At 66.7% G+C, this 82,996-nt stretch carries 101 protein-coding genes, 1 tRNA gene and 1 pseudogene; 34 read left to right on the top strand and 69 right to left on the bottom strand.

Features of this window, described 5'->3' with window-relative positions:
- Window positions 1-514, top strand: a 514-nt coding sequence (locus tag ACU5AP_RS11585; protein ID WP_446681264.1) for a nitroreductase family protein, incomplete at its 5' end; no start/stop codon positions are given.
- 133 nt (window positions 515-647) lie between these two features.
- Here ACU5AP_RS11585 and ACU5AP_RS11580 read toward each other — a convergent pair.
- Window positions 648-1,520, bottom strand: a complete 873-nt coding sequence (locus ACU5AP_RS11580) for a DUF817 domain-containing protein (protein ID WP_446681263.1) — start codon at window positions 1,518-1,520, stop codon at window positions 648-650.
- Between the two features lie 164 nt (window positions 1,521-1,684).
- On the opposite strand from ACU5AP_RS11580, the gene ACU5AP_RS11575 reads away from it, so the two are divergent.
- Complete coding sequence (locus ACU5AP_RS11575) at window positions 1,685-2,845, top strand: hypothetical protein (RefSeq protein ID WP_312991602.1); 1,161 nt, start codon at window positions 1,685-1,687, stop codon at window positions 2,843-2,845.
- A gap of 2 nt (window positions 2,846-2,847) precedes the next feature.
- On the opposite strand, the gene queF is transcribed toward ACU5AP_RS11575, so the two are convergent.
- Window positions 2,848-3,309 (bottom strand): preQ(1) synthase, encoded by a 462-nt coding sequence (gene queF / locus ACU5AP_RS11570; protein WP_024353990.1) that lies wholly within the window; start codon window positions 3,307-3,309, stop codon window positions 2,848-2,850.
- Window positions 3,310-3,573: 264 nt separating this feature from the next.
- Between queF and ACU5AP_RS11565 the strand changes: the two genes are divergently transcribed.
- The 5 genes from ACU5AP_RS11565 to ACU5AP_RS11545 all read left to right on the top strand — a co-directional run bounded on the left by ACU5AP_RS11565 (window position 3,574) and on the right by ACU5AP_RS11545 (window position 6,514).
- Window positions 3,574-4,101: a ClbS/DfsB family four-helix bundle protein gene (locus tag ACU5AP_RS11565; RefSeq protein WP_138141593.1), complete on the top strand. Its 528-nt coding sequence runs from the start codon at window positions 3,574-3,576 to the stop codon at window positions 4,099-4,101.
- A gap of 86 nt (window positions 4,102-4,187) precedes the next feature.
- Window positions 4,188-5,114 (top strand): NAD(P)H-dependent flavin oxidoreductase, encoded by a 927-nt coding sequence (locus ACU5AP_RS11560; protein WP_446681262.1) that lies wholly within the window; start codon window positions 4,188-4,190, stop codon window positions 5,112-5,114.
- Window positions 5,115-5,149: 35 nt separating this feature from the next.
- On the top strand, window positions 5,150-5,860 hold the full coding sequence (locus ACU5AP_RS11555) for a TorF family putative porin (protein WP_128719817.1): 711 nt from the start codon (window positions 5,150-5,152) through the stop codon (window positions 5,858-5,860).
- 65 nt (window positions 5,861-5,925) lie between these two features.
- Entirely contained in the window at window positions 5,926-6,132 is a 207-nt protein-coding gene (locus ACU5AP_RS11550; protein WP_003164458.1) for a hypothetical protein, read from the top strand.
- A gap of 169 nt (window positions 6,133-6,301) precedes the next feature.
- Window positions 6,302-6,514, top strand: a complete 213-nt coding sequence (locus ACU5AP_RS11545) for a cold-shock protein (protein WP_003164457.1) — start codon at window positions 6,302-6,304, stop codon at window positions 6,512-6,514.
- Between the two features lie 98 nt (window positions 6,515-6,612).
- Here the strand turns inward: ACU5AP_RS11545 and ACU5AP_RS11540 are convergent, their stop codons facing one another.
- The 3 genes from ACU5AP_RS11540 to ACU5AP_RS11530 are packed head-to-tail and all read right to left on the bottom strand — an operon-like array spanning window position 6,613 to window position 10,478.
- Window positions 6,613-7,851: a mechanosensitive ion channel family protein gene (locus ACU5AP_RS11540; protein ID WP_446681261.1), complete on the bottom strand. Its 1,239-nt coding sequence runs from the start codon at window positions 7,849-7,851 to the stop codon at window positions 6,613-6,615.
- A 55-nt stretch (window positions 7,852-7,906) separates the two neighbouring features.
- Window positions 7,907-9,070 carry a cystathionine gamma-synthase gene (locus ACU5AP_RS11535; protein WP_003164455.1) on the bottom strand — a complete coding sequence of 388 codons (1,164 nt, stop codon included), beginning with the start codon at window positions 9,068-9,070 and terminating at the stop codon, window positions 7,907-7,909.
- Window positions 9,071-9,074: 4 nt separating this feature from the next.
- Entirely contained in the window at window positions 9,075-10,478 is a 1,404-nt protein-coding gene (locus ACU5AP_RS11530; RefSeq protein WP_128719815.1) for a pyridoxal-phosphate dependent enzyme, read from the bottom strand.
- A gap of 112 nt (window positions 10,479-10,590) precedes the next feature.
- Here ACU5AP_RS11530 and rnr point away from each other — a divergent pair, with 112 nt between their 5' ends.
- Window positions 10,591-12,906 carry a ribonuclease R gene (gene rnr, locus ACU5AP_RS11525; protein ID WP_112999321.1) on the top strand — a complete coding sequence of 772 codons (2,316 nt, stop codon included), beginning with the start codon at window positions 10,591-10,593 and terminating at the stop codon, window positions 12,904-12,906.
- The gene (locus tag ACU5AP_RS11520; RefSeq protein ID WP_128719814.1) at window positions 12,903-13,610 is read left to right on the top strand and encodes an NUDIX hydrolase; all 708 of its coding nucleotides are present in this window, start codon (window positions 12,903-12,905) and stop codon (window positions 13,608-13,610) included. The genes rnr and ACU5AP_RS11520 overlap by 4 nt, the downstream gene beginning before the upstream one ends.
- A 17-nt stretch (window positions 13,611-13,627) precedes the next feature.
- Here the strand turns inward: ACU5AP_RS11520 and ACU5AP_RS11515 are convergent, their stop codons facing one another.
- Complete coding sequence (locus ACU5AP_RS11515) at window positions 13,628-14,242, bottom strand: hypothetical protein (RefSeq protein ID WP_088411432.1); 615 nt, start codon at window positions 14,240-14,242, stop codon at window positions 13,628-13,630.
- Window positions 14,243-14,368: 126 nt separating this feature from the next.
- On the opposite strand from ACU5AP_RS11515, the gene rpmG reads away from it, so the two are divergent.
- On the top strand, window positions 14,369-14,536 hold the full coding sequence (gene rpmG, locus ACU5AP_RS11510) for a 50S ribosomal protein L33 (RefSeq protein ID WP_003164451.1): 168 nt from the start codon (window positions 14,369-14,371) through the stop codon (window positions 14,534-14,536).
- A 92-nt stretch (window positions 14,537-14,628) separates the two neighbouring features.
- On the opposite strand, the gene ACU5AP_RS11505 is transcribed toward rpmG, so the two are convergent.
- Window positions 14,629-15,990 carry a PleD family two-component system response regulator gene (locus ACU5AP_RS11505; protein ID WP_446681260.1) on the bottom strand — a complete coding sequence of 454 codons (1,362 nt, stop codon included), beginning with the start codon at window positions 15,988-15,990 and terminating at the stop codon, window positions 14,629-14,631.
- Entirely contained in the window at window positions 15,987-16,364 is a 378-nt protein-coding gene (locus ACU5AP_RS11500; RefSeq protein WP_003164449.1) for a response regulator, read from the bottom strand. The genes ACU5AP_RS11505 and ACU5AP_RS11500 overlap by 4 nt, the downstream gene beginning before the upstream one ends.
- 124 nt (window positions 16,365-16,488) lie before the next feature.
- Between ACU5AP_RS11500 and ACU5AP_RS11495 the strand changes: the two genes are divergently transcribed.
- The 4 genes from ACU5AP_RS11495 to ACU5AP_RS11480 all read left to right on the top strand — a co-directional run bounded on the left by ACU5AP_RS11495 (window position 16,489) and on the right by ACU5AP_RS11480 (window position 19,824).
- Window positions 16,489-17,763 (top strand): DNA polymerase IV, encoded by a 1,275-nt coding sequence (locus ACU5AP_RS11495; protein WP_128719813.1) that lies wholly within the window; start codon window positions 16,489-16,491, stop codon window positions 17,761-17,763.
- A gap of 54 nt (window positions 17,764-17,817) precedes the next feature.
- Window positions 17,818-18,276: a RidA family protein gene (locus tag ACU5AP_RS11490; RefSeq protein WP_003164447.1), complete on the top strand. Its 459-nt coding sequence runs from the start codon at window positions 17,818-17,820 to the stop codon at window positions 18,274-18,276.
- Complete coding sequence (locus ACU5AP_RS11485) at window positions 18,273-19,418, top strand: GNAT family N-acetyltransferase (protein ID WP_128719812.1); 1,146 nt, start codon at window positions 18,273-18,275, stop codon at window positions 19,416-19,418. Before ACU5AP_RS11490 ends, ACU5AP_RS11485 begins: the two co-directional genes overlap by 4 nt.
- A gap of 100 nt (window positions 19,419-19,518) precedes the next feature.
- Complete coding sequence (locus tag ACU5AP_RS11480; RefSeq protein ID WP_040346555.1) at window positions 19,519-19,824, top strand: CsbD family protein; 306 nt, start codon at window positions 19,519-19,521, stop codon at window positions 19,822-19,824.
- Between the two features lie 155 nt (window positions 19,825-19,979).
- Here the strand turns inward: ACU5AP_RS11480 and clpA are convergent, their stop codons facing one another.
- Window positions 19,980-22,283, bottom strand: a complete 2,304-nt coding sequence (gene clpA, locus ACU5AP_RS11475; RefSeq protein WP_046653715.1) for an ATP-dependent Clp protease ATP-binding subunit ClpA — start codon at window positions 22,281-22,283, stop codon at window positions 19,980-19,982.
- A 12-nt stretch (window positions 22,284-22,295) separates the two neighbouring features.
- The gene (gene clpS / locus ACU5AP_RS11470) at window positions 22,296-22,625 is read right to left on the bottom strand and encodes an ATP-dependent Clp protease adapter ClpS (RefSeq protein WP_003164443.1); all 330 of its coding nucleotides are present in this window, start codon (window positions 22,623-22,625) and stop codon (window positions 22,296-22,298) included.
- A gap of 140 nt (window positions 22,626-22,765) precedes the next feature.
- On the opposite strand from clpS, the gene ACU5AP_RS11465 reads away from it, so the two are divergent.
- Complete coding sequence (locus tag ACU5AP_RS11465; protein ID WP_128719811.1) at window positions 22,766-23,305, top strand: nuclear transport factor 2 family protein; 540 nt, start codon at window positions 22,766-22,768, stop codon at window positions 23,303-23,305.
- A 56-nt stretch (window positions 23,306-23,361) separates the two neighbouring features.
- On the opposite strand, the gene ACU5AP_RS11460 is transcribed toward ACU5AP_RS11465, so the two are convergent.
- On the bottom strand, window positions 23,362-23,832 hold the full coding sequence (locus tag ACU5AP_RS11460; protein ID WP_128719810.1) for a phasin family protein: 471 nt from the start codon (window positions 23,830-23,832) through the stop codon (window positions 23,362-23,364).
- Between the two features lie 268 nt (window positions 23,833-24,100).
- Between ACU5AP_RS11460 and ACU5AP_RS11455 the strand changes: the two genes are divergently transcribed.
- Window positions 24,101-25,504, top strand: coding sequence for a D-alanyl-D-alanine carboxypeptidase (locus ACU5AP_RS11455; RefSeq protein ID WP_446681259.1), 1,404 nt, complete (start codon window positions 24,101-24,103; stop codon window positions 25,502-25,504).
- A gap of 1 nt (window position 25,505) precedes the next feature.
- On the opposite strand, the gene ACU5AP_RS11450 is transcribed toward ACU5AP_RS11455, so the two are convergent.
- Entirely contained in the window at window positions 25,506-26,078 is a 573-nt protein-coding gene (locus ACU5AP_RS11450; RefSeq protein ID WP_128719809.1) for a DUF2239 family protein, read from the bottom strand.
- Between the two features lie 73 nt (window positions 26,079-26,151).
- The gene (locus tag ACU5AP_RS11445; protein WP_128719808.1) at window positions 26,152-26,508 is read right to left on the bottom strand and encodes a phage holin family protein; all 357 of its coding nucleotides are present in this window, start codon (window positions 26,506-26,508) and stop codon (window positions 26,152-26,154) included.
- Between the two features lie 113 nt (window positions 26,509-26,621).
- Between ACU5AP_RS11445 and ACU5AP_RS11440 the strand changes: the two genes are divergently transcribed.
- A complete protein-coding gene (locus tag ACU5AP_RS11440; RefSeq protein WP_128719807.1) occupies window positions 26,622-27,059 on the top strand; it encodes an HIT family protein in 438 nt (145 codons plus the stop codon).
- Window positions 27,060-27,063: 4 nt separating this feature from the next.
- On the opposite strand, the gene ACU5AP_RS11435 is transcribed toward ACU5AP_RS11440, so the two are convergent.
- Window positions 27,064-27,414, bottom strand: a complete 351-nt coding sequence (locus tag ACU5AP_RS11435) for a DMT family protein (protein WP_112999331.1) — start codon at window positions 27,412-27,414, stop codon at window positions 27,064-27,066.
- Between the two features lie 51 nt (window positions 27,415-27,465).
- On the opposite strand from ACU5AP_RS11435, the gene ACU5AP_RS11430 reads away from it, so the two are divergent.
- The 5 genes from ACU5AP_RS11430 (at window position 27,466) to ACU5AP_RS11410 (ending at window position 29,996) form a co-directional block, all read left to right on the top strand.
- Window positions 27,466-27,541: transfer RNA gene (locus ACU5AP_RS11430), tRNA-Thr, on the top strand.
- A gap of 165 nt (window positions 27,542-27,706) precedes the next feature.
- Window positions 27,707-28,024: a hypothetical protein gene (locus ACU5AP_RS11425; RefSeq protein ID WP_046653723.1), complete on the top strand. Its 318-nt coding sequence runs from the start codon at window positions 27,707-27,709 to the stop codon at window positions 28,022-28,024.
- Window positions 28,025-28,239: 215 nt separating this feature from the next.
- Window positions 28,240-28,644 (top strand): GNAT family N-acetyltransferase, encoded by a 405-nt coding sequence (locus ACU5AP_RS11420; protein WP_223850791.1) that lies wholly within the window; start codon window positions 28,240-28,242, stop codon window positions 28,642-28,644.
- Window positions 28,645-28,751: 107 nt separating this feature from the next.
- The gene (locus tag ACU5AP_RS11415) at window positions 28,752-29,378 is read left to right on the top strand and encodes a TetR family transcriptional regulator (protein ID WP_003164430.1); all 627 of its coding nucleotides are present in this window, start codon (window positions 28,752-28,754) and stop codon (window positions 29,376-29,378) included.
- A 78-nt stretch (window positions 29,379-29,456) separates the two neighbouring features.
- Window positions 29,457-29,996 carry a c-type cytochrome gene (locus tag ACU5AP_RS11410; protein WP_164918011.1) on the top strand — a complete coding sequence of 180 codons (540 nt, stop codon included), beginning with the start codon at window positions 29,457-29,459 and terminating at the stop codon, window positions 29,994-29,996.
- 162 nt (window positions 29,997-30,158) lie between these two features.
- Here ACU5AP_RS11410 and ACU5AP_RS11405 read toward each other — a convergent pair whose 3' ends face one another.
- From ACU5AP_RS11405 to ACU5AP_RS11390, 4 genes are read right to left on the bottom strand one after another with little or no spacing between them, the layout of a single operon-like run.
- A complete protein-coding gene (locus tag ACU5AP_RS11405; RefSeq protein WP_003164428.1) occupies window positions 30,159-33,395 on the bottom strand; it encodes an efflux RND transporter permease subunit in 3,237 nt (1,078 codons plus the stop codon).
- Complete coding sequence (locus ACU5AP_RS11400) at window positions 33,395-34,543, bottom strand: efflux RND transporter periplasmic adaptor subunit (protein ID WP_003164427.1); 1,149 nt, start codon at window positions 34,541-34,543, stop codon at window positions 33,395-33,397. Before ACU5AP_RS11400 ends, ACU5AP_RS11405 begins: the two co-directional genes overlap by 1 nt.
- Before the next feature lie 34 nt (window positions 34,544-34,577).
- A complete protein-coding gene (locus ACU5AP_RS11395; RefSeq protein WP_446681258.1) occupies window positions 34,578-35,258 on the bottom strand; it encodes a hypothetical protein in 681 nt (226 codons plus the stop codon).
- A gap of 50 nt (window positions 35,259-35,308) precedes the next feature.
- Window positions 35,309-36,070 carry a class II aldolase/adducin family protein gene (locus ACU5AP_RS11390; protein ID WP_446681257.1) on the bottom strand — a complete coding sequence of 254 codons (762 nt, stop codon included), beginning with the start codon at window positions 36,068-36,070 and terminating at the stop codon, window positions 35,309-35,311.
- Between the two features lie 170 nt (window positions 36,071-36,240).
- On the opposite strand from ACU5AP_RS11390, the gene ACU5AP_RS11385 reads away from it, so the two are divergent.
- The 3 genes from ACU5AP_RS11385 to ACU5AP_RS11375 are packed head-to-tail and all read left to right on the top strand — an operon-like array spanning window position 36,241 to window position 38,709.
- Entirely contained in the window at window positions 36,241-37,347 is a 1,107-nt protein-coding gene (locus tag ACU5AP_RS11385) for a DUF2336 domain-containing protein (protein WP_446681256.1), read from the top strand.
- A 31-nt stretch (window positions 37,348-37,378) separates the two neighbouring features.
- Complete coding sequence (locus ACU5AP_RS11380) at window positions 37,379-38,158, top strand: NAD kinase (protein WP_446681255.1); 780 nt, start codon at window positions 37,379-37,381, stop codon at window positions 38,156-38,158.
- A 53-nt stretch (window positions 38,159-38,211) separates the two neighbouring features.
- Entirely contained in the window at window positions 38,212-38,709 is a 498-nt protein-coding gene (locus ACU5AP_RS11375) for a hypothetical protein (protein WP_003164422.1), read from the top strand.
- A gap of 25 nt (window positions 38,710-38,734) precedes the next feature.
- Here the strand turns inward: ACU5AP_RS11375 and ACU5AP_RS11370 are convergent, their stop codons facing one another.
- Window positions 38,735-39,877 (bottom strand): DUF2336 domain-containing protein, encoded by a 1,143-nt coding sequence (locus tag ACU5AP_RS11370; protein WP_046653727.1) that lies wholly within the window; start codon window positions 39,875-39,877, stop codon window positions 38,735-38,737.
- A gap of 89 nt (window positions 39,878-39,966) precedes the next feature.
- Window positions 39,967-40,773: a transglycosylase SLT domain-containing protein gene (locus tag ACU5AP_RS11365; RefSeq protein ID WP_128115389.1), complete on the bottom strand. Its 807-nt coding sequence runs from the start codon at window positions 40,771-40,773 to the stop codon at window positions 39,967-39,969.
- A 149-nt stretch (window positions 40,774-40,922) separates the two neighbouring features.
- Between ACU5AP_RS11365 and ACU5AP_RS11360 the strand changes: the two genes are divergently transcribed.
- The gene (locus ACU5AP_RS11360; protein ID WP_446681254.1) at window positions 40,923-41,654 is read left to right on the top strand and encodes a TonB family protein; all 732 of its coding nucleotides are present in this window, start codon (window positions 40,923-40,925) and stop codon (window positions 41,652-41,654) included.
- Here the strand turns inward: ACU5AP_RS11360 and ACU5AP_RS11355 are convergent.
- Both ACU5AP_RS11355 and ACU5AP_RS11350 read right to left on the bottom strand, forming a co-directional pair.
- On the bottom strand, window positions 41,651-42,673 hold the full coding sequence (locus ACU5AP_RS11355; protein ID WP_446681253.1) for an NAD(P)/FAD-dependent oxidoreductase: 1,023 nt from the start codon (window positions 42,671-42,673) through the stop codon (window positions 41,651-41,653). The genes ACU5AP_RS11360 and ACU5AP_RS11355 overlap by 4 nt on opposite strands.
- Before the next feature lie 52 nt (window positions 42,674-42,725).
- Window positions 42,726-44,570, bottom strand: coding sequence for a phosphoenolpyruvate carboxykinase (GTP) (locus ACU5AP_RS11350; protein ID WP_446681252.1), 1,845 nt, complete (start codon window positions 44,568-44,570; stop codon window positions 42,726-42,728).
- A 210-nt stretch (window positions 44,571-44,780) separates the two neighbouring features.
- On the opposite strand from ACU5AP_RS11350, the gene ACU5AP_RS11345 reads away from it, so the two are divergent.
- Window positions 44,781-45,416: a DUF938 domain-containing protein gene (locus tag ACU5AP_RS11345; protein WP_446681251.1), complete on the top strand. Its 636-nt coding sequence runs from the start codon at window positions 44,781-44,783 to the stop codon at window positions 45,414-45,416.
- Here ACU5AP_RS11345 and ACU5AP_RS11340 read toward each other — a convergent pair.
- Window positions 45,413-45,904, bottom strand: a complete 492-nt coding sequence (locus tag ACU5AP_RS11340; RefSeq protein WP_223850787.1) for a hypothetical protein — start codon at window positions 45,902-45,904, stop codon at window positions 45,413-45,415. The genes ACU5AP_RS11345 and ACU5AP_RS11340 overlap by 4 nt on opposite strands.
- Before the next feature lie 309 nt (window positions 45,905-46,213).
- Between ACU5AP_RS11340 and ACU5AP_RS11335 the strand changes: the two genes are divergently transcribed.
- Window positions 46,214-46,972: a pseudouridine synthase gene (locus tag ACU5AP_RS11335; RefSeq protein WP_112999338.1), complete on the top strand. Its 759-nt coding sequence runs from the start codon at window positions 46,214-46,216 to the stop codon at window positions 46,970-46,972.
- 6 nt (window positions 46,973-46,978) lie between these two features.
- Here the strand turns inward: ACU5AP_RS11335 and ACU5AP_RS11330 are convergent, their stop codons facing one another.
- The 5 genes from ACU5AP_RS11330 to crcB are packed head-to-tail and all read right to left on the bottom strand — an operon-like array spanning window position 46,979 to window position 51,330.
- Window positions 46,979-47,740 (bottom strand): ATP12 family chaperone protein, encoded by a 762-nt coding sequence (locus tag ACU5AP_RS11330; protein WP_128719802.1) that lies wholly within the window; start codon window positions 47,738-47,740, stop codon window positions 46,979-46,981.
- A gap of 9 nt (window positions 47,741-47,749) precedes the next feature.
- Window positions 47,750-48,436, bottom strand: coding sequence for an HAD-IA family hydrolase (locus ACU5AP_RS11325; RefSeq protein WP_128719801.1), 687 nt, complete (start codon window positions 48,434-48,436; stop codon window positions 47,750-47,752).
- Between the two features lies 1 nt (window position 48,437).
- Window positions 48,438-49,943 (bottom strand): putative 2OG-Fe(II) oxygenase, encoded by a 1,506-nt coding sequence (locus ACU5AP_RS11320; RefSeq protein ID WP_128719800.1) that lies wholly within the window; start codon window positions 49,941-49,943, stop codon window positions 48,438-48,440.
- Window positions 49,940-50,935 (bottom strand): RluA family pseudouridine synthase, encoded by a 996-nt coding sequence (locus ACU5AP_RS11315; protein WP_003164408.1) that lies wholly within the window; start codon window positions 50,933-50,935, stop codon window positions 49,940-49,942. Before ACU5AP_RS11315 ends, ACU5AP_RS11320 begins: the two co-directional genes overlap by 4 nt.
- Window positions 50,932-51,330 (bottom strand): fluoride efflux transporter CrcB, encoded by a 399-nt coding sequence (gene crcB / locus ACU5AP_RS11310; RefSeq protein ID WP_003164407.1) that lies wholly within the window; start codon window positions 51,328-51,330, stop codon window positions 50,932-50,934. The genes ACU5AP_RS11315 and crcB overlap by 4 nt, the downstream gene beginning before the upstream one ends.
- On the opposite strand from crcB, the pseudogene ACU5AP_RS11305 reads away from it, so the two are divergent.
- Window positions 51,329-51,810, top strand: a pseudogene (locus tag ACU5AP_RS11305) (DUF2214 family protein). The gene crcB and the pseudogene ACU5AP_RS11305 overlap by 2 nt on opposite strands.
- 3 nt (window positions 51,811-51,813) lie before the next feature.
- On the opposite strand, the gene ACU5AP_RS11300 reads toward ACU5AP_RS11305, so the two are convergent.
- From ACU5AP_RS11300 to ACU5AP_RS11280, 5 genes are all read right to left on the bottom strand, one after another.
- The gene (locus tag ACU5AP_RS11300; protein ID WP_128719799.1) at window positions 51,814-52,308 is read right to left on the bottom strand and encodes a CC0125/CC1285 family lipoprotein; all 495 of its coding nucleotides are present in this window, start codon (window positions 52,306-52,308) and stop codon (window positions 51,814-51,816) included.
- 78 nt (window positions 52,309-52,386) lie between these two features.
- Window positions 52,387-53,112 carry an RluA family pseudouridine synthase gene (locus ACU5AP_RS11295; protein WP_003164404.1) on the bottom strand — a complete coding sequence of 242 codons (726 nt, stop codon included), beginning with the start codon at window positions 53,110-53,112 and terminating at the stop codon, window positions 52,387-52,389.
- Window positions 53,113-53,167: 55 nt separating this feature from the next.
- The gene (locus ACU5AP_RS11290) at window positions 53,168-53,611 is read right to left on the bottom strand and encodes a hypothetical protein (protein WP_128719798.1); all 444 of its coding nucleotides are present in this window, start codon (window positions 53,609-53,611) and stop codon (window positions 53,168-53,170) included.
- A 76-nt stretch (window positions 53,612-53,687) separates the two neighbouring features.
- Window positions 53,688-54,128, bottom strand: a complete 441-nt coding sequence (locus ACU5AP_RS11285; protein ID WP_128719797.1) for a hypothetical protein — start codon at window positions 54,126-54,128, stop codon at window positions 53,688-53,690.
- A gap of 201 nt (window positions 54,129-54,329) precedes the next feature.
- Window positions 54,330-55,634 carry a replication-associated recombination protein A gene (locus ACU5AP_RS11280; protein WP_128719796.1) on the bottom strand — a complete coding sequence of 435 codons (1,305 nt, stop codon included), beginning with the start codon at window positions 55,632-55,634 and terminating at the stop codon, window positions 54,330-54,332.
- 69 nt (window positions 55,635-55,703) lie between these two features.
- Here ACU5AP_RS11280 and ACU5AP_RS11275 point away from each other — a divergent pair, with 69 nt between their 5' ends.
- Window positions 55,704-56,123 carry a VOC family protein gene (locus tag ACU5AP_RS11275; RefSeq protein WP_003164400.1) on the top strand — a complete coding sequence of 140 codons (420 nt, stop codon included), beginning with the start codon at window positions 55,704-55,706 and terminating at the stop codon, window positions 56,121-56,123.
- A gap of 27 nt (window positions 56,124-56,150) precedes the next feature.
- Here the strand turns inward: ACU5AP_RS11275 and ACU5AP_RS11270 are convergent, their stop codons facing one another.
- The 3 genes from ACU5AP_RS11270 to ACU5AP_RS11260 form a co-directional block, all read right to left on the bottom strand.
- Window positions 56,151-57,539: a Do family serine endopeptidase gene (locus tag ACU5AP_RS11270; protein ID WP_088411405.1), complete on the bottom strand. Its 1,389-nt coding sequence runs from the start codon at window positions 57,537-57,539 to the stop codon at window positions 56,151-56,153.
- Between the two features lie 95 nt (window positions 57,540-57,634).
- Window positions 57,635-58,939 (bottom strand): TCR/Tet family MFS transporter, encoded by a 1,305-nt coding sequence (locus ACU5AP_RS11265; RefSeq protein ID WP_446681249.1) that lies wholly within the window; start codon window positions 58,937-58,939, stop codon window positions 57,635-57,637.
- A gap of 115 nt (window positions 58,940-59,054) precedes the next feature.
- Complete coding sequence (locus ACU5AP_RS11260) at window positions 59,055-60,290, bottom strand: alkaline phosphatase family protein (RefSeq protein ID WP_128719794.1); 1,236 nt, start codon at window positions 60,288-60,290, stop codon at window positions 59,055-59,057.
- Between the two features lie 103 nt (window positions 60,291-60,393).
- Between ACU5AP_RS11260 and ACU5AP_RS11255 the strand changes: the two genes are divergently transcribed.
- On the top strand, window positions 60,394-61,293 hold the full coding sequence (locus ACU5AP_RS11255; protein WP_112999519.1) for an ABC transporter ATP-binding protein: 900 nt from the start codon (window positions 60,394-60,396) through the stop codon (window positions 61,291-61,293).
- Entirely contained in the window at window positions 61,290-62,153 is an 864-nt protein-coding gene (locus ACU5AP_RS11250; RefSeq protein WP_128719793.1) for a hypothetical protein, read from the top strand. The genes ACU5AP_RS11255 and ACU5AP_RS11250 overlap by 4 nt, the downstream gene beginning before the upstream one ends.
- A gap of 7 nt (window positions 62,154-62,160) precedes the next feature.
- Here ACU5AP_RS11250 and ACU5AP_RS11245 read toward each other — a convergent pair whose 3' ends face one another.
- The 29 genes from ACU5AP_RS11245 to rpsJ all read right to left on the bottom strand — a co-directional run bounded on the left by ACU5AP_RS11245 (window position 62,161) and on the right by rpsJ (window position 77,798).
- A complete protein-coding gene (locus tag ACU5AP_RS11245) occupies window positions 62,161-62,634 on the bottom strand; it encodes a GNAT family N-acetyltransferase (protein WP_128719792.1) in 474 nt (157 codons plus the stop codon).
- A 98-nt stretch (window positions 62,635-62,732) separates the two neighbouring features.
- Window positions 62,733-63,152 (bottom strand): 50S ribosomal protein L17, encoded by a 420-nt coding sequence (gene rplQ / locus ACU5AP_RS11240; RefSeq protein WP_003164392.1) that lies wholly within the window; start codon window positions 63,150-63,152, stop codon window positions 62,733-62,735.
- A gap of 114 nt (window positions 63,153-63,266) precedes the next feature.
- On the bottom strand, window positions 63,267-64,286 hold the full coding sequence (locus tag ACU5AP_RS11235) for a DNA-directed RNA polymerase subunit alpha (RefSeq protein ID WP_003164391.1): 1,020 nt from the start codon (window positions 64,284-64,286) through the stop codon (window positions 63,267-63,269).
- A gap of 88 nt (window positions 64,287-64,374) precedes the next feature.
- The gene (gene rpsK, locus ACU5AP_RS11230; protein WP_003164390.1) at window positions 64,375-64,764 is read right to left on the bottom strand and encodes a 30S ribosomal protein S11; all 390 of its coding nucleotides are present in this window, start codon (window positions 64,762-64,764) and stop codon (window positions 64,375-64,377) included.
- Between the two features lie 16 nt (window positions 64,765-64,780).
- Window positions 64,781-65,149: a 30S ribosomal protein S13 gene (rpsM, locus tag ACU5AP_RS11225; RefSeq protein ID WP_003164389.1), complete on the bottom strand. Its 369-nt coding sequence runs from the start codon at window positions 65,147-65,149 to the stop codon at window positions 64,781-64,783.
- A gap of 141 nt (window positions 65,150-65,290) precedes the next feature.
- On the bottom strand, window positions 65,291-65,980 hold the full coding sequence (locus ACU5AP_RS11220) for an energy transducer TonB (RefSeq protein ID WP_128719791.1): 690 nt from the start codon (window positions 65,978-65,980) through the stop codon (window positions 65,291-65,293).
- Window positions 65,981-66,064: 84 nt separating this feature from the next.
- The gene (locus ACU5AP_RS11215; protein ID WP_003164388.1) at window positions 66,065-66,628 is read right to left on the bottom strand and encodes an adenylate kinase; all 564 of its coding nucleotides are present in this window, start codon (window positions 66,626-66,628) and stop codon (window positions 66,065-66,067) included.
- A gap of 26 nt (window positions 66,629-66,654) precedes the next feature.
- The gene (gene secY, locus ACU5AP_RS11210) at window positions 66,655-68,031 is read right to left on the bottom strand and encodes a preprotein translocase subunit SecY (protein WP_003164387.1); all 1,377 of its coding nucleotides are present in this window, start codon (window positions 68,029-68,031) and stop codon (window positions 66,655-66,657) included.
- Between the two features lie 148 nt (window positions 68,032-68,179).
- A complete protein-coding gene (rplO, locus tag ACU5AP_RS11205; RefSeq protein WP_076224065.1) occupies window positions 68,180-68,773 on the bottom strand; it encodes a 50S ribosomal protein L15 in 594 nt (197 codons plus the stop codon).
- A gap of 163 nt (window positions 68,774-68,936) precedes the next feature.
- Entirely contained in the window at window positions 68,937-69,131 is a 195-nt protein-coding gene (gene rpmD, locus ACU5AP_RS11200; protein WP_003164384.1) for a 50S ribosomal protein L30, read from the bottom strand.
- A 3-nt stretch (window positions 69,132-69,134) separates the two neighbouring features.
- A complete protein-coding gene (rpsE, locus tag ACU5AP_RS11195) occupies window positions 69,135-69,734 on the bottom strand; it encodes a 30S ribosomal protein S5 (RefSeq protein WP_003164383.1) in 600 nt (199 codons plus the stop codon).
- 13 nt (window positions 69,735-69,747) lie between these two features.
- Entirely contained in the window at window positions 69,748-70,104 is a 357-nt protein-coding gene (rplR, locus tag ACU5AP_RS11190; protein ID WP_003164382.1) for a 50S ribosomal protein L18, read from the bottom strand.
- Between the two features lie 3 nt (window positions 70,105-70,107).
- A complete protein-coding gene (gene rplF, locus ACU5AP_RS11185; RefSeq protein ID WP_040345018.1) occupies window positions 70,108-70,641 on the bottom strand; it encodes a 50S ribosomal protein L6 in 534 nt (177 codons plus the stop codon).
- 1 nt (window position 70,642) lies between these two features.
- Entirely contained in the window at window positions 70,643-71,041 is a 399-nt protein-coding gene (gene rpsH / locus ACU5AP_RS11180; protein ID WP_003170021.1) for a 30S ribosomal protein S8, read from the bottom strand.
- Window positions 71,042-71,056: 15 nt separating this feature from the next.
- Window positions 71,057-71,362: a 30S ribosomal protein S14 gene (gene rpsN / locus ACU5AP_RS11175; RefSeq protein ID WP_003164381.1), complete on the bottom strand. Its 306-nt coding sequence runs from the start codon at window positions 71,360-71,362 to the stop codon at window positions 71,057-71,059.
- Between the two features lie 19 nt (window positions 71,363-71,381).
- Window positions 71,382-71,939: a 50S ribosomal protein L5 gene (gene rplE, locus ACU5AP_RS11170; RefSeq protein ID WP_112999349.1), complete on the bottom strand. Its 558-nt coding sequence runs from the start codon at window positions 71,937-71,939 to the stop codon at window positions 71,382-71,384.
- Window positions 71,939-72,247 (bottom strand): 50S ribosomal protein L24, encoded by a 309-nt coding sequence (gene rplX / locus ACU5AP_RS11165; RefSeq protein WP_003164379.1) that lies wholly within the window; start codon window positions 72,245-72,247, stop codon window positions 71,939-71,941. The genes rplE and rplX overlap by 1 nt, the downstream gene beginning before the upstream one ends.
- A gap of 2 nt (window positions 72,248-72,249) precedes the next feature.
- Window positions 72,250-72,618, bottom strand: a complete 369-nt coding sequence (gene rplN, locus ACU5AP_RS11160) for a 50S ribosomal protein L14 (RefSeq protein WP_003164378.1) — start codon at window positions 72,616-72,618, stop codon at window positions 72,250-72,252.
- Between the two features lie 18 nt (window positions 72,619-72,636).
- Window positions 72,637-72,879: a 30S ribosomal protein S17 gene (rpsQ, locus tag ACU5AP_RS11155; RefSeq protein WP_003164377.1), complete on the bottom strand. Its 243-nt coding sequence runs from the start codon at window positions 72,877-72,879 to the stop codon at window positions 72,637-72,639.
- A 10-nt stretch (window positions 72,880-72,889) separates the two neighbouring features.
- A complete protein-coding gene (rpmC, locus tag ACU5AP_RS11150) occupies window positions 72,890-73,087 on the bottom strand; it encodes a 50S ribosomal protein L29 (RefSeq protein WP_003164376.1) in 198 nt (65 codons plus the stop codon).
- Window positions 73,087-73,524 carry a 50S ribosomal protein L16 gene (rplP, locus tag ACU5AP_RS11145; RefSeq protein WP_003164375.1) on the bottom strand — a complete coding sequence of 146 codons (438 nt, stop codon included), beginning with the start codon at window positions 73,522-73,524 and terminating at the stop codon, window positions 73,087-73,089. The genes rpmC and rplP overlap by 1 nt, the downstream gene beginning before the upstream one ends.
- A gap of 6 nt (window positions 73,525-73,530) precedes the next feature.
- Entirely contained in the window at window positions 73,531-74,277 is a 747-nt protein-coding gene (gene rpsC / locus ACU5AP_RS11140) for a 30S ribosomal protein S3 (protein WP_003164374.1), read from the bottom strand.
- On the bottom strand, window positions 74,277-74,657 hold the full coding sequence (gene rplV / locus ACU5AP_RS11135) for a 50S ribosomal protein L22 (RefSeq protein ID WP_003164373.1): 381 nt from the start codon (window positions 74,655-74,657) through the stop codon (window positions 74,277-74,279). Before rplV ends, rpsC begins: the two co-directional genes overlap by 1 nt.
- Window positions 74,658-74,660: 3 nt before the next feature.
- Entirely contained in the window at window positions 74,661-74,939 is a 279-nt protein-coding gene (gene rpsS / locus ACU5AP_RS11130) for a 30S ribosomal protein S19 (protein WP_003164372.1), read from the bottom strand.
- A 2-nt stretch (window positions 74,940-74,941) separates the two neighbouring features.
- Window positions 74,942-75,778: a 50S ribosomal protein L2 gene (rplB, locus tag ACU5AP_RS11125; protein WP_003164371.1), complete on the bottom strand. Its 837-nt coding sequence runs from the start codon at window positions 75,776-75,778 to the stop codon at window positions 74,942-74,944.
- A gap of 4 nt (window positions 75,779-75,782) precedes the next feature.
- On the bottom strand, window positions 75,783-76,088 hold the full coding sequence (locus tag ACU5AP_RS11120; protein WP_003164370.1) for a 50S ribosomal protein L23: 306 nt from the start codon (window positions 76,086-76,088) through the stop codon (window positions 75,783-75,785).
- Entirely contained in the window at window positions 76,088-76,726 is a 639-nt protein-coding gene (rplD, locus tag ACU5AP_RS11115; protein ID WP_003164369.1) for a 50S ribosomal protein L4, read from the bottom strand. The genes ACU5AP_RS11120 and rplD overlap by 1 nt, the downstream gene beginning before the upstream one ends.
- Complete coding sequence (gene rplC, locus ACU5AP_RS11110; RefSeq protein WP_003164368.1) at window positions 76,726-77,469, bottom strand: 50S ribosomal protein L3; 744 nt, start codon at window positions 77,467-77,469, stop codon at window positions 76,726-76,728. The genes rplD and rplC overlap by 1 nt, the downstream gene beginning before the upstream one ends.
- A gap of 23 nt (window positions 77,470-77,492) precedes the next feature.
- The gene (gene rpsJ / locus ACU5AP_RS11105) at window positions 77,493-77,798 is read right to left on the bottom strand and encodes a 30S ribosomal protein S10 (RefSeq protein WP_003164367.1); all 306 of its coding nucleotides are present in this window, start codon (window positions 77,796-77,798) and stop codon (window positions 77,493-77,495) included.
- Window positions 77,799-78,381: 583 nt separating this feature from the next.
- On the opposite strand from rpsJ, the gene ACU5AP_RS11100 reads away from it, so the two are divergent.
- The gene (locus tag ACU5AP_RS11100; protein ID WP_003164365.1) at window positions 78,382-79,140 is read left to right on the top strand and encodes an outer membrane protein; all 759 of its coding nucleotides are present in this window, start codon (window positions 78,382-78,384) and stop codon (window positions 79,138-79,140) included.
- A 155-nt stretch (window positions 79,141-79,295) separates the two neighbouring features.
- On the opposite strand, the gene ACU5AP_RS11095 is transcribed toward ACU5AP_RS11100, so the two are convergent.
- The 3 genes from ACU5AP_RS11095 to ACU5AP_RS11085 all read right to left on the bottom strand — a co-directional run bounded on the left by ACU5AP_RS11095 (window position 79,296) and on the right by ACU5AP_RS11085 (window position 82,394).
- Window positions 79,296-80,192 (bottom strand): GIN domain-containing protein, encoded by an 897-nt coding sequence (locus ACU5AP_RS11095; RefSeq protein ID WP_003164364.1) that lies wholly within the window; start codon window positions 80,190-80,192, stop codon window positions 79,296-79,298.
- A 101-nt stretch (window positions 80,193-80,293) separates the two neighbouring features.
- A complete protein-coding gene (locus tag ACU5AP_RS11090; protein WP_446681248.1) occupies window positions 80,294-81,223 on the bottom strand; it encodes a transcriptional regulator in 930 nt (309 codons plus the stop codon).
- A 13-nt stretch (window positions 81,224-81,236) separates the two neighbouring features.
- Complete coding sequence (locus tag ACU5AP_RS11085; protein WP_112999352.1) at window positions 81,237-82,394, bottom strand: GNAT family N-acetyltransferase; 1,158 nt, start codon at window positions 82,392-82,394, stop codon at window positions 81,237-81,239.
- A 149-nt stretch (window positions 82,395-82,543) separates the two neighbouring features.
- On the opposite strand from ACU5AP_RS11085, the gene ACU5AP_RS11080 reads away from it, so the two are divergent.
- On the top strand, window positions 82,544-82,708 hold the full coding sequence (locus ACU5AP_RS11080; protein WP_003164362.1) for a hypothetical protein: 165 nt from the start codon (window positions 82,544-82,546) through the stop codon (window positions 82,706-82,708).
- Window positions 82,709-82,860: 152 nt separating this feature from the next.
- On the opposite strand, the gene ACU5AP_RS11075 is transcribed toward ACU5AP_RS11080, so the two are convergent.
- A partial coding sequence (locus tag ACU5AP_RS11075; RefSeq protein ID WP_446680977.1) for an EF-Tu C-terminal domain-related protein occupies window positions 82,861-82,996 on the bottom strand: 136 nt, incomplete at its 5' end.

The raw sequence follows: 82,996 nt of genomic DNA, 5'->3' as shown, positions 1-82,996 counted from the left end.
GGCCCAGTCGTTGGCCCTGCCCGGCCCCTCGGACGCCGAGATCGAGCAGATGCTGCTGCTGGGCGCCCGCACGCCGGACCACGGCAAGCTGTTTCCCTGGCGCTTCGTCATTCTGGGTCCGCGCAGTCGCGCCGAACTGTCCGAGGCCCTCGCCGCCCTGGGCGAAACCCAGAACCGCACCGGCAAGGAGATCGCCGCCCTGGCCAAGCTGGCCAACCCGCCGCTGACCGTCATGGTCGTCTCGACCCCGATCCAGGGCCACAAGGTGCCGGTCTGGGAGCAACAGCTGTCCGCCGGCGCCGTCTGCATGAACCTGGAGCACGCGGCTAACGCCCTGGGCTATTCGGCCAGCTGGATCACCGACTGGTATTCCTACGACCCCGCCGCCGTCGCCCTGTTCGGCGTCGAGGACGGCGAGAGCATCGCCGGCTTCATCCACGTCGGCTCCCTGTCCGAGCCCCCGCTGGAACGCCCTCGCCCCAATCTGGAGCACAAGGTGACGGCGCGCCCGTAACGCTCCCTTCTCCCCTTGTGGGAGAAGGTGGCAGCCGAAGGCTGACGGATGAGGGGTTTTGCAACGACGGAGAGACCCCTCATCCGACCTCGCTGCGCTCGGCCACCTTCTCCCGCAAGGGGAGAAGGGCGCCCTACCGCCCCTCCTCCTCCGGCCGGTGCACGATCGACACCAGCACCACCGAGATGATCATCAGCAGGAACCACGCCCCCAGCTTGTTCAGGCTGACCATCTCCCATCCGCCCTCCTGCCCCGGATAGACCCAGGCCCGCGCGAACGTCCCCAGGTTCTCCGCAAACCAGATGAACAGCGCCACCAGCCCATAGCCCAGCAGCAGCGGCATCGACCGCCGCGTCCGGTCGGCGGTGAAGTAGAACCACCCCCGCATGAACAGCAGCCCCGTCGCCGCGAACAGCGCCAGCCGCACGTCCGGCAGCCAGTGATGGGCGAAGAAGTTGACGTAGATCGCCGCCGCCAGCACCCACGTCGTCCACAGCGGCGGATAGTTCCGCACCCGGATATGGAAGATGCGCTGCACCCGCGCGATGTAGCTGCCCACCGCCGCATACATGAAGCCCGAGAACAGCGGCACGGCGCCGATCCTCAGCACCGACTCTTCCGGATAGATCCACGACCCGTGATAGGTCTTGAACAGTTCCATGACCGTCCCGGCGACATGGAACAGAAAGATGACCCGCGCCTCCTCCCAGCTCTCCAGCCGAAAGGCCAGCATCAGCGCCTGTATCCCCAGCGCCCCCAGCACCAGAAAGTCATAGCGCGCCAGCGGCGCCCCACCTTCAGGCCACAAGACGGGCCAGAACAGAAACGTCCCCAGGATCAGCGCCAGCATCGCCCCGCCGAACAGACACGCCCACCCCTGCTTCAGCCCGAACCACAGGAACTCATAGGCGTAACGGCGAAGGCGCGAGCGGTCGGCCCACGCCTCCGCGCGGGTCATCAGGCGGCGACCCCAGACTTCGAGCGGGAGGCGAGAGGATGGGGTCATGAAAGAAGATTAGCCGGATTCTGAACTATTCGAGCTACCTGCGTCCTTTGGATGACCGCACGTAATGGAGAAGTATTCTTCGCCCAAGCGTTGCCGCGCACCACATGCCCGCCTACATTGGAATAACGGCAATCGAGGAACGCCCAAGGAGGCACAGAAGATCAATGGCGCGCACCCCCAAGGCAAAGACCCCGGCGGAAGTTGAGCCAACCTCGAAGGCCGAGACAGCACTCAGAAAAAAGCGATCTCAGCGGTCCTTTCCGGCTTCAACGTTTGAAGAGCCCTTAGAATTTGCGAGAGCGATATTCCGTATCGGGAGCGGGCAGCCCGTGAAGCGGCTCACTCTTTTCGATCAACTCGGGAAATCGCCGGAAAGTGGCGGGTCTCGCCAACTGATTGTGAACGCCGGGAAGTACGGCCTCACGCGCGGAGGCGTTCAAGCCGACAACATCGAATTGACGCCCGAAGGGCAGAAGGCCGTCGATGAACAAGTGACGAGGCGTGAGCAGGCCCGCGTATGGACAGAACTGGCAATCTCGAGGATTGAGCCATTCCAGAAACTATACGATAAATTTGTAGGCAATAAGCTTCCCGCTCATGCGGTGCTGATCGACGCCGCGAAAGATGCCGGGATCGAGCCTGAACATGCTGCCGAAGCCGTCGATACATTCGTCGTCAACCTACGCTTTGCCGGACTTCTTAAAACCCTGTCCGGCGCAGAGCGTATCATTTCTTTGGATATGCTTCTGAGCGAGTTGCCAGCGGCATCATCACCAAGCTCATCATCAAGTCCGTCAGTACCGTCTGGCAGCATAATTACATCTGAGCATGCACAGTTCGAAAGCACCTGCTTCTACATTGCGCCGATCGGTGACGAGGGTTCCGAACCACGTAAGCATTCGGATCTCTTCCTCGGGTCCATTGTAGAACCCGCCCTAGAGACATTTGGTCTTCAAGTGATCCGGGCCGATTCTATCGACAAGCCAGGCATCATCACCCGACAAATCATTGACTACATAATGAGATCTCGATTGGTAATCGCAGACCTATCGTTTCACAATCCAAATGTATTCTACGAACTAGCTCTAAGACACGCAATCAAACTACCCATCGTTCAACTTATTCGCTCAACTGACAAACTACCATTTGACGTAAATCAAATGCGGACTATATCCATCGATACGACCGATATCTACTCTTTGGTTCCCCGCATCGACTCCTATCGTGCCGAAGTAGCGAACCAAGTCCGGCGCGCACTTGAAGCCGACTACGTGGTGGACACCCCCATCTCCACCTATTTCCCGAACCTGACGGTGACCCTCTAGCCTCACCCCCGCCCGCGATACCCCGCCACGCCCTGATCCGGCAGCCACACGCCCTCCAGCGGCGCGCCCGTCTGCCAGAAGACGTCGATAGGGATGCCGCCGCGCGGATACCAATAGCCGCCGATGCGCAGCCATTTCGGTTGCAGCAGTTCGGCCAGGCGCTTGCCGATGGCGACGGTGCAGTCCTCGTGGAAGGCGCCGTGGTTGCGGAAGCTGGTCAGGTACAGCTTCAGGCTCTTGCTCTCGACCAGCCAGTCGCCGGGCACATAGTCGATGACGATGTGGGCGAAGTCGGGCTGGCCCGTCACCGGGCACAGGCTGGTGAACTCCGGCGCGGTGAAGCGCGCCACATAGAGGGTGTCGGCGTGCGGATTGGGCACGCGCTCCAGCACCGCCTCTTCCGGGTTGGTCGGGGCGGCGGTCTGGACGCCGAGTTGGCTGAGGCTGTCGGTATAGTGCGTCATGCCCGCCATTTAGGCGTTCGGCCCGCCAAAGAAAACGCCGCCCCCGCCGCAATCGGCCATCCCCCTGTCGCCGCTGTGCTAGACTGCCCTGCGGCCGAGGGGAGAGCGGCCGTCCGACGCTGGGGGATTTCAGACGATTCAGACGAATTGGACTCTGTTTTTTCTCGAGACCGACGCGCCGTCGCGGACCTCGATTGCTGAAGATCAATGCGCGCGTCGCCGGATCGGTCGATCGCTCGACGTCAAGCGGAAAGGATCGGGATCATGGCCGTCCCACAGAGCAAGACCGAGTTGTTGAGCGCGATCGAGGTCAGCTTCGACAAGCTGATGACTGACCTTCGTGCGGTTCCGCTCGACCTGGCGGACGACTGCGGCCTGGACGGTCACGCCGCCGGAACGCGCATGAGCATCGCCAACCTCGTCTCCTATCTGATCGGATGGAACGAGCTGGTTCTCAAATGGCTGGACCGCGACAAGGCCGGTCTGCCCGTCGACTTCCCGGAAACCGGGTTCAAGTGGAGCGAACTGGGTCGCCTCGCCCAGAAATTCTATCGCGACTATGAGGCCCTGCCCTATCCGGCCCTCCTCCAGCGGCTGGAGGCCGCCAAGAGCCGCATCGTATCAGAGATCGAAAGCCGTTCGGACGACACCTTGTACGGGCGCTGCTGGGTCGACGGGAAATGGACCATGGGGCGGATGATCCAGTTCAACACGTCCTCTCCCTACGCTAATGCGCGCGCCCGGCTCAGAAAGCGGCTCAGGGCGATACAGGCCTCGGCGGCCTGCGCCTGACGGGGGGAGCCGAACCGCATTGCCTTCCCCGACGACACCCGGTTAGCGTGGCCTAAAACAACCTATCCCTTCAGGAGAGACGACCCGTGGCCATTCCCGCTTCCCTGCAGTCCGGCCTGAAGCTGCCGGTGATCGCCTCGCCCATGTTCCTGGTGTCCGGGCCGGATCTGGTGGTCGAGGCCTGCAATGCGGGCGTGATCGGCACCTTCCCCTCGCTGAACCAGCGCACGACCGAGGGCTATCGGGAGTGGCTGCACGAGATCAAGTCGCGGCTGAAGCCCGGCGCCGCCCCCTTCGGCGTCAACCACATCATCCACCCGACCAACTCGCGCCTGATGGCCGACATGATGGTCTCGGTCGAGGAGAAGGTGCCGCTGGTCATCACCTCGCTGGGCGCCGTGCGCGACGTGGTGGATGCGGTGCACGGCTATGGCGGCGTGGTCTTCCACGACATCGCCAATGTGCGTCATGCGCGCAAGGCGGCCGAGGCGGGCGTCGATGGGCTGATCCTGGTCGCCAACGGCGCGGGCGGGCACGCGGGCGTGGTGAACCCCTTCGCCCTGATCAACGAAGTGCGCGGCTTCTTTGACGGGACCATCATCCTGGCAGGCTGCATCTCGACCGGCCAGGACGTGGCGGCGGCGCTGATGATGGGCGCGGACTTCGCCTATATGGGCACCCGCTTCATCGCCACGACCGAGAGCGCGGCCCAGCCCCACTACAAGGAGCTGATCGTCCAGTCGGGCTCGGCCGACATCACCTATACGCCCGCCGTGTCGGGCATTCCGGCCAACTTCCTGACCCCCTCCCTGGTCGAGAACAAGATCGACCCCAAATCCCTGCCCGAGCACAAGCTGGACATGGGCGAGGAGGCCAAGGCCTGGAAGACCATCTGGTCGGCGGGCCAGGGGTCAGGCGCCGTCCACGACGTGCCGACAACGGCTCAGCTTGTCGCTCGGCTAACGGACGAGTTTTCGCAAGCCTGTGATAAATTCGACAAGAAGCGCCTCTAGGAAGCGGCCTCGACACTCCCCTATCGAGGCCGACCATGCGCATCCTGACGACCGCCCTGAAGACGACCGTCCTGGCGACCGCCCCGCTCCTGATCCTGGCCTCGACGGCCCAAGCACAGGCGCAGGACATGCCCGGCCGCTGGAGCTTCAGCGCCGGCGCCGCCAGCGACAACCGCTCCAAGGACGCCTCCAAGTCGGACGGCGATCCCTTCGTCTGGGGCGCAGCGGAATGGGAAAGCGACAGCGGCCTCTTCTACGTCAGCCCCGCCGCCGAAACGATCAAGAGCGGCGGCTCTGAGCTGGAGGTCGAACTGGCCGGCGGCGTGCGTCCCCAATGGGCCGGCTTCGACTTCGACCTGAACGTCGCGCACAAGTGGCGGCTGGACGCCAACCCCGGCTATGACGCCAACGCCTGGGAGTTCACCGCCGACATGAAGCGGTCGATCGGCCCGGCCAGCGCGCGCCTGCGGCTGCAGCACTCGCCCGACGGCGCCGGTTCGGTGAAAGCCTGGACCTGGGTCGCGGTGCGCGGCGGCTGGGACTTCACCGACAAGCTGAACGTCTCGGCCGAGATCGGCCGCCGCGAGCAGGACAACAGCGTCGACTACACCGGCTACAACATCGGCGCATCCTACGCCCTGACCCGCAATCTGGAGGCCGATCTGCGCTGGCACGGCACCAACGCCAAGGTTCCTGGCGAGCAGTACGCCGACGCCCTGGTCGCCGGGATCAGCGTTTCCTTCTGATCCGGGCGCGGCGCGTTTCGGGCGCCCGGTTTCACCTTTGGCCCGAAAGGGCCTAGGCTACGGTCATGACTTTTCGACCGACGACCTTGGAACGTGCGTATCAACTGGCCGAAAGCGGCGGCTGCCGGACGGTAGGCGACGTCAAGCAAGCCCTGAAGATGGAGGGCTATGAGCGGATTCAGGATGCGCTCTACGGCTCGACCATCACCTCGGCCCTGCGCAAGCTGTGTCAGGAGAACTGGGTTTCGCCGCCGGAAACGGCCGAGCCCTGACGCCCCGGCTCTTGCATTAGGACACCGGAGCGTCCACCTTAGAGGGGTCGATCTCTCTGCGTCACGCTCTGCCTTCTGCCCCGCGCACCGAGGTCTAAGCCGATCCATACAGACCCGACAGGTCTTCAGGGACGTTCTCTGAGGCCAACTTCTAGCGGAGGTCCTGAAAATGGCTACCGGCACTGTTAAATGGTTCAACTCCACCAAGGGCTACGGCTTCATCCAGCCGGACGACGGCGGCAAGGACGTCTTCGTCCACATCTCGGCTGTTGAACAAGCCGGCCTGCGCGGCCTGGACGAAAACCAAAAGGTTTCCTACGAAATCGAGCGCGACCGTCGCTCGGGCAAGGAATCGGCTGGTCAACTGAAGACCGAAGGCTGATCCGGCTCCATCGCCGGCTACGTCAGCAATGACGGGCCGACGATGACAGGATTTAAAGCGCGCAGGGGTCGCCCTCTGCGCGCTTTTCTTTTTGCGCCCTAGGCCGCCAGCGAGGGCCGCCGCAGCTGGACGAAGTCCGCCCCGCTGGGCGACTGGAACAGGCGCAGGTCAAACTCAGGCAGGATCGCCAGCAGGTGATCGAAGATGTCCGCCTGGATCGCCTCATACTCGGCCCAGGCCACGGTGGCGGTGAAGGCGTAGATCTCCAGCGGCAGCCCTGTCTCCGTCGGCTGCATCTGGCGCACCAGCAGCGTCATGTCCTGACGGATGCGCGGATGGTTTTCCAGATAGTTCTGAACATAGGCGCGGAAGGCGCCGATGTTGGTCGAGCGCCGCATATTGACCGGGTCGCGCCCGGCCTCGACCAGCTTGGCGTTCCAGTCGGCCATCTCGGCGCTCTTGTCGGCCAGGTAGTCGTCGATCAGCAGAAAGCGCCGCATCCTTTCACGCTCGGCGTCGGTCAGGAAGCGCGCGCTGGTCTGGTCGATCAGCAGGGACCGCTTGATGCGGCGCCCGCCGCTGTCCTGCATCCCGCGCCAGTTGCGGTAGGATTCGCTGATCAGGCGCCAGGTTGGGATGGTGGTGATAGTCTTGTCCCAGTTCTGGACCTTCACCGTGTGCAGGGCGATGTCGATGACGTCGCCGTCGGCGTTGACCTGGGGCATCTCGATCCAGTCGCCCACGCGCAGCATGTCGTTGGAGTTCAGCTGAACCGACGCCACCAGCGACAGGATGGTGTCCTTGAACACCAGCATCAGCACCGCCGCCAGCGCACCCAGGCCTGACAGCAACAGCAAGGGCGATCGGTCGATCAGGGCCGCGATCACCAGAATGGTGGCGATGGCGTAGATGACGATCTTCAGAACCTGCAGATAGCCCTTGATGCTGCGGCGATGCGCGCGCGGCGAGCGGGCGTAGAGGGCGTTAGCCATGTCCAGACCCGCGCCGATGCCGATGGCCACGGCCACGATCATGAAGGCCCCGGCCACGTTCTGGACCAGGGTGACGAAGCCGGGCGCCAGATGCGGCACGCCGCCTATGCCCTGATGGATGATGACGGCCGGAACGACGCGGGTGAAGCTGCGCACCACAGGGCGCAGCAGCACGTCGAGATCATGCACCGCCCGCCCGACGATCCGCAGGATCAGTCGGGTCAGGATGCGGCGGACCACAAAGTCCGCCATAAAGGCGACTAGGACGAGAAGACAGAGCCCGATCAGCATCTCCGCTGTCGGGAACTCCGCCAGGCGATCACGCATGGCGATGAAATCAAACATGGGCCCAGCCTAGGCAGGGCTGCCGGGGATTTGAACCCCGGCGCCTCAATCAGCCTCAGCCGATAGCCTGATCCAGGTCGGCGATCAGGTCGTCGATGTCCTCGACCCCGACCGACAGGCGGATCAGGTTGTCGGTGACGCCCCCCGCCTCACGCACCTCTTTGGGCACGGATGCGTGGGTCATGATGGCCGGGTGGTTCACCAGGCTCTCCACGCCGCCCAGCGACTCGGCCAAGGTGAAGACCTGCACCCGCTCCAGCACACGCTTGGTGCGCTCCAGATCGCCGTCGATCAGCACCGTGACCATACCGCCGAAGCGACCGTTCATCTGGCGCGCGGCCAGCTCGTGCTGCGGGTGGCTGACCAGACCCGGATAGATGACCTTGGCGACCCCTGCCCGGTCTTCCAGCCAACGGGCCACCGCCAGGGCGTTCTCATTGTGCGCCTTCATGCGCAGACCCAGGGTCTTCAGACCCCGGTTGGCCAGGAAGGCGTCGAACGGCCCCATGACGCCGCCGATCGAGTTCTGCAGGAACTTCAGCTGGGCCGCCATCTCGGCGTCCTTGGCGACCAGAACCCCGCCGACGATGTCGGAGTGGCCGTTCAGGTACTTGGTCGCCGAGTGCATGACCACGTCGGCGCCCAGGGCCAGCGGCTGCTGGCTCCACGGCGTGGCGAAGGTGTTGTCGACCACCAGGATCAGCTTGTGCGCCTTGGCGATCTTCGACAGGGCCTCGATGTCGGCCAGCTTCATCAGCGGATTGGTCGGGGTCTCGACCCACAGCATCCGCGTCTTGTCGGTGATCGCCGCCTCGACCGCCGCCAGGTCGGTCAGGTCGATGTAGCTGAAGTCCAGCCCCATCGAGCGACGGCGCACCCGCTCGAACAGCCGCCACGAACCGCCATACAGGTCGTCGCCGGTGATGATGTGCGACCCGGCGTCCAGCAGTTCCAGCGCCGTCGAAGTCGCCGCCATGCCCGAGCCGAAGCCGAAGGCCTGAACCCCGCCCTCCAGATCGGCGATGCAGGCCTCGAAGGCCTCGCGCGTCGGGTTCTTGCCGCGGGCGTATTCATAGCCCTTGTTCACGCCGGGGCTTTCCTGGGCGTAGGTCGAGGTGGCGTAGATCGGCGTCATCACCGCGCCCGTCGTCGGGTCCGGCTGCTGGCCCGCATGGATGGCGCGGGTCGAAAAGCCCTGGCGGTTCTTCAGTTCAGACATGGGCTTACCGGTTCAGGCTGAGGTGGTTGATCAGGTCGGTGCGGGTGATCAGGCCGACGAAGGCCTCGCCGTCCAGCACGATGGCGACGCGGTCGCGATCGAAGACCGGGATCAGGGCGTCCAGCGACTCCGTCACCTGAAGCGTGTCCAGATCGCGCGTCATGGCCGAGGCGACCGGCTTGGCGAAGCGCTCCTTCCGCGTGATCTCGTCGGTGTTCATGATGTGGACGATGTCGCTCTCGTCCAGAATGCCGACCAGGCGGCCGTCCCGGATGACCGGCAGTTGCGACAGGCCGTCGCCGCGCATCCGCTTGAACGCGGTGTCCAGGGTATCCTCCGGCCCGATCACCACCACGTCGCCGGCGGCGTATTTGCGGTTGATCAGGTCCGACAGGTCGCCGTGCAGTTCGCGCTCGGCCAGGCCCTGATCGGCCAGCCAGGCGTCGTTGTAGACCTTGGACAGGTATTTGGCGCCGGTGTCGCAGACGAAGGTCACGACCCGCTTCGGCTCCGTCTGCTCGCGGCACCAGCGCAGGGCCGTGGCGATCAGGGTGCCCGACGACGACCCCGCCAGAATGCCTTCCTTCAGCAGCAGTTCGCGCACCGTGGCGATCGCCTCGGCGTCAGGGATGGAATAGGCGACGTCGATCAGCTCGGGATCGGTCGTCTCGGGCATGAAGTTCTGGCCGATGCCCTCGACGGTATAGCTGCCGTCCGGCCCGGCCACGCCCTCGTTGATCAGGCCCGCCAGCGCCGAGCCGACCGGGTCGGCCAGGATGATCTGGGCCTTGGAGCCTTGCGATTTGAAATAGCGGGCGTTGCCGGTGATCGTCCCGCCCGAGCCGATCCCGGCGACGAAGGCGTCGATGTCGCCGTCCATCTGTTCGAAGATTTCCGGGCCGGTCGTCTTGAAGTGGGCCTCGGAGTTGGCGTCGTTGGCGAACTGGTTGACGAAATAGCCGCCCGGAATCTGCTGGGCCAGACGCTCGGCCATGTCGGTGTAGTATTCCGGGTGGCCGTGCGGCACGTCCGAGCGGGTCAGGCGCACATCGGCGCCCATGGCGCGCAGGTGCTGAATCTTCTCCTTCGACATCTTGTCGGGAATGACCAGCAGGACGTTGTAGCCCTTCTGCTTGCCGACCAGGGTCAGGGCCAGGCCGGTGTTGCCCGCCGTGGCCTCGACGATGGTGCCGCCCGGCTTCAGCCAGCCCTGCTTTTCCGCCGCCTCGATCATCGACAGGGCGATGCGGTCCTTGATGGAGCCGCCGGGGTTCTGGCTCTCCAGCTTCAGGAACAGACGGCAGGGGCCGGTGTCGATCCGCGTCACCTCGACCATCGGCGTCTTGCCGATCAGGTCCAGCAGGGTCTTGGCCGGACGGCTGAGAACAGGGGTGTCGGTCATCGACATGAAGGCAGGCTCCGTTGCACGGGTTTCAGGGGGAAGCTGGGCGTCGCGACCCTCGCGGTCAACTCATGCAAGTTTTCACCCTTTCGCCGCGAAGCGCGTTAGAAAGGGCGCAATGGTCAAGACACCGAAACGCCCCGTCGCGGGCCTGCCCGACAAAGAATCCCTCGTCGCCTTCCTGCGCGAGGCCGGAGAAGCCGAAAAGGCCGACATCGCGCGCGCCTTCGGCCTGAAGGGCGCCGAGCGCCGCGCCCTGCGCGACATGCTGAAGGAGCTTGAGGCCGAGGGCCGCCTGGGCAAGCGCGGCCGCAAGGGCTTTTCCGAAGCCGGCGCCCTGCCCCCCGTCGGGGTGGTCGATGTCGTGGATCGCGACGCCGACGGCGAACTATACGTCGAACTGGTCAAGAGCAGCGAGGACGCGCCGCGCGCCGTCCTGATGCCCGACCGCGAGGGTCGCGGCCCGGCGCCCGGCATGGGCGACCGCCTGCTGGTCAAGTTCAGCCGGGGCGTCGAAGGCTGGGAGGCGCGCCTGGTCAAGCGGCTGGACGCCGGAACCAACCGCGTGTTGGGCGTCATCCGCAAGGGCGGGCGCGAGACGCGGGTCGAGCCGGTCGACAAGCGCTCCAAGGACGTGCTGCTGGTGCCCGCCGCCCAGGCGACGGACCTGCGCGACGGCGACTTGGTGCTGGCCGCCGTCGAGAAGGGCGAGCATCGCTACGGTCCCAAGCGCGGCAAGATTATCGAGAACATCGGGCGCGAGGACGACCCGCGCGCCGCTTCCATCATCGCCATCCACGCCCACGGGGTGCCGACCGGCTTCTCCGAGGCCGTCGAGCGCGAGGCCGAGGATCAGGCCGTCCCGACGCTGAAGGGGCGCGAAGACCTGCGCCACGTCCCCTTCATCACCATCGACCCCGCCGACGCGCGGGATCATGACGACGCCGTCTACGCCGAGCGCGACGAAGACCCCAAGAACAACGGCGGCTGGATCGTCTGGGTCGCCATCGCCGACGTCGCCGCCTATGTGCGCCCCAATACGGCGCTGGACCGCGAGGCGCGGGCCAAGGGCAACTCGACCTACTTCCCCGACCGGGTCGAGCCGATGCTGCCGGAAGTGCTGTCCAACGGCCTGTGCAGCCTGAAGCAGGGCGAGAACCGCGCCTGCATGGCCGTGCGCATGGTCTTCGACAAGGACGGCCGCAAGACCGGGCACAAGTTCACGCGCGGGCTGATGCGCAGCCACGCCAAGCTGTCCTACGAGCAGGCGCAATCGGCCATCGACGGCCTGCTGGATGACGTCACCGGACCGATCATGGAGGCGATCCTCTATCCGCTGTGGAACGCCTATCGCACGATGCTGAAGGGCCGCGAACGCCGCAGCCCCCTGGCCATCGAAAGCCCTGAGCGCCGCATCATCATGTCGCCCGACGGCGGCATCGCCGGCATCGAGCCGCGCAAGTCGCTGGAGGCCCACCGCCTGATCGAAGAGATGATGATCCAGGCCAACGTCTGCGCCGCCGAGACGCTGGAGAAGACGCACACGCCGCTGATCTATCGCGTCCACGACACGCCCAGTCAGGAGAAGATCTTCAACCTGGCCGACTTCCTGCACACCATCGGCAAGCCGTGGAACAAGGGCGAGGCGCCGAACACCAAACGCTTCAACAAGCTGCTGGAGGAGACCCGCGACACCTCGCACGCCGAGGTCGTCAACGAAGTCGTCCTGCGCACCCAGATGCAGGCCATCTACAGCCCCGAGAACGTCGGCCACTTCGGTCTGCATCTGGACCGCTACGCCCACTTCACTTCGCCCATCCGGCGCTATTCCGACCTGATCGTCCATCGCGGACTGATCCGGGGGTTGAAGCTGGGATCGGACGGCCTGACCGACCGCGAGATCGCCGAACTGGGCGGCATCGCCGAACACGTCACCGAGACCGAGCGCCGCTCCATGGCGGCCGAGCGCGACGCCATGGACCGCTACATCGCCGCCTTCCTGGAGGAGCACGTCGGCGCGACCTTCAGCGGCCGCATCACCGGCGTCACCCGCTTCGGCCTGTTCATCCGGCTCGACGAGACGGGCGCCGACGGACTGGTCCCGGTCTCGACGCTGGGCGACGAGTATTTCACCCACGACGACCGCGCCCACGCCTTGGTCGGCGAACGCTCCGGCAAGCGCTTCCCGCTGGGCCGCCGCGTCGAGGTGCGGCTGATGGAGGCCACGCCCGTCACCGGCGGTCTGGTGCTGGAAATGCTGTCCGAGCCGGATCCGCGCGATCCCAACGCCCCGGCCCCGCGCTACGGCATGCGCGGACGCGGGGGAGACGGCCCGCCCAAGCGCGGCAAAGGCCGCCCCGGCGGTCCCAAGCCCCGCAACGGCGCCAAGCCCTCCGGCGGCCTGAAAGGCGTCCGAAAGGGCAAGCGGCGGTGAAGCCCCTCCCCTTCGACGCAGCCCAAGATCTGGCCGACGCGCCCCGTGTCGGCGGCGCTCAACGCCCCAAGGACGCGGCGACCCTGATCCTGACCCGCGACGCCAGGCGTCCTGAGGTGCTGATGGGCCGCCGGGCGCCGGGCCACGTCTTCATGGCGTCGAAGTGGGTGTTTCCGGGCGGACGCATCGAACGGGCGGACTTCAACGCCGCCGACGACGGGGCCCTGTCGCATGACGCCGCGCGACGATTGCAGGCGGAGATGCCCGCCCGCCGCGCCCGCGCCCTGGCCCTGGCCGCCGTGCGCGAGACCTTTGAGGAAACCGGGCTGATCCTGGGCCGCGCCGCGCCGGCCGCCTCGGTCGCCGGACCGTGGCGGGACTATCGTCAGGCGGGCGCCCTGCCGGACCTGTCGGTCCTGTCCTATGTGGCGCGCGCCATCACGCCGCCGGGCCGCACCCGACGTTTCGACGCCCGCTTCTTCATGGCCCCGGTCGAGGCCCTGCGCGATCCCGATCGGATCGAAGGCTCAGGCGAACTGGACGAGATCGCCTGGATTCCGCTGGACGAAGCGCGAAACCTAGACCTGCCCGCCATCACCCGCTTCGTGCTGGGCGAGGTCGCCGAGCGGCTGGAGACGCCGCAGCGCCCCCTGCCCTTCGTGCACATGGTGCGCGGCCGCCACGTCATCGACCATCAGGACTGACGCAGCGGCCTCGCGTCTTATTCGGCGACCGGCTTGGTCAAGTCGAAATCAACCTGGAAATGGCGGTTCGGCCGGCGCAGTTCATAGGTAAACGTCTTGCCGGGATGGACCTCCATCGCCCAGACGTTGGTCGTCGAGACCGAGGCGTCCTGAGCGTTGAACAGATCGATGGATTCCTGATCCACCGGGAATTCCTGACGCTCGGCCGTGCCTTCGTTCTTCGTATCGCCGCCGTACCAGTGCAGCGGATCCGTCTTGCCGTCCGGCTGGCGGTGATCGTGCTTCAGCCGCAGGCCCGATTCGGTGCGGGTCACGACCCAGGTGCGCGAGCGGTCTTCGCCGACCCAGAAGGGAATGCGAATCTCATCCTTCGAGCAGTCGCGCACATGCATCAGCAGACGCTTGCCGACGAAATCCGAGTCGGCGGCTTCGGTCGTGACGACCTTGCCCTCGAAGCGCTGGCCGCAAAGGGCGGTCAGATTGGCGAAGAAGGCGTCCTGCGCCGTGGCCGAGGCCGCATCGGGCTTTGCGGCGGGCGTCGCCGGTTCGGACGAGCAGGCGGACAGCGTCAATCCGGCCGCAATGACGGCGACGGACAGGGCGTGGGCGGGCTTGAAGTAGGGCGTTTTCATGTCGAAACACTAACGCTTCTGCGGCGCCGCTCAACGCGACATCGAAACCGTTGACTTTGAGCCCGTCCTGAGTATGTTCCGCGCCTCTTATTTCAAGCGGCTTTCGCCGTCGCAGAGGTAATTCCGATGGCCAAACCGGCTTCCATCAAGATCCGCCTGAACTCCACCGCTGACACCGGCTTCTTCTACGTCACCAAGAAGAACGCCCGTACGATGACCGAGAAAATGGTCGTCAAGAAGTACGACCCGGTCGTCCGCAAGCACGTCGAGTTCAAGGAAGGCAAGATCAAGTAAGGGCTTAGCCCTCCGCTTGAATCTGCAAGAATCGAAACGCCCGGTCGCAGGACCGGGCGTTTTTCGTTGTCCGTCATGCGACCACAGGCGCGTCAGGCGGCGCGGGCCACCACCCGATTACGGCCGGCCTTCTTGGCCTCATAGACGCCTTCGTCGGCGCGCTTCAGCAGGGAGGCCGGCGTGTCGTCCGCCCCCATGGTCGCCGCCACGCCGACCGAGACGGTGATGCTCAACGGCTCGCCGCCCAGGATGCGGAAGGCCGAAGCGCCGACGTCCCGACGAATCCGCTCGGCGATACGATGGGCGTCCTCCAGCGTCGTGCCGGGCATGACCACCACGAACTCTTCGCCGCCGAATCGGCACGGCAGGTCCACGGCCCGCACATTGGTCGCCAGCCGCACCGAGAACTCGCGCAGCACCTCATCGCCCGCGTCGTGGCCCAGGCTGTCGTTGACCGCCTTGAAGTGGTCGATGTCCAGCACCAGCACCGCCACCGGGTCGCCGCCGCGATTGGCGCGCGCCACCAGGGCGTCCAACTGGCCGTTCATGTAGCGCCGGTTGTGCAGGCCGGTCAGGGGGTCTGTGACCGCCATCTCCAGATTGTGGTCCAGCTTCTCGCGCAGGAAGTCGCCGTAACGCTTGCGGCGCACCTGTGTCCGCACCCGCGCCGCCAGTTCCTCGGGATCAATGGGACGGATCAGCAGGTCGTGCGCGCCCAGCTCCAGCGCCTTGAGCAGGCGCGGCCGATCCTGGGTGTCCACCACGGCCAGGATAGGCAGACGCCGCGTCGGCTCCTTGGAGCGAAGCTGGGCGATCAGCCGCAGGCCGTCGAACCGTTCGGACGTGATGTTGACGATCACCAGATCGACCGGACCGCGCGCCGTCTCCAGCCCTGCCTCAGCCGAGGGCTCGATCAGGGGGCGGTGTTCTCGCGACAGCTCCTGCGCCATCACCTGGGCCTGAAGCGTGTTGTCGTCGACGATCAGCACGCGCCCGCCAGACCCCTTGAGACGCGCCACGCCGCCGGTGTCGACGCCGACCCGGCGCCCGCTTTCCTCGCGCTCGCGCAGCTCGTCCATGACCATCTTCAGCCGGGTCAGGCTGCGGACCCGCGCCATCAGGATCACATCGTCCAGCGGCTTGGACAGGAAGTCGTCGGCCCCGGCCTCTAGGCCTTTGATCCGATCATGCCGTCCGTCCAGCGCCGTCACCAGCACCACCGGGATATGGCGCGTGTCCGCCGCCGCCTTGATCCGGCGACAGGTCTCGAAGCCGTCCATGCCCGGCATCATCACGTCCAGCAGGATCAGGTCCGGCTGCTCGGCGTCGGCCAGGGCGATGGCGGTCGCGCCGTCATGGCAGGTGAGCACGTCGTAGTATTCGAGGGTCAGCTTGGCTTCGAGCAGCCGGACGTTCGCCTCGACGTCGTCGACCACCAGGATTCGCGCACTCATGCCGCCCCCTGACCCAGGTGCCTGCGCACCGTCTCCAGGAAGGAAATGACCGAGATCGGCTTGGAGATGTAGGCTTCACAGCCCCCCTGGCGAATCCGTTCTTCATCACCCTTCATGGCGAAGGCTGTAACGGCGATGACGGGGATATGGTTCAGCTCTTCGTCGTCCTTGAGCCATTTGGTGACTTCAAGGCCTGAGATTTCCGGCAACTGGATATCCATCAGGATCAGATCGGGGCGGTGCTCGCGCGCAATCGCCAGCGCCTGCAGCCCTTCGCGGGTCTGCAGCACTTCATACCCCTGAGAATCGAGCAGATCATGAAAAAGCTTCATGTTCAGCTCATTATCCTCGACGATGAGGACTTTCTTGGACATCCGCCACCCGGCTGTTGCGCCTCTTGTTCATCCGCTTTTGCGGTGGGCTGTTGCGCCTTCTTGGATGCACTGTGACCGCAGCAGTCTTAAGTTGACGTGAAGCCGAGACAAACGGAGTTCTTGCTTGGCCATCACGGCCCTCTGTCGCGACTGCCTGTCGACCGGCGACCGCAAGGTCGCGCGGTGTCCGTCGTGCGCCTCGCGCCGGGTCATCGCCCATGACGAGCTGAGCGATCTGCACATCGCCCACCTGGACTGCGACGCCTTCTACGCCTCGGTCGAGAAACGCGATCGGCCGGAATTGCGCGACAGGCCGGTCATCGTCGGCGGCGGCAAGCGCGGGGTGGTCTCCACCGCCTGCTATGTGGCGCGGCTGTATGGCGTCGGCTCCGCCATGCCGATGTTCAAGGCGCTGAAGGCCTGCCCCGACGCCGTGGTGATCAAGCCGGACTTCCGCAAATATGTGGCCGAGAGCGAGCGCATCTTCGGCGCCGTCCACCGCCTGACGCCGCTGGTTCAGACCCTGTCGCTGGACGAGGCGTGGATCGACCTGAAGGGCACGGAGCGGCTGAACGGAGGCCCGCCCGCCTTCCAGTTGGCGCGTCTGCAGAAATGGATCGAGGACGAGACGGGCCTCAGCGTCTCCATCGGCCTGGCGCCCAATCGCTTCCTGGCCAAGATCGCGTCGGAGCTGGACAAGCCGCGCGGCTTCTCCGTCATCGGCGCGGCCGAGGCGCAAGGACTGCTCGCGCCGCGCCCCGTGACCACCCTGCCCGGCGTAGGGCCGGTGTTCGGGCGCACCCTGCGCTCGGACGGTTTCGCAACGATCGGCGATCTGGCCGCCGCCGAGGTCAAGGATCTGGTCCGGCGCTATGGCGAGACGGGCCTGCGCCTGCACGACCTCAGCCACGCGCGCGACAGCCGCCCGGTGAACCCGGATCACGACCGTCGCGGCATGAGCGCCGAGACTACCTTCAACGACGACCTGACCACAGCCGAGGCGCTGGAGGCCGAACTGTGGCCCCTGTGCGAGAAGCTGGCCTCCAAGGCCCGCCGCGACGGCGTGGCTAGCCGGGTCGTGGTGCTGAAGCTGCGCAAGACGGACTTCAAGATCGTCACCCGCCGCATCACCCTGGCCGAGCCGGTGCAGACGGCGCGCGCCCTGTTCGCCGCCGGGCGCGACCTGCTGAAACCGGAACTGGGCGTGCCCTATCGGCTGATCGGCATCGGCATGGCCGACATCGCCGACGCTCAGGACGCGCCCGCCGGCCTGTTCGCCACGGCCGAGACCCGCGCCCTGAAGACCGAGACCGCCATCGACGCCCTGCGCGACAAGTTCGGAGCCGCCGCCGTAGTGGCCGGACGCGCGTTGAAGCGACCAAATGAACGCCCCGGATGACGCGGCCGCCGCGCCGCGCTAAACCCCCTCCACACTTTCATACGGAGTCGCCCCATGAGCATTCACGCCCGCATCGCTGAACTCGGCATCACCCTGCCCGAGCCCGCCAAGCCGGTGGCCAGCTATGTCTCCTACGTCCGCTCGGGCGAGCAGATCTTCATCTCGGGCCAGCTGTCGAACGACGCCAACGGCGGCATCAAGGGCACCGTCGGCGTGGACGTGACCCCGGAGCAGGCCGCCGAGGCCGCCCGCCTGTGCGGCATCAACCTGCTGGCCCAGATCAACGCCGCCGTCGACGGCGACCTGGATCGCGTGGTCCGCATCGTCAAGCTGGGCGGCTTCGTCCAGGCCGGGCCGGACTTCGAAGCCATCCCCGGCGTCATCAACGGCTGCTCGGACCTGATGGTCCAGGTTTTCGGCGACGCGGGCAAGCACTCGCGCTCGGCCGTCGGCGTCTACAAGCTGCCGCTCGGCTTCGCCGTCGAAGTGGACGCCGTCATCGAGGTGAAGTGAACTTCACCCTTCAGGTAAACGACCGGATCGCCGCCATAGGCCGGGACGCATGGGACGCCTGTGCGGCCCCCAGCGGCGATCCTTTCGTCTCCTACGACTTCCTCGACGCCTGCGAGGCGTCCGGCAGCGCCGTCCCGTCCGAGGGCTGGGCGGCGCGCCATCTGTCCCTGCATGATGAAGACGGCGCCGTTATCGGCGTCATGCCCCTTTATCTGAAGGGCCACAGTCAGGGCGAATACGTCTTCGACCACAGCTGGGCCGACGCTTATCAGCGCGCCGGCGGGCGTTACTACCCCAAGCTTCTGGGCGCCGTGCCCTTCACCCCCGCGAGCGGCCCGCGCTTCCTGAACGCGCCGGGAACCGACGCCGCCGCGGTGCGCGAGGCCCTGCTGCAAGGCGCGCTGACGCTGACCCAGCGACTGGGCGTCTCGTCCCTGCACGTCAACTTCCCGCTTGAGGCCGAATGGCGCGCCATGACCGAGGCGGGCCTGCTGCCGCGCCGGGACATCCAGTTCATCTGGCGCAACGACGGCTATCGGAGCTTCGACGACTTCCTGGCCGCCCTGTCGTCCAACCGGCGCAAGACCATCCGGCGCGAGCGGCGCGAGGCGCCGGCCGGTCTCGACATCCGCATCCTGACCGGGGCCGAGATCACCCAGGCGCACTGGGACGCCTTCTTCGCCTTCTACATGGACACCGGCGACCGCAAATGGGGCCGGCCCTATCTGACGCGCGACTTCTTCGCCCGCGTCGGAGCAGGCATGGCCGACCGCATCGCCCTGGTCATGGCGTTCGAGGGCGAGACGCCGGTGGCCGGAGCGCTCAACTTCATCGGCCGCGATGCGCTTTACGGCCGCCAGTGGGGGACGCTGGTCGACCGGCCCTTCCTGCATTTCGAGCTGTGCTATTATCAGGCCATCGACTTCGCCATCGCGCGCGGCCTGTCGCGAGTCGAGGCGGGCGCGCAAGGGGATCACAAGATCGCGCGCGGCTACCTGCCCTCCCCCGTCTATTCGGCCCATTTCATCGCCGATCCCGCTCTGCGCGATCCGGTCGCCCGCTATCTGGAGCAGGAACGCCTGGCGGTGGAGGCGGAGATGCGCGCCATGGCGGCGGAGCTGTCGCCCTACCGTCAGGGCTGACCCCTGACATTTCGTCGCGAGCGGCAGAACATCAGGAACCGTCGCCGTCCAGATGCGCTTTTTCCCGGAGTCTCCTCCTCACTCGCATCAGGAATTGATCATGACTGACCAACGCATCGAAGGCGCCGTGACCGAAGCGGGCGGCAAGCTGCAGAACGGCCTCGGCCGCCTGACCGGCGACAGCAAGCTTCAGGTCGAAGGCAAGCTGAACGAATTCAAGGGCAAGGCGCAGAACGCCTATGGCCGCGTCATCGACGGCCTGGACGGCATGGTGGACAAGGCCCCCGCCGACCTGCGCGATCCCGCCCGCAAGGGTCTGGATTTCGCCCGCCGCAAGCCCTTGCTGACTACCGGCATCATCGCCGGCGCGGCGGTGCTGCTCGGCGCCTTGGGCCGCAAACGCTGATCAAGGCCTTCTCCCCTTGTGGGAGAAGGTGGCTCGCGAAGCGAGACGGATAAGGGGTTGCGGGACGACAAATCCCGCAACCCCTTTTTCACGTCGCAAGACCCCTCATCCGGCCCTGACGGGCCACCTTCTCCCACAAGGGGAGAAGGATAAGATCAGGCCGTCTCTTCTTCCTCTTCCTTCACCGCCGCGCCCTTGGTCGGGGTGATGTCGAAGGCGATCTTGCCGTCCTTCAACTCGACCTTGACGTGGCCGCCGCGGGTCAGGCGGCCGAACAGGATGTCGTCGGCCAGCGGCTTCTTGATATGCTCCTGGATGACGCGGGCCAGGGGCCGTGCGCCATACAGTTCGTCGAAGCCGTTCTTGGCCAGCCAGTCGGTCGCCTCGTCGGTCAGCTCGATGGTGATGTTACGGTCCGCCAGCTGGGCTTCCAGCTGCAGCACGAACTTGGTCACGACCGAACGGATCGTCTCGGCGCCCAGCGGCTTGAAGGCCACGATGGCGTCCAGACGGTTGCGGAACTCCGGCGCGAACAGGCGCTGGATGGCCTTGTCGTCCTCGCCCTCGACCTTGCCCCGGCCGAAGCCGATGGAGGCGCGGGCGTTGTCGGCGGCCCCGGCGTTGGTGGTCATGATCAGGATGACGTTCCTGAAATCGACCTTCTTGCCCACGGCGTCGGTCAGCGTCCCGTTGTCCATCACCTGCAGCAGGATGTTGTAGACGTCGGGGTGGGCCTTCTCGATCTCGTCCAGCAGGACCACCGAGTGCGGGTGCTGATCGACCGCGTCGGTCAGCAGGCCGCCCTGGTCATGGCCGACATAGCCCGGAGGCGCGCCGATCAGGCGGCTGACCGTATGGCGCTCCATGTATTCGGACATGTCGAAGCGCTGCATCTCGATGCCCAGGGTCGAGGCGAGTTGCTTGGCCACCTCCGTCTTGCCGACGCCGGTGGGTCCGCTGAACAGGAAGGCGCCGATCGGCTTGTTCGGGTCGCGCAGACCCGCCCGCGCCAACTTCATCGCCGCCGAGACCTGGTCGATGGCCTGTTCCTGACCGAAGACGACGCGCTTCAAATCGGTCTCCAGCTCGCGCAAGGATTCCGTGTCCGACTTCGACACCGACTTGGGCGGGATGCGGGCCATCTTGGCGATGACGGCCTCGACCTCCTTCTGGCCGATGACCTTCTTGCGCTTGGATTCAGGCAAAAGCATCTGCGACGCCCCCGCCTCGTCGATCACGTCGATCGCCTTGTCCGGCAACTTGCGGTCGGTGATGTAGCGCGCCGACAGATCGACCGCCGTGCGGATGGCCGAGTCCGTGTAGCGCAGCTTGTGGTGCGTCTCATAGGTCGTCTTCAGACCCTTGAGGATCTTGACCGTATCCTCGATCGTCGGCTCGTTGACGTCGATCTTCTGGAAGCGACGCACCAGGGCGCGATCCTTCTCGAAGTGCTGGCGATACTCCTTGTAGGTGGTCGAGCCCATGCAGCGCAGGCTGCCGGACGCCAGCGCCGGCTTCAGCAGGTTGGAGGCGTCCATCGCACCGCCGCTGGTCGCGCCCGCGCCGATCACGGTGTGGATCTCGTCGATGAAGAGGACCGCGTTCTCGTGGCTCTCCAACTCCTTGACGACCTGCTTCAGCCGCTCCTCGAAGTCGCCGCGATAGCGGGTTCCCGCCAGCAGCGAACCCATATCGAGGCTGTAGATCGTCGCGTCCTTCAGGACTTCCGGCACCTCGCCGTTGACGATCTTGCGGGCCAGACCTTCGGCGATGGCGGTCTTGCCGACGCCGGGATCGCCGACCAGCAGGGGGTTGTTCTTGGTGCGGCGGCACAGGATCTGGATCGAGCGCTCCACCTCGGCCTGACGCCCGATCAGGGGGTCGATCTTGCCGTTGCGGGCCTTCTCGTTCAGGTCGATGCAATAGGCTTCCAGCGCCTCGCCGCCCTGTTTGACGACCGAGCCGTCCTCGGCCTCTTCGGGGCTGGCGCCGCGCACCGAGCGGGCTTCGGCCGCCCCGGCCTTCTTGGCGATGCCGTGGGCGATGAAGTTGACCGCGTCGTAGCGCGTCATGTCCTGCTCCTGCAGGAAATAGGCGGCGTGGCTTTCGCGCTCGGAGAAGATGGCGACCAGGACGTTGGCGCCGGTCACTTCCTCGCGGCCGGACGACTGGACATGGATGACCGCGCGCTGGATCACGCGCTGGAAACCGGCCGTCGGCTTGGCGTCGTCGCCATCGGCCGTGGCCAGGGCGGCTAGATCGGTGTCGACATAGGAGCCGAGCGCCGCCTTCAGCGCGCCCAGATCGACGTTGCAGGCCGTCATAACGGCCGAGGCGTCCGGATCGTCGATCAGGGCCAGCAGCAGGTGTTCGAGCGTGGCGTATTCATGCCGACGCTCGTTGGCGTAGTGGACCGCGCGGTGCAGGGTCTCTTCGAGAGGACGGGAAAACGAAGGCATGGCAGGTTCCTCTCAGTCCTTTTCCATCGTGCATTGCAGGGGGTGCTGGTGGCGTCGCGCCGTCTCGACCACCTGGGCGACCTTGGTTTCGGCCACTTCGTAGGTAAAGACGCCGCAGACCCCGACGCCATGCTGGTGCACGTGCAGCATGATGCGGGTCGCGTCCTCGCGGCTCTTCTGGAAGAACCGCTCCAGCACGTAAATGACGAACTCCATGGGGGTGTAGTCGTCATTCAGGATCAGCACCCGATAGAGCGAGGGCCGCTGAAGTTTCGGCTTTGTCTCGGTGACGACGGCGGCGCCTGCGCCTCCGCCCTGTTCACCTGGCCGTCTGTTAGGCATTCGTGGTCCGTAATCGGGGAGTGTCAAAAGATCAGATAGGGAATGATGGCCTGATTTGTAGATGCGTCCAGTCACAGCCTGCGTGACCCCGGTCGCCTGACCAAAGATTCACGGGACATCTCGGCTCAGGAACCGCACCAATGCGCTTCCGTTCCCTGCCCCGGACCGCCGCCATGCCCCTGACCGCCGGACTGTTCGTCGCCCTGACGCTGGGCCAGACGCCCGCCGCCCCTACCGATGACGCCGCCCTCGCCCCCATCATCGCTGAACAGGACGCGGCCCTGTTTTCGGTCATGTTCGACCGATGCGATCCCGAGGCCCTGGCCGATCTGGTGACAGACGACCTGGAATTCTATCACGATCGGGGCGGACTGACGGCGACGCGGGCGCGCTTCATCGACGACTATCGCCAGGGCTGCGCGGCGCGGACCGCCCCTGACGCCTGGCGCTCACGGCGCGAACTCGTGCCCGGCACGATGCGAGTCTACGCCATCCCCGGCGTCGGCGCCGTCCAAGAAGGCAGCCACCTGTTCTACGAACGGCAGGGCGACGGGCCGGAAACCCTGGTCGGACGCGCCCGCTTCTCCGTCCTGTGGCGGTTGGAGCCGGACGGGCGCTGGCGGCTGGCCCGCGCCTTCAGCATCGACCACGCGCCCATGAGCGCCGAAGCGAAGCCATGAAAAAGGCCCCGGCGTCTCCGCCGGGGCCTCGTTCGCATTAAGCGTGCAGTCGCGCCTTAGCGGGCGGCCTGGAACTGCTCGACAGCGGCCGAAACGCGCTCGTTGATCGGCTTGAAGCTGTCCTTGACCGAGGCGGTCATGGTCTCGGTCGCCTTGCCGAACTCGGCCAGATAGGCCTCGGCGGCCGACTTGGCCCAGTTGGTCTGCAGTTCGAACAGTTCCTGCACCGAGCGGGCCTGCGAGAAGGACTGGGCGGCGGCGACGCCGTCTTCCCAGGACTTCTTGCTGTAGGCCACGGCCTGTTGCGACAGGGCCTCGGCGCCCTTCTGGGCGGCGGCGGCGGATTCAACCACGGCTTCCAGGTTCTTCTTGCCGTGGGCGTTCAGCTCGCTCAGCGAGGCGACGGACTTGTCGACGCCTTCACGGAACGCCTTGGCGCCGGCGGCCTGGATGGATCCAGCCTGGGCCTTGGCCTTGGCGGCGGTTTGTTCGACGGTCTTCTTCACGGTCTCAGCGGCGTCAGCCATGGGGAGTCTCCTGAAGCAAAAGGGTTCTGGCGACAGGCGGGCCCATCGCGACAACGGCGATATGGTGCACCTGCGAAGAAACTTCAAGTGAAATTTGTGCGACGCACAATATGATCGCTGATAACCTGCCCTCTGGATGCGGAGAGCGATCACAAGTCTGTTGACGCGCCGTTAACCCTCTCGAAACCGGGGAAGCGGATGTTAGCCTTTGTAACGTGCGTGATCGCAGCCGTCTTCGCGCCACAGTGACGAGGCTAGTAGCTTGCCCATGAACGCCCTATTCCGCCGACGTTTCCTGGCCGCCCTGGTCCTGGGGGGCATCGTCCTGACGCCGACGATCGGCGTCGCGCCGCCGGAAGCCCAGTCGTCCGATAGTCGGTATGCGGCCATCGTGGTCGACGCCGCCTCGGGTGAAGTCCTGTTCTCGCGTTTCGCCGACGCGCGACGCTATCCGGCCTCCATCACCAAGGTCATGACCCTGTACCTGGCGTTCGAGGCGCTGGAGTCGGGCAAGGTCAATCTGAACGACAACCTGACCGTTTCGCCGCGCGCGGCGTCGCAGCCGCCGTCCAAGCTGGGCCTGGCCGCCGGTCAGACGATCAGCCTGGATGACGCCATGCGCGCCACGGCCGTCCGCAGCGCCAACGACATGGCCGTGGTCATCGCCGAGCATATCGGCGGCTCGGAAGGCCGTTTCACCCAGATGATGACGGAAAAGGCGCGCGAGCTGGGCATGGAGCAGACCCGCTTCACCACCGCCAACGGCCTGCCCGACACGCGCCAGGCGACCACGGCCCGCGACCTGTCGATTCTCAGCCGCGCGGTCATGCGCGACTATCCGCAATACTACCGCTACCTCGGCCTGCATGACTGGTTCTACAAAGGCCGGGACTACCGCAACACCAACGGCCTGCTGGCCACCGGGCGCGGCTATGACGGCATCAAGACCGGCTTCACCAACGCCTCGGGCTACAACCTCGCGGCGTCGTCGGTGCGCGACGGCAAGCGGATCATCACCATCGTCATGGGCGGCCGCTCGACCAAGAGCCGCAACGACCACGTCGCCGAACTGATGGACACCGGCTTCGAGGTTCAGCGTCGCCGCGGCCAGGGCGAGCGCATCCAACTGGCCCAGGCCTTCTTCGAACAGCGCGGCTTTGGGATCAGCGCCGATCCCTCGCCGCCCATCGCCTACGCCTCCCTGTCGGATGAGGACGGCGAAGGCGTCGGCTCCTCGACCGAGGTGGCCTATGTCGCCGGTCCGCCGCCGCGCAACCTGCCGACGGAGGTGACGCCGCCGCCGTCGGCGCGTCGCGCCGAGAACCGCCCGCCCGAAAGCCTGACCGCCGCGCTGAACGGCGGTTCGGCCGCCGCGCCGGCGGCGCCGGCCCGCGCGACCCGCAACACCTCTGCGCGCGCCGCCGCCCCGGCTCCGGCCGGCCGCTGGGCCGTCCAGGTCGGCGCCTTTCGCGAGGAAGCCGTCGCCCGCGACTGGCTGAACGACGTCAGCCGCCGCTTCCGCACCCAATTCTCGAGCGCCCAGCGCGACGTGCAGACGGCGAACGGCTGGTATCGGTCGCGCTTCACCGGCATGACCCAGCAGTCGGCCGAGGCGGCGTGCGAGGCCCTGTCCGAGCGTCGCGTCACCTGCATGGTGATCCGCCCCAGCTGATTCAGCGTCCCTGGCCGTTACGCCATCCAGGCTCGGCCAGGCGACGGGCGTAATCACGCACGTCCGCCGGCCAGGCCTCGGTTCGGGCGTCGAACGCCGTCCAGTCGCCCGCGAATAGCATCCGCATGGCCTCTTCATAGTCCGGCAGATCGCCCGCCACGGCGGTCATGAAGCGATAGGCCGCCTCACGGCTGCGACGCATCCGATCCGGCGCCTCCGCCTCGCGAAGGGCGGTTTCGACCAGTTTGCGCAAGGCGACCGACGCCCCGCCCGGCTGGGACGCCAGCCAGTCCCAATGGCGGGGCAGCAAGGTGACTTCGCGCGCGGTCACGCCCAGCTTCGGCCGCCCCGGCCCGCGCTTCTCAGGTTCAGGCTGCGACGGCTCGGGCGGCAGTCGCGCCAGCACCGCCGCAAGATCGCCGCGCAAATCCAGGTCCACCGGCTGCGCATCCTCATCCCGAAAGACCAGAACCGCCCGTCCGGAGTCGTGCGCGGCCTTCGCCGCACCCGCGACCTGAGCCAACGGCCCGGTCGCGATCATCGTATGGCCGTCGAAGGCCGTGCACAGAGTCATAATCCGTCCTCGCTTTGTTGAGGACGGAATTACCCGGATGATATTATCGCGTCAATATTGCCCGGGTAATTTATTATCTCCGCTCGTCCACGCCCCCGAACAGGGCGCCGGCGATCCAGCTGACCACGCCGGTGACGATGGCCGCGCCGATCCCGGCCCACAGGCCATCGACGACGAAGCCGCCCAGGAACATGGCCGTCAGCCCGATCATGGCGGCGTTCACCACCAGCAGAAACAGGCCGAAGGTGACGATGGTCAAAGGCAGCGTCAGGATCACCATCAGCGGCCGCACGAAGGCGTTGACCACGCCCAGGATGACCGCCGCCGCGATCAGCGAGCCGGTCGAGGTGAACCCCACCCCTGGAACCAGCTTGGCCGAGGCCCACAGACCGATCGCCGTGACCACGGCCTGAACGATGAAACCCAGCATGACGCCTCCAACTGAAGAACCTTGACCATATAAGCGCATATCGCGGCGTTCCGCTCCGTGCGCCGCACGAGATCGCCTGCTAGGTTGAGCGCCCTACCCCGAAGGAGACCCCCATGAGCCTTCACGGCGCCTACGACCCGGACAACATCTTCGCCAAGATCCTGCGCGGCGACATGCCCAGCGTGAAGGTGTGGGAGGACGACGACGTCCTGGCCTTCATGGACGTGTTTCCCCAGTCCGAGGGGCACGTCCTGGTCGTGTCCAAGACGTCGACCGCCCGCAACATCCTGGAGATCGAGCCCGAGACCCTGGCCAAGCTGACCTCCGCCGTCCAGCGCACGGCCCGCGCGGTCGAAAAGGCGCTGAAGCCCGAAGGCCTCAGCCTGATGCAGTTCAACGGCGACGCGGGCGGCCAGACGGTCTTCCACCTGCATTTCCACATCGTGCCGCGCTGGACCGATCGCCCGATGAAGGGCCATGGCCACGCCCCCATGGCCGACGCCGAACAGCTGAAAGCCCTGGCCCAGAAGATCGCGGCCGCCCTGGACTGACCGCCTACAGCGGTCCCTTGAAGATGAAGAAGGCGCCGCCGGCGATCAGGGCGAAGCCGATCAGATGGTTCACCGTCAGCTTCTCCCCCAGATACATCACCGAGAAGATCGCGAAGACCAGCAGGGTGATCACCTCCTGCATGGTCTTCAACTCGGCCGCCGAATAGACCTGATGGCCGATGCGATTGGCGGGCACGGCCAGCCAGTATTCGAAGAAGGCGATCCCCCAGCTGATCAGGACCACGATCCACAGCGGCTTGGTTCCGAATTTCAGGTGGCCGTACCAGGCGAAGGTCATGAAGACGTTGGACAGCGCCAGCATGACGATGGGCGCGAGATAGGGCAGCGAGGGCATTCGATCAGTGTGCTTGCGTCAAAGAGATTCCGCCAGCATAAGGCGGGCCACGCCGGTTTAGCTCAGCTGGTAGAGCAGCGGTTTTGTAAACCGAAGGTCGCGGGTTCGATTCCTGCAACCGGCACCACCCTCTCCCGATCAGACCGGGAATGGTCAGGCCCGCACGTCGCGAGATGCGACGCCGTATCCATATCGACGGATCGCGATTCCTCACGCTACCATCCGCCGACGACGCTCGACGCCCAGGGCCTTCGCTCGCCCGCCCGTTGTTTGGCCGCCCTAAAGGATGAAAATGCGAAAATTCACCCTGCTGCTCGCTCTGCTCGTGATGGTTCCGACGGCTGTCGAGGCCCAAGCACGGCGACAAAGGGTTCCGGACCCCGATCCCCAGCACCGCGCTACGGATTGGGTTCCGCTTTCTCAATCAATGACCGAATTGCTGAATACAGGCTGGAAGATCATCTCGCATACCAACTATCGGACCGAGATGTACAACCCCAATACAGAATCGTTCTCTTTCATTCTCACGAACGGCGACCGATACGTCCTCTGTATGATCGACGACCCGGTCATGAACAACTCCACCTCTAAATGCCGCGCTCTGAACTAGCAGAACGCTGATTTCAAACCGGCAGAACGGCGAACAGCCCGTCACGGCGTCCGCGAGACGAGGGCCCTCGCCTCCTCTCCCGCGCCTCAGGCGTTCGGCGTCCATACGTCGCAGGGCGAAGCATGGAGAGGCTTTGCAATATGCCGTCCATGTCTCCTGAAAATGAAATCTCTTTCCGCCGCATCACCTCTGAAAATGTCAGCGAAGTCTGCGAGTTGAGCGAAACTCTGTCGCCGGCGCAACGCGCTGTCGTCGCCGATAACGGCGTGTCCATCGCCGAGGGCTTCTGTTCCGAAGCGACATGGCTTCGGGCGATCTACCTGGACGAAACCCTCGTCGGCTTGGTCATGGTCAACGACGGCGACGAGTGGGACGACGGCATCGACTGCGACGGCCCCTATCTGTGGCGCCTGATGATCGCAGGTCCGCACCAGGGCGCGGGCGTCGGCCGCCGGGTCGTCGAGATGGTGAAGCAGCGCCTGCGTCGTCGCGGCTACGCCACGCTTTTCACCAGCTACGGCCTGGGCGAAGGCAGCCCCGAGGGCTTCTATCGCCGCCTGGGTTTCGTGCCCACGGGCGGATACTTCGGCGACGAGGTCGAGGTCTGCGCCACCCTGTAGGCCGCGCTCCTGCTTGGGTCGCGCTTGTCGCAGAGGGCGGAAGCCGCTAGGCCTTCGCCTTCTCCCCTTTTCGGCCCGTTTCCATCGCAACTTCGGCCGCCTCCCACATGTCCGAGACGACCAACAAGCTGGGTCACAGGATCCGCACACGGGGCGCCCGCACCCGGCGCGCTCTGCTGGACGCTCTGCGCAGACTGCTGAACAGCAAGCATCTGGGCGAAATCCGTCCCGCCGACGTGGCGGCGGCGGCCGGGGTGTCGGCGCCGACCTTCTACACCTACTTCGCTTCGGTCGAGGAAGGCCTGCTGCTGCTGTGCGAAGAAGCAGGCGAGGACTTCCAGCGGCTGGCTGCGCACATCCACGCCGACTGGTCCGGCGAGCGCGCCTTCGAGGCCGCCCGCGCCTATGTGCTGGAGGTTCTGGGCCTGTGGAGCGACCACGGGCCGGTGCTGCGGGTCGAGCACATGCTGGCCGACATGGGCGAGCCCGCCTTCGCCGAGAGCCGCATCCGCCGCCTGCGTCGCCTGCACCTGGCGCTGGAGCGCCGCATCGCCCAGGCCCACGCCAGCGGCCTGCATCCCGAGGGGCTCAATCCCCGCCTGACCTCCTATGAGACGGCGAACCTGGTGGAATCCGTTGCGGCGGGCTTCGAACTGATGCGCCGCGCCGATACGCCGGAAGCCATCATCGACACCACCGCCCACATCGTGGTGAAGCTGACCACCGGGCGCTGACGCCCTCGCTTGGACAAGCTGTCCATTGCGACGGCGCCCTCATGGGCTAAAGCATGACCCTCGGCCAAGGAGTGCGTCATGTTCCGTCTTTCGTCCTTCCCCACGATTCGCCGCGCGTCCGGCCCGGCCGTCGTGCTGGCCGCCGCGCTAGCAGTCTCTCTGGGCCTCACGGCCTGCGGCCAAGGCGCCGAAGGTTCGGGAACGGGCGCGGCCGAAGCCCCCAAGCCCCCCGCGCTGACCGAGGCCGAGAAAGCCGCCCTGCTGGCCTCCCTGCCCGCCCCTTATGACCAGGCGGATCTGGAGAACGGCCGCCGCGCCTTCGCCCGCTGCCGTTCGTGCCACACCATCACGCCGGGCGGGCCGAACATGACGGGTCCCAACCTCTATGGCGTGTTCGGCAGCGAGGCGGGCGCGCGGGACAAGTACAGCTATTCCCACGCCCTGCGGACAGCGGACTTCACCTGGGACGCCGAGACCCTGGACCATTGGCTGCAGAACCCACGCACCTTCCTGCCCGGCAACAAGATGAGCTTCGCCGGCCTGCCCGACGCCACGGACCGTCGCGACGTGATCGCCTTCCTGAAGGTCGAGACGGGGTTCAAGCCGACCGGCGAGTGAGCAACGCCTAGCCTTCTCCCCTTGCGGGAGAAGGTGGCCGAGCGGAGCGAGGTCGGATGAGGGGTTGCGGGACGTCTGACGCGCGTCCCTTCATCTGAGGTCGCAAAACCCCTCATCCGTCTGCCTTCGGCAGCCACCTTCTCCCACAAGGGGAGAAGGAAACTACTCCGCCGGGCTCATGTCCGGTTCGAGGCCGTCGCGCTTCTCCTGCGCTTCCCATTCCTCGATCTTGCGGGCGGTGTATTCCGGCGACTTGGTGAAGCGCGCCAACACGCCGTAGATCACCGGCACCACGAACAGGGTCAGCACCGTCGCGAACATGGCGCCGGTGAAGATCACCACGCCGATGGTCTGACGGCTGCCCGCCCCTGCCCCTTGCCACAGCACCAGCGGCAGGGCGCCGAAGGCGGTGGCGATCGAGGTCATGATGATCGGACGCAGGCGCAGCGACGAGGACTCGATGATCGCCTCGCGGATGCTCCGCCCCTGATCGCGCAGCTGGTTAGCGAACTCGACGATCAGGATGCCGTTCTTGGCGGCCACGCCGATCAGGATGATCAGGCCGATCTGGCTGTAGATGTTCAGGCTGGAGCCCGCCATCAACAGACCGAACAGCCCGCCCGCCGCCGCCAGGGGCACAGTCAGCATGATGACCGCCGGGGTGATCCAGCTCTCGAACTGAGCCGCCAGCACCAGGAAGACCAGCAGCAGGGCCAGGGCGAAGGCCCAGCCGACGGCGCTGCCCGCCTCCTGCTGGTCGCGGGCGGCGCCGCCCCAGCGGATATTGGTCACGCCCTGCGGCTGCTTGGCGACCTCGGCGTTCAGGAACTGCACCGCGTCATCAATGGTCATGCCGGGATTAAGGTCGGCCGCCAGGGTGATCGCCCGCTGGCGATCCAAACGACGACGGTCCGGCGTATCGCCCGAAGTCTTGGTCGAGACCACGGCGGACAACGGCACCAGTTGGGCCGTGCCGGTCGAGACATAGAGCGACTCCAGGTCCGTCACTTCGCGGCGATTGTCGCGCTCGGTCTGCAGGATGACGTCGTATTCCTGACCGCCCTTGATGTAGGTCGTGGCGCGACGCGAACCGAACATGGTTTCCAGCGTGCGGCCGATCTGTTGCGAGGAGACGCCCAGGGCGGCCGCCTTCTGCGGATCGACATCGACCAGCAGACGCGGCGCGTTCGGCTCATAGTTCAGGCGCGGCCGCGAGAAGCCGGGGTTCTCCTGCGCCGCCGCCAGGATGGGCTGCAGCCAGTTGTAGATAGCGGCGTATTCCGAACCCGTGACGACCATCTCGACCGAGTTGGAGTTGCCGCCGCCGCGCTGGAAGGCGCCGGGCGTCGAGGCGTTGACCTGGGCGCCGGTCTGGTTGCGCAGCTTGCCGTTCAGCTCCTGGGCGATCTGGTCGGCCGAGCGGTCGCGCTCGGACCAGTCGGACAAGTTCAGGATGGCGCTGCCCGAGCTGAAGCCGGAACCGCCGAAACCAGGCGAGGACACCAGGAAGTTGGCCGCCTCGCCGTTCTCACGATACTCGGCCAGGATCGGCTCCAACCCCAGCATGATCTCGCGCGTGTAGTCGAAGCCCGTGCCCTCAGGCCCGGCGATGCGAAGCGTCACGCGCCCGCGGTCCTCGTTCGGCACAAGCTCGTTCGGCAGGTGCAGGAAGATGCCTGTAGCCCCCGCCGCGACCAGCACGATGACGGCCGCCACCCCGCCGACAGCGATGCGTCGCCCCAGCAGGGCGTCAAGCGAAGCCGCATAGGATCGCTTCAGGGCGTCCATGCCCGCATCCACGCGCCGCGCCACCCAGCCGCCGGTGTGCGCCGGCTTCAGGATCTTGGACGCCAGCATGGGCGACAGGCTGAGCGCCAGGAAGGCCGAGAAGGCCACGGCCGCTGCAATGGCCGCCGCCAGTTCCACGAACAGGCGCCCGACGTAGCCCGGCAAGAACAGCAGCGGCGCGAACACGGACAGCAGCACGATCGTCGTCGCCACGACGGCGAAGAAGACCTGACGCGCGCCGCGCTCGGCGGCCACCAACGGCGGCTCGCCGTGATCCAGACGGCGCTGGATGTTCTCGACCACGACGATGGCGTCATCGACGACCAGGCCGATGGCCAGCACCAGGGCCAGCAGGGTCAGAAGGTTCAGCGAGAACCCCAGCGGCGCCAGGACGATGAAGGTGGCCAGAAGGCAGATAGGCGCCACCACCGACGGGATGATCGCCGCCCGCAGGCTGCCCAGGAAAATGAAGTTGACCAGGGCCACCAGGGCCATGGAGATGCCGATGGTGATCCACACCTCGTCGATGGCGTGCGAGGTGAAGACCGAGTTGTCGGAGCCGACCTCCAGCGTCGTGCCGGGCGGCAGGCTGTGGGCGACCTCCTCCATCAGCTTGCGCGCGCCTTCGGAGATCTGCAGATCGTTCGACTGGGCCTGACGGGTGACGGCCAGGCCGATCTGATCGACGCCGTTGCCGCGGAACAGGCGACGCGCCTCGGCGGGCGCCTCCTCGATCCGGGCGATGTCGCCCAGACGGGTGACGTAGGCGGCGTTGCCGATCAGGGCGCCGGTGACGCCGTTGGTCATGGCCGCCGAGGCCGCGCCCAGGGTGCCCGACGCCTGTGCGCCCGTGGCGGTCGAGGCCGAGCCGCGCGTGCCGATGGGCAGTTGGGCGAAATCGGCCGGGTCGGCGTAGTTGCGCGCCACGCGGACGGTATAGTCCTTCTGCGCCGACTCCAGCGCGCCTGCGGGCAGTTCGACGTTCTGGCTGTTCAGCGCATTCTCGACATCGGTGACGGTCAGCCCCCGCGCCGCCATGGCCCCGGCGTCCAGCCAGATGCGCATGGCGTAGCGCTGCTCGCCGAAGATGTTGACCTGAGCCACGCCCGGCACGGTGGCGAAGCGGTCCACCAGATAGCGGCGGGCGTAGTCGGTCAGCTCCATTCGGTCCATCGTCGTGGAGCGCAGGAACATGATCATGATCGGCTGGCTGTCGGAATCGGCCTTGGCCACTTCCGGCGGGTCGGCCTGATCCGGCAAGCGGCCCAGCACGCGCGAGATGCGATCGCGCACGTCATTGGCCGCGTCATCGATGTTGCGGTCCAGCGAGAACTCGATGTTCACGTTGGAGCGGCCGTCGCGGCTGGTCGAGTTGATGCGCTCGACGCCCTGGATGCCGGCGATCTGCTGCTCGATCGGCTCGGTGATCCGGCTCTCGATCACCTCGGCCGAGGCGCCGGCGTAGTTGGTGCTGACCGACACGACCGGCGGGTCCACGTCCGGCAGTTCGCGCACGGGCAGGAAGAAGAAGGCCGCGGCGCCGATGACGCACAGGACGATGGCCGCCACCGCCGCAAAGACGGGGCGCCGGACCGAAACATCGGACAGCATCATGGGCGGGCCGCCTGCGACGCGCGTGCGCCGCCCTTGGCTGGAGCGCCGCGCTGCTGACCTTCGGCGCCTTCGACGGTGACGGGGGCGCCCGGTTGGATGCGGTTCAAGCCGGACGCGACGATGCGGTCGTTGTTGCCCAGACCCGAGACGATCTCGACAAAGCCGCTCTCGACGGCGCCGGTCTGGACCTCCACGCGCTGGGCGGTCGTGCCCGTTTCGCCGCGCGCGATGCGATAAACGAAGGCGCCCTGGCCCTCATACTGAACAGCCGCCTCAGGCACGGCCAGGCTCTGGCGGCGCCCCTGGTGGACGGCGACGCGCATCATCATGCCCGGGCGGATGCGGTTTCCGGGGTTGGGGAATTCGGCGCGGGCGATGACGGCGCGGGTTTGTTCATTGACCCGCGTATCCAGCAAGGCGATGCGGCCGTTGAACTCTTCGCCGGGGAAGGCGTCCGTGGTCGCCGTGATCGGCGCGCCCACGGGCAGGACGCCCAGATAGCGTTCCGGCATGGGGAAGTCGACGCGGACCCCGCTGGTGTCGTCCAGGGTGGTGATGACCGCGCCCGGCGAGATCAGGGTGCCCGGCGTGACTGACGTCAGGCCCAGCACGCCGGCGAAGGGCGCGCGCAGGATACGGTCTCCGCGACGCGCTTCCGACGCCGCCATGGCCGCCTGGGCCGTCTTCAGCGCCGTCTCGGCCGTCTCGGCCATGACGCGCGGCGCCACGCCGCGCTCAGCCAGGATGCGATAGCGGTCATATTCGCGCTGAGCGTTCTCCAGCTGGGCGCGCGCGCGGATCAGATCGGCGTCTTCCTCACGCGCTTGCAACTCAACCAGAGGCGCCCCCGCGGCCACGGCCTGACCGTCGGTGAACATGACCTTGGTCACCAGTTCGGTCGTATTCGAGGTGATGTTGACCGAGCGGCGGCTGCGGGCCACGCCCAGCACGCGGATCTGGTCAGCGAATTCGCGACGCCCCGCCACGACCTCGGCGACGATCTGGCCGCGTCCGGCGCCCGGTCCTCCCGGACCGCGCTGCTGGCCTGCGTCGCCGCCCCCGGCCGCTATCTTGATGATCGCCGCCACGACCATCAGCCCCAATACGCAGGCTGCGCCGATAATGAAAAAATGGCGTTTGAACACGCGACGCAGTCTCCCCGACAACAAGCGCCCCCGCTTAACGGGTCACCGCCGTTACGCAAATAACGTATCTGTAACGTGGCGAACCTCGGATTCCGTCGCGGAAATCGGGACTAAAATCGACGCCAGATTCCGATGATAGGCCCTCTGCCCGCAGGAATTTCACGACCCGAAACGGCCTGTCGCCAGCCAGCCTGCAGCCGCCAGTCTCCGAACCGACGCACCACCGAGGCCTCCAGCGACAGCGCCAGCGCCGCGCCGCTTGGAGATCAATAAACCCGCGATCAAAGGATCGCCCCGCCAGAAGCCGCACCTCGACGTCGCTGTCTCCCGCGCCCGGCGGAGCGTAGCCGGCGTTGCGTCCCGCCCCGCCCTCGGCGTAGCCGACATAGAGGGCCGCGACGTTGCGATCGTCGCGATAGGCCTGCCAGCGCACGCCCATCTCGATCGGCCCCAGCCCCTGATAGTCGAGGAACTCGTCGCGCCCGTCCTGCCATTCGCCCTTGGCTTGAAGAGTGAAGCGTTCGCTCAAGCCATATTCGACGAACACGCTGGCCGCGATGTCGCGCCGCCCGCCCGGCAAGTCGGCCCGCCCGCCGTCGGAGGTGAAATAATCCTCGGCGCGGATATTCTCGTATTTGACGATGATCTCGCCCTGCCCCTTCGGCAGATTCCAGGCGCCGGCGTGGGCCGCCTCAGCGCCGGACAGCGCAACCAATCCGACCCAAAGGCCGACGCCTCCCCTCTCTCGCACGGCCCCACCCCTTGCTAGATGTCGTAACCGGGCGATTTTCGCTGCAGCTGGCGCAGGGCGCCGGGCCAGGCCAGGGAGGAGATGAAGCCGATTCCTCGGCCCTGCTCCTTGGTTTCGGCCTGGGCGGCGTCAGGCGCGATCAGAACGTTGTCGCGTCCCGCCGACAGAGCCGCGACCTGCTGGGCGCAGGCGCGTTCCAGGAAGAATATCCCAACCCAGGCCTCCGCCGCCGTGTTCCCGACCGCCAGGGTGCCGTGATTGCGCAGCAGCATCAGCGGCTTGTCGCCCAGGTCCGCCACCAGCCGCTCGCGCTCGTCGTGGTTCAGGGCCAGGCCTTCATAGCCGTGATAGGCGAGCTGATGCTGCAGCAGGCAGGCGTTCTGGCTGATCGGCAGCAGGCCGTCCTTCTGCGCCGCGACGCCCACGCCGTTCACCGTATGCAGGTGGATGACGAAATGCGCCTCTTCGCGCGCCGCATGGACCGCCGAATGGATGGTGAAGCCCGCCGGGTTGATGAAGCTGGTCGTGTCCTGAACGACATTGCCGTCCAGATCGACCTTCACCAGGGAAGAGGCTGTAATTTCATCGAAATACCAGCCGTATGGATTGATGAGGAAGTGATGCTCCGGTCCCGGCACGCGGGCCGAGATATGGGTGAAGATCATGTCGTCCCACCCGTTCAGCGCCACCAGGCGGTACAGCGCGGCCAGTTCGACCCGCACCTTCCACTCCGCCTCGGAAACCTGGGATTTGAGCGACCGCGCCGCGTCCGTCATTGGCCTTCCCCTTATCAGCGTTCAGATGAGCCTCTCTCCGCTCCGGCCCGGCGTCAAGTCGCCGACCGCCGCCGAAGAACCGAAACGGAAGACTTCATTAACCCTGTTTTCATCGACACGAGCGAACACTGTCCGCCGGCGGCGCGGCCGCATCGTCAGGGGGATGTTTCGTGGACTCAATCGAGGCGTTCGCGCCCTCCCCGCGTAGCGAGCCCCTGCCGCTGGCCAGCCTTCACCAACTGATCGATTTGGCCGCCGGACGTCCGCCGGAAGAACAACAGCGCCTGTTGCTGGGCGTGGCGGACCTCTACTGCTCGGTCGGCGGCCAGGCTGGCGCGCCGCCTGCCCTGACCGAGGTCTTCGTCGCCATGGTCCGCGCCGCCGAGCAAGATATCCGCCGCGCCCTGGCCGAACGTCTGGCGGACGCCGCCTGGGCGCCGGCGGACCTGGTGCGCCTGCTGGCCGCCGACGCCATAGAGATCGCCCGCCCGGTGATCGCCGCCAGCCCGCTGCTGCTCGACGCCGACCTGCTGACCCTGCTGGAGGAAGCCTCGCTGGACCATCAGGTCCAGGTGGCGCTGCGCCCCGATCTCGGCCCCCTGCCCGCCCGCGCCATCCTCGACCGCGGCGAGCCGGCCGTCCTGACCGCCCTGGCCGTCAACCGGACGGCGCGGCTGGAAGCCGCCGACATGGCTCGATTGGTGGAGCAGGCGCGGTCCATCGCCGCCCTGCGCGCGCCGCTGACGCGACATCCCCGGTTGAACGAGGATCTGGCCCTGCGTCTCTATCAGTGGGTCGGCGAGGCCCTGAAGCAGGCCATCTCCCAGCGCTTCAGCCTGGACGCCGCCACGCTGGCGACGGCGGTCGCCGCAGCGGCCCAGCAAGCGGCCGAGACCACGCCCGATCACGCCGCCGCCCAGTTGGCCGCCAAGCTGCATGCGGCGGGACAACTGCGCCCCGCCACCCTGATGCGGACGCTGCGGGAAGAGAAACTCGACCTCTTCGTCCACGCCCTGACCATGCTGAGCGGTCTGGAGACCGAGGCTCTACGGCGCGCCCTGCGCGGCGACACCGCCCGACCGCTGTATCTGGCCTGCACCGCTGCGGGGCTGGATCGCGCCGCCTTCCCCGCCCTGCTGCGCGAGGTTCGTCGGTTGAACCACGGCCTGCCGCATGATCCTGACGGCGAGGCCTGGCGCCCGGCGCAGCGGTCGACCACACAGGCGGCCTATGAATTTCGTCTGCTGATGGCGCCTGAAGGCGGGTCGACCGTTTGACAGCGCGCCTCCGCTCCGCTTGCGTAGCGCCGTGACTCAGTCGTTCCACCCCACCGCCATCACCTTCGTCGCCAGCGACCGGCCCGAGGCCGAAGCCGCCCGCCAGCGGTTGAGCGAACGCTATGGCTCGGTTCCCGCCGCCGAGGCCGAAGTCATCGTCGCCCTGGGCGGCGACGGCTTCATGCTGGAGACCCTGCACAACAATCTGCAGCTGCGCACGCCCGTCTATGGGATGAACCGCGGCTCCGTCGGCTTCCTGATGAACGACTATGAGGAAGACGACCTGCTGGATCGGCTGGCCCAGGCCGACCGCACCGTCCTTCATCCCCTGCAGATGGACGCCTGGGTCGAAAGCGGCCAGGTCCACATCGGCCTGGCCATCAATGAAGTCTCCCTGCTGCGCCAGACGCGACAGAGCGCCAAGCTGCGCATCAGCATCAACGACAAGGTGCGGCTGGAGGAACTGACCTGCGACGGCTGCCTTGTCGCGACCCCGGCCGGATCAACCGCCTATAATCTGTCGGCGCATGGGCCGATCATTCCCCTGGACGCGCCCAGCCTGGCGCTGACGCCGATCAGCGCCTTCCGCCCCCGGCGCTGGCGCGGCGCCCTGCTGTCGCACACGGCGCGGGTGCGCTTCGACGTACTAGAGCCGGACAAGCGGCCAGTCAGCGCCACCGCCGACAATTTCGAGGTGCGCCGCGTCTCGCGCGTCGAGGTGCGGGAACGGCGCGACATCACCCTGACCATGCTGTTCGATTCAGGCCGCTCATATGAAGAGCGCGTCATGGCCGAACAATTCGCCGCCTGAACTGTAAAATAGTCGAGGCGCCGTCACCGGATTTTAAGCCTCTGCGCGACAAAATGGCCGCTGTTGTTGAGGAGCCGCCCGTGACCAACCAAGTCATCCGCCCGCCCAATCCCCTGCGCGCCAAGGTCGGCGGCGGCTTCGGCGGCATTGACGCCAACGCCATCGCCAGGGCCGAGGAGGCGCTGAAGGCCATGTCGGCGCAGTTCGGCCAGTGGTTGAACGACGAGGTGGTCAGGCTGGACAAGGCTCAGTCCGACATCCGCAGCCAGGGCTACACGCCCGAAACGGCTGAGGCCCTCTATTTCCGCGCCCACGACCTCAAGGGGCTGGGGACCACATACGAATACCCGCTGGTCACGCGCATCGCCGCCTCGCTCTGCCGGATGCTGGACGACGCCGACAAGCGGATGCAGGCCCCCCTGGCCGTGGTCGACGCCCACATCGACGCCATCAAGGCCGTGGTCCGCGACAAGATCCAGACCGACGACCATCCCGTCGGACGCGATCTGGTTGAAACCCTGGAAGCCCGTGCGGCGGAGCACCTGGGCTAAAGCCGACTGATGGATCAGGCGCGGCTCAGGCCGCGCTGACGGCGCCGCGCCAGCCGTCGTCAGCCGGGCGGTCCAGCCGCTCCAGCAGATAGGCCAAATCCTCACGCGCGGCGTCGGGACGCTGACTCAGGAACCGCTCCAGCATCCGTTGACGGAAGACGGCGCTGCCGGTGTCCCCGCCTTCGGCCTGGAGCGCCCGCCAGGTGTCGACCCCGGCGCGGAAGGCCTGGAACAGACGTGGCGGCATGCCCGCACGGTCGTAGATGGCCTTGAGTCCCAGAGGCCCGGCGTCATGCACCATCAGCCAGGCGCGATGATGCGGCGTACCCGCCAACTCGGCCAGGGCGTGCTCGAACAGGCCGATCTGCCCCCGCGCCAAGGACCGCAGCAACAGAGACGGCGTCAGCACCCGGCGGCTGTTCAGCCCGGCCACAAAGGTCGGCAGGTCATCCGTCACGCGGGCCTGGTCCACCAGGTCGATCGTGGCTCGCTCCCGCGCGAAGTCGGCGAACTGGATAGCGGTCTCAGGCGTCAGAGCGTGGCGGGTGATCAGGTGTTCGCGCACAGCCTCGCTGGCCAGAACCACCAGCCGCTCGGTCACGGACAGCGGCAGAACCTGACGATAGGCCAGGGCCGAAATCACCTCCGGCGCATCGCTGAATCGATCCAGGGCGACGCCCAGCGCAGCCTCGGACAGATCGGCATTGTCGTTTGCGGCCAGGGCGGCCACCGCCTCCTGCTTGCCTTCGGCGACCAGAACCGACGCCACATCGCGCGGCACGCGCGGGCGGGACGCCACCGCCACCTGGCGCAGCGCCGTCCCGGCGCGCACGATCTCGATCAGGTCGTCGTCAGTGAAGGCCGGGCAGCTGTTGATGATAGGCAGGGCCACGCTGTCCACGTCGCCGGCCAGCCTGCGCGCCGCCTCGCGCGGCATGATGTCCGAAGCCTTCAGCGTCACCGCCACGGCCCGTCGCACCAGTTCCGCCGCATCGGCCGCCAGCACGCTCAGAATCTTTTGCGCCGCCTCGCGCTCCACGTCATCCAGCGCCATGCGGTCGATGCTGCGGCACAATTTATGAGCGGCGGCCGCGCGCTCGTCCTCCAGATCAGACTTGATCAGGCGCCGTATGTCGCTTTCCGTCAGTCTGGCGCGGTAGGCGGTCATGGCTCGAAGGCTCAGGGTTGGCGAGGAATCAATCGTCACCCCTAGCGTTACATAGTTAACACCCTCTTAGGAATAAGGCGGAAGCGTGGTCACGCCACCTTATCCGGCGGCGGAGCGAATGCGCCCCCGAATCCGCCGCCTGATCCCTGTCCGTCCTGGCCCAGCAACAGCGCCAGAAGGCTCTGATCCTGCTTCAATCGGTCCATGCGCGCGGCCAGCATTCGGTCCTTTTCGCTCAGCTCCGGCGCCGCCTTGGCCGCCCCGCCGCTGCCGACGCCGACCGCCGGGAAGGCCTCGCCCGCCGTGCGCTGCAGATTGGCGTGCACCTCGGCCGCCGTCGCCGCTCGGCCGTTACGATAGAAGATCGAACGGTTGGCCGAAGCCGCTTCGGGGAACAGGGCCACCGCGCTGCTCTGCGGCCGCGACTGCACCGCCTCCAGCAGCTTGGCCGCGCCCGCCGGACCCAGGAAGTGCGCGGCGTACAGGTCGCCCGCCCCCGGCTCGCGCCCCGTGCGGCCGCGCAGATAGGCCGCGTTGGAGGCCGTCAGCTCTCCCGCCATGGTCGAGGCGGCCTGAGGATCGAAGCGCAGGTCCAACACGACGTTGCGAGCCGAGCCGCGCACCTGCCAGCGCCCGTCGCCGCCCTGATAGATCAGGTCGGCGTACTGGCCGTAGCCGTGCTTGGCGCCGTGCCGCTTCACCGTGCCCAGCCAGGTCTGCTCGATGAACTGGAACAGGCCCGAGGCCGAGGACGTGGGCGCCCGCGCATTGGGGTTCATCGCGCTTTCGCGACGCGCGGTCTTCATCAGGAAATCGAAGTCCACGCCGGTCGAGGTCGAGGCGCGCCGGATCGCCGCCTCCACGCCGCCGGATGATGGAATCGCTTTCACGGTCATGTGTGAACGGTCGCTAACCTCGGTAAACGAAAGCTTAACGCAACACCCCTGCCGTTAACAATTCCAAGCGCCACAATAAGGCCGCAAGCGAAGCGCGAACTCTGTTCCGTGAGTGCTGGGGAGGGCCTGCGACAGGAGGCGCGTAAGTCATGATGATGCGTATCGCCGGGGGCCACGGCGTGGTCAGCCCCCTCGACTTCCAGCAACGCAAGAAGCCCCTGCCCCGATGGGTGTGGGCGATGATCACCGCCTCGGCTCTGGTGCATGTCGGCGCCGGCGTCTGGCTGTATCAGCAACGCTTCGAACTGGCCGACGCCCCCGCGTCCTTGGAAGACCTGCCCACGACGATCGTGGAGCTGACGCCCAGGGTCAAACCGCCCGAGCCGAAGACGGCCTCGCCCGCGCCGACACCGCCGATCCACCGACCGACGCAGATCATGCCCAGCGACGTCGCCCCGCTGGAGGTTCCGGTCGCCCCCGTCGTCAGCCATGACGCCGGGCCGGTCATCAACCTGACGGAACCTGCGACCGAGCCCGCGACCGGAACGACGGTCACGCCCGAACCGCCGAAACCCGTTCCCGTCATCACCCAGCCCGACTGGGTGCGGAAGCCGACGGCGGATCAGCTGATGCGGGCCTATCCGTCCGCTGCCGAGGCGCGCGGGATCGGCGGGGTGGCCGAACTGTCCTGTCTGGTGCGGGTGGACGGCAGCCTGACCGGCTGTTCGGTCACCTCGGAAACACCGGGCAATCAGGGCTTCGGCCGGGCGGCGGTGAGCCTGAGCCGCTACTTCCGCCTCAGCCCGCGCACGGTGGACGGACAGGCCGTCGACGGCGCGCGCGTCACCATGGCGATCCGCTTCGATCTGCCCAAGGACTAAAGGAACCGCGAGGGATGGAGGGTCACCTCGGCGACGGGCCGGCCCTCTGTCGCATCAGCAACGACGGCGCCGATCAGCGGCCCCAGCAGCCAGCCGTTGCGACGCGGCCCCAGCGCGACATACAGGCCTGAGGCGACCTGCCCGGCCATCGGCAGGCCGTCCGGCGTCGTGCCGCGCACCCCCGCACGCCAGTCGATGGTCAAGGGACGCGGCGCCTGGCCCAGCACCTTCCATGCGGCGGCCAGCATGGCGTCGCAACGCATGGCGTCGGGCGTCACCGAGCGCTCGCCCGGCTCCATCGTCGCCCCGATCACGCTGCCCTCGCCCATCGGCGCGACATAGGCGCCCGGCCCGCGCACGACATGGTCGACCAACCTCTCCTTCACCAGACCGATCTGGCCGCGAATGGGGGTGATGCGGGCGACCGCCGTGCGCGCTTCGGGCGGCAAGCCCTCCAGCGACGGGTCGGCGCCCGTGGCCAGGATCAGATGCTCCGCGCGCACGGCGCCCGTCGTCGTCTCGACCCGCCAGCCGAGCGCGTCCGGAGCCATGCGCAGCGCCCGCGCCTTGATCACCGTCAGTCCCTGCGCCAGCGCCTTCAGCGCCTGAGGCGGATCGACCTTCGCATCCTCATGAGTCGTCAGGCGCGCCGAGTCGGTGTCATACTGATGCTGAAAGCCCAACGCCTTCATCCGCGCCGCCAGTTCGGCGACGTCGCCGCCGCGCCATCCCGCCAGATCGCCATACAGCCGCACGCCCGTCGCCTCTGCGAAGGCGGGCCACAGGTCGCGCGCCCTGCGCAGCACTTGCGCCGCCTCGGGCGACAGATCGTCTATGGCGCATTCCATGGCCGGCGCGATCATGCCTGCCGCTACCGCCGAAGCGTTGACGCCGCCGGGGTCTACCACCGCTACGCGACGTCCGCGTCGTCTCAGCTCCGCCGCCGCGCACAGGCCCAGCGCGCCCGCGCCGATGACCACGACGTCGAAGGAAGGTTCGGGAGAATTAAAAAGGGGCACGGGATGTCCTTCGACCTCCCGCGCCCCGATTTCAACCGTTGAGGACGGTCTTTTATTCAGCCGCCAGCTTGGCCGCGCGCGCCTCTTCCAGACGCTTGGTCAGGGCGGCGTGCTGGCCCCACAGGGCCTTGGGCAGGCGATCGCCGAATTTCTCGTAGAAGGCGGGGATCAGGGCGGCTTCCTCGGTCCAGACGTCGGCGTCGACGTCCAGCAGGATCTGCAAGTCGGCGTCGGTCAGCGTCAGACCCGACAGGTCCAGCGCGGCCTTGGACGGCACGCGGCCGACCGGAGTGTCCACGGCTTCGGCCTGGCCTTCCAGACGCTCGACGATCCACTTCAGCACGCGGGCGTTGTCGCCGAAGCCCGGCCAGACGAACTGGCCGTCCTCGTTCTTGCGGAACCAGTTGACGAAGAACAGGCGCGGCAGCTTCGACGCATCGGCCTTTTCGCCCATCTTCAGCCAGTGGCCGAAGTAGTCGCCCATGTTGTAGCCGCAGAACGGCAGCATGGCGAAGGGGTCGCGGCGCAGCTCGCCGACCTTGTTCTCGGCGGCGGCGGTGCCTTCGGAGGCCACGGTCGAGCCCATGAAGACGCCGTGCTCCCAGTCATAGGCTTCCGTCACCAGCGGCACGGCCGAGGCGCGGCGGCCGCCGAACAGGATGGCGTCGATCGGCACGCCGGCCGGGTCTTCCCACTCAGGCGCGATCGACGGGCACTGACCGGCCCAGACGGCGAAGCGCGAGTTCGGGTGGGCCGCAGGCTCGCCCGATGCCGGATCGTGCGGCTGGCCCTTCCAGTTGGTCAGGCCTTCCGGCGCGTCCTTCGACAGGCCTTCCCACCAGACGTCGCCGTCAGCGGTCAGGGCCACGTTGGTGAAGATGGTGTCGCGCGTCAGGGTCTCGAGCGCGTTCTTGTTGGTGTTGCGGCTGGTGCCGGGCGCCACGCCGAAGAAGCCAGCTTCCGGGTTCACGGCGTACAGACGGCCGTCGTCGCCGAAGCGCATCCAGGCGATGTCGTCGCCGACCGTCTCGGCCTTCCAGCCGTCCAACGCCGGTTGCAGCATGGCCAGGTTGGTCTTGCCGCAGGCCGACGGGAAGGCGGCGGCCACATATTTGGAAACGCCTTCGGGGCTGGTCAGCTTGAGGATCAGCATGTGCTCGGCCAGCCACCCCTCGTCGCGGGCCATGATCGAGGCGATGCGCAGGGCGTAGCACTTCTTGCCCAGCAGGGCGTTGCCGCCGTAGCCCGAGCCGTAGGACCAGATTTCCCGCGTCTCGGGGAAGTGGACGATCCACTTGTCGTCGTTGCAGGGCCAGGCCACATCGGCCTGACCTTCGGCCAGCGGCGCGCCCAGGGTGTGAACGGCGGGGACGAAGACGCCGTCGGCGCCCAGCATGTCCAGCGCGCCCCTGCCCATGCGGGTCATGACGCCCATCGACACGGCGACATAGCCGCTGTCGGTGATCTCAACGCCCAGGGCGGAGATCTTGGAGCCCAGCGGGCCCATGCAGAACGGAACGACGTACATCGTCCGGCCCTTCATGCAGCCGTCGAACAGGCCGTCCAGACGGGCGCGCATTTCAACCGGGTCGGACCAGTTGTTGGTCGGACCGGCGTCGGCCTCGTCTTCCGAGCAGATGAAGGTGCGGCTCTCGACGCGGGCCACGTCCTTGGGGTCCGAGGCGGCGTAGTAGCAGCCGGGGCGCTTGGCTTGATCCAGCTCCTTCAGCGTGCCCTTACCGATCAGATCGGCGACGATGGCGGACTTCTCGGCGGCCGTGCCGTCGCACCAGTGAACACGGTCAGGCTTGGTCAGGGCGGCGATCTGCTCCACCCAGGCGACGAGGCCCTTGTGTTCAGTCGGCGCCGGATGGAGTCCGGGAATCGATTGCGTCACGTCTTGCTCTCCTGAAGCTGCGCGCAGCGATCTGTCGTCGCCGTCACGCAATAAGCTGATCACGCTGTGTAACGGGGGCCAATGAACCCCGAGGGACGTTAGGTCAACCGCTGCACGTTTCATTCCCCCGTTATCCGGCTCGCTCCATCCACACGCATATTTAAATCGTCAGAGCGCGTCTCAAGGGCTATCTCCTTCGGCGTGAAGACGATGGATTCTGTAAAGTCGACGCCGGACGCCTTATCGAGCGCCCTGATCTCGCCTGCGGCTGAACGCAACAGCGCGGCCATACTGAAGGTGCTGCGCGCCCATCTGCCCGTTCAGGGCCGGGTGCTGGAGATCGCCGCCGGATCGGGCCAGCACGCCGCCCGCTTCGCAACCGCCCTGCCCGGCCTGGACTGGACGCCCAGCGATCCCAGCGCGGAGGCTCGGGCCAGCATTGAGGCGTGGCGGATGAAGGCGGGCGCGGCGAACCTGCGGCCCGCCCAGGCGGTCGACATGCTGGATGACGCCAGCTGGCCGTCGGAGCCGCTGGACGCCATCATCTGTATCAACATGATCCACATCAGCCCGTGGTCGGCGGCCCAGGGCCTGATGCGGCTGGCGGAACGGTCTCTGATCCGCCCCGGCGGTCTGCTGTACCTCTACGGCCCCTATCGCGAGGCCGAGGTTCCGCTGGCCCCGTCCAACGCCGCCTTCGACGACAGCCTGAAGGCGCGCGATCCCGCATGGGGCCTGCGCGACCGGGGCGAGGTCGAAACGCTCGCCCGGTCGCATGGCCTGGCCCTGACGCTGCGACGGGCCATGCCCGCCAACAATCTGAGCCTGATCTTCCGCCGAGTTTAGATGGCGGCGACCACAGCTGTCAGTTCGGCGCGGTCGTTCAGCAAGGCCACCTTGCCGTCGCGGAAGGCCGCGCCCGGCGCATCGGCCGCTTCGCCAAAGCTTTCAGCCGCCACAGCCACGCCGTCAGCGAAGGCCAGAACCGGCAGGCCCTGCGCCTTGGCCAGGTTCACCAGCGCCTTGACCTGAACCAGACCGGCTTCATCCGCCATGCCGCCCGGAACCACCACGCCCTGAACACGGCCGCCGCTGATGTCGTCGGCCGTCGCCGTAGCCAGAACGGTCAGCCCGCCCGAAACCAGACTGCCCTCGCCGGTCGAGATCGGGGCCAGCGACACGCCCTCAAAGCGCAGGGCGGTCTCCATGTCGCCCAGTTCGCCGAAATCCATGCCTTTGCGCATGATCAGGCCGAAGCGCAGGCGGGCGGGCGCGGGGCGATTGCCGTATTGGCGGGAACGAGGGGCGGTCGTGGTCTTGCGTTGAGCGTACAAAACGTCTCCTTCGAAGGTTATCGATCAATATTCGTGGACGATTACAAGAAACCGTCCCGCCCTGTACGCCGCAACCGGATCAAACACGGCAAATGTCGCAATCCGAATCAATCGGAAGCGAATGCAGCAAAAACATCAGGGTGACTGCTGATATAGGCTTATGATGCTCAAGGTCAACTTGACGACGCAAAAGTGAACTCAACCGGACCTAAGAACACCTGAACCGCCCAGCCACAGCGGCGCCCTTGCCTCCATGCGCGAGCGGGCCCTACACAGCCGGTCGCACCGCTGGAGATCTCAAGTCAGGCCATGGCCTTCACCCGCACCTATGACGGCCCAGAGCCCGTCCGCATCAACAAGTGGCTGGGTCAGAGCGGCGTCTGCTCGCGCCGCGAGGCCGAGGGCCTGATCGCCGACGGTCTGGTCAGCATTGACGGCGAGGTCGTGCGCGACGCGGGCCGCAAGATCGAGCCGGGCCAGACCCTGACGCTGAACGACACGGGCGAGGCGGCGCTGGCGGCGGGCGTCGCCATCCTGCTGCACAAGCCGGTCGGCTATGTCTCGGGCCAGCCTGAGCCGGGCAAGATTCCCGCCGTGCGCCTGCTGACCACGGCCAACCGGGTCGGCGACGGCGAGACGCCCGCGCGCGACGCCTCCCTGCCCCCCGTCGGGCGACTGGACGAGGATTCGCGCGGTCTGCTGATGCTGTCGTCAGACGGCGTGGTGGCCAAGGCGGTGATCGGCCCACAGTCCGATCTGGACAAGGAATATCTGGTCCGCGTCGCTGGCGTCGTGACCGAGGCCAAGCTGACCAAACTGCGCCACGGCCTGGAGCTGGACGGTCGCCAGTTGAAGCCTGCCCGCGTCACCCAGATGGAGCCGCAGCGCCTGCGTTTCATCCTGCGCGAAGGCCGCAACCGCCAGATTCGCCGCATGTGCGAGCTGGTCGGGCTGGAGGTCGTCGACCTCTATCGCATCCGCATCGGCCCCGTGAAATTGGGCGACCTGCCGGAAGGCCGTTGGCGGATGCTGACGGCGGACGAGCGCGCGGCGCTGATCAAGGGCTGAGCCGCCTCAGCGCAACGCCTCAAACCACCGTTGCAGCAGGAACGCTTCAGCGCGGTGAGCGGCCGTGCGGACAGCCGCCTCCTCGTCCACGCCCCAACGCTCTTCGGTGAAGGCTTCGTCCAGACGCGACAGGTCCAGCGCCGCCTCGCCCGCCAGCGCCCCGCGCTGCACCGCCAGCCCCAGTACCGCCGAGCCGAACAGCGGAACCGCCGTCGCCAGCCCGGTCAGGGCGAAGTCGTCCATCTCCAGCGCCAGAGCCTCGACCCGCGCCAGCGCCTGCGGCGCCTGCGGCCGGTGAACGATCCCTTCGACGGTATGCAGTTCGACGCCCAAGTCGCGCGCCGCCCACTCGCGCCACGGCCCCCATTCCGCCTGCTGTCGTTCGATCAGGCCCGACGGCGTCTCTGCCAGATAACAGAGCACGTCCGACCCGGCATAGCGGGCGATCTCTTCGGCCACCGGGCCGCGCGTCTGGCTGACCCGATCGATGGCGGTCGAGGCCAGACGGGTGGCGGGCATGGTCGCGGGCGTCATATGCTCGCCCTGGGCGTTCCACTCGTCGGCCACGAGGCGAGCCGCCGCCTCGGTCGGCAGGACGATGGCGTTTCCGGCGGGCGTCTTGGGCGCGCGGCCGTCCAGCAGGACGACCCAGCCGCCGTCACGGGCCTCGACCTCGGCGGCCTTCCAGAAACGCTTGATGCGTTCCTCGGACTCGCGAAAGCCCTTCTGGGCGGCGACGTTGGGATCAAGCGAAGGAATATGGGACATGGCGGACTTCTAGGCGAAAAGCTTGGTCGAGGCGAAACGATCGAGCGCCGCCTCAAGGTCAGGAAAATCGTCGGCGATGTGCAGCGCGCCTGCCGCCGCCTGCTCCTCCACCGTATGGAAGCCCCAGCCGACGCCCAACGGATGCACTCCCGCCGCAACGGCCATGGCGATGTCGTGGCTGGTGTCGCCGATCATGACGGTCGAGGCGATGTCGGCCCCGCAGGCCGTTATGGCGGCGCGCAGCATGGCTGGGTCCGGCTTGCCCGGCCCGTCCTCGGCGCAGTGGCTGGACAGGAACAGATCGCTCCATTCGGGCCGGGCCAGATTGCGGGCCACCCCGCGCCGGTTCTGGCCGGTCGCCAGCGACAGCCGCCAGCCGTCGCGCTTCAGCCGCCGCAGGGTCTGCATCACGCCGGGATAGAGCGGCTCCTCATGGCCCGCCTCATACATGGCGCGGAAACTGGCCTGAAACGCGGCGACGAAGTCGGCCAGTTCGGCGTCGGTCAGCGACGGCTCCAGCACGTGCAGGGCGTGATGCAGGCTCAGGCCTACGATCTGACGCACTCGATCATATTCCGGCTCGGGCAGGCCCAGAGCCTGCGCCGCCTCGCAGGCCGCGCGATGGATGGAGGCCCGGCTGTCGACCAGGGTGCCGTCGATGTCGAAGACGGCGAGCGGAGCGTCGGAAGCGGTCATGTCAGGCTGGCACGATGTCAAAGGCGACGGACAGGCGCGGCTGGTCGCCGCTGAAAGGCACGGTGCCGTGCCACAGGCAGGACGGGAAAAGCACCAGCTTGCCCGGCTCCGGCTTCTCGTACCGCAGCGGCTCCAGCTGCGGCGAGGTCGGGAACGGCGGCTGGGCCAGGGCCAGCCAGCCTTCGCGCCCGCCCGCCTGGACCACCGGCGGCACATCGATATAGCAGGCTGATGAATACCAGCCCTTCGGGTGAATATGGTGTTCGTGGAAACCGCCCGGCGCCAGCCGCACCGACCAGCAGCCCTTCAGCCGATAGCTTCCAGAGTTTCGGGCGCGAACAGGATCCTCGCCGTGCCCCAGCCGCGCCAGATGCCGACGGATCGGCCCGTCGATGGCGGTGAAGAAGGCGCGAATGGCCGGATCGTCGACCAGCGTCAGGTCCACCGGCGTCTGCGTCCCGTGCCGCAGGCTCTGGCCCAGCGGGTGGTTCTGATAGGCGTGTTGCGCCAGCAGCGCCGCCTTGAGGTCGGCCAGATAGGCCGCCAAGTCGCTCCAGCCGGGCGCCGTATCGATGGTCAGGGCGCCGACCAGACCCTCCAGGTCATCCAACCCCAGGGCGTCGGCCTGCCCCTTCAGGCGGCTGGCCGTGGCGTGCAGGGCCAGAACCTTCTGATCCGGGGTGGGCGCAGCCAATAATTGGCGCAGGATCTCCAGCGCTCCATCGGGGTCGCCAGAGGCGATCATGGCCTCGGCCAGACTGGTCCAAGGCTCGAGCGTGTTCGGCGCCGCCTGCGTCGCCGCGCGCGCGTGATCCACGGCCAGCGCCGGATCGAACTTCAAAGCCAGCTGGCCCGCCGCCATCTCGACCATCGCGGCCCGCACGCCACCCTCACGCGCGCGACGGGTCAACTCGCCCCAGGCCTCGCGCGGATCGGCGCCGCCATACATCAGGACCACCGCCAGACAGGTCAGCAGTTCGGCGTCGCCAGGCGCGGCCTTCAACGCATCGAGCACCGGCGCCGCCGCAGCCTCACGACCTCCGCCGCGCATCCAGACCAGTTGCGCCAGCTCCCGCACGGCGTCGCCATAAACGGGCCGACGCTTCAAGGCCTGGCGATAGGCGTCGTCCGCCTCGTCATGACGGCCGCAGCCAGACAGGGCGCGGGCCAACACCAACCAGGTCTCAGGCGCATCTCCGCCATTGGCGAAGGCCCGCCGCGCCGCCTCGACGGCCTCGAGGTTGCGGCCTGTGTCGCCCAGAGAACTGGCCAGATTATGCTGTGCGACGACGCTGCCGGGCATGGCGGCCGCCTGGGCGCGGCGGATGACCAGGGCCTCCTCCTTGCGGTCCAACGCCTTCAGAAGATCGACCTGAAACGACTGAACCCCGGCCCGCTCGCCCGGCGTCGCCTGCTCCAGCACGGCCAGGGCGCCCGGCAGGTCGCCCTGCTGGGCCAGCGCCTGGGCGCGCTGAAGCCGCATCTGGACCGCCGCGCCTGTGTTCATCGCATCCGCCGCACGCCCTCAAAGGGATCTTCGTCGGCCTCGTCCTCGGAGAAGCCGAAATGGTTGAAACCGGCCTTCATCTCAGGGCTGAGCGGAGCCTCGACGATCAGCTTGCCGCCGCCAGGATGGTCCAGTTCGATGCGGCGGGCGTGAAGCTGCAGCTTCAGCGGGCCGGACAGTTCGCGCGATTTGTCGTCGCCGTATTTGGGATCGCCCAGGATCGGATGGCCGATGGCGGCCATGTGGGCGCGCAACTGGTGCGTCCGGCCGGTGAAGGGGCGCAACGCCATCCACGCCGCGCGGTGGGCGGCGCGGCTGATGGTGGCGAAGGCGGTCTCGGCCGGCTCGCCCTTGGGATCTTTGGGCTCGGCCGGGCGCATCATCTCGAAGTCGTTGATGCCGGTCTTCTTCAGCGCCATGTCGATCTGACCGGCCGAAGGCTTGGGGTTGCCGATGACGATGGCCCAATAGGTCTTCTTGGCCTGACGCCGGGCGAAGGCGCCGGCCAGACGCTTGGCCGCCTCCGGCCCCTTGCCCAGCAGCAGCACGCCTGAGGTGTCGCGGTCCAGACGGTGAACCAGACGCGGCCGGTCCATCCCCTCGCCCCAGGCCGACAACAGGCGGTCGATGTGCTTGGTCGTCTTGGTCCCGCCCTGCACGGCCAGGCCGTGCGGCTTGTTCAGGGCGATGACCATGTGGTCTTCGTACAGCACCAGCGACTTGGCGTAGGCGATGTCGCGCTCGCTCAGTTCGTGCAGGTCGCCGGGCTTGCGCGGATTGGCGTCCGGCAGCGGCGGCACGCGCACGGCGGCGCCCGCAGTCAGGCGGTCCTGCGGCTTGACCCGCGAGCCGTCGACGCGGATCTGGCCGCTGCGGGCCATCTTCTCGACCTGGATATGGGTCAGGTGCGGCCAACGGCGCTTGAACCAGCGATCCAGGCGGATGTCGTCTTCATCCTCGGCGACATAGAGGGTCTGGACTTCGCGGCTCATGCGCCCACTCCGGTAAACAGTTTGCGCGCGATCATCAGGCCGACGAACAGAGCGGCGATGGCGAGAACCACCGAACCCGCCGCATAAACGAAAGCCGAGACGATTTCACGGCGTTCGATCATCAGGGCCGCTTCCAGTGAAAAGGCCGAAAAGGTCGTGAAGCCGCCCAGGACGCCGACGGCGGCGAACAGGCGGATGCTCTCCTGCCCCGCGCCCGCCCTCAACGCCAGCCAGCCGACCAGCAGGCCCATCAAAAGGCCGCCCGCGACATTGGCGGTCAGGGTCGCCCACGGCCAGGCCGCGCCCGGCGCAAGGCGGCCCACGGCCAGCCCCAGCCCATAGCGCGCCATCGCCCCCAGGCCGCCGCCGATCGCAACCAGCAAGAAACGTGTCATGCTGGCGGCATATACTGTTCCGACCTCATTTGCGAAGGCCGCCATGCACGACCTTGTCCTCGCCATCCTGCATCACCTGCTGTTCCTGGGCCTGATCGTCATGCTGGCGTCGGAGCTGGCGCTGCTGCGAACGCCGGAACCGCCGGTGAAGCGACTGGCCGGACTGGACGCGGGCTATGGCGTCACGGCCCTGCTGATCATTCTGGTCGGGGTCGGACGGGTGGTGGGCGGCAAGGGCTGGGCCTTCTATGAAGCCACCCCTTCTTCTGGGCCAAGATCGCGACCTTCGCCCTGATCGGCCTGATCTCGATCCGGCCGACGCTGGCGATCCTGAAGTGGCGCAAGGCGGAGCGGGCCGCGCCCGGCTATGTTCCGCCTCAGGCCGAGCTGACCGCGGCGCGTCGCGCGGTCGGGCTTGAGATTCTGCTGCTGGTTCCGCTGCTGGCCTTCGCGGCGGCGATGGCGCGTTGGCCGTTCTAGGCCCTACAGACGCGGGCGGATGGCGTCCTGAACCCCGCGCGCGTCATAGGCCCCAGGGCGATCCGGGCGCTGGCCGCGCCCCATGACGATCTCCAGCGTGGTCGAGGTCGGCTGCGGCCCGCTGAGGTCGAAGCCCAGCCCGACGCCGACGCCCGACGTCGACCAGCCGCCGTAGCGGCCCGTGCCCGCGCCGATGGAGACGCTGGGACGCACGCCGCCCGCGCTGTCGGGGCGTCCGTCGATCCAGCGCTGCGTCACCTCGAACCAATCATAGCCCTGCTCGGTCGTCAGCTGAGCCGCACGGAACAGCGCCATGTCCGCCACCGGACCGGGGGCGCCGACGCCGTTGTAGCTGACGCGGAAACGGTCGCGCTCGATCTGCTGTTCGGAGTAGCCCTGCCCGTTCGGGCCCATCTGACGGCCGTAGGGCGCCAGGCTGGCGCAGGCCGTAAGGGCCAGGGCCGAGACGGCGATCGTGACGATGGCGAGGCGTTTCATGCGCGTGTCTCCCACGCCCGAACAGCGCACGGGCGAGCCGGATTGTTCCGCGGTGAAGCTGAACAGGGGATGAAGCCCCTACAGCCCCGCCGCCGCGCGCAGGGCCGCGAAATCCTCCGGTTCCGGCGCCTCGACCGTCACACGGCCGCCGTCGGGATGAGGAAAGCTCAGCTTAGCCGCGTGCAGCATCAGTCGCGGCGCGGCGCGCCCGGCGAAGGTCAGGGCGCCGCCATAGCGGACATCGCCGACCAGCGGGCGACCGATGGAGGCCATATGGACCCGAAGCTGGTGCATCCGTCCCGTCTCGGGCGACAGCTCGACCACCGCCCCGTCTTCACTAGAAGCCAAGGTGCGATAGCCGCTGGCTGCGCCTTGCGCGCCCGGCGCATCGAAATCCACGACGCGCATATAGCTTTCGCGGCCGATCTCTTCGCGCCGCAGGGCCGAAGTGATCCGGCCGGACTTGGGCTCCGGCGCGGCCGCGACCAGCGCCAGATAGGTCTTTTGGAACTTGCGCATCTGCATCGCCTTGCCGAAGAAACCGGCGGCGGGCTTGGTCTTGGCGGCCAGGATGACGCCCGAGGTGTCGCGGTCCAGCCGATGCACCAGTTCCGGCCGCTTGCCGTTCGAGCGGGCGAAGGCCCACAGCAGGTCGTCCAGAGTGTTGGCCTGGATGCGGCCGCCCTGGCTGGACAGGCCAGACGGCTTGTTGAAGGCGATCAGATGCGCGTCTTCATGCACCACCCAGGAACGGACGGCGGCGATTTCATCTTCGGTCAGGGATACGGGCTGGCGGGTTTTCACCCGCCGAGCCTTTAGCCGAGCGCGCCCCGCTTCGCCATGCCCATCAGGCTCGCGGTTAGCGGATCAGGCCCTTGCGACGCGCCCAGTGGGCATAGGCGATCTGGATGACGAAGATCACGGTGACGACCAGGGTGAAAGCCACGCCGCCCGCGCCGATGACTTCACCTCCGTTGCTGAGCGCCAGCACATAGACGGCGTGCGCCAGCATGGCGATCAGCCCCGCGACGAAAGCGTTGAACGCCAGCTTCCGCCGAAGCAAAAGCATCAGCGCGCCCAGCAGGCCGCACCACACCGCCACGCCGAAGGCCACATCGGTCCACATCGGCGCGCCGCGCAAATAGGCCACCTGCTCCATCGTCAGCGCGCTCCAGTAGGCGGCGGCTCCCGTCACCTTCTGATACCACTGCCAGACGCCGACGCCGTTCCAGACCACCGAGGCTGCAGCGATGGCCCACAGATGCCACGGCGCCGCCGGACGCTTCGAAATATCGACCATCATTCTTCCCCCCAAAGGCCTTGAGAGCCGAAAACTACGCCGAAATAGACCGATGCAACAAGGGCTTCCGCCTTGCGCCTCAGACGATCACGCCGCGTGGGCCCATCCAGGCGCAATAGGCGGTCTGAACGACCAGGACGGCGATGATGACCAGGCCGAACGCCACGCCGACCGGCCCCATGATGTCGCGCCCATTGCTCATGAAGTGGATGTAGGCCGTGTCCGCCAGCATGGCGATCAGGGCGACGGCGAACGCCATCGTCGCCTGGCGCCGCCGAAACAGCAGCAGCACCGCCGCCAGCAGCCCGCCCCAGAAGGCGACGCCGACCGCGACATCGGTCCATAAGGGCACGGCGCGCAGATAGGCCGCCTCGGCGGGGCTCAGACTGTTCCAATAGGCCGGATCGCCCGTCACCTGCAGCGTCCACTGCCAGACGAAAATGGCGTTCCACAGAAAGGACAACACGCCGACCAGCCACAGGTGCCAGGGCGTCGGCATACGCCGCAGAACATCGACCATCGCCGCCTCCGCAGTTTGCAGGCTGAGCCTACGCCCGACGGGCCGCTACGACAATGAACATCGTTCACCGACCTCCAACCTCTCCGTCACCCTCGGGCTTGACCCGAGGATCGAGTGCAGGGTGCGCTCGGCCGCTCTACCGTCGCGCAGGCGGACGGCTGGATCCTCGGGTCAAGCCCGAGGATGACGGCGGTAGGCGCTTTATTCCTTGCTCACCCGCGCCCGCATCGCCGCCCAGCGCTCCAGACGCGCCTTGACCTTCTCCTCATGCCCCTCGCCCTTGGGCTTGTAGAAGGTGCGGCGCTCCATCTCGTCGGGGAAGAAGTTCGCGCCGGAGAAACCCTCGGGCGTGTCGGGGTCGTATTGATAGCCCTTGCCGTAGCCGAGCTGCTTCATCAGCTTGGTCGGGGCGTTGCGGATATGGGCGGGCGGCATCAGGGAGCCGGTCTCGTGCGCCGCCTTCTTCGCCGCCTTGAAGGCTTCATAGACGCCGACCGACTTAGGCGCGGTGGCCAGATGGACCACGGCCTGAGCCAGCGCCAACTCTCCCTCCGGCGAACCGAGGAAGTCGTAGGTGTCCTTGGCCGCATTGGCGACCAGGATGGACAGAGGATCAGCCTGGCCGATGTCCTCGACCGCCATGCGCACGATGCGGCGCGCCAGATAGAGCGGGTCTTCGCCCCCGTTCAGCATCCGCGCCAGCCAGTAGAGCGCCGCGTCCGGGTCCGATCCGCGCACCGACTTATGCAGGGCCGAGATGAGATTGTAGTGCTCCTCGCGCGACTTGTCGTAGGCGGGGGCGCGCTTCTGAAGCACGCCCGCCAGCGCCTGCACGTCCAGCGGCGCGACCTCCGTCAGGTCGAACAGCACCTCGGACATGGTCAGCAGATAGCGGCCGTCGCCATCCGCCAGCGCCAGCATGGCCTGACGCGCCTCGGGCGTCAGCGGCAGAGGCTTGCCCATCAGCGCCTCGGCCCGGTCCAGCAACAGGTCCAGCGAGGCGTCGTCCAGCCGCTTCAGCACATAGACTTGGCTCCGCGACAGCAGGGCGCCGTTCAGTTCGAAGCTGGGGTTTTCCGTCGTGGCGCCGACCAGGGTGACGATCCCCTCCTCCACGAAGGGCAGGAAGCCGTCCTGCTGGGCGCGGTTGAAGCGGTGGATCTCGTCGACGAACAGCAGGGTCTGCTGACCCGCCGCCCGGCGCATCCGTGCGGCCTCGAACGCCTTCTTCAGGTCGGCGACGCCCGAGAAGACGGCGCTGATCGACTGATATTCGTAGCCCGCCGCCTTGGCCAGCAGGCGGGCGATCGTCGTCTTGCCCGTGCCCGGCGGCCCCCACAGGATCATGGAGCCCAGACGCCCGGCCTCGATCATCCGGCGGATCGGCCCGCCTTCGCCCAGCAGATGGTCCTGGCCCACCACCTGATCCAGCGCCTGCGGGCGCAGACGGTCGGCCAGGGGCGCGTCGGGAGGATGGATGCCGGAGGCTTCGAACAAATCAGTCATGGAACGCTCTAGATAGGCGTTCGTTCGGGCGACTGCACCCGCTACAACGCCTCGTTGAGGAGGAATCGCATGACTGAAGCCAAGCCTGACCAGGGACCGCGCGGCGGGGTGACGCCCCACCTGACCATTCCCTCGCGGGGGGCCGCCGCGGCGATCGAATTCTACGCCCGCGCCTTCGGGGCCGAGGAAGTCATGCGGATGCCGGCCGAGGACGGCGAGCGCCTGTTGCACGCCCATCTGCGCATCAACGGCGGCAGCGTCATGCTGGCCGACGAATTCCCCGAATGGACCGGCGAGGCCGACATCAAGCCCGTGGGAGTCAGCCTGCATCTTCAGGTCGACGACGCCGACGAATGGTGGGGCCGCGCCCTGGTCAACGGCGCCATCCCGGTCATGCCGCTGGAGAACCAGTTCTGGGGCGACCGCTACGGCCAGCTCCGCGACCCGTTCGGCCACCTGTGGAGCATCGGCGGACCGCAGAAGGGCTGATCGCCCCTCTGCAGCGAGCGCCGCGCCTTAGGGCAGGCGCCCCGTCAGGCGGCGGCCGTTGCGGACGATGGTCAGTTCCGAGCCGCGTTGTGCGCGGCCCAGGGCGGCGACCGTGGTGACGGCGCGACCGTCGATCTGCACCACCAGATCATTGGGACGCAGGCCGATGCGGGCCGGGATGCTGTTGCGTTGCAGGCCGGTGACCACCACGCCGCTGGTGAAGGGATCTCCGCCCAGGCGATCGGCCAGCGCCGGGTTCAGCGCCACGCCTTGAAGCCCGGCCAAAGCGCCCTGCCCGACGACCGAGCCCTGCCCCGGATCGGCGTCGCCCGGCAGGGTCGAGACGCGCGCGTTCAGCGTCCGCGCCCGTCCGTCGCGCAGGACAGTCACGGCCACGGTGTCGTTCGGCGAGCGCGTGCCGACGCGGAAGTTCAGACCGCCCTGGTCGTTGACCTCGGCGCCGTCGATGGCGGTAATGACGTCGCCCTGCTCGATGCCCGCGCGGGCGGCGGGACCGCCGGCGTAGACGTCTGTGACCATCAGGCCCTGCGGCCGATCCAGACCCAGGCTGCGGGCCATGTCGGAGCTGACCGTGTCGCCCTTGACGCCCAGCCAGGCGCGCTCGACCGACTTGGCGCCGCCGACGGCGGAATCCACCACCCGCTTGACCATGGTGGCCGGCACCGCGAACCCCACGCCCGTCGAAGAGCCGGTGCGCGAGAAGATGGCTGTGTTGATGCCGATCAGGTCGCCGTCCATGTCGACCAGGGCGCCGCCCGAATTGCCCGGATTGATGGGCGCGTCGGTCTGGATGAAGGAACCGGAATCGCTGATGCCCGTCTCGGTCCGGTTCAGGGCCGAGATGATGCCGTTGGTCACGGTCTGGCCGACGCCGAACGGATTGCCGATGGCCAGAACCAGATCGCCGACCTGCTGCTGCTCCTGATCATCGATGCGCAGGACCGGCAGGTCGCCGTCCAGGTTTTCGAGCTGCAGCACGGCGATGTCGGACCGCTCGTCGGCCAGCAGCACCTTGGCCGGATATTCGCGTCGGTCGTTCAGGGTGACGCGGATTTCCTGCATGTTCTGGATGACGTGGTTGTTCGTCACCACGATGCCGTCCGGGCGCACGATGACGCCTGAACCGATGGAGCCGGTCACGCGCGACTGCGGCCCGCCGCCGAACAGCTCGAAAAAGGGATCGCGCACGCGCTGAACGCCCCGCGCGGAGATGTTCACCACGGCGGGCGCGGCCTCGCGCACCACGGGGGCGAAGCTGGTCTTCAGCGAACCGGCGTCGCGCGGGGCGACGCGGGGCTGTTCGGCGAAGACGCCTTCCTGCGCCTTGGAGGGCTGCGGCTGGCCGCAGGCGGACAGGATCAGGGCGGCGGCGATGGCCAGTCTGGAAGTCTTCATCTCGTCCCGGTTCTACAAGCTTGGGCGTTGCATCCATTCCGCCTCGGCTTTTCGACAGGATCAAGGCCGTCTTTCAGTCCAGGGCGCGGCGGCGATCAAACGGACGTGACCTCGTCCCGTTCCGCCCGACGCGCGGTCAAGAAGCCGATCAGGGCGCCCAGCGCCAGCACGGCGGAGGCCAGGTAGAAGGCCAGCCCCGGCTCCGACAGGAGGGCGTCCACCGCAGCGGACACCGCGGGCAGCCCCCGCTCGGACAGCCAGGCGGCGGCCTGAGCCCCGCCCTCGCCCACCGAAACCGAATAGATCCAGCCGAAGAACAGGGGCGAGGCCACGCCGGCGATGGAGGCGACGCTCATGTTCGCGCCCTGCAGTTGGCCCTGCTCGCTCTCGCCCACCCGGCGGGTCATCAGGGACTGAAGCGTCGGCATGGCCAGGCCCCACAGGGCGTTGGGGAACATGGCGACGATAAAGGCGACGCCCGTCGGCGCCCAGCCCATCAGGGCGATGCCGACCGCCCCGCCGCACAGGCCGAAGATCATGGTCGCCCGGTCGCCGAACCGCTTGGACGCCGGTCCGACCAGCACGCCCTGAACGATCATGTCCAGCACCCCGACCATGGCCAGCAAGGCCCCGACTTGCCACGGCCCCCAGCCGTAACGCAGCCCGGCGTAGAGAACGAAGACCGCCGAAAACACGTGGTGGGCGAAGTAGAGCAGGAAGTTCACGACCGCGAGGCCCGCCAGCTCGGCGTGACGCTTCAGCAGGATCATGGCCCCGACCGGGTTGGCGCGGCGCCAGCTGAAGGGCATCCGCTTCTCCAGCGGCAGGCTCTCCGGCAGAATGAAGAGACCGTACAGGAAGGCCACGCCCGACAGGGCGCCCGCCACCCAGAAGGGCACGCGCGGTCCGAACTCGCCCAGGAAACCGCCCAGAACCGGCCCCAGCACGAATCCTCCCGAGAAGGCTGCGCCGATCAGGCCATAGGCGCGAGCGCGTTTCTCAGGCTCGGTGATGTCGGCCATATAGGCGTAGATGGTGGTGAAGCTGGACGAGGTGACGCCCGCCACCAACCGCCCGACCGCCAGCCACCACAGGTTCGGCGCCAGCGCCATCAGCACATAGTCCGCCGCCAGCCCGGCGCAGCTCAGCAGGATGACCGGACGCCGCCCATACTGGTCCGACAGCGAGCCGATCACCGGCGAGGCCAGGAACTGCATCCCCGCCCACAGGGCCACGAACACCCCGTTCAGCAGGCCCGCGCGCGCGTTCGACCCGACGAACTCCTCGATCAGGTGCGGCAGGACCGGAATGACGATCCCCATGGCCACGATGTCCAGCACTGCAGTCACGAGGATGAAGGCGATCGCCGCGCGGCGGACCTTGGGCTGATGCAGGGACATGAAGGCTCGCGAAGGTGGAGCGACGTTCTAGACGGCGCCGAGTGGCCGCGCGATCATTTTCCTCAACGCGTCACCCTCGGGAGCAGCCCGAGAGTGACCAGCGCTAGTGACCGGTTCAGCGCTGCGTCACCGGCAGCGTGTCGTTCGGGTCACCGTCGCCGCGCGGCGCCGTCACGCCTAGCAGGCGGGCCAGGAAGGGCTGGACGTCGACGCTGTCCAGGTTCTGCAGCCGCCGCCCGGCGATGACGCCGGGGCCGTGGGCGATGAAGATCGCCTGCATCTCGGGCGCGGCGTTGTCATAGCCGTGGGCGCCCCCGGGCTTGGTCACCGGACGCGCACGGGTCGCCAGCAGCCAGCCGGGCTCGGAGGCGCAGACGATGGCCGAGACGCGCGGGTTGGAGCCCAGGACAAGGCGCGCCGGGATCTCGCTCTTGCGCCAGCAGTCCAGGTGCGGGCGCGAGCCCAGCAGGGCCTGCTCCACTTCGGCCTCGCGGCCGGCGACAGGGTTCAGGAAGGTGACGGCGCCCGAATAGATGATCTGCACCGCCTCCGGATCGACGATGTCGTCTAGCACCGTCACGCGGTCGGGCGAGGTCGCCGCCATGCCGTGATCCGACACCACGACCAGCACGGTGTTCTCATACAGGCCCCGCGCCTTCAGCCCATCGACCAGGCGGCCGATGGAAGCGTCGACAGAGCGCATGGCCTGCAGCGTCTCGGCGCCGTCCGGGCCGTGGTGGTGGCCCATGGTGTCCACAATGTCGAAATAGAGGGTGGTCAACGCCGGGCGCTGGGCGGCGGGCAGGTCCAGCCACGTCAGCACCTGATCGACGCGGGCGTCGCCCGGCATCGACTGGTCGAAAGGCGTCCAGTAGCTGGGCCGCACGCCGCGGATGTCGGCCTCGGATCCCGGCCAGAACATGGTGGCGGTCTTCACGCCCTGCCGCTCGGCCGAGACCCAGATCGGCTCGCCTTGATCCCACCAGCGGCGATCGGCGACGGCCTGCTTGTTGCCGAGCGAGAAGCGGCCCAGTTCGGCGTCGACCATGTTGTTGCCGACGATGCCGTGGTGATCGGGATGCAGGCCCGTGACCAGGGTGTAGTGATTGGGGAAGGTCACGCTGGGGAAGGACGGCTTCATCGGCCCCGATGCGCCCTCGGCCGCCAGTTGCGCCAGCACCGGCGTCGCCCCGCGCTCCAGATAGTCGGCGCGGAAACCGTCAATGGAGATCAGGATGACGTTCGGCGCCTGAACCGTCTCGACCGGCGGCGCGGGCGGCGTGGTGGCGCAGGCGGCGACGGCCAGCGTCAGGACGGCGACGCGCGCCAGCCCGAACAGACGATCAAACATGAGAGGCTCCCGACATAGGCTTTCAAGGATGTTGCCTAAGCTTAATCCGCGACAGACAGAAGACGGCTTGCCGGTTTTTCGCGGACGGGCCACGCTGTGATTCATGACCAGCGTTATCGAAACGAACGGCCTGACCAAGACCTATGGCGCGGTGCGCGCCCTGGACGGCCTCAGTCTCAGCATACCGCGCGGGGGGGTCTATGGCGTGCTGGGGCCGAACGGCGCGGGCAAGTCGACCCTGTTCCGCATCCTGCTGGGCCTTATCCGGCCCACGGCGGGCGAGGTGCGGGTCATGGGCCAGCACACCGGCGATCCGGCCGCCACCCGACGCATGGGCTCGATGATCGAGACGCCGCGCTATCCGCCCTATCTGACCGCGCGTCAGGCGTTGCGCTGGCTGGCGCTGGCGCATGGGATGGGCGCCGAGGCCGAGACCGACCGATGGCTGGCGCGCGTCGGCCTGACCGAGGCGGCGGACCGCAAGGTGCGCGGCTTCTCGGTCGGCATGATGCAAAGGCTGGGCGTCGCCGCCGCCCTTATGACCCGGCCCGATCTGGTCATCCTAGATGAACCGACCAGCGGCATGGACCCGCCCGGCATCCAGGAGATGCGCGCCCTGATCCGCAGCCTGGCCGACGACGACGGCGTGACCATCATCCTGGCCAGCCACCAGTTGCTTGAGGTCCAGCGCGTCTGCGACCGCGTCGCCATCCTCAATCGGGGCAAGCTGGCGGCCGAGGGCAAGGTCAGCGACCTGACCGCCTCGGGCGAGCGCCTGCGCCTGTCGGCCACGCCCCTGGCCAAGGTCATGGCCGTTCTGGGCGAGCGCGGCAGCGTTCAGGACGACGCCGTCATGGCCGCCGTGCCGCGCGCCGAGGCCCCTGCCCTGTTGCGCGCCCTGATCGAACAGGGCGTCGACATCGACGAGGCCCGCTGGGTCGGCGCCGATCTGGAAAGCGTCTTCATGACCGAAACCTCTTCGCCCGCAGGAGGCCGCGCATGATGCTGGCCGACGCCATCCGCTCCGAAACCTGGCGCCTGTTGCAGAACCGTACGGCCGTGTTCTGGAGCATCGTCTTCGTGCCCGTGATCTCGCTCGTGCTGGCGATCGGGGGCTTTCTGTTCCTCCAGTCCAAGATGGACGGAGCGATTCAAACCCTGCCGCCCGAGCTGAAGCTGAACGCCCGCGCCGTCGACCTGGGTCAGTCGCTGGTCGATGCGGCCGGCGCCTTGGCCCATCCAGCCGTGCTGGCCTTCCTGCTGATCGGCGCCGCCACCGTTTTCGCCGGCGACTATCGCTGGGAGACCTGGCGCCTGATCACGGCGCGCAACAGCCGCCCCAACCTGATCATGGGCAAGGCGGGCGCCGTCAAACTGCTGACCCTCGCCGGGCTGGCGCTCCTGCTGGTCGCCAGCATGGGCGCCGATGTCGCCAAGGGGCTGATCTTCGGGCGCAGCTTCGCCTTCGGTTTCGGGGGAGACGAGGCGCGGAGCTTCGGCCTGCTGGCCCTGCTGTCCTATGTGCGGGCGGTGCAGTTCCTGCTGCTCAGCCTGCTGGCGGCCACGGTGACGCGCTCCCTGCTGGCGGCGCTGTTCGTCCCCCTGGTCATCGGCGTCGGTCAGTTCTTCCTGGCCAAGATGAGCCCTCTGTTCGGCTGGCAGATGGGCGACTGGGCGACCATGCTGCTGTTTCCCGGCGAGGGCTATGAGCTGCTGAAGGTTCTAGTCCAGGGCGGGATGGAGGCCGCGCTGGTCCCAGCAGGCGCCGCCTGGCGCGCCCTCACAGGACTGGCGCTGTGGAGCTTCGCGCCCTTCTTCCTGGCCCTGTGGTGGTTCCAGCGGCAGGATCTGTCGAAGGAATAGGGTCAGATCAGCCCAGCGTCTTCTCCATGAAGACATCGGCGCGGACATAGGGCGTCTCGCGCGGCGGCAGGCGCACAAAGCCGAAGCTGTCATAGAGGGCTAGCGCCGGACCCAGCGTCGAGCTGGTCTCCAGATAAAGGCGCGGCGCGTTCACCTCGCGCGCCGCCGCCTCGCACGCTTCCAGCAGGCGCCGCGACAGACCCTGCCCGCGCGCGGCAGGCGCAATCGTCATTTTGACGACCTCGAAGCCGCCGTCGTCCATGGCCATCAGGGCGCAGCAGCCCACAGCCTCGCCCGCCCGCTCGATGAAGTAGATGCGGCCGCCCTGCGTCAGGATCTGCCCCTGCGGGTCGTCCAGCACCTTGCGGTCCTTGGCCTCCACGGCGAAGCCGCCCTCGGCCAGCCAGGCCTCGTTCAGGGTGCGCCAGGCCTCGGCATAGGCGGGCGAAAACTCAACGATACGGAACGCTAGCTCACTCATGCGCCGTTGTATGGCGCCGCTGCCGAACGTCGCGCAAGACAAAGGGCGGCTGGATCGCTCCAGCCGCCCTTCAATCTTGGTCAGACCGAAAGGTCCGATCAGGCCTCGTCGTCGCCCTCGATGGCGAAGACCGGACCGGAGTCCTGGCCCTTGGCGGCCACGTCGCGATCGACGAACTCGATCACGGCCATCGCGGCGTTGTCGCCGTGACGGAAGCCCGCCTTCATGATGCGGATGTAGCCGCCGTTACGCTCGGCGTAACGCGGAGCCAGCGTGTCGAACAGCTTGCCGACTTGCGGCACGTCGCGAACGGCGCTGATGGCCTGACGACGAGCGTGCAGGTCGCCCTTCTTGGCGAGGGTGACCAGCTTCTCGACGAAGGGACGCAGTTCCTTCGCCTTCGGCAGGGTGGTCGTGATCTGCTCGTGCTTGATCAGCGAGGCGGCCATGTTGGCGAACATGGCCTGGCGGTGGCTGACCGTGCGGCCGAGCTTACGATAGGCGGCGCCGTGGCGCATCGGGGTCTCTCCTACTCAACCCTGGTTTCCCGTCCCTACTTGCCGGACGAGACCTGGGGCCTCTCATTCTAACCGCCCCAACCGATCCAACGGACCTGGGCGGAGGGTTGATGATCAGATCTGGTCGTCGAACTTCTTGGCCAGATCTTCGATGTTTTCCGGCGGCCAGTTCGGCACGTCCATGCCGAGGCTCAGGCCCATGGACGCCAGAACTTCCTTGATTTCGTTCAGCGACTTGCGGCCGAAGTTCGGGGTGCGAAGCATTTCGCCCTCGGTCTTCTGGATCAGGTCGCCGATGTAGACGATGTTGTCGTTCTTCAGGCAGTTGGCCGAACGGACCGACAGCTCCAGCTCGTCCACCTTCTTCAGCAGCGACGGGTTGAAGGGCAGTTCGGGCTTGCCGTCCGACTGCTCGACAGCCTTGGTCGGCTCATCGAAGGTGATGAAGATCTGCAGCTGGTCTTGCAGGATGCGCGCAGCGTAAGCCACAGCGTCAACCGGCGAGACGGCGCCGTTGGTTTCGACTTCCAGGATCAGCTTGTCGTAGTCCAGCGACTGGCCCTGACGGGTCGGCTCGACGCGATAGGCGACGCGCTTCACCGGCGAATACAGGGCGTCGACGGCGATCAGGCCGATCGGGGCGTCTTCCGGGCGGTTCAGTTCGGCGGCGACGTAGCCCTTGCCGTTCTGGACCGTCAGTTCCATGCGGACCGAAGCGCCATCGTCCAGGGTGCAGATCACGTGATCCGGGTTCAGCACCTCGATGTCGGCCGGCAGGTCGATCTGAGCCGCGGTCACCGGGCCGGGACCCGTGGCGCGCAGCGTCATCCGCTTCGGGCCTTCCGCGTGCATGCGCAGGGCCAGTTGCTTGATGTTCAGAACGATGTCGACCACGTCCTCGCGAACGCCTTCCAGCGACGAGAACTCGTGAACAACGCCGTCGATCTGAATGGCCGTGACCGCCGCGCCTTGAAGCGAAGACAGCAGAACGCGACGAAGCGCGTTGCCGAGCGTCACACCGAAACCGCGCTCGAGAGGCTCGGCGATCAGACGCGCCTTATGCTGCGGGTCAGACCCGCCCTCGACTTGCGGTTTCTCGGGACGGATCAGCTCTTGCCAGTTTCTTTCGATCATAAAGTCCCTCGAACGGGTTTCGACGGCTCCGTGTTCTCACGTTCAGAACAACAGGAGCCGCCGGGAGAAGGGGTAGGCGGCGTGAACCTTAGACGCGACGGCGCTTCGGCGGACGGCAGCCGTTGTGCGGCATCGGCGTCACGTCGCGGATGGTCGTGATCGTCATGCCGACGGCCTGCAGGGCGCGCAGAGCCGACTCGCGGCCCGACCCCGGACCCGAGACGTTCACTTCCAGCGTCTTGACGCCGTGCTCGGCGGCCTTCTTGCCAGCGTCTTCCGCAGCCATCTGAGCGGCGTACGGCGTCGACTTGCGCGAGCCCTTGAAGCCCATGTGGCCGGCCGACGACCAGGAAATCGCGTTCCCTTGAGCGTCGGTGATGGTCACCATGGTGTTGTTGAACGAAGCGTTCACGTGGGCCACGCCCGAGGTGATGTTCTTGCGTTCGCGGCGCTTAACGCGACCCGGTTCCTTAGCCATCGGTCAGGCCTCTCTCTTACTTCTTCTTGCCGGCGATCGGCTTGGCCGGACCCTTGCGGGTGCGAGCGTTGGTGTGGGTGCGCTGGCCGCGGACCGGCAGGCCCTTACGGTGGCGCAGGCCGCGGTAGCAGGCCAGGTCCATCAGGCGCTTGATGTTCATCGACGTCTCGCGGCGCAGGTCGCCTTCGACGGTGTAGTCGCGGTCGATGGTTTCGCGGATCTGCAGGATCTCCGCGTCGGTCAGCTGGTTCACGCGGCGAGCCGGCTCGATGCCGATCTTGGCCGTGATTTCCTTGGCGTTGTGCGCGCCAATGCCGTGGATGTACTGAAGCGCGATTTCAACGCGCTTGTTGGTCGGAATGTTGACGCCTGCGATACGGGCCACGAAATTCTCCAAGTACGCGTTAATCAGACGCAGAAACCGCTCCGGTCAACAGACCAGGAGCGTGTACGCCCTTCGCGGAAGGCCGCCCTTATACAGGGGATTCCCGATGCGTCAACGGGCAAGCGCCGTGAGCAGGCTGGCTCAGGGCCATTCGACCCCCACCCGGACCTCTCGACCATCAATCGGCGCTCCGTTCTGCGTCGGAGGACGAAAGCGGAAATAACGCGAGGCCGCAAGGGCCGCCTGACCGAATCCCATCCCCGGCGGCGATTCGTCGACCAGGCGGCAATCACTGAGCGTGGTGTCGAGGCGAACCCGGCAGGCCAGCGTCGCCTGACCGCCGCGCCGCTGACGGAAGGCCTCGCGCGGATGCAGCGTCCGCAGCTCGCCCACCGTGGGGCCGCGAATGATGCGCGGCGGGCCGTCTCCCACGCCAGAGCCGACGCCCGAGCCGCTGCCGCCCCCGCTGCCGGTCCCCTGCCCGCCCTGCCCCTGACCAGGCGTCGGGCCAGGTTCAGGCGCAACGCCGATCACCAGCGGTTGCTCCGGGGCAGGACGCGGCGGCGGCGTGACTTCCGGCTTGGGCGGTTCAGGACGAGGACGCGCCGGGCGCACGACCGACGGCGCCGCTGGGGCGCCGCCGCCCTGGGACGCCGCAGGCTCTGGCGGAGGCGGCGGCGGTGCGACCGGCTCAGGCCGGACCAGATCGACAATGATGAGCGGCTGTGGCGGCACGAAAGGCGCCTCGGGCCGCCCTACGCCCAAAAGCACAAAGGCGCCGAGGTGCAGAAGGGCCACCAGCCCGCCTGCGCCCCAGCGCCATTGCTTCATTCGTTTCGGCCGCAACCGTCTCTCCCACGCAGGCTTCCGAACGCTAACGCTTCAGAAGTCGAGGGGATCAGACCGCGTGTCCGCTCAGGCGTCCAGCGCCGCGTCGATAGCGGCGGCCACGGAGGCGATGTCGCCCATGCCGTCGACCTCGGTCAGCTTGCCCTGGTCTGTATAGTAGGGAAGCAACGGCGCGGTCTGGCGGTTGTACACGGCCAGGCGGTCCTTGAAGGTCTCGGGGTTGTCGTCCGCCCGGCCCTGCTCGGCGAAACGCTTGCCGATACGGTCGGTCAGGGCGGCGTCGTCAACCTTCAGGCGGATGACGCTGTCGATCTGGGCGCCGCGCTTGGCCAGCATGGCGTCCAGGGCTTCAGCCTGAGCCACCGTACGGGGGAAGCCGTCGAAGATGGCGCCGCCGGCGGCCTCGGCCTCCGGCAGGCGGGCTTCGATCAGGGCGATGACGATCTCGTCGGTGACGAGGTCGCCGCGCGCCAGCACGTCCTTGACCTTCAGTCCCAGCTCCGAGCCGGAAGCGATCGCCGCGCGCAGCATGTCGCCGGTCGAAAGCTGGACCATGCCCCGCTCTTCGACCAGCCGCTTGGCCTGGGTGCCCTTGCCGGCCGCAGGCGGCCCGAACAGGATCAGGTTCATTTTATATTCCGGGCTCCCCTACCCGATCAGCGACGGACAGGAGCGGAACCGCCCCGGCCACGGCCGCGCAACTTGGCCTTCTTGATCAGCCCTTCGTACTGGTGCGCCAGCAGGTGCGACTGGATCTGGGCGACAGTGTCCATCGTCACCGAGACCACGATCAAGATAGACGTTCCGCCAAAGTACAGGCTGTTGCCCAGGCTGCTGACCAGGAACTCCGGCAGAAGACAGACGGCGGTGATGTAGGCGGCGCCGATCACCGTCAGGCGCGTCAGGACATAGTCCAGATACTCGGCCGTACGCTTGCCCGGACGGATGCCCGGCAGGAAGCCGCCGTACTTGCGCAGGTTCTCGGCCGTGTCCTCGGGGTTGAAGGTGATCGAGGTGTAGAAGAAGCAGAAGAAGACGATCAGGACGGCGTACAGGATCATGAACACCGGCTGGCCGTGCGTCAGCTGAGCCGTCACCAGGGGCAGCCAGCTCATCCAGTCCGGCAGGTTCGCATTGGCCGTGAACTGGGCCACCGTCGTCGGCAGCATCAGCAGCGACGAGGCGAAGATGGCCGGGATCACGCCCGCGGTGTTGACCTTCAGCGGCAGGAAGCTGCGCTCGCCGCCCGTCATGCGGTTGCCTTCCTGGCGCTTCGGATACTGGATCAGAAGGCGGCGCTGGGCGCGTTCCATGAAGACGATGAAGACGATGACCGCCACCGCCATGATGGCGATGAACAGCAGGGTGAAGGCCGACATCTGCCCCTGCTGGGCCAGGCCCAGCATCCGCGCCACCGTCGACGGCAGAACCGCCACGATGCCCGCGAAGATGATCAGGGAGATGCCGTTGCCGACGCCGCGCGCCGTCACCTGCTCACCCAGCCACATCAGGAACATGGTGCCGCCGGTCAGGACGGTGACCGTCGAAATAATGAAGAACAGACCCGGCTGGTCGATCAGGCCCGGCTGGGCGTTCAGGCCCACCGCAATGCCGAAGGACTGGGCCAGGGCCAGGAACACCGTCAGATAGCGGGTGTACTGGTTCAGCTGCTTGCGGCCCGACTCGCCGCCTTCCTTCTTCAGCTTCTCCCACGGCGGATACACCGCGCCCATCAGCTGGACGATGATCGACGCCGAGATGTAGGGCATGACGTTCAGCGCGAACACGGCCATGCGCTCGACGGCGCCGCCCGAGAACATGTTGAACATGTCCAGGATGCCGCGTTGGCCATCCGGGTTCTGGAAGAAGGCCAGGAAGGCCTCGCCGTTGATCCCAGGGATCGGAACATAGGTGCCGATCCGATAGACCAGCAGCGCGCCCAGCGTGAACAGCAGGCGCTTGTGCAGCTCGGTCGCTTTCGCGAACGAGCCCATGTTCATATTGGCAGCAAGTTGTTCAGCGGCCGAAGCCATCAGGCGGTCCCCACGACTATGCCCGTCGTCAGATAGGCGGAAAGCGGCGCTCTTGCGAGGGCCGCTTTCGGAAAATCGTCATCCCGGTCCGGACGATCCCGGCGGAGGCGCGAAAGCCGCGCCCCCGACGGGATGACGATATCGGATTTTAGGCCTTGGCGGCGGTGCGCTTGGCGCGAGCCGAGATCTTGTTGGCGTCGCCCTTCGGAGCCTTGGGTTCCGGCGCCTTGCCGCGAGCGGCGTTGCGCTTTTCGAGGCGAGCCGCAGCCTTGGCTTCGGCTTCGATGCGCTGCTGGGTGACCGAGCCGCCGGCGGCTTCGATCGCCTTGACGGCGCCCGACGAGGCCGACCACACGACCAGGTTCAGCTTGGCCTTCAGTTCGCCTTCGCCCAGGACGCGCACGCCGTCCTTGACGCGACGGATCACGCCGGCGGCGACCAGGGCCGCGCCGTTGATCTCAGCCTTGGCGTCCAGCTTGCCGGCGTCGACGGCCTCTTGCAGGCGCCACAGGTTGACTTCAGCCAGCTTCGGCGCGTTCGGCACGTTGAAGCCGCGCTTCGGCATACGCATGTATAGCGGCATCTGGCCGCCTTCGAAGCCGCCGATGGCGACGCCCGAACGCGACTTCTGACCCTTGACGCCGCGACCGGCGGTCTTGCCCTTGCCCGAGCCCGGGCCGCGGCCGACGCGCATACGCTTCTTGGCGGCGCCTTCGTTGTCACGGATTTCATTCAGCTTCATTGCCTGATCCTTTCGGGTTCTAGCGCCAGGTCCGCCAGGCGGTCCTGACTCGGCGTTGGATAAATTGAAGGGCCGCTGATTAAGCGACCCGCGTCAGCATCGCAAGATGCTTCCTTCATAAAGCGAAACGCCCTCCCCCGCGAACGGGAGAGGGCGAACCGTCTTACTTCTCGACCACTTCCACCATGTGAGCGACCTTGGCGATCATCCCACGGACGGAGGGGGTGTCTTCCAGGGTCGACTCACGGCCGATCTGGTTGAGACCCAGGCCCACCAGGGTGGCGCGCTGATCCGACTTGCGGCGGATCGGGCTCGCCGTCTGACGGACGGTCACAGTCTTGTTTTCGGTCTTGGCCATCTATCAGCCCTCCACGGCTTCCGGCGCCGAAGCGCCGTCATTGCGGCGGCCCATCAGGTCGGACACCTTCTTGCCACGCTTGGAGGCGATCTGGCGCGGCGACGACTGAACCTTCAGAGCTTCGAAGGTGGCGCGGATCATGTTGTAGGGGTTCGACGAGCCGGTCGACTTGCCCACGACGTCCTGGACGCCGAGGGTTTCGAGGACCGCACGCATCGGACCGCCCGCGATGACGCCCGTGCCCGGAGGGGCAGCGCGCATCATGATCTTGCCGGCGCCCCAACGGCCCGAGCCGTCGTGGTGCAGGGTGCGGTTCTCGCGCAGCGGAACCTTGATCATGGTCTTCTTGGCTTCTTCGGTCGCCTTACGGATGGCTTCCGGCACTTCGCGCGCCTTGCCGTGACCGAAGCCGACGCGGCCTTTGCCGTCGCCGACGACCATCAGGGCCGCGAACGAGAACCGGCGGCCGCCTTTGACGGTGGCGGCGACGCGGTTGATGTGCACCAGCTTCTCGATGATGTCCGAATCCGGACCTTCAACGGGAGCGTTGCGGTTGTCGCGACGGTTGCGATCGCCGCCGCCGCGTTGGGGTTCACGAGCCATGCTTGCCGTTCCCTTAGAAGTTCAGACCGGCTTCGCGCGCGGCTTCCGCCAGCGCCTTGACCCGGCCGTGATAGATGTAGCCGCCACGGTCGAAGACGACGTCCGTGACGCCCTTCTCGATGGCGCGCTCGGCGATCAGCTTGCCAATCTTGGCGGCGGCTGCGACGTCCGAACCCTTGGAACCCTTGCCGCCTTCCAGCGACGAGGCGGAAGCCACCGTGATGCCCTGGGCATCGTCGATGATCTGAGCCGAGATGTTCTTGTCCGAGCGGAAGACCGACAGACGCAGACGACCATTGGCCACCGCCTTGAGGCGACGACGGGTGCGCTCGGCGCGGCGCTTGGCTTGTTGTTGAAGAGAGAGAGCCATGACTTACTTCTTCTTGCCTTCCTTGCGCCGGACGAACTCGCCCTGGTAGCGCACGCCCTTGCCCTTATAGGGTTCCGGCGGACGCATCTTGCGGATGACGGCGGCGATTTCGCCCACAGCCTGCTTGTCGTTGCCCGAGATCTTGATCTCGGTCTGCTTCGGCACGGCGAAGGTGATGCCTTCCGGCGGAACGATGTCCACGTCGTGCGAGAAGCCGAGCTGCAGCGAGAGATCCTTGCCCTTCAGGGCGGCGCGGTAACCGACGCCGACCAGTTCCAAGGTCTTCTCGAAGCCGTCGGTCACGCCGGTCACCATGTTGGCGACCAGGGTGCGCGACAGACCCCACATGGCGCGAGCGCGCTGGGTGTCCGAACGCGGGGTCAGCGACAGTTCGTCGCCTTCCTGCTTGACTTCGATCTCTTCGGCGACGGTCCAGGAGCGTTCGCCCTTCGGACCCTTCACGGTGATGTCCTGACCGTTGAGCGTGACGGTCACGCCCTTCGGCACAGCGATGGTTTTCTTGCCGATACGAGACATATCAGTAGACCCTGCAGAGGACTTCGCCGCCGACGTTAGCGTCGCGAGCGGCGGCGTCGGACATGACGCCCTTCGAAGTCGAAAGGATCGAGATGCCGAGGCCGTTCTTGACCGGCTTAAGATCGCCGATGGCCGAATAGACGCGACGGCCGGGCTTCGACACGCGGGCGATCTCGGCGATCACCGGCTGGCCGTCGAAATACTTCAGCTCGATCTCGAACTGCGGAAACTCACCGGGGTTTTGAACCAGCGAGTAGCCGCGGATGTAGCCTTCGTCCTGCAGCACGTCGAGGACGCGCTGACGTAGACGGGAAGCCGGGGTGAGCACCGACGAACGCTTGCGGGTGGCCGCGTTCTTGATGCGAGCGATCATGTCGCTCAGGGGATCGTTGATCATCATGTCTGTTCGCTCCCCTTACCAGCTCGACTTCGTCAGGCCGGGGATCTGACCCATGTTGCCCAGCTCACGCAGGGCGACACGGCTCATCTTGAGCTTGCGGTAGTAAGCCCGCGGACGGCCCGTGACTTCGCAACGGTTGCGAATGCGGGTCGGTGCGGAGTTACGCGGCAGGGCAGCCAGCTTCAGGCGCGCGTCGAAGCGCTCCTCCAGCGGCAGGCTCTCGTCGTTGGCGGTGGCCTTCAGGGCTTCCCGCTTCGCGGCATACTTCGCAACCAGGGCCTTGACGGCTTCGTTGCGGTTTACGGCGCTTTTCTTAGCCATTGTTCTCTTCCCTTCCCGATCAGTTCACGAACGGGAACTTGAACTCGGTGAGGAGAGCCTTGGCTTCCTCATCGGTCTTGGCCGTGGTGCAGACAACGATGTCCATGCCCCACATCTGGTCGATCTGGTCGTAGTTGATCTCCGGGAACACGATGTGCTCCTTCAGACCCGTGGCGTAGTTGCCGCGACCGTCGAACGAAGTGCCCTTCAGGCCCCGGAAGTCCTTCACGCGCGGCAGAGCGATCGTGATGAAGCGGTCCAGGAACTCGTACATCTGGGCGCCGCGCAGCGTGACCTTGCCGCCGATGACCATGCCTTCGCGCAGCTTGAAGCCGGCGATGGAGTTACGAGCCTTGGTCGGCACAGCCTTCTGACCGGCGATGGCCGTCAGATCCTTGAGGGCCGCGTTGGCCTTCTTGGAGTCGGCGACAGCTTCACCGATACCCATGTTCAGGACGATCTTGTCCAGCTTGGGGATCTGCATCTCGTTGGTGTAGCCGAACTTTTCCTTCAGGACGCCGCGGATGCGGTCCTGATAGTCGGTCTTGAGACGCGGCGTGTACTTGGTGTCGGCCATCAGATGACGTCTCCCGTCGACTTGGCGAAGCGGACCTTCTTGTCCCCTTCGACCTTGAAGCCCACGCGGGTCGCCTTGCCGTTGGCGTCGACGATCGCGACGTTCGACAGGTGAAGCGAGGCTTCCTTGTGCTTGATGCCGCCTTGCGGGTCAGCCTGGGTCGGGCGCGTGTGGCGCTGAACCATGTTGACGCCTTGCACGACGACGCGGTTTTCCGTCGGCAGAACCTGCATCACCTTGCCGGTGCGGCCCTTGTCCTTGCCGGTCAGGACGACGACGTTGTCGCCCTTCTTGATCTTGGCGGCCATGGTTACAGAACCTCCGGAGCCAGCGAGATGATCTTCATGTGGTTCTTGGCGCGCAGCTCGCGCGGAACCGGGCCGAAGATACGGGTGCCGACAGGCTCGTTCTGCTTGTTGACGATGACGGCGGCCGACTTGTCGAAACGGATGACAGAGCCGTCCTTGCGCTGGATGTCCTTGGCGGTGCGCACGACGATGGCGCGAACGACGTCGCCCTTCTTCACGCGGCCGCGCGGAATCGCTTCCTTCACCGAGGCGACGATGGTGTCGCCGATCGAGGCGTAGCGGCGCTTGGAGCCGCCCAACACCTTGATGCACATGACCCGGCGGGCGCCCGAGTTATCGGCGACCTCCAGGTTAGTTTGCATCTGGATCATGGGATCCGATCCTTCTTCTTACGAAGCCGAAGACGGGGAAATGATTTCCCAGCGCTTCAACTTGGACTTGGGGGCGCATTCGATGATGCGCGCGATATCGCCGACTTTGAGAGCGTTAGCTTCATCGTGGGCGTGGTAGTTCTTGGACTTGCGGACCGTCTTGCGGAGCAGCGGGTGCAGCAGGGTGCGCTCGACCTTCACGACGACGGTCTTGTCGCCCTTGTCGGAGACGACCACGCCTTCAAGAATGCGTTTGGGCATCGGTGTTTCCTTACGAGGCCGCACGCTTCTCGCGCAGAAGCGTCGAGATGCGAGCGATGTCCTTGCGCACTTCCGAGACCCGGTGGGTCTTTTCCATCTGGCCGGTGGCGGCCTGGAAGCGCAGGTTGAACTGTTCCTTCTTGAGCTTCAGCAGCTCGTCGGACAGTTGGTCGACGGTTTGCGACCGGAGATCGGCGATCTTGGTCATTAGGCGGCTTGCTCCGTAACGATGCCGGCGTCCAGGCGAGTGACCACCTTGGTGCGGATCGGCAGCTTGGCGGCGCCGAGGCGCAGCGCTTCACGAGCCACGTCGTCCGGCACGCCGTCGATTTCGAACATGATGCGGCCCGGGGCCACGCGAGCGGCCCAGTGGTCCACCGCGCCCTTGCCCTTACCCATCCGCACTTCAGCCGGCTTGCCGGAGACCGGCACGTCCGGGAAGATGCGGATCCAGACGCGGCCCTGACGCTTCATCTGACGGGTGATCGCGCGGCGAGCCGCTTCGATCTGACGCGCCGTGATGCGCTCCGGCTCGACGGCCTTCAGACCGTAGGAGCCGAAGTTCAGCGAGAAACCACCCTTGGACGAGCCGTGGATGCGGCCCTTGAAGGCCTTGCGGTACTTGGTCTTTTTCGGTTGCAGCATGGCCTATCAGCCCTCACGACCACGGCGCGGACCGCGATCACCGCGGGGGCCGCGCTCACGGCCTTCGTTGGACGACGGACCCGAGGCTTCCTGGGCCCAACGCTTGTCCTGGGCCATCGGGTCGTGCTCGAGCACTTCACCCTTAAACACCCAGACCTTCACGCCGATGATGCCGTAGGTCGTCTTGGCTTCATAGAAGCCGTAGTCGATGTCGGCGCGCAGCGTGTGAAGCGGCACGCGACCTTCGCGGTACCATTCCATACGAGCGATTTCGGCGCCGCCCAGACGGCCCGAGACGTTGATGCGGACGCCCTTGGCGCCCAGGCGCATGGCCGACTGCATCGAACGCTTCATGGCGCGGCGGAACGCGATACGGCGTTCCAGCTGCTGAGCGATGTTCTCGGCGATCAGCTGAGCGTCGGTCTCCGGCTTGCGGACTTCGACGATGTTCAGGTGAACTTCGCCTTCGGTGCGGGCCGAGATGTCCTTGCGGAGCTTCTCGATGTCAGCGCCCTTCTTGCCGATCACGACGCCCGGACGGGCGGCGTAGATCGTCACGCGGCACTTCTTGTGGGGGCGCTCGATGATGATGCGCGACACGCCGGCGGCCGACAGGCGTTCCTTCAGCCACGTGCGCAGCTTCAGATCCTGGTGGAGCAGTTTGGCGTAGTCAGCGCCGCCGGCGAACCAGCGGCTGTCCCACGTGCGGTTCACGCCGAGGCGCAGACCGATCGGATTGATTTTCTGTCCCATCAGGCAGCCTCGCCGGCTTCACGGACCACGATCGTGATCTCGCTAAAGGGTTTCAGGATGCGCGAGGAGCGACCGCGAGCGCGGCTCGCGAAACGCTTCATCACCAGGTTCTTGCCCACGAAGGCCTCGGCGACAACCAGGTTGTCGATGTCGAGGTTGTGGTTGTTCTCGGCGTTCGAGATCGCCGAGTACAGAACCTTGCGGACATCGCCAGCGATGCGCTTGTGGCTGAATTCCAGCTCGTTCAGCGCCTTCTGGACCGGCAGACCGCGGATCGACGCGGCCACCAGGTTCAGCTTCTGCGGGCTGATGCGGACGTTGACCAGCTTGGCGCGGGCCTCGGTCGCTTCAACGCGACGGGGGTTCTTGGTCTGGGCCATGGATTACTTCCTCTTGGCCTTCTTGTCCGCCGCGTGGCCCGGGAAGTTCCGGGTCGGGGCGAACTCGCCGAACTTCATGCCGACCATTTCTTCGGAGACCGACACCGGCACATGCTTCTGGCCGTTGTGGACGCCGAACGTCAGACCGACGAACTGCGGCAGGATGGTGGAGCGGCGCGACCACGTCTTGATCACGTCCTTGCGGCCCGACGATTGAGCGGCGTCGGCCTTCTTGAGCAGATACCCGTCGACAAACGGGCCTTTCCAGGAGGAGCGGGCCATTCTTAGCGAGCCTTCTTCACGTGACGGCTACGGATGATGAACTTATCCGTGGCCTTGTTCTTGCGGGTACGGGTGCCCTTGGTGTCCTTGCCCCACGGCGTAACCGGGGTGCGACCACCAGAGGTCCGGCCTTCACCACCACCATGCGGGTGGTCGATCGGGTTCATGGCGACGCCGCGGACGTGCGGACGCCAGCCCATGTGACGCTTGCGGCCCGCCTTGCCCAGGTTCTGGTTCATGTGCTCGGGGTTCGACACGGCGCCGACAACGGCCATGCAGCCGTCCAGAACCATGCGAAGCTCGCCCGAGCCCAGACGGATCTGAGCGTAGCCCTGGTCGCGACCGACCAGTTGAGCGTAGGCGCCGGCCGAACGGGCCAGCTGAGCGCCCTTGCCCGGCTTCATCTCCACGTTGTGGATGATGGTGCCGACGGGGATCGAGCGCAGCGGCATGGCGTTGCCCGGCTTCACGTCGACCTTCTCACCCGCAACGATGGTGTCGCCGGCATGAAGGCGCTGAGGCGCGATGATGTAGGTCTTCTCGCCGTCCGGGTAGACAACCAGGGCGATGAAGGCGGTGCGGTTGGGGTCGTATTCCAGACGCTCGACCGTCCCGACCACGTCGAACTTGCGACGCTTGAAGTCGATCTTGCGGTACAGCTTCTTGGCGCCGCCGCCGCGGAAGCGGACAGCGATGCGACCGCCCTGACCACGACCGCCCGACTTGGTCAGGCCTTCGGTCAGCGACTTCTCCGGGCGGCCTTTGTGCAGCTCGGAACGGTCGACCAGCACCAGGGCGCGGCGGCCCGGCGACGTCGGATTGTAATGCTTCAGAGCCATCTTCTTAGAGCCCCGTCGTGACGTCGATCGACTGGCCTTCGGCCAGCGTCACGATCGCTTTCTTGATGTCCACGCGACGGCCCAGGATACCCCGGAAGCGCTTGGTCTTGCCCTTTTGAACCAGGGTGTTGACCTTGAGGACGTTGACTTTGAACAGGCTTTCGACCGCAGCGGCGATCTCGTCCTTGGTCGCCGTGCCGGCGACGCGGAAGACGACCTTGTTCTGCTCCGACAGGATCGTGGCCTTCTCGGTGATCACCGGAGCCAGGATGGTGTCGTAGTGCTTGGCGGTGGGTTGAGCGGCGGCCATTATGCGGCTTCCTTCTCAGCGAAGCGCGCCTCGATGGCTTCAACAGCCGCCTTGGTCAGCACCAGTTTGTCGGCCCGCAGGATGTCATAGACGTTCAGGCCGGCGTTCGGCAGCACGTCGATGTGCGGGATGTTGCGCGCGGCCAGGCCGAAGTTGGTTTCAACTTCCGGACCCGCGATGATCAGAGCCTTGGTCCAGCCCAGCTTGCCGAAGGTCTCGCGCAGCGAGGCCGTCTTGGCTTCCTTGACCGAGACGCTGTCGACGACGACCAGGTCGCCGGCCTTGGCCTTGGACGACAGGGCGTGACGCAGGGCCAGGGCGCGGACCTTCTTCGGCAGCGAGTAGCCGTGGTCGCGGACAACCGGACCGAAGGCGCGCGAACCGCCGACGAACTGCGGCGCACGGCGCGAACCGTGACGAGCGCCGCCGGTGCCCTTCTGCTTGTACATCTTCTTGCCCGTACGAGAGTTCTCGTTGCGGGTTTGAACCTTGTGCGTACCGGCGCGGCGCTTGGCCAGCTGCCAGTTGACGTAACGGGCCAGCAGGTCGCCGCGGATGTCGGAGATGCCGAAGACGGCGTCCGACAGCTCAACGTCGCCAGCAGCCTTGCCGTCGAGTTTGATGACCGAGAGTTTCATTACGCTTCACCGCCTTCGGTCGCTTCCACGGCCGGCGCTTCAGCCGGGGTCGAAGCGGGTTGAGCAGCGGCCGACTTCACGGCGCCCGGGAACGGGGCGTCCGCAGGACGGGCCTTCTTGATGGCGTCGCTGATCTTGACGTAGGCGCCGTCGTGACCCGGGACAGCGCCCTTGATCAGGATCAGGCCACGCTCAGCATCGACGCGGACGACGGTCAGGTTCTGGGTCGTGACGACTTCCTGGCCGAGATGGCCAGCCATCTTCTTGCCCTTGAAGACCTTGCCCGGATCTTGACGCTGGCCGGTCGAACCATGCGAACGGTGCGAAATCGACACGCCGTGCGAGGCGCGCAGACCACCGAAGTTCCAGCGCTTCATGGCGCCGGCAAAGCCCTTACCAATGGTATGGCCCTGGATGTCGACCTTCTGGCCCGCAAGGAAGTGGTCGGCCGACAGTTCGGCGCCCACGTCCAGCAGGGCGTCTTCACCCACGCGGAACTCGGTTACATAGGCCTTAGGTTCGACCTCAGCCTTCGCGAAGACTTCGCGTTGAGCCTTGGCCGTGTTCTTGGCCTTCTTAACGCCAGCGCCCAGCTGAAGGGCGACGTAACCGTCGCGCTCCTTGGTACGTTGGCCGACGACTTGGCAGCCGTCGAGCTGGAGCACAGTGACCGGAACGTGTGCGCCGTCATCGGCGAACACGCGGGTCATCCCCAGCTTCTTGGCGATCACGCCCGTGCGCATGTCGGATCCCGCCTCTTTCTTTCTTAGATCTTGATCTCGACGTCCACGCCGGCGGACAGGTCGAGCTTCATGAGCGCGTCCACGGTCTGCGGGGTGGGGTCGACGATGTCGAGCACGCGCTTGTGCGTGCGGATTTCAAACTGCTCGCGCGACTTCTTGTCGACGTGCGGCGAGCGGTTCACGGTGAACTTTTCGATCAGGGTCGGCAGCGGGATCGGACCACGAACGGTCGCGCCCGTGCGCTTGGCGGTGTTAACGATTTCGCGCGTCGAAAAGTCGAGGACGCGGTGATCGAAGGCCTTGAGCCTGATGCGGATGCTTTGATCCATATCGGTTGTTATTCCCATGCGGCCGGAGCCGCGTCCCTGTGAACCATTTCAAAGACCGAAGCCTCAGAGCGATCACTCGCCCCCAGGAAACGCAAATCCGCAAAAACGAGCGGCCCACGCAGTCCCCCGCGAAGGCCGTAAGTTCCCAAGAAGCTGCAAAGAACAGTAACTTAGGTCGTCCCTGCGGACCGCGTCTGCACCCGAAAGTGCACAGCCGGTCCAACAAGAGGGGTGCTTATGCCTTCCGATTCCGTTTCCGTCAAGCGCGGAAATCCCCGCCCCGTCAGGGTTTGCGACTCACGCCGCCGACACCCCTCTTCGCCCGCTGCAATGCAACATAACACGGGCCGACCGTTAGGGTCTGAGGCGGGAAAACGGCCAGATGAACGCCGCAGAAAGGCGCCGCCGCAATGCGCTCCGTATACTGACGCAGTTATGCCTTAATGCGTCTCTTTTGGGCAACATCAGCCAATGACGACGAGTTCATGACACGTTTGTAACGGCAAAAGGCAAAAGGGCGACCTATGTTGCCCATCGCCGGAGCGGCCAAGCTGTCCCGGCGGCAGTATATAAGGACAAAAAAATGAAAACCGTCTTTCTCGCTTCGGTCGCCGCCGCGACCCTGATCGCCGCTCCCGCCTTCGCTCAAGACGCCATCGGCTCGGTCGGCATCGCCTACAACTACGCCGACGTCGAAGGCACAGACGTCAACCGCGGCGTCATCGACGGCACGGTCGCTTCGTCGGTGTTCGGCGACTGGACCGTCACCTTCAACGCTGAAGCCGCCTACACCGACGTCAAGCACGCCGGCGACGAAACCACCCTGGCCGGCGCCGTGCACCTGTCGAAGAAGATCGACGACATGCGCTTCGGCGGCTTCTACGGCGCTTCGGAATTCGGCAACACCACGCTGAACACCTTCGGTCTGGAAGGCCAGAAGTACCTGGACCGCGCCACCCTGACGGGCGTCGTCTCGTACGGCACCGCGGCTGACGCCGACATCTGGACCGTGGCCGGCGACGCCGCCTTCTACGCCACGCCGCAACTGCGCCTGAGCGGCGGCGCCGCCTACACCAACGTCGACGCCGACAACATCTTCATCGGCGCCGGCGACGTGGACGCCTGGTCGGCCGGCGTGGCTGCTGAGTACCAGTTCGCCGACACCCCGTACTCGGTCTTCGGCGGCTACGACTACGTCAAGTCCTCGGACCTGGACGTCGACGCCAACGTCTTCAAGATCGGCATGCGCTACAGCTTCGGCGGCGGTCTGCAAGCCCGCGACCAAGCCGGCGCCAACCTGGGCCGCACGCACAACGGCGTGGCCGCCCTGTTCGGCAACTAATCGATCTTCGCGGTCTTCGGACCGCACGGATCAACGAAACCCCGGCGGAGCGATCCGCCGGGGTTTTTGTTTGCCGGACCCTCATGGCTCCAGGCACGAAAAAGGCCCGAGGGGTTCCACGCTCCCGGGCCTTCTCCTTCAGGGACTTTTCGGCGTCAGCGGCCGATGCGCAGATCCCCTGATCCCACGATCGAGCGCGAAACCGCGCCCGTGGCCTGGGCCACACGCACGTCGCCCGATCCGGCGATGGCCGCCGAGACGTCGCCCGCCGTTCCGCCGAAGTTTACGTCGCCGGAGCCGCCGATCGAGACCTCCAGGGTCGAGGCGCGGCCGCCGCGCACCCGCACGTCGCCGGATCCGCCGATGGCGATGCGGGTCTCGCCGTCCACACGCGCCACATCAATGCTGCCTGAACCGCCTACGCTGGCGTCCAGCTTGCCCGTGGCGCCGGCGAAGACCGAGCCGGACCCGCCCACGGCGGCCTCCAGATTGCGCGACGTGCCGGCCCTGATCGAGCCCGAACCGCCGACCGACAGATCCACGTCGCCGTCGACATTGGCCACCGTCCAGGAACCGCAGCCTCCATTGCCCAGCTCGACGGACCGGGCGCCGCGGCCGACCGAACCGAAGATGGCGCCGCCGCCGCTGACCTCGACGTCGCGCGGCGTGCGCAGGACGATCAGAGGAGCGTCCTCCATGCGGATTCGCCCCTTGCCCCGCACCTCGACCGTCGCGCCTTCGCCCGGCTGGCGCGCGCCTGCGGGACCGTTGTTGCAGGAGCCGATCTGACCGCCGTTGAAGCTCATGCCGCGCCCGCGCCCCAGACCGCCGTCGATGCGGACCTGCGCGCCTCGGCGTTCGATGCGAAGCGCCGGCAGGCCGGCCGAGCCTTGCGTGATCTCGACGCCGACGTCGGAACGGTCTTCCGGGATGACGATGACGCGCGCCACCGCGTTGCGGATCGTCACGTCCTCAGCCATGGCCGGCGCCGCCAGAACGGCGGATGCAGCCAGCGCGCTTCCCATGGCGGCGGCGATTGCAGCGGGTTTCATCAGCGGGTCTCCCTGTCTCTGTGTCCAGGAGAAACTGAGGGCCGCGCCCCGCAAAGTCAGTTTAAATCGAGGTCATGAACCCCTTTTAACCTAAGCCCCCCTCAGGTGGCGGAACCGTCTGCACGATCGGGAGCCAAGGTCGCGGCGCCATCCGTCGCGCCAAGAGCGGGTTCGAAATCCCGCTCGAACGTGGCGATGCGGCTCTTCATCAGGCCTGTGCGCTTCAGCGCCACCGACGCGGCCCACCGTGCGGCCAGCTCGGGCTTGCTCATGCGGTCCGTGGCGCGCGGCTCCCCTCCCCGGCTACGCAGGAAGGCGTTGGTGTAGAGGGCGCCGTTGCGAATGCGCGACGGCCAGCTCTGGAACTCCACCGACAGGGAGACGCAGAACCGATCCAGGTTCTCGACCCGATGCGGCGCATAGAAGGGCCAGGTCAGCGCCTGTCCCGGCTCAAGGTCGACGATGCGGGCGTCGTCCTCGAAGGCGCGGCGATAGGGAATCTCTTCGGTCGTCTGACGGGTGACGACCTGCTCCATGCTGCGTTCCGGCAGATGGACTTCGTCGCCCGGATAGACGAACAGGCGTTTGCGCCCGCGCATGTGGAACAGCACCACCCCGCCGGCGTCGAAATGATAGGGCACGCGCGCCTTGGGCGACGACAGGATCAGTTGCCCGCTGGCGCTGGCCGCCTTCAGTCCATAGCCGCCCAGAATGCGGTCGAAATCGATCATGGCCGCGCGCCACAGCTCGGGCCAGCCTTGCTCGACCTTGCGCATATTGACCCACAGACGGCCCTGCTGGATCGCCTCCAGCAGTTCGGCGCCGTTCAGGCGTCCGCGCGAGCCGGTCCGCAGGCTGACCTGCCCCTCGTCGTCGTAGTCATACAGGTTGATGTCGAACAGGTCGGCCGGATAGCGGTCCAGCACCTCGGCCAGGGCCTGATCCTCGGCGAATCCGTCGGCGACCAGGGCATGAGGGTGGACCTCGGCCTGGGTGATCGGGCCCGCGTAGCGCGTCATGGAAGCCGTCATACCGCTCTCCTCATCAATCGGCCGAGCCGGCCGCTTTTTGTTTCCGGACCATGTCGGCTGCGGCGCGCAGCGCGCCCGCTGCCTGACCGGCCAGGCTTGTCTCACACGCCTCGATCACGGACCAACGCCGCCGCGTGCTGAGACGCAGCCGCTCCGCCCGCGCGTGACCGAGCACGCCCAGGGCCGCGCTGGCCGTCGCGCACGCCGCGTTGCCGACGCCTGGTCGAGCCACAACGCCTTCGGCGGTCACAAGGCCCCCGTCGTCGTAGTATTTCTTGTAGTTGCCGCCGACGCCGACGCCGTAATCGAAGATGCGATAGCCGCGTTCCGAGCCCAGCCGGATCGTCTCCTGCGTCAGCACGATGCCGGGCGACCAGCGCGCGACCTCCTGCTCATAGACCGGGAACCACAGGTGGAAATGACGCCCAGCGTGCATGGAATACTCCATGGCGACAACCCGCCCGTCCACGCGCAGCACAGCCATGGAGGCGCCGAAGCCGTCCTCGCCCTGGCAGTCCATCAGGGCGTGAAGCACCTGTTCCGTCCACCCGCAGGCGAAGATGTCGTGATGTCCCGTGCGCCGGTACTGTTCGCTCTTCTCGATGATCAGGCGTTTGAGCAGGGCGTGGTCATGCAGCCCGATCTCGATCTCGACCGCTCTGAACGCACCGTCCAGACCACGACGAGAGCGCTCCTTGTCCTTAAAATATTTCGGGAAGGCCTTCCGACGCCGGGCGTACCAGGCGTCGAATCCGCCCTCCTCGGGCACCACCGAGACCACGCTGTGATTGCGCCGCATCGTCTGCGGCGCCTCGCCGATCCAGGCGGCGGCGGCGAAGCGCGGCGCGCCGATCAGGGCCGCCGCCTCCTGCATCGAAGGCTTGTCGTCACGCGGACCGATGACGCCATGATAGTCGTTCATGGGCGCGGCCAGGGGCTGAACCGTCCCGCCTCGGCGCTGATGCGGATAATAGCCGACGACGCGGCCGTCCCGTTTAAAGACGGCGACAGCCGAACCGGGACAGATCGGCCCGGCCGTCCGTGCGAACTCCCAACGGAAGTACGGGCTGCTCAGATCCGGGTCCGCACGCGCCCACCTGTTCCATTGGACGCCCTCCTCGGCCGACAGCTCGGCGAGGTTGCGGATTTCTACTGATAGTGGTCCCGACATGACGCTCCCTTCGGAACGTTCCCAGCAAGTCCCGTTCCAACGCCCGCTCATACGGCCAAGCCCTTGAGGCCGGGTTAGCGTTCGGCGCCTTGCACAAAAGATCGGAGCTTCGCCGCCCACACCGCATTGAACTCCTTCAGGAGGTCCATATGACGAAACCACGCCCCAAGAGCCGCGAAACCGAGAACGAGAACCAGCGTCCCGACAAGGAGGGCAGTCCGCCTCGCCCAGCTACGGAGCCCAAGGGCGCCGAGGGCAGCAGCAACTCCGGCCGCACGGAAACCGATCCCGCGACCGGCGCGCCGAACGACTGAAAGCAAAACGGCCCCCGGATCGCTCCGGGGGCCGCTCTGTTACGCTTTACTACGGCCTACCGCGCTTTCGCGCTGCTTGAGGCCGGTACGCTTACGCTTACTCTTACTGTTGAACTGGCGAGGACCGAGGCCCTCGCCCATTCTGACGTCGATTACTCGACGATCTTGGCCACGACGCCGGCGCCGACGGTGCGGCCGCCTTCACGGATGGCGAAGCGCAGCTTCTCTTCCATCGCGATCGGCGTGATCAGCTCGACGTCCAGCTCGGCGTTGTCGCCCGGCATGATC

This window comes from Brevundimonas sp. RM1 (genome assembly GCF_052907225.1).
This window is presented reverse-complemented; position numbering and strand designations above follow the sequence as displayed.

Bases quoted from the DNA above. Each gene is read 5' to 3' on its own strand.
- ACU5AP_RS11565 (WP_138141593.1), top strand. From the start codon at position 3,574: ATGGCCGTCCCACAGAGCAAGACCGAGTTGTTGAGCGCGATCGAGGTC.
- rplV (WP_003164373.1), bottom strand. From the start codon at position 74,657: ATGGCCCAGACCAAGAACCCCCGTCGCGTTGAAGCGACCGAGGCCCGC.
- ACU5AP_RS11500 (WP_003164449.1), bottom strand. From the start codon at position 16,364: ATGTCCAAGAAAGTCCTCATCGTCGAGGATAATGAGCTGAACATGAAG.
- rpmC (WP_003164376.1), bottom strand. From the start codon at position 73,087: ATGACCAAGATCGCCGATCTCCGGTCGCAAACCGTCGACCAACTGTCC.
- rplX (WP_003164379.1), bottom strand. From the start codon at position 72,247: ATGGCCGCCAAGATCAAGAAGGGCGACAACGTCGTCGTCCTGACCGGC.
- rpsE (WP_003164383.1), bottom strand. From the start codon at position 69,734: ATGGCTCGTGAACCCCAACGCGGCGGCGGCGATCGCAACCGTCGCGAC.
- rplD (WP_003164369.1), bottom strand. From the start codon at position 76,726: ATGAAACTCTCGGTCATCAAACTCGACGGCAAGGCTGCTGGCGACGTT.
- ACU5AP_RS11300 (WP_128719799.1), bottom strand. From the start codon at position 52,308: ATGAAACGCCTCGCCATCGTCACGATCGCCGTCTCGGCCCTGGCCCTT.
- ACU5AP_RS11215 (WP_003164388.1), bottom strand. From the start codon at position 66,628: ATGAACCTGATCCTGTTCGGGCCGCCTGCGGCCGGCAAGGGCACCCAG.
- ACU5AP_RS11100 (WP_003164365.1), top strand. From the start codon at position 78,382: ATGAAAACCGTCTTTCTCGCTTCGGTCGCCGCCGCGACCCTGATCGCC.
- clpS (WP_003164443.1), bottom strand. From the start codon at position 22,625: ATGCCTAACAGACGGCCAGGTGAACAGGGCGGAGGCGCAGGCGCCGCC.
- ACU5AP_RS11090 (WP_446681248.1), bottom strand. From the start codon at position 81,223: ATGACGGCTTCCATGACGCGCTACGCGGGCCCGATCACCCAGGCCGAG.
- ACU5AP_RS11445 (WP_128719808.1), bottom strand. From the start codon at position 26,508: ATGCTGGGTTTCATCGTTCAGGCCGTGGTCACGGCGATCGGTCTGTGG.
- ACU5AP_RS11315 (WP_003164408.1), bottom strand. From the start codon at position 50,935: ATGAGCCGCGAAGTCCAGACCCTCTATGTCGCCGAGGATGAAGACGAC.
- ACU5AP_RS11275 (WP_003164400.1), top strand. From the start codon at position 55,704: ATGACTGAAGCCAAGCCTGACCAGGGACCGCGCGGCGGGGTGACGCCC.
- ACU5AP_RS11505 (WP_446681260.1), bottom strand. From the start codon at position 15,990: ATGAGTGCGCGAATCCTGGTGGTCGACGACGTCGAGGCGAACGTCCGG.
- ACU5AP_RS11550 (WP_003164458.1), top strand. From the start codon at position 5,926: ATGACTTTTCGACCGACGACCTTGGAACGTGCGTATCAACTGGCCGAA.
- rplQ (WP_003164392.1), bottom strand. From the start codon at position 63,152: ATGCGCCACGGCGCCGCCTATCGTAAGCTCGGCCGCACGGTCAGCCAC.
- rplE (WP_112999349.1), bottom strand. From the start codon at position 71,939: ATGGCCGACACCAAGTACACGCCGCGTCTCAAGACCGACTATCAGGAC.
- ACU5AP_RS11345 (WP_446681251.1), top strand. From the start codon at position 44,781: ATGGATTCTGTAAAGTCGACGCCGGACGCCTTATCGAGCGCCCTGATC.
- ACU5AP_RS11440 (WP_128719807.1), top strand. From the start codon at position 26,622: ATGAGCCTTCACGGCGCCTACGACCCGGACAACATCTTCGCCAAGATC.
- rplP (WP_003164375.1), bottom strand. From the start codon at position 73,524: ATGCTGCAACCGAAAAAGACCAAGTACCGCAAGGCCTTCAAGGGCCGC.
- ACU5AP_RS11255 (WP_112999519.1), top strand. From the start codon at position 60,394: ATGACCAGCGTTATCGAAACGAACGGCCTGACCAAGACCTATGGCGCG.
- rpsS (WP_003164372.1), bottom strand. From the start codon at position 74,939: ATGGCCCGCTCCTCCTGGAAAGGCCCGTTTGTCGACGGGTATCTGCTC.
- ACU5AP_RS11235 (WP_003164391.1), bottom strand. From the start codon at position 64,286: ATGATCGAAAGAAACTGGCAAGAGCTGATCCGTCCCGAGAAACCGCAA.
- ACU5AP_RS11415 (WP_003164430.1), top strand. From the start codon at position 28,752: ATGTCCGAGACGACCAACAAGCTGGGTCACAGGATCCGCACACGGGGC.
- ACU5AP_RS11410 (WP_164918011.1), top strand. From the start codon at position 29,457: ATGTTCCGTCTTTCGTCCTTCCCCACGATTCGCCGCGCGTCCGGCCCG.
- crcB (WP_003164407.1), bottom strand. From the start codon at position 51,330: ATGACACGTTTCTTGCTGGTTGCGATCGGCGGCGGCCTGGGGGCGATG.
- ACU5AP_RS11120 (WP_003164370.1), bottom strand. From the start codon at position 76,088: ATGGCCGCCGCTCAACCCACCGCCAAGCACTACGACACCATCCTGGCT.
- rplC (WP_003164368.1), bottom strand. From the start codon at position 77,469: ATGCGCACGGGCGTGATCGCCAAGAAGCTGGGGATGACCCGCGTGTTC.
- ACU5AP_RS11390 (WP_446681257.1), bottom strand. From the start codon at position 36,070: ATGACGGACGCGGCGCGGTCGCTCAAATCCCAGGTTTCCGAGGCGGAG.
- ACU5AP_RS11490 (WP_003164447.1), top strand. From the start codon at position 17,818: ATGAGCATTCACGCCCGCATCGCTGAACTCGGCATCACCCTGCCCGAG.
- ACU5AP_RS11080 (WP_003164362.1), top strand. From the start codon at position 82,544: ATGACGAAACCACGCCCCAAGAGCCGCGAAACCGAGAACGAGAACCAG.
- ACU5AP_RS11425 (WP_046653723.1), top strand. From the start codon at position 27,707: ATGCGAAAATTCACCCTGCTGCTCGCTCTGCTCGTGATGGTTCCGACG.
- ACU5AP_RS11555 (WP_128719817.1), top strand. From the start codon at position 5,150: ATGCGCATCCTGACGACCGCCCTGAAGACGACCGTCCTGGCGACCGCC.
- rpmG (WP_003164451.1), top strand. From the start codon at position 14,369: ATGGCCAAACCGGCTTCCATCAAGATCCGCCTGAACTCCACCGCTGAC.
- rplO (WP_076224065.1), bottom strand. From the start codon at position 68,773: ATGAAGCTGAATGAAATCCGTGACAACGAAGGCGCCGCCAAGAAGCGT.
- rpsQ (WP_003164377.1), bottom strand. From the start codon at position 72,879: ATGCCCAAACGCATTCTTGAAGGCGTGGTCGTCTCCGACAAGGGCGAC.
- ACU5AP_RS11480 (WP_040346555.1), top strand. From the start codon at position 19,519: ATGACTGACCAACGCATCGAAGGCGCCGTGACCGAAGCGGGCGGCAAG.
- ACU5AP_RS11325 (WP_128719801.1), bottom strand. From the start codon at position 48,436: ATGACCGCTTCCGACGCTCCGCTCGCCGTCTTCGACATCGACGGCACC.
- ACU5AP_RS11370 (WP_046653727.1), bottom strand. From the start codon at position 39,877: ATGACCGCCTACCGCGCCAGACTGACGGAAAGCGACATACGGCGCCTG.
- ACU5AP_RS11265 (WP_446681249.1), bottom strand. From the start codon at position 58,939: ATGTCCCTGCATCAGCCCAAGGTCCGCCGCGCGGCGATCGCCTTCATC.
- ACU5AP_RS11250 (WP_128719793.1), top strand. From the start codon at position 61,290: ATGATGCTGGCCGACGCCATCCGCTCCGAAACCTGGCGCCTGTTGCAG.
- ACU5AP_RS11575 (WP_312991602.1), top strand. From the start codon at position 1,685: ATGGCGCGCACCCCCAAGGCAAAGACCCCGGCGGAAGTTGAGCCAACC.
- ACU5AP_RS11435 (WP_112999331.1), bottom strand. From the start codon at position 27,414: ATGCCCTCGCTGCCCTATCTCGCGCCCATCGTCATGCTGGCGCTGTCC.
- ACU5AP_RS11270 (WP_088411405.1), bottom strand. From the start codon at position 57,539: ATGAAGACTTCCAGACTGGCCATCGCCGCCGCCCTGATCCTGTCCGCC.
- ACU5AP_RS11245 (WP_128719792.1), bottom strand. From the start codon at position 62,634: ATGAGTGAGCTAGCGTTCCGTATCGTTGAGTTTTCGCCCGCCTATGCC.
- ACU5AP_RS11320 (WP_128719800.1), bottom strand. From the start codon at position 49,943: ATGAACACAGGCGCGGCGGTCCAGATGCGGCTTCAGCGCGCCCAGGCG.
- ACU5AP_RS11285 (WP_128719797.1), bottom strand. From the start codon at position 54,128: ATGGTCGATGTTCTGCGGCGTATGCCGACGCCCTGGCACCTGTGGCTG.
- rpsN (WP_003164381.1), bottom strand. From the start codon at position 71,362: ATGGCTAAGAAAAGCGCCGTAAACCGCAACGAAGCCGTCAAGGCCCTG.
- rpsK (WP_003164390.1), bottom strand. From the start codon at position 64,764: ATGGCTAAGGAACCGGGTCGCGTTAAGCGCCGCGAACGCAAGAACATC.
- ACU5AP_RS11335 (WP_112999338.1), top strand. From the start codon at position 46,214: ATGGCCTTCACCCGCACCTATGACGGCCCAGAGCCCGTCCGCATCAAC.
- ACU5AP_RS11220 (WP_128719791.1), bottom strand. From the start codon at position 65,980: ATGAAGCAATGGCGCTGGGGCGCAGGCGGGCTGGTGGCCCTTCTGCAC.
- ACU5AP_RS11535 (WP_003164455.1), bottom strand. From the start codon at position 9,070: ATGTCTGAACTGAAGAACCGCCAGGGCTTTTCGACCCGCGCCATCCAT.
- ACU5AP_RS11365 (WP_128115389.1), bottom strand. From the start codon at position 40,773: ATGACCGTGAAAGCGATTCCATCATCCGGCGGCGTGGAGGCGGCGATC.
- rplR (WP_003164382.1), bottom strand. From the start codon at position 70,104: ATGGCTCTCTCTCTTCAACAACAAGCCAAGCGCCGCGCCGAGCGCACC.
- ACU5AP_RS11460 (WP_128719810.1), bottom strand. From the start codon at position 23,832: ATGGCTGACGCCGCTGAGACCGTGAAGAAGACCGTCGAACAAACCGCC.
- ACU5AP_RS11375 (WP_003164422.1), top strand. From the start codon at position 38,212: ATGGCCGCTGTTGTTGAGGAGCCGCCCGTGACCAACCAAGTCATCCGC.
- ACU5AP_RS11405 (WP_003164428.1), bottom strand. From the start codon at position 33,395: ATGCTGTCCGATGTTTCGGTCCGGCGCCCCGTCTTTGCGGCGGTGGCG.
- rpsC (WP_003164374.1), bottom strand. From the start codon at position 74,277: ATGGGACAGAAAATCAATCCGATCGGTCTGCGCCTCGGCGTGAACCGC.
- rpsH (WP_003170021.1), bottom strand. From the start codon at position 71,041: ATGATGATCAACGATCCCCTGAGCGACATGATCGCTCGCATCAAGAAC.
- ACU5AP_RS11540 (WP_446681261.1), bottom strand. From the start codon at position 7,851: ATGTTTGATTTCATCGCCATGCGTGATCGCCTGGCGGAGTTCCCGACA.
- ACU5AP_RS11545 (WP_003164457.1), top strand. From the start codon at position 6,302: ATGGCTACCGGCACTGTTAAATGGTTCAACTCCACCAAGGGCTACGGC.
- ACU5AP_RS11085 (WP_112999352.1), bottom strand. From the start codon at position 82,394: ATGTCGGGACCACTATCAGTAGAAATCCGCAACCTCGCCGAGCTGTCG.
- rplN (WP_003164378.1), bottom strand. From the start codon at position 72,618: ATGATCCAGATGCAAACTAACCTGGAGGTCGCCGATAACTCGGGCGCC.
- rplB (WP_003164371.1), bottom strand. From the start codon at position 75,778: ATGGCTCTGAAGCATTACAATCCGACGTCGCCGGGCCGCCGCGCCCTG.
- secY (WP_003164387.1), bottom strand. From the start codon at position 68,031: ATGGCTTCGGCCGCTGAACAACTTGCTGCCAATATGAACATGGGCTCG.
- rplF (WP_040345018.1), bottom strand. From the start codon at position 70,641: ATGTCTCGTATCGGCAAGAAAACCATCGCTGTGCCGAAGGGCGTGACC.
- ACU5AP_RS11260 (WP_128719794.1), bottom strand. From the start codon at position 60,290: ATGTTTGATCGTCTGTTCGGGCTGGCGCGCGTCGCCGTCCTGACGCTG.
- ACU5AP_RS11455 (WP_446681259.1), top strand. From the start codon at position 24,101: ATGAACGCCCTATTCCGCCGACGTTTCCTGGCCGCCCTGGTCCTGGGG.
- clpA (WP_046653715.1), bottom strand. From the start codon at position 22,283: ATGCCTTCGTTTTCCCGTCCTCTCGAAGAGACCCTGCACCGCGCGGTC.
- queF (WP_024353990.1), bottom strand. From the start codon at position 3,309: ATGACGCACTATACCGACAGCCTCAGCCAACTCGGCGTCCAGACCGCC.
- ACU5AP_RS11095 (WP_003164364.1), bottom strand. From the start codon at position 80,192: ATGAAACCCGCTGCAATCGCCGCCGCCATGGGAAGCGCGCTGGCTGCA.
- ACU5AP_RS11530 (WP_128719815.1), bottom strand. From the start codon at position 10,478: ATGTCGATGACCGACACCCCTGTTCTCAGCCGTCCGGCCAAGACCCTG.
- ACU5AP_RS11330 (WP_128719802.1), bottom strand. From the start codon at position 47,740: ATGTCCCATATTCCTTCGCTTGATCCCAACGTCGCCGCCCAGAAGGGC.
- rpmD (WP_003164384.1), bottom strand. From the start codon at position 69,131: ATGGCCAAGACCGAAAACAAGACTGTGACCGTCCGTCAGACGGCGAGC.
- ACU5AP_RS11580 (WP_446681263.1), bottom strand. From the start codon at position 1,520: ATGACCCCATCCTCTCGCCTCCCGCTCGAAGTCTGGGGTCGCCGCCTG.
- ACU5AP_RS11450 (WP_128719809.1), bottom strand. From the start codon at position 26,078: ATGACTCTGTGCACGGCCTTCGACGGCCATACGATGATCGCGACCGGG.
- ACU5AP_RS11360 (WP_446681254.1), top strand. From the start codon at position 40,923: ATGATGATGCGTATCGCCGGGGGCCACGGCGTGGTCAGCCCCCTCGAC.
- ACU5AP_RS11515 (WP_088411432.1), bottom strand. From the start codon at position 14,242: ATGAAAACGCCCTACTTCAAGCCCGCCCACGCCCTGTCCGTCGCCGTC.
- rnr (WP_112999321.1), top strand. From the start codon at position 10,591: ATGGTCAAGACACCGAAACGCCCCGTCGCGGGCCTGCCCGACAAAGAA.
- ACU5AP_RS11465 (WP_128719811.1), top strand. From the start codon at position 22,766: ATGCGCTTCCGTTCCCTGCCCCGGACCGCCGCCATGCCCCTGACCGCC.
- ACU5AP_RS11280 (WP_128719796.1), bottom strand. From the start codon at position 55,634: ATGACTGATTTGTTCGAAGCCTCCGGCATCCATCCTCCCGACGCGCCC.
- ACU5AP_RS11290 (WP_128719798.1), bottom strand. From the start codon at position 53,611: ATGATGGTCGATATTTCGAAGCGTCCGGCGGCGCCGTGGCATCTGTGG.
- rpsJ (WP_003164367.1), bottom strand. From the start codon at position 77,798: ATGGATCAAAGCATCCGCATCAGGCTCAAGGCCTTCGATCACCGCGTC.